105 protein-coding genes and 1 pseudogene (1 of these 106 only partly in view) are annotated in these 112,161 nt (G+C 63.7%); 61 read left to right on the plus strand and 45 right to left on the minus strand.

The window, feature by feature from the left end:
* The coding region (locus B9A15_RS11835) for a transposase (protein WP_139798356.1) at positions 1-288 on the plus strand (288 nt) is incomplete at its 5' end.
* A 378-nt stretch (positions 289-666) separates the two neighbouring features.
* Positions 667-2,154: an MFS transporter gene (locus B9A15_RS11840; RefSeq protein WP_244556920.1), complete on the plus strand. Its 1,488-nt coding sequence runs from the start codon at positions 667-669 to the stop codon at positions 2,152-2,154.
* Positions 2,155-2,185: 31 nt separating this feature from the next.
* Here B9A15_RS11840 and B9A15_RS11845 read toward each other — a convergent pair whose 3' ends face one another.
* The 4 genes from B9A15_RS11845 to B9A15_RS11860 form a co-directional block, all read right to left on the minus strand.
* On the minus strand, positions 2,186-3,085 hold the full coding sequence (locus B9A15_RS11845; RefSeq protein WP_084410301.1) for an SDR family NAD(P)-dependent oxidoreductase: 900 nt from the start codon (positions 3,083-3,085) through the stop codon (positions 2,186-2,188).
* Positions 3,082-4,272, minus strand: coding sequence for a tRNA epoxyqueuosine(34) reductase QueG (queG, locus tag B9A15_RS11850; protein ID WP_084410302.1), 1,191 nt, complete (start codon positions 4,270-4,272; stop codon positions 3,082-3,084). Before queG ends, B9A15_RS11845 begins: the two co-directional genes overlap by 4 nt.
* Positions 4,273-4,333: 61 nt before the next feature.
* Entirely contained in the window at positions 4,334-4,804 is a 471-nt protein-coding gene (locus tag B9A15_RS11855) for a GFA family protein (RefSeq protein ID WP_084410303.1), read from the minus strand.
* 11 nt (positions 4,805-4,815) lie between these two features.
* Positions 4,816-5,805, minus strand: coding sequence for an aldo/keto reductase (locus B9A15_RS11860; RefSeq protein WP_084410304.1), 990 nt, complete (start codon positions 5,803-5,805; stop codon positions 4,816-4,818).
* 99 nt (positions 5,806-5,904) lie between these two features.
* On the opposite strand from B9A15_RS11860, the gene B9A15_RS11865 reads away from it, so the two are divergent.
* On the plus strand, positions 5,905-6,789 hold the full coding sequence (locus B9A15_RS11865) for a LysR family transcriptional regulator (RefSeq protein WP_084410305.1): 885 nt from the start codon (positions 5,905-5,907) through the stop codon (positions 6,787-6,789).
* A gap of 16 nt (positions 6,790-6,805) precedes the next feature.
* Here the strand turns inward: B9A15_RS11865 and B9A15_RS11870 are convergent, their stop codons facing one another.
* Entirely contained in the window at positions 6,806-7,498 is a 693-nt protein-coding gene (locus B9A15_RS11870) for a glutathione S-transferase family protein (protein ID WP_084410306.1), read from the minus strand.
* A gap of 294 nt (positions 7,499-7,792) precedes the next feature.
* Here B9A15_RS11870 and B9A15_RS11875 point away from each other — a divergent pair.
* Positions 7,793-8,593 (plus strand): annotated as a pseudogene (locus tag B9A15_RS11875) (undecaprenyl-diphosphate phosphatase); the annotation flags it as partial.
* 190 nt (positions 8,594-8,783) lie between these two features.
* Here the strand turns inward: B9A15_RS11875 and B9A15_RS11880 are convergent.
* From B9A15_RS11880 to pip, 3 genes are all read right to left on the minus strand, one after another.
* On the minus strand, positions 8,784-9,551 hold the full coding sequence (locus B9A15_RS11880; RefSeq protein ID WP_244556922.1) for a sulfite exporter TauE/SafE family protein: 768 nt from the start codon (positions 9,549-9,551) through the stop codon (positions 8,784-8,786).
* Between the two features lie 118 nt (positions 9,552-9,669).
* Positions 9,670-10,680, minus strand: coding sequence for a complex I NDUFA9 subunit family protein (locus tag B9A15_RS11885; RefSeq protein ID WP_084410421.1), 1,011 nt, complete (start codon positions 10,678-10,680; stop codon positions 9,670-9,672).
* 225 nt (positions 10,681-10,905) lie between these two features.
* Entirely contained in the window at positions 10,906-11,859 is a 954-nt protein-coding gene (gene pip / locus B9A15_RS11890; protein ID WP_425292957.1) for a prolyl aminopeptidase, read from the minus strand.
* A 201-nt stretch (positions 11,860-12,060) separates the two neighbouring features.
* On the opposite strand from pip, the gene B9A15_RS11895 reads away from it, so the two are divergent.
* From B9A15_RS11895 to glgX, 7 genes are all read left to right on the plus strand, one after another.
* Positions 12,061-13,455 carry an NAD-dependent succinate-semialdehyde dehydrogenase gene (locus tag B9A15_RS11895; RefSeq protein ID WP_244556923.1) on the plus strand — a complete coding sequence of 465 codons (1,395 nt, stop codon included), beginning with the start codon at positions 12,061-12,063 and terminating at the stop codon, positions 13,453-13,455.
* A gap of 310 nt (positions 13,456-13,765) precedes the next feature.
* Positions 13,766-15,385 (plus strand): glucose-6-phosphate isomerase, encoded by a 1,620-nt coding sequence (pgi, locus tag B9A15_RS11900; protein ID WP_244556932.1) that lies wholly within the window; start codon positions 13,766-13,768, stop codon positions 15,383-15,385.
* Positions 15,386-15,390: 5 nt separating this feature from the next.
* On the plus strand, positions 15,391-17,868 hold the full coding sequence (locus B9A15_RS11905; RefSeq protein WP_084410310.1) for a glycogen/starch/alpha-glucan phosphorylase: 2,478 nt from the start codon (positions 15,391-15,393) through the stop codon (positions 17,866-17,868).
* Positions 17,869-18,175: 307 nt separating this feature from the next.
* A complete protein-coding gene (glgC, locus tag B9A15_RS11910) occupies positions 18,176-19,447 on the plus strand; it encodes a glucose-1-phosphate adenylyltransferase (protein ID WP_084410311.1) in 1,272 nt (423 codons plus the stop codon).
* Positions 19,448-19,488: 41 nt separating this feature from the next.
* Positions 19,489-20,940 (plus strand): glycogen synthase GlgA, encoded by a 1,452-nt coding sequence (gene glgA / locus B9A15_RS11915; RefSeq protein WP_084410312.1) that lies wholly within the window; start codon positions 19,489-19,491, stop codon positions 20,938-20,940.
* Positions 20,937-22,565, plus strand: a complete 1,629-nt coding sequence (locus B9A15_RS11920) for an alpha-D-glucose phosphate-specific phosphoglucomutase (RefSeq protein WP_084410313.1) — start codon at positions 20,937-20,939, stop codon at positions 22,563-22,565. The genes glgA and B9A15_RS11920 overlap by 4 nt, the downstream gene beginning before the upstream one ends.
* 79 nt (positions 22,566-22,644) lie before the next feature.
* Positions 22,645-24,711: a glycogen debranching protein GlgX gene (glgX, locus tag B9A15_RS11925; protein ID WP_084410314.1), complete on the plus strand. Its 2,067-nt coding sequence runs from the start codon at positions 22,645-22,647 to the stop codon at positions 24,709-24,711.
* Positions 24,712-24,714: 3 nt separating this feature from the next.
* Here the strand turns inward: glgX and B9A15_RS11930 are convergent, their stop codons facing one another.
* The 3 genes from B9A15_RS11930 to B9A15_RS11940 all read right to left on the minus strand — a co-directional run bounded on the left by B9A15_RS11930 (position 24,715) and on the right by B9A15_RS11940 (position 29,857).
* Complete coding sequence (locus tag B9A15_RS11930) at positions 24,715-26,607, minus strand: KUP/HAK/KT family potassium transporter (protein WP_084410315.1); 1,893 nt, start codon at positions 26,605-26,607, stop codon at positions 24,715-24,717.
* Positions 26,608-26,940: 333 nt separating this feature from the next.
* Positions 26,941-29,379, minus strand: coding sequence for a putative bifunctional diguanylate cyclase/phosphodiesterase (locus B9A15_RS11935; protein ID WP_084410316.1), 2,439 nt, complete (start codon positions 29,377-29,379; stop codon positions 26,941-26,943).
* Between the two features lie 208 nt (positions 29,380-29,587).
* Entirely contained in the window at positions 29,588-29,857 is a 270-nt protein-coding gene (locus B9A15_RS11940) for a hypothetical protein (protein WP_084410317.1), read from the minus strand.
* Between the two features lie 119 nt (positions 29,858-29,976).
* On the opposite strand from B9A15_RS11940, the gene B9A15_RS11945 reads away from it, so the two are divergent.
* The 6 genes from B9A15_RS11945 to B9A15_RS11970 all read left to right on the plus strand — a co-directional run bounded on the left by B9A15_RS11945 (position 29,977) and on the right by B9A15_RS11970 (position 35,647).
* The gene (locus B9A15_RS11945) at positions 29,977-30,888 is read left to right on the plus strand and encodes a LysR substrate-binding domain-containing protein (protein WP_084410318.1); all 912 of its coding nucleotides are present in this window, start codon (positions 29,977-29,979) and stop codon (positions 30,886-30,888) included.
* A gap of 143 nt (positions 30,889-31,031) precedes the next feature.
* Positions 31,032-32,867 carry an ABC transporter ATP-binding protein gene (locus tag B9A15_RS11950; RefSeq protein WP_084410319.1) on the plus strand — a complete coding sequence of 612 codons (1,836 nt, stop codon included), beginning with the start codon at positions 31,032-31,034 and terminating at the stop codon, positions 32,865-32,867.
* Between the two features lie 46 nt (positions 32,868-32,913).
* On the plus strand, positions 32,914-33,729 hold the full coding sequence (gene dapB, locus B9A15_RS11955; protein WP_084410320.1) for a 4-hydroxy-tetrahydrodipicolinate reductase: 816 nt from the start codon (positions 32,914-32,916) through the stop codon (positions 33,727-33,729).
* 37 nt (positions 33,730-33,766) lie between these two features.
* Positions 33,767-34,387: a 2,3-bisphosphoglycerate-dependent phosphoglycerate mutase gene (locus tag B9A15_RS11960; RefSeq protein WP_084410422.1), complete on the plus strand. Its 621-nt coding sequence runs from the start codon at positions 33,767-33,769 to the stop codon at positions 34,385-34,387.
* A 25-nt stretch (positions 34,388-34,412) separates the two neighbouring features.
* The gene (locus tag B9A15_RS11965; protein ID WP_084410423.1) at positions 34,413-34,895 is read left to right on the plus strand and encodes a GNAT family N-acetyltransferase; all 483 of its coding nucleotides are present in this window, start codon (positions 34,413-34,415) and stop codon (positions 34,893-34,895) included.
* Between the two features lie 203 nt (positions 34,896-35,098).
* Positions 35,099-35,647, plus strand: a complete 549-nt coding sequence (locus B9A15_RS11970; protein WP_084410321.1) for a formaldehyde-activating enzyme — start codon at positions 35,099-35,101, stop codon at positions 35,645-35,647.
* A 70-nt stretch (positions 35,648-35,717) separates the two neighbouring features.
* On the opposite strand, the gene B9A15_RS11975 is transcribed toward B9A15_RS11970, so the two are convergent.
* The 5 genes from B9A15_RS11975 to B9A15_RS11995 form a co-directional block, all read right to left on the minus strand.
* Positions 35,718-36,677: a YihY/virulence factor BrkB family protein gene (locus B9A15_RS11975; RefSeq protein WP_170923277.1), complete on the minus strand. Its 960-nt coding sequence runs from the start codon at positions 36,675-36,677 to the stop codon at positions 35,718-35,720.
* A 143-nt stretch (positions 36,678-36,820) separates the two neighbouring features.
* Positions 36,821-37,504, minus strand: a complete 684-nt coding sequence (locus tag B9A15_RS11980; protein WP_084410323.1) for an endonuclease III domain-containing protein — start codon at positions 37,502-37,504, stop codon at positions 36,821-36,823.
* 98 nt (positions 37,505-37,602) lie between these two features.
* A complete protein-coding gene (locus tag B9A15_RS11985; RefSeq protein ID WP_084410324.1) occupies positions 37,603-38,148 on the minus strand; it encodes an acyltransferase in 546 nt (181 codons plus the stop codon).
* 209 nt (positions 38,149-38,357) lie between these two features.
* Positions 38,358-39,299 carry a methylated-DNA--[protein]-cysteine S-methyltransferase gene (locus B9A15_RS11990; protein ID WP_084410325.1) on the minus strand — a complete coding sequence of 314 codons (942 nt, stop codon included), beginning with the start codon at positions 39,297-39,299 and terminating at the stop codon, positions 38,358-38,360.
* A gap of 120 nt (positions 39,300-39,419) precedes the next feature.
* Complete coding sequence (locus B9A15_RS11995; RefSeq protein WP_084410326.1) at positions 39,420-39,938, minus strand: DUF2244 domain-containing protein; 519 nt, start codon at positions 39,936-39,938, stop codon at positions 39,420-39,422.
* Positions 39,939-39,963: 25 nt separating this feature from the next.
* Here B9A15_RS11995 and nth point away from each other — a divergent pair, with 25 nt between their 5' ends.
* Entirely contained in the window at positions 39,964-40,794 is an 831-nt protein-coding gene (nth, locus tag B9A15_RS12000; protein WP_084410424.1) for an endonuclease III, read from the plus strand.
* Here the strand turns inward: nth and B9A15_RS12005 are convergent.
* A complete protein-coding gene (locus tag B9A15_RS12005; protein ID WP_084410425.1) occupies positions 40,751-41,512 on the minus strand; it encodes a sulfate transporter family protein in 762 nt (253 codons plus the stop codon). The two genes, nth and B9A15_RS12005, sit on opposite strands and share 44 nt — an antisense overlap.
* Positions 41,513-41,656: 144 nt before the next feature.
* On the opposite strand from B9A15_RS12005, the gene B9A15_RS12010 reads away from it, so the two are divergent.
* The 3 genes from B9A15_RS12010 (at position 41,657) to B9A15_RS12020 (ending at position 45,018) form a co-directional block, all read left to right on the plus strand.
* Positions 41,657-42,655: an adenosine kinase gene (locus B9A15_RS12010; protein ID WP_084410327.1), complete on the plus strand. Its 999-nt coding sequence runs from the start codon at positions 41,657-41,659 to the stop codon at positions 42,653-42,655.
* A gap of 215 nt (positions 42,656-42,870) precedes the next feature.
* Positions 42,871-43,872 carry a penicillin-insensitive murein endopeptidase gene (gene mepA, locus B9A15_RS12015; RefSeq protein ID WP_084410328.1) on the plus strand — a complete coding sequence of 334 codons (1,002 nt, stop codon included), beginning with the start codon at positions 42,871-42,873 and terminating at the stop codon, positions 43,870-43,872.
* Positions 43,873-43,998: 126 nt separating this feature from the next.
* Positions 43,999-45,018, plus strand: coding sequence for a glucokinase (locus B9A15_RS12020; RefSeq protein WP_084410329.1), 1,020 nt, complete (start codon positions 43,999-44,001; stop codon positions 45,016-45,018).
* Between the two features lie 169 nt (positions 45,019-45,187).
* Here the strand turns inward: B9A15_RS12020 and B9A15_RS12025 are convergent, their stop codons facing one another.
* Positions 45,188-45,529, minus strand: coding sequence for a nitrate- and nitrite sensing domain-containing protein (locus B9A15_RS12025; protein ID WP_170923278.1), 342 nt, complete (start codon positions 45,527-45,529; stop codon positions 45,188-45,190).
* A gap of 580 nt (positions 45,530-46,109) precedes the next feature.
* Between B9A15_RS12025 and gshB the strand changes: the two genes are divergently transcribed.
* From gshB to B9A15_RS12040, 3 genes are all read left to right on the plus strand, one after another.
* The gene (gene gshB / locus B9A15_RS12030) at positions 46,110-47,048 is read left to right on the plus strand and encodes a glutathione synthase (RefSeq protein ID WP_084410331.1); all 939 of its coding nucleotides are present in this window, start codon (positions 46,110-46,112) and stop codon (positions 47,046-47,048) included.
* Positions 47,049-47,201: 153 nt separating this feature from the next.
* Positions 47,202-47,849, plus strand: coding sequence for an SH3 domain-containing protein (locus tag B9A15_RS12035; RefSeq protein WP_084410332.1), 648 nt, complete (start codon positions 47,202-47,204; stop codon positions 47,847-47,849).
* Positions 47,850-48,073: 224 nt separating this feature from the next.
* A complete protein-coding gene (locus B9A15_RS12040) occupies positions 48,074-49,606 on the plus strand; it encodes a YifB family Mg chelatase-like AAA ATPase (RefSeq protein WP_084410333.1) in 1,533 nt (510 codons plus the stop codon).
* Positions 49,607-49,987: 381 nt separating this feature from the next.
* Here B9A15_RS12040 and pheT read toward each other — a convergent pair whose 3' ends face one another.
* The 5 genes from pheT to rpmI all read right to left on the minus strand — a co-directional run bounded on the left by pheT (position 49,988) and on the right by rpmI (position 54,763).
* Positions 49,988-52,402 (minus strand): phenylalanine--tRNA ligase subunit beta, encoded by a 2,415-nt coding sequence (gene pheT / locus B9A15_RS12045; protein WP_084410334.1) that lies wholly within the window; start codon positions 52,400-52,402, stop codon positions 49,988-49,990.
* A 49-nt stretch (positions 52,403-52,451) separates the two neighbouring features.
* Positions 52,452-52,856: a GFA family protein gene (locus tag B9A15_RS23850; protein WP_084410335.1), complete on the minus strand. Its 405-nt coding sequence runs from the start codon at positions 52,854-52,856 to the stop codon at positions 52,452-52,454.
* Positions 52,853-53,938, minus strand: a complete 1,086-nt coding sequence (pheS, locus tag B9A15_RS12055) for a phenylalanine--tRNA ligase subunit alpha (protein ID WP_084410336.1) — start codon at positions 53,936-53,938, stop codon at positions 52,853-52,855. Before pheS ends, B9A15_RS23850 begins: the two co-directional genes overlap by 4 nt.
* 162 nt (positions 53,939-54,100) lie before the next feature.
* Positions 54,101-54,520, minus strand: coding sequence for a 50S ribosomal protein L20 (gene rplT, locus B9A15_RS12060; protein ID WP_084410337.1), 420 nt, complete (start codon positions 54,518-54,520; stop codon positions 54,101-54,103).
* A 42-nt stretch (positions 54,521-54,562) separates the two neighbouring features.
* Positions 54,563-54,763 carry a 50S ribosomal protein L35 gene (rpmI, locus tag B9A15_RS12065; RefSeq protein ID WP_084410426.1) on the minus strand — a complete coding sequence of 67 codons (201 nt, stop codon included), beginning with the start codon at positions 54,761-54,763 and terminating at the stop codon, positions 54,563-54,565.
* 364 nt (positions 54,764-55,127) lie between these two features.
* Here rpmI and B9A15_RS12070 point away from each other — a divergent pair, with 364 nt between their 5' ends.
* Entirely contained in the window at positions 55,128-55,919 is a 792-nt protein-coding gene (locus B9A15_RS12070) for an alpha/beta hydrolase (protein ID WP_084410427.1), read from the plus strand.
* Positions 55,920-56,373: 454 nt separating this feature from the next.
* The gene (locus B9A15_RS12075) at positions 56,374-57,003 is read left to right on the plus strand and encodes a transglutaminase-like cysteine peptidase (protein WP_084410338.1); all 630 of its coding nucleotides are present in this window, start codon (positions 56,374-56,376) and stop codon (positions 57,001-57,003) included.
* A 98-nt stretch (positions 57,004-57,101) separates the two neighbouring features.
* Here the strand turns inward: B9A15_RS12075 and B9A15_RS12080 are convergent, their stop codons facing one another.
* The 4 genes from B9A15_RS12080 to B9A15_RS12095 all read right to left on the minus strand — a co-directional run bounded on the left by B9A15_RS12080 (position 57,102) and on the right by B9A15_RS12095 (position 61,052).
* On the minus strand, positions 57,102-58,088 hold the full coding sequence (locus tag B9A15_RS12080; protein ID WP_084410428.1) for a zinc-binding alcohol dehydrogenase family protein: 987 nt from the start codon (positions 58,086-58,088) through the stop codon (positions 57,102-57,104).
* Positions 58,089-58,208: 120 nt separating this feature from the next.
* Positions 58,209-58,994 (minus strand): ATP-binding cassette domain-containing protein, encoded by a 786-nt coding sequence (locus B9A15_RS12085; protein WP_210190511.1) that lies wholly within the window; start codon positions 58,992-58,994, stop codon positions 58,209-58,211.
* Positions 58,995-59,068: 74 nt separating this feature from the next.
* Positions 59,069-60,022 (minus strand): ABC transporter substrate-binding protein, encoded by a 954-nt coding sequence (locus tag B9A15_RS12090; RefSeq protein WP_084410339.1) that lies wholly within the window; start codon positions 60,020-60,022, stop codon positions 59,069-59,071.
* 49 nt (positions 60,023-60,071) lie between these two features.
* Positions 60,072-61,052: an ABC transporter permease gene (locus B9A15_RS12095; RefSeq protein WP_244556935.1), complete on the minus strand. Its 981-nt coding sequence runs from the start codon at positions 61,050-61,052 to the stop codon at positions 60,072-60,074.
* Positions 61,053-61,234: 182 nt separating this feature from the next.
* Between B9A15_RS12095 and B9A15_RS12100 the strand changes: the two genes are divergently transcribed.
* Positions 61,235-62,137, plus strand: a complete 903-nt coding sequence (locus tag B9A15_RS12100) for a GntR family transcriptional regulator (RefSeq protein ID WP_084410341.1) — start codon at positions 61,235-61,237, stop codon at positions 62,135-62,137.
* A 68-nt stretch (positions 62,138-62,205) separates the two neighbouring features.
* On the opposite strand, the gene B9A15_RS12105 is transcribed toward B9A15_RS12100, so the two are convergent.
* Positions 62,206-63,318: a mannitol dehydrogenase family protein gene (locus tag B9A15_RS12105; protein WP_244556924.1), complete on the minus strand. Its 1,113-nt coding sequence runs from the start codon at positions 63,316-63,318 to the stop codon at positions 62,206-62,208.
* 206 nt (positions 63,319-63,524) lie between these two features.
* Positions 63,525-64,814 carry a PQQ-dependent sugar dehydrogenase gene (locus B9A15_RS12110; RefSeq protein ID WP_084410342.1) on the minus strand — a complete coding sequence of 430 codons (1,290 nt, stop codon included), beginning with the start codon at positions 64,812-64,814 and terminating at the stop codon, positions 63,525-63,527.
* 358 nt (positions 64,815-65,172) lie between these two features.
* Between B9A15_RS12110 and B9A15_RS12115 the strand changes: the two genes are divergently transcribed.
* Genes B9A15_RS12115 through B9A15_RS12140 form a run of 6 tightly spaced genes read left to right on the plus strand, consistent with a single transcriptional unit; the run spans position 65,173 to position 71,797 of the window.
* Positions 65,173-66,333: a cytochrome c oxidase subunit II gene (locus B9A15_RS12115; protein WP_084410343.1), complete on the plus strand. Its 1,161-nt coding sequence runs from the start codon at positions 65,173-65,175 to the stop codon at positions 66,331-66,333.
* A gap of 5 nt (positions 66,334-66,338) precedes the next feature.
* On the plus strand, positions 66,339-68,975 hold the full coding sequence (ctaD, locus tag B9A15_RS12120; protein ID WP_425292958.1) for a cytochrome c oxidase subunit I: 2,637 nt from the start codon (positions 66,339-66,341) through the stop codon (positions 68,973-68,975).
* Between the two features lie 17 nt (positions 68,976-68,992).
* A complete protein-coding gene (locus B9A15_RS12125) occupies positions 68,993-69,373 on the plus strand; it encodes a hypothetical protein (protein WP_084410345.1) in 381 nt (126 codons plus the stop codon).
* Positions 69,370-70,062 (plus strand): cytochrome c oxidase assembly protein, encoded by a 693-nt coding sequence (locus B9A15_RS12130; protein ID WP_084410346.1) that lies wholly within the window; start codon positions 69,370-69,372, stop codon positions 70,060-70,062. The genes B9A15_RS12125 and B9A15_RS12130 overlap by 4 nt, the downstream gene beginning before the upstream one ends.
* A complete protein-coding gene (locus tag B9A15_RS12135; protein ID WP_084410347.1) occupies positions 70,059-71,366 on the plus strand; it encodes a c-type cytochrome in 1,308 nt (435 codons plus the stop codon). The genes B9A15_RS12130 and B9A15_RS12135 overlap by 4 nt, the downstream gene beginning before the upstream one ends.
* Positions 71,367-71,395: 29 nt before the next feature.
* Entirely contained in the window at positions 71,396-71,797 is a 402-nt protein-coding gene (locus B9A15_RS12140; protein ID WP_084410348.1) for a metallopeptidase family protein, read from the plus strand.
* Positions 71,798-71,830: 33 nt separating this feature from the next.
* Here the strand turns inward: B9A15_RS12140 and B9A15_RS12145 are convergent, their stop codons facing one another.
* Positions 71,831-72,088, minus strand: coding sequence for a DUF1344 domain-containing protein (locus tag B9A15_RS12145; RefSeq protein WP_084410349.1), 258 nt, complete (start codon positions 72,086-72,088; stop codon positions 71,831-71,833).
* A gap of 210 nt (positions 72,089-72,298) precedes the next feature.
* Between B9A15_RS12145 and aroC the strand changes: the two genes are divergently transcribed.
* Positions 72,299-73,402, plus strand: coding sequence for a chorismate synthase (aroC, locus tag B9A15_RS12150; protein ID WP_084410350.1), 1,104 nt, complete (start codon positions 72,299-72,301; stop codon positions 73,400-73,402).
* Positions 73,403-73,427: 25 nt separating this feature from the next.
* Here aroC and B9A15_RS12155 read toward each other — a convergent pair whose 3' ends face one another.
* Both B9A15_RS12155 and B9A15_RS12160 read right to left on the minus strand, forming a co-directional pair.
* On the minus strand, positions 73,428-73,625 hold the full coding sequence (locus B9A15_RS12155; RefSeq protein WP_084410351.1) for a type II toxin-antitoxin system HicA family toxin: 198 nt from the start codon (positions 73,623-73,625) through the stop codon (positions 73,428-73,430).
* Complete coding sequence (locus B9A15_RS12160) at positions 73,626-73,877, minus strand: DUF1902 domain-containing protein (RefSeq protein WP_084410352.1); 252 nt, start codon at positions 73,875-73,877, stop codon at positions 73,626-73,628. It abuts the gene before it with no gap.
* 196 nt (positions 73,878-74,073) lie between these two features.
* On the opposite strand from B9A15_RS12160, the gene B9A15_RS12165 reads away from it, so the two are divergent.
* From B9A15_RS12165 to B9A15_RS12190, 6 genes are all read left to right on the plus strand, one after another.
* Positions 74,074-75,009 carry a histone deacetylase family protein gene (locus B9A15_RS12165; protein WP_084410353.1) on the plus strand — a complete coding sequence of 312 codons (936 nt, stop codon included), beginning with the start codon at positions 74,074-74,076 and terminating at the stop codon, positions 75,007-75,009.
* 101 nt (positions 75,010-75,110) lie between these two features.
* On the plus strand, positions 75,111-75,383 hold the full coding sequence (locus B9A15_RS12170; RefSeq protein ID WP_084410354.1) for an exodeoxyribonuclease VII small subunit: 273 nt from the start codon (positions 75,111-75,113) through the stop codon (positions 75,381-75,383).
* A gap of 196 nt (positions 75,384-75,579) precedes the next feature.
* Positions 75,580-77,499, plus strand: a complete 1,920-nt coding sequence (gene dxs, locus B9A15_RS12175; protein ID WP_084410355.1) for a 1-deoxy-D-xylulose-5-phosphate synthase — start codon at positions 75,580-75,582, stop codon at positions 77,497-77,499.
* A 20-nt stretch (positions 77,500-77,519) separates the two neighbouring features.
* Complete coding sequence (locus tag B9A15_RS12180) at positions 77,520-78,314, plus strand: TlyA family RNA methyltransferase (protein WP_244556925.1); 795 nt, start codon at positions 77,520-77,522, stop codon at positions 78,312-78,314.
* 121 nt (positions 78,315-78,435) lie between these two features.
* Complete coding sequence (locus B9A15_RS12185; protein WP_084410356.1) at positions 78,436-79,671, plus strand: class I SAM-dependent RNA methyltransferase; 1,236 nt, start codon at positions 78,436-78,438, stop codon at positions 79,669-79,671.
* Positions 79,668-80,300 (plus strand): DedA family protein, encoded by a 633-nt coding sequence (locus tag B9A15_RS12190; RefSeq protein ID WP_084410357.1) that lies wholly within the window; start codon positions 79,668-79,670, stop codon positions 80,298-80,300. Before B9A15_RS12185 ends, B9A15_RS12190 begins: the two co-directional genes overlap by 4 nt.
* A 22-nt stretch (positions 80,301-80,322) precedes the next feature.
* Here the strand turns inward: B9A15_RS12190 and B9A15_RS23180 are convergent, their stop codons facing one another.
* Together B9A15_RS23180 and B9A15_RS12200 are read right to left on the minus strand one after the other, a co-directional pair.
* A complete protein-coding gene (locus B9A15_RS23180; RefSeq protein ID WP_084410358.1) occupies positions 80,323-80,811 on the minus strand; it encodes a DUF6456 domain-containing protein in 489 nt (162 codons plus the stop codon).
* Complete coding sequence (locus B9A15_RS12200) at positions 80,808-81,242, minus strand: helix-turn-helix domain-containing protein (protein ID WP_084410359.1); 435 nt, start codon at positions 81,240-81,242, stop codon at positions 80,808-80,810. Before B9A15_RS12200 ends, B9A15_RS23180 begins: the two co-directional genes overlap by 4 nt.
* A 237-nt stretch (positions 81,243-81,479) precedes the next feature.
* Between B9A15_RS12200 and B9A15_RS12205 the strand changes: the two genes are divergently transcribed.
* Positions 81,480-82,187, plus strand: coding sequence for a hypothetical protein (locus B9A15_RS12205; protein WP_084410360.1), 708 nt, complete (start codon positions 81,480-81,482; stop codon positions 82,185-82,187).
* A 72-nt stretch (positions 82,188-82,259) separates the two neighbouring features.
* On the opposite strand, the gene B9A15_RS22990 is transcribed toward B9A15_RS12205, so the two are convergent.
* The gene (locus tag B9A15_RS22990; RefSeq protein ID WP_170923279.1) at positions 82,260-82,406 is read right to left on the minus strand and encodes an entericidin domain-containing protein; all 147 of its coding nucleotides are present in this window, start codon (positions 82,404-82,406) and stop codon (positions 82,260-82,262) included.
* Between the two features lie 248 nt (positions 82,407-82,654).
* Between B9A15_RS22990 and B9A15_RS12210 the strand changes: the two genes are divergently transcribed.
* From B9A15_RS12210 to B9A15_RS12220, 3 genes are all read left to right on the plus strand, one after another.
* On the plus strand, positions 82,655-83,842 hold the full coding sequence (locus tag B9A15_RS12210) for a patatin-like phospholipase family protein (RefSeq protein WP_139798358.1): 1,188 nt from the start codon (positions 82,655-82,657) through the stop codon (positions 83,840-83,842).
* Between the two features lie 149 nt (positions 83,843-83,991).
* Complete coding sequence (locus B9A15_RS12215) at positions 83,992-84,663, plus strand: exopolysaccharide biosynthesis protein (RefSeq protein WP_244556926.1); 672 nt, start codon at positions 83,992-83,994, stop codon at positions 84,661-84,663.
* Positions 84,664-84,796: 133 nt separating this feature from the next.
* Positions 84,797-85,174: a hypothetical protein gene (locus B9A15_RS12220; RefSeq protein ID WP_244556927.1), complete on the plus strand. Its 378-nt coding sequence runs from the start codon at positions 84,797-84,799 to the stop codon at positions 85,172-85,174.
* A 12-nt stretch (positions 85,175-85,186) separates the two neighbouring features.
* On the opposite strand, the gene B9A15_RS12225 is transcribed toward B9A15_RS12220, so the two are convergent.
* From B9A15_RS12225 to B9A15_RS12240, 4 genes are all read right to left on the minus strand, one after another.
* Complete coding sequence (locus tag B9A15_RS12225; protein ID WP_084410363.1) at positions 85,187-86,068, minus strand: DUF1194 domain-containing protein; 882 nt, start codon at positions 86,066-86,068, stop codon at positions 85,187-85,189.
* A 134-nt stretch (positions 86,069-86,202) separates the two neighbouring features.
* Positions 86,203-87,879, minus strand: coding sequence for a M64 family metallopeptidase (locus B9A15_RS12230; protein WP_084410364.1), 1,677 nt, complete (start codon positions 87,877-87,879; stop codon positions 86,203-86,205).
* Positions 87,880-88,153: 274 nt separating this feature from the next.
* Entirely contained in the window at positions 88,154-88,456 is a 303-nt protein-coding gene (locus B9A15_RS12235; protein WP_139798359.1) for a hypothetical protein, read from the minus strand.
* Between the two features lie 539 nt (positions 88,457-88,995).
* Complete coding sequence (locus B9A15_RS12240) at positions 88,996-89,706, minus strand: glutathione S-transferase N-terminal domain-containing protein (RefSeq protein ID WP_084410366.1); 711 nt, start codon at positions 89,704-89,706, stop codon at positions 88,996-88,998.
* Positions 89,707-89,977: 271 nt separating this feature from the next.
* Between B9A15_RS12240 and B9A15_RS12245 the strand changes: the two genes are divergently transcribed.
* From B9A15_RS12245 to B9A15_RS12260, 4 genes are all read left to right on the plus strand, one after another.
* The gene (locus B9A15_RS12245; protein WP_139798360.1) at positions 89,978-90,169 is read left to right on the plus strand and encodes a hypothetical protein; all 192 of its coding nucleotides are present in this window, start codon (positions 89,978-89,980) and stop codon (positions 90,167-90,169) included.
* Positions 90,170-90,567: 398 nt separating this feature from the next.
* A complete protein-coding gene (locus B9A15_RS12250; protein WP_084410368.1) occupies positions 90,568-91,671 on the plus strand; it encodes a DUF4214 domain-containing protein in 1,104 nt (367 codons plus the stop codon).
* Between the two features lie 135 nt (positions 91,672-91,806).
* The gene (locus tag B9A15_RS12255) at positions 91,807-93,312 is read left to right on the plus strand and encodes an AMP nucleosidase (protein ID WP_084410433.1); all 1,506 of its coding nucleotides are present in this window, start codon (positions 91,807-91,809) and stop codon (positions 93,310-93,312) included.
* Positions 93,313-93,315: 3 nt separating this feature from the next.
* Positions 93,316-94,401, plus strand: coding sequence for an endonuclease/exonuclease/phosphatase family protein (locus B9A15_RS12260; protein WP_084410369.1), 1,086 nt, complete (start codon positions 93,316-93,318; stop codon positions 94,399-94,401).
* 18 nt (positions 94,402-94,419) lie between these two features.
* On the opposite strand, the gene B9A15_RS12265 is transcribed toward B9A15_RS12260, so the two are convergent.
* Positions 94,420-94,998, minus strand: a complete 579-nt coding sequence (locus tag B9A15_RS12265; RefSeq protein WP_244556928.1) for a histidine phosphatase family protein — start codon at positions 94,996-94,998, stop codon at positions 94,420-94,422.
* 179 nt (positions 94,999-95,177) lie between these two features.
* Between B9A15_RS12265 and B9A15_RS12270 the strand changes: the two genes are divergently transcribed.
* Together B9A15_RS12270 and argB are read left to right on the plus strand one after the other, a co-directional pair.
* Positions 95,178-95,429, plus strand: coding sequence for a type II toxin-antitoxin system VapB family antitoxin (locus tag B9A15_RS12270; protein WP_170923280.1), 252 nt, complete (start codon positions 95,178-95,180; stop codon positions 95,427-95,429).
* Between the two features lie 219 nt (positions 95,430-95,648).
* A complete protein-coding gene (gene argB / locus B9A15_RS12280) occupies positions 95,649-96,548 on the plus strand; it encodes an acetylglutamate kinase (protein WP_244556929.1) in 900 nt (299 codons plus the stop codon).
* A 24-nt stretch (positions 96,549-96,572) separates the two neighbouring features.
* Here the strand turns inward: argB and B9A15_RS12285 are convergent, their stop codons facing one another.
* Complete coding sequence (locus tag B9A15_RS12285) at positions 96,573-97,982, minus strand: L-serine ammonia-lyase (RefSeq protein WP_084410436.1); 1,410 nt, start codon at positions 97,980-97,982, stop codon at positions 96,573-96,575.
* Positions 97,983-98,266: 284 nt separating this feature from the next.
* On the opposite strand from B9A15_RS12285, the gene metX reads away from it, so the two are divergent.
* Genes metX through B9A15_RS12305 form a run of 4 tightly spaced genes read left to right on the plus strand, consistent with a single transcriptional unit; the run spans position 98,267 to position 102,295 of the window.
* Entirely contained in the window at positions 98,267-99,460 is a 1,194-nt protein-coding gene (metX, locus tag B9A15_RS12290; protein ID WP_084410372.1) for a homoserine O-acetyltransferase MetX, read from the plus strand.
* A complete protein-coding gene (gene metW, locus B9A15_RS12295) occupies positions 99,457-100,110 on the plus strand; it encodes a methionine biosynthesis protein MetW (RefSeq protein WP_084410373.1) in 654 nt (217 codons plus the stop codon). The genes metX and metW overlap by 4 nt, the downstream gene beginning before the upstream one ends.
* A 12-nt stretch (positions 100,111-100,122) precedes the next feature.
* The gene (locus tag B9A15_RS12300; protein WP_244556930.1) at positions 100,123-101,607 is read left to right on the plus strand and encodes a sensor histidine kinase; all 1,485 of its coding nucleotides are present in this window, start codon (positions 100,123-100,125) and stop codon (positions 101,605-101,607) included.
* Between the two features lie 40 nt (positions 101,608-101,647).
* Positions 101,648-102,295: a response regulator transcription factor gene (locus B9A15_RS12305; RefSeq protein ID WP_084410374.1), complete on the plus strand. Its 648-nt coding sequence runs from the start codon at positions 101,648-101,650 to the stop codon at positions 102,293-102,295.
* Here B9A15_RS12305 and B9A15_RS12310 read toward each other — a convergent pair whose 3' ends face one another.
* The 3 genes from B9A15_RS12310 to B9A15_RS12320 form a co-directional block, all read right to left on the minus strand.
* Positions 102,296-102,922: a glutathione S-transferase family protein gene (locus B9A15_RS12310; protein WP_084410375.1), complete on the minus strand. Its 627-nt coding sequence runs from the start codon at positions 102,920-102,922 to the stop codon at positions 102,296-102,298. It lies immediately after the preceding gene.
* Positions 102,923-103,068: 146 nt separating this feature from the next.
* Positions 103,069-103,614 carry an O-acetyl-ADP-ribose deacetylase gene (locus B9A15_RS12315; protein ID WP_084410376.1) on the minus strand — a complete coding sequence of 182 codons (546 nt, stop codon included), beginning with the start codon at positions 103,612-103,614 and terminating at the stop codon, positions 103,069-103,071.
* A complete protein-coding gene (locus B9A15_RS12320; protein ID WP_244556931.1) occupies positions 103,611-104,417 on the minus strand; it encodes a (Fe-S)-binding protein in 807 nt (268 codons plus the stop codon). The genes B9A15_RS12315 and B9A15_RS12320 overlap by 4 nt, the downstream gene beginning before the upstream one ends.
* A 190-nt stretch (positions 104,418-104,607) precedes the next feature.
* On the opposite strand from B9A15_RS12320, the gene B9A15_RS12325 reads away from it, so the two are divergent.
* Positions 104,608-105,909: a DUF3422 family protein gene (locus B9A15_RS12325; RefSeq protein ID WP_084410378.1), complete on the plus strand. Its 1,302-nt coding sequence runs from the start codon at positions 104,608-104,610 to the stop codon at positions 105,907-105,909.
* A 306-nt stretch (positions 105,910-106,215) separates the two neighbouring features.
* On the opposite strand, the gene B9A15_RS12330 is transcribed toward B9A15_RS12325, so the two are convergent.
* Positions 106,216-106,968, minus strand: a complete 753-nt coding sequence (locus B9A15_RS12330; protein ID WP_084410379.1) for a hypothetical protein — start codon at positions 106,966-106,968, stop codon at positions 106,216-106,218.
* Positions 106,969-107,636: 668 nt separating this feature from the next.
* Here B9A15_RS12330 and B9A15_RS12335 point away from each other — a divergent pair.
* The 6 genes in view from B9A15_RS12335 to B9A15_RS12355 are tightly spaced (at most 41 nt apart) and all read left to right on the plus strand, a layout consistent with a single transcriptional unit that may run on beyond the window.
* A complete protein-coding gene (locus tag B9A15_RS12335; protein ID WP_084410380.1) occupies positions 107,637-109,133 on the plus strand; it encodes an FAD-linked oxidase C-terminal domain-containing protein in 1,497 nt (498 codons plus the stop codon).
* Positions 109,134-109,135: 2 nt separating this feature from the next.
* Positions 109,136-109,711: a hypothetical protein gene (locus B9A15_RS22545; protein ID WP_139798361.1), complete on the plus strand. Its 576-nt coding sequence runs from the start codon at positions 109,136-109,138 to the stop codon at positions 109,709-109,711.
* The gene (locus tag B9A15_RS12340; RefSeq protein WP_084410381.1) at positions 109,699-110,277 is read left to right on the plus strand and encodes a Uma2 family endonuclease; all 579 of its coding nucleotides are present in this window, start codon (positions 109,699-109,701) and stop codon (positions 110,275-110,277) included. Before B9A15_RS22545 ends, B9A15_RS12340 begins: the two co-directional genes overlap by 13 nt.
* Positions 110,274-111,545: a glycolate oxidase subunit GlcE gene (glcE, locus tag B9A15_RS12345; protein WP_084410382.1), complete on the plus strand. Its 1,272-nt coding sequence runs from the start codon at positions 110,274-110,276 to the stop codon at positions 111,543-111,545. The genes B9A15_RS12340 and glcE overlap by 4 nt, the downstream gene beginning before the upstream one ends.
* Before the next feature lie 41 nt (positions 111,546-111,586).
* On the plus strand, positions 111,587-111,826 hold the full coding sequence (locus B9A15_RS12350) for a DUF433 domain-containing protein (protein ID WP_084410383.1): 240 nt from the start codon (positions 111,587-111,589) through the stop codon (positions 111,824-111,826).
* Positions 111,810-112,161: the 5' portion of a DUF5615 family PIN-like protein gene (locus B9A15_RS12355; protein ID WP_084410384.1), read on the plus strand. It continues 5 nt past the right edge of the window; 352 of the gene's 357 nt are visible here — the first part of the coding sequence; it begins with the start codon at positions 111,810-111,812; its stop codon lies beyond the right edge, outside the window. Before B9A15_RS12350 ends, B9A15_RS12355 begins: the two co-directional genes overlap by 17 nt.

The raw sequence follows: 112,161 nt of genomic DNA on the forward strand, positions 1-112,161 counted from the left end.
CTCGACCGGCGTCAGATCGCTTCGCTGGCAGGGCTTGCACCCTGGACGCGGCAATCAGGCACGTGGAAGGGCAAGAGCTTCATCGGCGGCGGCAGAGGCAAGGTGCGCGCGGTGCTGTTCATGGCAGCCCTCGTCGCCAGCCGGCACAACCCGGTCATCAAGGCCTTCCGCGATCGTCTCGTCGCACAAGGCAAGCCGAAGATCGTTGCAACCGTCGCAACCATGCGAAAGCTCCTCACCATCCTCAACGCCATCATAAGGGACAAAAGACCATGGCAAAGCGCTTGACCGGAAAGACAGTCGCTCTCCCCCAGGGGGAGAAGTCGTCGGTGCTTGCTGCCGGCAGCTGAGACAAGTCGCCAAGGTCATCGTCAAGACCACTGTCGGTCGCAAAGCCTTGGAATAAAAGCTTTTCGCAGGATGTGTGAATGTCGTAGGTGCGGGGACCGAGAATGACGCGCGCGATGAAGGCCAAGGCCGGACCTTCGAGTGCCGAGCACTCGAAATAGACCGTCTGAAGACACCGTCGTGTACTCTGATCCCGATTGATCGCGTTTCACTTGAGTCGTCGGGGCGGGGAAGCCTGGTTCCGCCCTTGCAGAACGCCGTTCTGTGGCCGAAGACGGTCCGAAAGCCTCTCGCCTTCCATCAAGGGACGAAAAAGCCTTGCAGTCCGCAGATGCTCAGACCCCGGCGGCCGAGGTCGATCCGCGCCGCTGGATCACGCTCGCCGTGCTCCTCACCGCCGGTTTCATGAACCTCATCGACGTGACCATCGTCAATGTCGCGATCCCCAGCCTCAAGGCCGATTTCGGCGCGACGAGCTCCGAAATCGAATGGGTCGTGGCGGGCTATATCGTCGCCTTCGCCCTGGGGCTTCTGCCACTCGGCCGGCTCGGCGATCTCGTCGGGCGAAAGCGCATGTTCCTCATGGGCGTCGCCGGCTTCACCCTGTGCTCTGCCCTGTGCGGTCTCAGCCCGACGATCGACGTCTTGATCGCCGCCCGTCTGGCGCAAGGCTTCTCCGCCGCGATGATGATGCCGCAGGTACTCGCCCTCGTGCAGGTCACCTTTCCCGACCATGAGCGCGGCTTTGCCTTTTCGCTGTTCGGCGTCACGGCGGGGCTCGCCTCGGTCGCCGGGCCTCTCGCCGGCGGCGCCCTGATCTCGGCCGATCTCTACGACCTCGTCTGGCGGCCGATCTTCCTCGTCAATCTGCCCATCGGCCTCCTCACGATCCTCGCCGGCTGGCGCTTCATCCCGAATGTCTCGCCCAGCCGCCGGGAGCGGATCGATGTCGTCGGCGTGCTTCTCGGCGCGGCGACGGTGTTTGCGATCATCATTCCCCTGGTGGAAGGGCGGGAGGTCGGCTGGCCGCTCTGGTGCTTTGCGATGCTCGCCGCCGCCCTGCCGCTCGCCATTGCCTTCATTGTCTGGGAACGGCACCGCGAGCGGATCGGTGCGACCCAGCTCTTGCCGATGAGCCTCATCCGCAACCGGCATTTCCTGACCGGGCTCGCCATGACATCGAGCCTTTTCGCCGGGATTCCCGGCTTCTTCTTCATCACGGCGGTATTCCTGCAGGTCGGCTTCGGCTATTCGCCCCTCGAATCCGGCGTGGCGACAGTCCCCTTCCCCGTCGGCGTCTTCATCGCGTCCCTGGTCTCCGGCAAATTCGGTTCGCGGGCCGCGAAGGCCCGGCTCGTCGCGGGCCCGCTCATTCTCGCCGCCGGCATGACGATCCTTTATGCCGTCGTCCTCTCGATCGGCGAGACGGTCAGCCAGTGGAGTCTGGTTCTACCGCTCTTTCTGTGCGGTCTCGGCATGGGCATCACCGTCGCCCCGCTCTTCGCCACGATCCTGAGGGCCGTCGAGAACCGGGATGCCGGATCGGGTTCGGGCGCGCTTCAATCCTTCCAGCAGATCGGCGGAGCGCTGGGCGTTGCCGTCAGCGGCGAGATCTTCTTCCGAACGGTCGGGGAGACCGGCGCGGGCGCTGGCATATTCCGTGAAGCCTTCGGGGCATCGATCCTCTTCGAGATCGGCGTGTTTCTGCTTCTCGCCTTTCTGTCGAGCCGGCTTCCTTCCGGTCTCGGCGAGCGGGATGATCGTGCGCATGCAAAAGCGCCACCCGCTCCGCCCGTCGAAAATTGAGAGCAGAAAGACCCGGGGATACCGCAGTAGGCTAAAACTCCGTCTTCAACTCCGCCAAGGCTTCGCGATAGGTCGGATATCGGAAGCTATAGCCCGCCGCCTTCAGCTTGGCGTTGGAGACGCGCTTGTTCTCGCCATAGAAGCTGCGTGCCATGGGCGAGAGTTCGGCTTCGTCGAAGGGCGTTTCGGGGGGCGGCTCGATGCCGACAAGATCGGCCGCATGGGTGACGAGGTCTTGCGGCGGAGCCGGCTCGTCGTCGGTGACGTTGAAGACGCCGCCGAGATTTCGATCGGAGACAAGCGTGAGCGCTCCGGCAATGTCGTCCACATGGATGCGGTTGAAGACTTGGCCCGGCTTGACGAGGCGCTTGGCGGTGCCCTTCGCCAGATTGACGAAGGTGTTGCGGCCAGGGCCATAAATGCCCGAAAGGCGCAGAATGGCGAGCGGCACGCCATGGGTTTTAGCAACGTCGGCCCAGGCCTCTTCGGCAGCGATGCGGGCCTTCGAGCGCTCGGAGACGGGCCGCGTCTCGCTCGTCTCGTCGACCCATGCGCCATCGTGATCGCCATAGACGCCGACGGTCGACAGATAGCCGATCCATTCAAGATCAGGCGTGCCATGGCCGATGCGGTCGCGATACCAGCGCAGCACGGGATCGCCCTCCGGCGCATTCGCCCCGCCCACATGCGCCCCCTCCGGCGCTTTGTGGCCGGGCGGCACCGAGACGAGGAGATGGGTCGCGCGGGCAAGCGCCGCGTCGATCCCGTCGCCGGGCGCCTCGCCATCAAAGACGAAAGGCGTCAGGCCGTGAGCGGCGATGCGGCTCGCCTTGTCCTTGGAACGGACCGTGACGCCGAGAACCGCGTCGAGATCGAGGCTTTCGACATAGCGGGAGGCGGAATAGCCATAGCCGAAGACGAAAAGTTTCATTCCATGCGCTCCGAAGCCGTTTCCCTCATGTCGCTCTTCCATCTTGCCGCAGCCTGCCACTCGTCTCGGACGATGTCGTCCCCCTCCCTATCAAGGGCCGGAGCCGAGCGCTGCAAGGCATCGTGCGGCGAAAGCTGCGCCAGGGCCCAGACGGCCATCGCGCGAACGAGCGGCTGATCGTCGGAAAGCAGCGCTTCGATATGCGGGAGAAACCCTGGATCGCCGGAATTGCCAGCCGCGACGAGACAATTGGAGACGAATTTCGCCCGGCCGATCCGCTTGATCGGCGAGCCCGAGAAGAGCTGGCGGAAGGCCGCATCGTCCAGGGCGAGCAGATCCGTCAGCCTCGGCGCCTTCAGATCCTCGCGCGCCACCAGCTTGGCTTCGCGTGCTTGCTTGGCGAATTTGTTCCAGGGGCAGACGGCGAGACAATCGTCGCAGCCATAGATGCGATTGCCCATGGCCTTTCGCAGAGGGCGCGGAATAACATGTTTGGTTTCGATGGTGAGATAAGAGATGCAGCGCCGGGCATCGAGCTGATAGGGCGCGGGAAAGGCATCCGTCGGGCAGGCGTCGAGACAGGCGCGGCAAGAGCCGCAGCGATCACTCGCCGGCTCGTCGGCTTCGAGCGGCAGGGTCGTGAAGATCGAGCCGAGAAAGAGCCAAGAGCCGAAATCGCGGGACAAGAGATTGGTGTGCTTGCCCTGCCAGCCGAGCCCGGCCATCGCCCCCAGCGGCTTTTCCATCACCGGTGCGGTATCGACGAAAACCTTGACCTCATGGTCGCCCAGGCCCCGGCGGCGGGCCTCGGCGACGAGCCGACCGGCAAGCTCCTTCAGCTTGCCCTTGATGACGTCGTGATAGTCCCGGTGCCGGGCATAGACGGAAATCGCGCCGCGATCGGGCCGATCCAGAATGGCGAGCGGGTCCTCGTCGGGCCCGTAATTCATGGCGAGAACGACGATCGATCGCACCTCGGGCCACAATGCTTTCGCCGAGCGCCGCCGATCGAGCGTCTCCGGCATCCACTCCATGGTGCCATGCCGACCGGCCTCGACAAATTCGGCGAGGCGCTCGCCGGCAAGGCCATCGCCCTCGCCCGGCGCGACGCCAAGGGCCGAAAAGCCCAGGCGGCGCGCGTCCTCGGTGAGAAAGGCCTTGAGGCCGATGGTGGCGGCATCCGTCATCGGCCGGCATATGAGGCCATCGAGCGATCGCCGCAAGCTGGCGGAAGCGATCGCCGAACGATCAGCCCGCCGGCTTGCCGTCCCATTGGGAAAAGGCCTCGATCAATGGCCCGATGTCCTCCGCCTCCGGGAAGACATCGTAGCTGCGATGCACCGGCAGATCGATGAAGCTCAGCTTTTCACCCGTGCAGGTTTCCATGAAGGGTGCCATGTCGCCGGTCTCGTCGAGCATGGTCGAACGAATATTGACGACACTGGCCAGCTGCATAGGCCGGGTGAAGACCCAGCTTAGGCAAGAGGGACAGAAATAATGCTTATTGTCCCCCTTCAGCCCACCGATCACCGGCTCGCCCTTGGTGATGGTGAAACCTTCGGCCGGCACCATCACGGTCAGGGAGAAGGCACTGCCGGACATTCTCTGGCAGCCTCGGCAATGGCAGGCCGCCGTCATCATGGGCGGCCCGGACACGTCAAAGCGCAAGGCGCCGCATCGGCATCCGCCCTCCCGCGGCAGCTTCCAATCGCGTGACATGGCGAAATCCCCTATCGGCCCGTCATGGCGAGCTGGTCGGGATTGTAGCGGGCGCCTGAGACCGCCGACAACCTCTCGCCGATCGCCGCGACTTCGTCCTTGGTGAGCACGATATCGACCGCCGCCGCATTTTCCTCCAGGCGCTCGATCTTTCGCGTTCCGGGGATCGGCACGATGAAGGGCTTCTGATTGAGGATCCAGGCAAGGGCGAGCTGGGCGGGCGTCGCGCCGCGCTCGTCGGCCAGGGCTTTCAGCGTGTCGGCCAGCGCGGCATTGGCGGCGATCGCCTCCTCCTGGAAGCGCGGCAGATTACGGCGGAAATCGCCCTCCGCCAGCTGATCGCGGGACGTGATCGCGCCGGTGAGCTGACCGCGCCCCAACGGCGAATAGGGCACGAGGGTGATGCCGAGTTCTTCGCAAAGCGGAATGATCTCGGCCTCCGGATCGCGGGTCCAGAGGGAATATTCGTTCTGAACCGCCGAGACGGGATGGACCGCATGGGCCCGCCGGATCGTGTCGGCGCCGGCCTCCGACAGGCCGAGGGCGCGAACCTTGCCGGCCTTGATCAGATCGGCCACCGCCCCGACCGTCTCCTCGATCGGCACGGAAGGATCGACCCGGTGCTGGTAGAAGAGATCGATCGTCTCCAGCCCAAGGCGCTGAAGGCTCTCCTCGCAGACCGCCTTCACATGCTCGGGCCGCGAATCGACGCCGTCCATGGCCGCCGCTCCCGAGGCATCCTTGCGGATGCGGAAGCCGAATTTGGTGGCGATCACAGCTTCGTCGCGTCGGTCTTTCAAGGCCTTGCCGACGAGCTTCTCGTTCTCGAAGGGGCCATAGACCTCGGCGGTGTCGAAGAAGGTGACGCCGATATCGAGGGCGCGATGGATGGTGGCGATCGATTGGGCTTCCGGCTGGCCGCCATAGGCATGGCTCATGCCCATGCAGCCAAGGCCGATGGCCGACACGCTGAGATCCTGACCGAGCTTGCGGGTTTTCATGGTCGAACACTCCTTTCGGGTTCGGGATGCAAGATGGCGCAGCGTCCAGGCTTTCGAAAGCCATTGCGCGGGACATGGGCTGTTCGATAGGATTCACCAATGGACCGATCTCTCCTCGCGCCGCTCAGTCTCTTCGCCGTGGTGGCGCGGTTGAAGAGTTTTCGCGCGGCTAGCCGCGAAACCGGGCTTTCGCCCTCTGCCATCAGCCATGCGGTCTCCAATCTAGAAGCCTCGCTCGGCGTGCGTCTCCTGAACAGGACCACACGATCGGTCTCCGAGACGCCGGAGGGCGCCGCGCTCTTGGCGAGCCTGTCGCCCGCGCTGTCCACCATTGCGGAGGCGGTCGACGGTCTTGGCGCGAGCATGGGCGAACCGACGGGGAGCCTGCGCATCTCCTTGCCCCGCTCGGCCTTCGAGATCGTCGTCTTGCCGAGGCTCGCGAGTTTCCGCGAGGCCTTCCCCAGGCTTCATGTGGATTTTTCGCTGGAAGAGGCCTTCGTCGATCTCGTCGCCGATGGTTTCGATGCTGGCATCCGCCTGTCGGAGGCGGTCGAGCAGGACATGATCCGTGTCGCCGTCAGCGGCCCGATGCGGCTTGCGGTGGTCGCCTCGCCCGGCTTTTGCGAGCGTCATGGTCGGCCCAACCATCCCAGTGAGCTCCCCGCTTTCTTAGGGATTCACCGGCGCTTCGCCTCCGGTCAGATCTATCGCTGGGAATTTGCCCGGGGCGAGGAGAGGATCGCCACGCTCCCGCAAGCCACGATTCTCGTCAACGACAGCGCGGCGAGCATTCAGGCCGCGATCGAGGGCGTTGGAATCGCCCTCGCGATCCGGCCGCAAATCGAGACGGCGTTGGCCGAGGGGCGTCTCGTCAGCCTGCTCGATGACTGGTTGCCGCCTTTCGACGGTTTCGCGCTGTTTTATCCGTCCCGTCGGCAGATGCGCCCGGCCTTACGCGCCTTTGTCGACCATTTCCGCCTCTGAGGGTTCCCTCGTCCGATCAGAAATCGAGATCGGCATAATGCTGGACGGGGGGCACGCCGCGTACGCGCTCGGTCAGGAGCGGGCGGAAGGAGGGGCGCGACTTCATCCGGCTGTACCAGTCCTTGGCCGCCGGTTCGTCATCCCATTGAACCTCGCCGAGATAATCGAGAATGGAGATGACGGCGGCCGCGGCGAGATCGGCCTGGGACATACGCGGACCGGCCAGCCAGTCGCGATTTTCGGTCAGCCAGCCGAGATAGCGAAAGTGATGCTTGAAATTCGCTCTCGCCGCCCGGATCGCGGACGCGTCCGGGGCGCCGCCCCCCTCGCCTTTCGGCATGTCGAGCTTGAACACGCGCTCGCGCACCAGATAGCGCGTCACCTCCTGGTCGAGCTTGTCCACGAACCATTCGGTCAGACGGCGCACCTCGGCGCGCTCGGCCGGCTTTTCCGGCATCAGCCGCTTGTCGCGCATGAAGACGCCGCGGGTCTCGTCAAGATATTCGCCGGCAATGATGCCACCGACGATCGCCGGCCCGTCATCCTCGATCATCACCGGAAGGGTCGCCGCCGGGTTCATCGCCAGAAAGGCTCGCCGCCGCTCCCAGGGCCGCTCCTCGATCAGTTCGCAGCGTTCGGCATATTCGCCGAGCAGCAGCCGGACGTAACGCGAGGCGGCAGACATGGGATGATGATACAGCTTGAGCATTCGCCAGGGTCTATTGCCAATGAATCGGGCCCGCGCCACCCAGGCGGGAGGCGCCGGACGGGCTGCACAGTCAGCCCTCTTTTCTGATCGCGCAAAATGATTGCCAAAATGCGCTGCCCCCACCCTCGATCGTAGCGGAAGGTTAATGACTCTCGCGACATAGCAGCAGATGCGCCGCAAACAAGTGGGCGGCGAATCTCCCGCTGACGGCATCGATCACCCGGCCGCCATATCTTCACCGCCTTTCGAGCGAGAAGCGTCGCGGGCCAACCATAGCCGAAAGGATCGCAACGCATGGATCTCGGTTCCGTCCTCGACGCCGTCATCCTCGGGATCACCGAGGGTCTCACCGAATTCATCCCCGTCTCCTCGACCGGCCATATTCTGCTTCTCGGCCAGGTTTTGGGATTTCATTCGGCTGGACGAAGCTTCGAAATCCTGATCCAGCTCGGGGCGATCCTGGCCATTCTCACCGTCTATTTCGGCAAGCTGTGGCACCTCTTCATCACGCTGCCGACGAGCGCGCAGAGCCGGCGCTTCGTGGCGGGGCTCGTCATCGCCTTCCTGCCGGCGGCCGTCATCGGGGTTCTCGCCCACGACTTCATAAAGACGGTGCTGTTCGAAACGCCGCTCGTCATCTGCGTGGCGCTGGTCGTCGGCGGCATCCTGCTTCTCGTCATCGACCGGATGCCGCTGAAGCGCCGCTATGACGACATCATGGACTATCCCCTGTCGCTCTGTCTGAAGATTGGCTTCTTTCAGTGTCTCGCCATGATCCCCGGCACATCGCGCTCGGGCGCGACGGTGGCGGGCGCGCTCTTGATGGGCACGGACAAGCGCTCGGCGGCCGAGTTCTCCTTCTTCCTCGCCCTGCCGACCATGCTCGGCGCCTTCACCTATGATCTTTACAAGAATTTCGACATTCTGACCGCCGACGATCTCGGCATCATCGCCATCGGCTTCGTCTGCGCGTTTGCCGCCGCCCTCTTCGTGGTGCGCACGCTGCTTGATTTCGTCTCGCGCCACGGCTTTGCGCCCTTTGCCTGGTGGCGCATCGCTGTCGGCCTCATCGGCATCGTGGTGATCCTCTTCGTGTCGCCCACGACCCCGGTGGTTCCCGCGACCGCCAACCCGGCCGATGGCTACGGCACGGTCACGGCTCCGAAGGAGAGCCGGCCGGGGAGCGCGACAACAACCGATGCCGCCAAGGCCCCGTCTTCATCGGGCAACGGCACCTCCGACGGCGATGCGATCGGCGACATGATTCGCGGAGACGATCTGCGGCCTAGCGAATGAGCCCGAGAAGGCCTCGCCGCAGAAGCTCGATGGCGAGCACCGTCAAAAGCAGCTTGAGGCCTATGCGAAAGCGCGCTTCCGGCAAGCGCTTGAGAAAAGCGGTGCCGGCAAGCGTTCCCAGAAAGCCGGTGGCGATCATCGCGGCTACGAGCCCGGCATAGGGCCAGAGCACGACACCGGCAGCGAGAAAGGCGATCACCTTCAAGGCATGCTGGCTCGCCGTGACCGCCGCCATGGTCGCGACCACCTGTTCGCGCTGGGAAAAGGCCCGCGAAAACAGCACCGCATTGAGCGGCCCGCTTGCCCCGACGAACATCGACAGAAAGGTCGTCACCGCCCCGGCCAGCGCATAATGCCAGTTCTTCAATCGCTCCAGCGAGGGCAGGCGCACGAAGACGGTCAGGAGAATGAAGCCGCCGAGAAGCGTCTGGAGAAGCGATTCGGGCAGGGAGACGACCATGCGCGCGCCAATAGCCGCTCCGATGAGTCCGCCCAGGATGAAGGGCACGGCCTTTTCCCAAACGACCGCCCGGCGCTGGACGGCGAGCCGGCCGGCATTGGAAGCGAACTGGACGACGCCATGAAGCGGAATGAGCACCGCGACCGGCAAGACCAAGGTCATCAGCCCGAGAAGCGTCACGCCGCCGCCAAGCGCGAAAGCGGCCGTCAGGGCCGAGGTGAAGAAGCTCGCCACGATGAGGATGAGAACGGATGCGGTGGACAGATCAGGGGCCAGCATGGCCGCCAAATCGCTCAAGACCGTGCTCCGATCCGAGGGGCCGCAAGCCTCGTAGCCTTCCCGAAACCCATCCTGTCCCGGCAACGCGCCGACGGACGAAGCCCGTCAGCGAACGCCCGGCCGAGCACGGGAAGGCTCAGACCACGCCTTCCTGATCCTGGGCGTCCAAGCCGCCAGCCTGTGGCTGAGGCTGGGTGAACTGGCCCTGGGGCCGGAAGCGGATCAGATAGGAAGGCAGGATCGCATCGATCGAACGCGGGCGGATGCCGAAAGCATCCAAGGTGCGTCCCTCGCTCTTCGCCGCTTCGGACACGATATTGTCGTTCTGAAGCTGGCGCACCTGATCGGGGGTGATCAGCGCATTGGGCAGGAAGCGCATGAACCGGCCCATGGAGGCGGCCATCGGGAAGGGGATCGAGACGAAGCGGCGCTTTCGATTGATGATGCGCAGCATCTCTTCCATCATCTGACGGAAGGTGAGGACTTCCGGCCCACCGAGTTCGTAGACCTTGCCGCCCTCGACCGATCCCTCAACGGTCGCGGCGATCGCCTCGGCGACATCGACCACATAGACCGGCTGGAACTTCGTCGTGCCGCCGCCGATCAGCGGCAGCGCCGGCGAGAAGCGCGACATATCGGCGAAACGGTTGAAGAACTGGTCTTCCGGCCCGAAGACGATCGAGGGCCGCAGGACATAGGCGTTCGGAACGGCGTCGAAGACCGACTGTTCGCCGGCGGCCTTGGTGCGGGCATATTTCGACGCGGAATTGGCGTCGGCGCCGATGGCGGAGATCTGGGTGACGGGTGCGCCGACCTTGCGCGCAGCGTCCGCGACCGAGCGGGCGCCGAAGGACTGGACCGCATCGAAGGACTGCTTGCCGCTCTCGGACAGGATGCCGACAAGATTGATGACGTGATCGGCATTCTCGACCGCCCGATCCACCGACCAGCGATAGCGCAGATTGGCCTGGATCGGCAGGATTTGGCCGAGCTTGCCGGCGGTCTGGAGGTGATAGGCGAGATCGGGCCGGCGGCAGGCGACGCGAATGCGGTGGCCGCGCCGGGCGAGTGCCCGCGTCACATAGCGGCCGAGAAAGCCTGAGCCTCCGAACACCACCACCGTCTTGCCCGTATCGACAGCCGTCATCTCGATGTCTCCGTCCTGCCAAGCCACCGGGCGACCTCGCCGGGGCCTTGCCTTCTTCGAAGCCGGCTTGGCCGGCTTGAACGAGGCACATGGTTCGTCGTCCCGCCAAGGCGAGACCCGTTCCCCGGCTCATAACCTGTCACCCGCCTCAGGTGAAGGCGCATTCTAGCCGCATTCGCTTCGCCGCCTCGCCCTTTTGGGACGACGAGGCAGTGACAAACGACCTCATCCGGCGGCGAAGCGATCGGTCGCCTCGACAAGGGCGCTCAAGATTGCCGGCTCCGCAAAGGCGTGACCGGCGGCCTCGACGATGCGGTATTCGGCGCGCGGCCAGGCCTGGGCGAGTTGCCAGGAGGTGATCGCCGGCGTCACCACATCGTATCGTCCTTGAATGATCACGCCGGGAATGGCGGCGAGCCGGTCGGCATTGGCGATGAGCTGGCCGTCCTCCAGCCAGAGCTCGTGATAAAAATAATGGTTCTCGATCCGGGCAAAGGCGATGGTGCCGTCCGAGACCGGCCCGCGGCCAACGGGAACGGGCTCGGAGCGGAGCATCACCGTCGCTGACTCCCACTGGGTCCAGGCGCTCGCGGCCGCGGCACGGACGGCACGGTCCTGATGGGTCAACCGCTCGCGATAGGCAGCGATGATGTCGCCCTGCTCGTCGGCCGGCAGCTGGCCGACAAAATTCTCCCAATGGTCCGGAAACAGGCGGTTGGCGCCGGACTGATAGAACCAGTCGAGCTCGGCCCTTCGGCCCGAAAACACCCCGCGCAAGATCATCGCGGTGACGCGTTCGGGATGGGTTTCTGCATAAGCGAGCGCCAAAGTCGCACCCCAGGAGCCACCGAACAGCGCCCAGCGCTCGATGGAGAGGGCCTCCCTCAACCTTTCGAGATCGGCGACCAGATGCCAGGTGGTGTTGGCTTCCAGGCGCCCGAGTGGGGTCGAGCGTCCGCAGCCGCGCTGGTCGAGAAGGATGATGCGATAGCGTGCCGGATCGAAGAGCCGGCGATGTTGCGGCGAGGCGCCGCTTCCGGGCCCCCCATGCAGAAAGAGGATCGGGCGCCCGGCGGGGTTCCCGCATTCCTCGTAATAGAGTTCATGCCCGTCCCCCACATCGAGGCGTCCGACGCGGAACGGATCGATCGGCGGATAGGCTTTGCGCGGATTCGGCATGGTCATGGTTGCGGCAGATAGGGCGGAAGGCTCGCGGCGGCAGCCGGTCTGAAGGAAAAGCGAACGCCTTTCCGATCGTCAAAGCCGTGGTCGTTTCGTGCCCTTATCGATGCGCGGGCCTGTTCGTCGCCCCCTTACGCCTCTAGCTTGAGCCGCAGCGACGCGTTTTCCGGCGATGCGGCCATGGGAAGCGCCCGACATTTGAACAAGACGCAGTACGGGGTCCACTTCATGCCGACCAGCATCAATCCCGCCACCGGCGAGACCATCGAGGACTATGCCGAGCACGGCTCCGACGACATCGAGCGGGCGCTCGCCAATGCCGAGATCGCCTTTCGCGACTGGCGCCGCTCAAAGGCCACGGCCCGCGTGGACCTCCTCAATAAAATTGCCGACACGCTAGAAGCCCGTAAGGACGAGCTCGGCCGCATCGCGACCCTCGAAATGGGCAAGCGCTACAAGGAGGCCGTCGCCGAGGTGGAAAAATGCGCCCTCGGCTGCCGCTTCTATGCCGAACACGGGCCCGAGATGATCGCCGACAAACCAGCGATCGGGGGGCCGGGCTCGGAGAATTTCGTCAGCTATCTGCCGATCGGCCCGGTTCTGGCGGTAATGCCCTGGAACTTTCCCTATTGGCAGGTCTTCCGCTTCATCGCTCCGGCCGTGATGGCCGGCAATGTCGGCCTTCTGAAACACGCCTCCAATGTCAGCCAATGCGCCCTGGAGATCGAGAAGGTGATGCTGGAGGCCGGCGCGCCGCAAGGGCTCTTCCAGACGCTTCTGATCTCCTCCTCCAAAGTCGAGGGCATCTTGAAGGATCGCCGCATTCGCGCCGCGACCCTGACGGGCAGCGAGGGCGCGGGCTCGGCGGTCGCCGCCACCTGCGGCTCCGAGATCAAGCCGACCGTTCTGGAACTCGGCGGCTCGGACGCCTTCATCGTCATGCCTTCCGCCGATCTTCAAAAGGCGATCGATATCGGCGTCACCGCCCGCATGCAGAACAACGGCCAGAGCTGTATTGCGGCCAAGCGCTTCATCGTCCATGAGGACGTCTATGACGCCTATCTGGAAGGCTACAAGGCCAAGCTCGAAGCGATGACGCTCGGCGACCCGATGGACGAGGCCACAGATCTCGGGCCCCTCGCGATGAAATCGGGCGTCGACGATCTCGCCTCCCAGATCGATGCCTCCGTCAAGGCGGGCGCCAGGCTCGTCACCGGCGGCAAGGCCGACGATGGCCCCGGCTTCTTCTATAAGCCTTCGATCATCGCCGAGGTGCCCGAGGCCGCGCCTGCCTATCGCGACGAGCTTTTCGGCCCCTGCGCCATCCTCTTCAAGGTCAAGTCGATCGATGAGGCGATAAGCCTTGCCAATGATTCGGACTTCGGCCTCGGCGGCTCGGTCTTCACCCAGGACAAGGGCGAACAGGAGCGCTTCATCCGCGATCTCGATTCCGGTGGCACCCATATCAACCGTATGACCGCGTCCCATCCGGCGATGCCCTTCGGCGGCGTCAAACGTTCGGGCTATGGCCGTGAACTCGCAGCCGAAGGCCTGCACGCCTTCATGAATATCAAGGCCGTGACGCGCGACTGAGCCCGGCGCTCAAGCGCACCCGACGCGATGAGCTATGCCGGCCGCGCAAGGCGGGGCATCAAATGTCCCGCTTGAACTATCGCTGAAAAAAGGTGCAACATATGCGCCGTGCGTGAAACTGCGGCACCCGGCGGGCGAGGCCTTGGACCAGCCTCGCGGCGGGACATGGCTTTGCTCATCGCCCGAGACCTCGCTGCCCATGTTATACCGCGCGGGCAGCGGGTAGAAGGACGAGACCGGCCTTTGCGTAACGGCATGGCCGCGGGAATGACACGCCATGGGGGACCCGATGAGCGAAAGACGCGATACGATGCCCGACGCCATCGCGGCGGCGGCCGCGAGAGCCGAAACGAACGGCATCCGCAGCCTGTTCGAGGCCGATCCGAACCGATTCGAGACGATGTCGCGGGCGCTGGGCGACATGATCCTCGACGTCTCCAAGACCGCGATCGACGCCGAGGCGCTGAAAGCGCTCTTCGATCTTGCCCGCGAGCGTCAGGTGGAAGCCAAGCGCGACGCGATGTTTGCCGGCGCCCGGATCAACGAGACCGAGAATCGGTCCGTCTTGCATGTGGCCCTGCGCGCAAAGGCTGACGACGGCTTCGCCTCCGATGGCGAGCCGGTCGGCGAGGCCGTCGAGAGCGTCATTGCCGCCATGAGCCAGTTTGCCGAGGCGCTGCGCTCGGGCAAGGCGAAAGGCGCGACCGGCAAGCCGATCACCGATGTGGTCAATATCGGCATTGGCGGCTCCGACCTCGGCCCGGCCATGGCGACGCTCGCCCTTCGGCCCTATCACGACGGCCCTCGCCTCCATTACGTCTCCAACGTGGACGGCGCTCATCTTGCCGATACGCTGGCGGGCCTTGCCCCGGAGACGACGCTCGTCATCGTCGCGTCCAAGACCTTCACCACCATCGAGACCATGACCAATGCGGCGAGCGCCCGCGACTGGCTGGTGGCGACTCTTGGCGAGGAGGCGGTCGGCCAGCACTTCGCCGCGGTCTCGACGGCGCTCGACAAGGTCGCAAAATTCGGCATCGCCAAGGACCGGGTCTTCGGCTTCTGGGACTGGGTCGGCGGACGCTATTCGATCTGGTCGGCGATCGGCCTGCCCTTGATGATCGCGATCGGACCAGAGCGCTTTCGCGCTTTTCTCGCCGGTGCGCGCGAGATGGACGTCCATTTCCGATCCGCCCCGCTCGAAGAGAATCTGCCGGTCATTCTCGGTCTCGTCGGTTGGTGGCACCGGGTGGCGATGGACTGCCCGAGCCGGGCGATCATCCCTTACGATCAACGGCTTGCCCGCTTCCCCGCCTATCTCCAGCAGCTCGACATGGAATCCAACGGCAAGCGCGTCGGTCTCGATGGCCAGCCCGTGCCGATCTCCGGCCCCGTTGTCTGGGGCGAGCCCGGCACCAACGGCCAGCATGCCTTCTTCCAATTGATCCATCAGGGCACCGACGTCATTCCAGTCGAGTTTCTCGTCGGGGCGAAAGCCCATGAGGACGAGGCGATGGCAGTCCACCAGGATCTCCTTCTCGCCAATTGCCTCGCCCAGGGCGAAGCCCTGATGAAGGGCCGAAGCCTGGAGGCGGCGCGCCGCCAGCTCATCGATGCCGGTAAGTCGGAGGCCGAGGCCGAGGCGATCGCGCCGCACCGCGTCTTTGCCGGCGACAGGCCCTCGATCACCATTCTCTATCCCACCCTCGACCCCGCAACGCTCGGGCGCCTCATCGCGCTCTACGAGCATCGCGTCTTCGTCGAGGCCCAGCTCTTCGGGATCAACGCCTTCGACCAATGGGGCGTGGAACTCGGCAAGGAGCTGGCGGGCAATCTCGTGCCGGTCGTCACCGGCCAGACCGATTCAAGCGGCCTCGACGCCTCGACCCGAGGGCTCGTCGCCGCCATTCAGACCATGAGAAGGACCTGAACCGCATGTCCGCTACGACGCCCCTCGACACGTCCAAGCTCGACCCGCGCAAGACCGATCCCGACGCCGTCGCGCGTCAGATCATCGGCAAGCTGACCTATCAGATCGGCAAGCGGCCGGACGAGGCGCGCAAATATGACTGGCTGCGCGCAACGACGCTGGTCGTGCGCGACCATGTCATGGACCGCTGGTTCGCCTCCGGCGATCGCATCGCCGAGAGCGGCGCCAAGGAAGTCTGCTATCTGTCGATGGAGTTCCTGATCGGTCGCCTCCTGCGCGATGCGATCAACAATCTCGGCCTCAGCAAGCCCGTCACCGAGGCCCTGGCGCGCTACGGCGTCCAGCTCGACATGGTCGAGCTTCTGGAGCCCGATGCCGCCCTCGGCAATGGCGGCCTCGGACGCCTCGCCGCCTGTTTCATGGAATCCATGGCCTCGACCGGCGTGCCGGGCTATGGCTACGGCATCCGCTATGTCCACGGCTTCTTCCGCCAGGAAATCTCCGAGGGCGCCCAGGTCGAATTGCCCGAAAGCTGGCTCGTCCATGGCAATCCCTGGGAGTTCGAGCGGCGCGACGCGACCTATGAGATCGGCTTCGGCGGTCATGTGACCACCGTCCATGAGAGCGGCAAGCCGGCCCGCCAGGTCTGGCGCCCGGCCGAGCGCGTTCTGGCCGTGGCCTATGATACGCCGATGGTCGGCTGGCGCGGCGCCCAGGTGAACACGCTGCGCCTGTGGAGCGCTCAGGCCGTCGATCCGATCCTTCTCGACGCCTTCAACGAGGGCGATCACATCGGCGCCCTGGTCGAATCGAACAAGGCCGAATCGATCACCCGCGTCCTCTATCCGGCCGATTCCCATCAGGCCGGCCAGGAATTGCGCCTGCGCCAAGAGTATTTCTTCTCCTCCGCCTCGCTGCAGGACATCATCAAGCGCCATATCGCCCGCCATGGCGACCTGAAGACCTTGCATGAGAAGGTCGCGATCCAGCTGAACGACACCCATCCGGCGGTTTCCGTCGCCGAATTGATGCGGCTTCTCGTCGACATTCACGGCATTGCCTGGGCGGAGGCCTGGCAGATCACCTCCAAGACCTTCGGCTACACCAATCACACGCTTCTGCCCGAAGCCTTGGAGCATTGGCCGATCCATCTCTTCGAGCGCCTTCTGCCGCGCCAGATGCAGATCATCTACACGATCAATGCCGAGATCATCCGCCACGCGGCCCAGGAAAAGGGCTTCAACGACGCCCAGATCGCGGCGATCTCGCTCATCGACGAGGGCAATGGCCGGCGCGTGCGCATGGGCCAGCTCGCCTTTGTTGGCTCCCATGCGGTGAACGGCGTCTCGGCGCTCCATACCGAGCTGATGAAGGAGACGGTGTTCCACAATCTCCACGAGCTTTATCCGGACCGAATTCAGAACAAGACCAATGGCGTCACGCCGCGCCGCTGGCTGATGGAGTGCAACCCGGAGCTGACGGGCCTCGTCACCGAGGCGATCGGCCCGGCCTTTCTGGACGACATCGAGAAGATCAGCGAAATCGATCCGCTGGCGGACGATGCGGCCTTCGTGGAGAAGTTCGCCGCGGTCAAGCGCAAGAAGAAGGAGGCGCTCGCCGCCCTCATCTCCGAGCGCCTCGCCATCCAGGTCGATCCGAATGCGATCTTCGACATTCAGGTCAAGCGCATCCATGAGTATAAGCGCCAGCTCCTCAACATCATCGAGGCCGTGGCGCTCTATGATCAGATCCGCTCCCACCCGGAGAAGAACTGGGCGCCGAGGGTGAAGATCTTCGCCGGCAAGGCGGCGCCGAGTTACGCCCAGGCGCGCGAGATCATCAACCTCGCCAACGATGTCGCGCGGCTGGTCAATTCCGACCCGGTCGTTCGCGATCTCCTGAAGGTCGTCTTCATCCCGAATTACAACGTCTCGGCAGCCGAGATCATCATGCCGGCGGCCGATCTGTCCGAGCAGATCTCAACGGCGGGCCTCGAGGCGTCGGGCACCGGCAATATGAAATTCGCCCTGAACGGCGCTCTGACCATCGGCACGCTGGACGGCGCCAATGTGGAGATGAAGGACCATATCGGCGACGAGAACATCTTCATCTTCGGCCTCACCGCCCCGGAGGTCGCCCAGCGCCGGCGCGAGGCCCATTCGGGCCGCTCGATCATTGAGGCAAATCCCATCCTGCGCGAGGCGCTGCACGCGATCTCGTCCGGACTCTTCTGCCCGGAAGCGCCGAGCCGCTATCACGGCCTCATCTCCAATCTCTACAACAATGACTGGTGGATGATCTGCGCCGACTTCGAGGCCTATTGGAACAAGCAGCGCGAGCTCGACCAGCTCTTCGCCAAGCCGCGTGAGTGGCATTCCAAGGCCGTCCACAACACGGCCCGCATGGCCTGGTTCTCCTCGGATCGCTCGATCCGCGAATATGCCAAGGACATCTGGCAGGCCGGCCCCGGCGCGGTCGCTTAAAGGTCGTTCGAAAAGGCCGAACGCGGCGCCCATCGCCGCGTTCGGCCGGACCGATTAAGGTCGCGTCCCTCAACGCATCCCCGACCTGTTTCGTCGTCGGCTCTTCAAAACGCTCCCGACGGACATTGCGCGCTCCGGTCGCCCTGTGCGCCGGAAAATTTCGCCCTTCGCGCCTTGGCGCTATGGCGTCACCGGGCTTTTGCTCTACCATCGACCTTGCGACGGCTAAGGGCCGGTTCGCGAATCTCCCACATCAAGGGAGTGACGGACCGGCGCTGAAGACCGCTTGCAACTTGGGAGGAAGCCTATGCCAGACCAGAGGCGGATCGCACCGCTCGCCCGCGACACCATGGCCTATGTCCTTGCGGGCGGCCGCGGCAGTCGGCTGAAGGAAATGACGGACAACCGCGCCAAGCCGGCCGTCTATTTCGGCGGAAAGACGCGGATCATCGATTTCGCCCTGTCGAATGCCATCAATTCCGGTATCCGCCGCATCGGCGTGGCGACCCAGTACAAGGCCCACAGCCTGATCCGCCATCTGCAGAATGGCTGGAACTTCCTGCGCCCAGGGCGCAATGAGAGCTTCGATATCCTGCCGGCCTCCCAGCGCGTGTCGGAAGACCAGTGGTATTCGGGCACGGCGGATGCGGTCTATCAGAATATCGACATCATCGAGGATCACGCGCCGCGCTATATCGTGATCCTGGCGGGCGACCACATCTACAAGATGGACTATGAGATCATGCTTCAGAGCCATGTGGACTCTGGGGCCGATGTCACGGTCGGCTGCCTGGAAGTCCCGCGCATGGAAGCGGTCGGCTTCGGCGTCATGCATGTGGACGAGAGCTATAAGATCACCGATTTCGTCGAGAAGCCGAAGGACCCGCCGGCCATTCCCGGACGTCCCGACACGGCGCTCGCCTCCATGGGCATCTATGTCTTCGAGACGCGCTTCCTGATGGATCAGCTGCGCCGGGACGCCGCCGATCCGACCTCATCGCGCGACTTTGGCAAGGACATCATTCCCCATATCGTCAAGCATGGCAGCGCCTATGCCCATCGCTTCAACAAGTCGGTGGTCCGTTCGGCCTACGAACCCGACACGGAAGCCTATTGGCGGGATGTGGGAACGATCGAAGCCTATTGGCAGGCCAACATCGACCTGACCGACGTGGTCCCGCCCCTCGACATCTATGATCGCGACTGGCCGATCTGGACCTATGCGGAGATCGTGCCGCCGGCCAAATTCGTCCATGACGAGGACGGGCGACGCGGCATGGCAATCTCCTCGCTGGTCTCGGGCGACTGCATCATTTCCGGCGGCAGCCTCAATCGCTCGCTCCTCTTCACGGGGGTACGCCAGCACTCCTATTCGGTGCTCGATCACGCGGTCGTGCTTCCGGGTTGCCAGATCGGCCGCAATGCCCGTATCACCAAAGCGGTCATCGACCGTGGCGTTCAGATCCCGGATGGGCTCGTCATCGGCGAGGATCCCGAACTCGACGCGACGCGTTTCCGGCGGACCGAGAACGGCATATGCCTGGTGACGAAAGCGATGATCGATCGGCTGAACTACTGAGCCCGGCCGAGCGATCGATGATGAGGGGATCTGAGCCTTCGATGAGCCTTCGCGTCCTGTCCGTCGCCTCGGAGGTCTTTCCCTTCATCAAGACCGGGGGGCTCGCCGATGTGGCGGGCGCCCTGCCGATCGCGCTTAAAAGCGCCGGGATCGAGACGCGCACGCTTCTGCCGGCCTATCCGAGCGTCAAAGCCAAGGTTGGCGAAGGCGAGGTCGTCTGCCGCTTTTCCGATCTCTTGAGCGCCGAGGCGGTGATCCGCGCGGTCTCTGCCGAGGGTCTCGATCTCCTGCTCCTCGACGCGCCGACGCTCTTCGACCGGGAGGGTGGGCCTTATATCACCCCCGGCGGCTACGACCATCCCGACAATTGGAAGCGCTTCGCGGCCCTTTCGCTCGCCGGCGCGCGCATCGCACAAGGCGCGATCGAGGGCTATGAACCGGACATTCTCCACGCCCATGACTGGCAGGGCGCGCTCGCCCCGGCCTATCTCGCCATGGCGGGCGAAAGACGGGCCAAGACGGTCCTGACCATCCATAATCTCGCCTTTCAGGGCAATTATCCCAAAGCGATCTTCCCCGAGCTCGGCTTTCCGAAAGAGGCCTGGTCGATCGAGGGTCTCGAATATTACGGCAATGTGGGCTTCCTGAAAGCCGGCATTCACGCCGCCGACCGCGTCACCACGGTCAGCCCGACCTATGCGCGCGAAATCCTGACACCGTCGGGCGGCATGGGGCTCGACGGGCTGCTCCGGGGGCGAGGCGATGCCGTGAAGGGCATCGTCAACGGCATCGATATCGAGGCCTGGAACCCAGCGCGCGATGCGCTGATCGAGGCGCCCTTTTCCCTCGACGATCTCGACGAGAGACAGAAGAACCGGGCGGCGCTGGCAGCCGAATTCGAGCTCGAGGCCGAAGCCGGCCCGATCCTCGCCATCGTCAGCCGTCTGACCTGGCAGAAGGGGCTCGACGTCGTCGCCGAGGTCGCCGACGCCATCGTCGAACGCGGGGCGCGTCTCGTCATTGTCGGAACCGGTGAGCCGATGATCGAGGGCGCCTTCGAGGCCCTGCGCGTCCGCCATCCCGGCAAGGTCGGCGTGCGCGTCACCTATGACGAGGCCTTGTCGCACCGGGTCCAGGCGGGCGCCGACGCGATCCTCATCCCCTCGCGCTTCGAGCCTTGCGGGCTGACCCAGCTTTACGGGCTGCGCTATGGCTGCATTCCTGTCGTCAGCCGGGTGGGCGGGCTCGCCGACACGGTGATCGACGCCAATCACGCCGCCCTTCAGAAGGGCGCGGCCACTGGGCTCGTCTTCGACCGGCCGGAGCCGGACGCCATTCTCGCAAGCATCGACCGGTTGATCGAACTCTTCGCCAAGCCGGCCGAATGGGCCTCCCTACAAAAGGCCGCGATGACCAGCGACGTCTCCTGGACGACGAGCGCCGCGCTTTATGCCAATCTCTATAAAGACCTGACGAAAGACCCGACGCCATGATCGAGACGATCGCGACCAAACCCTATCAGGATCAGAAGCCGGGCACGTCGGGCCTGCGCAAGAAGGTGCCGCATTTCCAGCAGCCGAATTATGCGCAGAACTTCATCCAGTCGATCTTCGACGTGGTGGCCAAGCAGGAGCTGGAAACGCTGGTCATCGGCGGCGATGGCCGCTTTTACAACCGCGAAGTGATCCTGACCGCGATCCGCATGGCCGCCGCCAATGGCTATGGCCGGGTGATCGTCGGCCGGAACGGCATCCTGTCGACGCCGGCCGCCTCCAACCTCATCCGCCAGCGCGGCGCGGCCGGCGGCATCATCCTGTCGGCGAGCCACAATCCCGGCGGCCCGGATGGCGATTTCGGCATCAAATACAATATTTCCAATGGTGGCCCAGCCCCCGAAAGCATCACCTCGGCGATCTTCGAGAAGACCAAGTCGATATCCGCCTATCGCATCTTCTCGGCGCCTGCGCCGCGCATCGACGAATTGGGCGAGAAGCATCTCGGCGACATGGTGGTCGAGGTGGTCGACCCAGTCGCGGCCTATGCCGAATTGATGGAAAGCCTCTTCGACTTCGACAAGATCCGCGCGCTGATCGCCTCCGGCTTCACCATGCGCTTCGACGCGATGCATGCGGTGACGGGCCCTTACGCGAGCGAGATCTTCGTCAACCGACTCGGCGCGGAAAAGGGAAGCGTCGTCAATGCCGAGCCGTTGGAGGATTTCGGCGGCGGCCATCCCGATCCCAACGCCGTTCATGCGGCGACCCTCATCAACCATCTGATGGCGCCGAACGGCCCGGCCTTCGGTGCCGCTTCCGATGGCGACGGCGACCGCAACCTCATCATCGGCAAGGGTGTCGTCGTCTCGCCCTCCGATTCGCTCGCCGTGCTCGCCGCCAACGCGCATCTCGCGCCCGGCTATGCCCGCGGCATCGCCGGCATCGCACGCTCCATGCCCACCAGCCAGGCGGCCGATCGCGTCGCCCAGAAGCGCGGGATCGGCATGTATGAGACGCCGACCGGCTGGAAGTTCTTCGGCAATCTACTCGATGCCGGAAAGGTCACGATCTGCGGCGAGGAATCGGCCGGCACGGGGTCGGATCATGTGCGCGAGAAGGACGGGCTCTGGGCGGTCCTTCTCTGGCTGAACATCCTGGCCGAGCGGCGTGAAAGCGTGGCCGACATCTTGAAGAGCCATTGGGCGGAATTCGGCCGCAACTATTATCAGCGCCACGATTTCGAGGAGGTGGACAAGGACGCCGCCGAAGGCCTGATGGAATCCTTGCGCGACCGTCTCGCCTCCATGGCCGGCCAGCGCTTCGGCTCGCTCGTCGTCTCGGAGGCCGATGATTTCTCCTATAAGGACCCGGTCGACGGCTCGGTCGCCACCGGCCAGGGCGTGCGGATCGTCTTTTCGGGCGGCGGGCGAATCGTCTTCCGCCTCTCCGGCACTGGCACGGCGGGCGCCACCTTGCGCGTCTATATCGAGCGCTTCGAGCCCGATCCCGCCAAGCATGATCTCGTTCCCGAAGAGGCCCTCGCCGAGCTTATCGAGACGGCCGATGTCATCGGCGAGATCAAGAAGCGCACCGGCCGGACCGCGCCGGATGTCGTCACCTGACCGAGCGGAGTGCCGGCATGGGTTGCTTCTTAAACGAAGGATAGCCTGACGGCCTCCTGCGCGGGTACTCTCTCACGTCATGACGGCTCGAATCACATCCGAACGCGGTTGCCCCGAGCGCCTCGGCGCGACACTTGACGAAGACGGGGTTCATTTCGCCGTCTTTTCCGCCCATGCCGAGACGATCGAGCTCTGCCTCTTCGATGCGGCCGGCACGCTCGAAACGGATCGGCTGGCCCTGCCCGGCCGCGCGGGCGACATTCATTTCGGCTTTGTGCCCGGCCTTCGCGCGGGTGTGCGCTATGGGCTGCGGGCCCATGGGTCCTACGACCGCAAGGCCGGACACCGTTTCGACCCCTCGAAGCTTCTCGTCGATCCTTATGCGGTGCGGCTCGATCGGCCCTTTCTCTTCCATCCGGCCTTGATGGCGCCGCCGGAGCGGCGCCTCGATACCGGCCCGCTCATGCCGCGCGCGCTCGTCACCGATCTTTCGCGCGAGGCCGCCCCCCTCCCCTTCTCGGGGCCGGGCCTCACTTACGAGGTTCTCGTTCGCGGCCTGTCCCAGCGCCATCCGGACGTGCCGGAGACGATTCGGGGCACGGTGTCGGCGCTCTCCCATCCTGCGATCCTCGATCACCTCGCCAGGATCGGCGTCGAGACGGTCGAACTGATGCCGATCGCGGCGGCCATCGACGAAGCCCATCTCGCCCGCCTGCACCTCACCAATGCCTGGGGCTACAATCCGATCACCCATATGGCGCCCGATCCGCGCCTGGTGCCGGGCGGCTTTGCCGAATTGCGCCGCGTCGTCGACGCGCTTCACGAGCGCGGCATCCGCGTTTTGCTTGATGTCGTCCTCAACCACTCCGGCGAGGGCGACGAGGCGGGACCGACGCTGTGTTATCGCGGCCTCGACAACCAGACCTATTATGCCCATTCCCATGACGAGCCCGACCGTCTCGTCAACGACACCGGTTGCGGCAACACCTTCGCGGCTTGGCGCGAGCCGGTCGTCCGCCTGTTCATCGATACGCTCAAGACCTGGGTCGAAGCGGCCGGCATCGACGGGTTTCGCTACGACCTGGCGCCGGTTCTCGGACGATTGCCGGGCGGTTTCAAGCCGGATGCCCCTTTCCTCCAGGCCGTAGCCAACGACCCGGTGCTGGCCTCCCGCATTCATGTGGCCGAAAGCTGGGATATCGGCCCTGGCGGCTATCAGGTCGGGCAGTTCCCAAAACCTTGGTTCGAATGGCAGGACCGCTTTCGCGATGATGTGCGGCGCTTCTGGAAGGGCGAGGATGGCGCCGTGCCCGCCCTCGCGACCCGTCTCGCCGGCTCGGCCGACATGTTCGACAAGAATGGACGCAGACCCTCGGCGAGCGTCAATTTCGTCGCCGCCCATGACGGGTTCACCCTGGCCGATCTGACGATCTATGCCGACAAGCACAATGAAGCGAATGGCGAGGACAATCGCGACGGCCATAACGAGAATTTCTCCTGGAACAACGGCGTCGAAGGCGACACCGACGACAAGGGCGTGATCGAGGCGCGCGGGCGCGACATCCGCGCGCTTCTGGCAACGCTCTTCGTGGCGCGCGGCACGCCGATGCTGGTCGCCGGCGACGAGTTCGGCCGCAGCCAAGAGGGCAACAACAACGCCTATTGCCAGGAGAACGAGACGACCTGGCTCGACTGGGCGAAGGCCGAGAAAGCGTTGATCGACTTCGTCGCCAAGCTCTCAGATTTGAGGCGTAGCCATCCAGCGCTTTGCGCCGACGCCTTCTTGCGGGGCGATACGCTCAACGGCAAGGGCCTCAAAGACGTCGAATGGTTGAACGAAGCCGGCCGCGCCATGGATGTGAGTGAGTGGGCCGATCCGAAGCGGCGCCTACTGGGGCTGAGCCTTTTCGCGCTGAAAGACGACCATGCGGCTCCTGCGTCAAAAGATGGCGCGCGGGCGATCGTCTATCTCAATGCCGGGCGAGAGGATGCGACGGTCGCGCTCCCTGCCCCGCGTCCCGGCCACGGATTTCGGCTCGTCATTCAATCGGACTGTCCAAACCTCGAGCCACGCGCGCTGGAGGCCGCGAGCGGGCTCGTCGTCAAGGCCCGCTCGGTCTTCATCCTCGTCGAGGAACGGCTCTGACGCTCAAAGCCGTCGCGGCATCCCGACTTCGAGCACCCTTGTCGGCGGAAGGGAGAATTTGTCGGCGCCGCGCCATGCGAGCCGCGCCAGGATGGTATAGAGGGCGAGGAGGAGACCGCGTGGGCTCGCTGAGATGCGCGGCGCGATCGGCCGTTCCAGATTGACGATATAGGTGACGTCGTCGGCATCGATGCCGAGCTTTGCGAAGGTCTCGCCGAGAAGCGCCGGCAAATTGACGGTCTGCATATAGCCGACCCTGAGATCGATGCGCGAAATGCCTTCGGACATCTGCGTGATCGAGAGGCGAGTCTCGGGTTTGACCCTCGGCGTCGAGGCCGTCCAGACGGTAACGAGCAGCGAAGTTCGGAATTTCAGGCCGGCGAGATCCAGAAGCTGGGCGCAGGCGCGCGGCGCATAGGAGCCGGGCCGCATCAGGAAGACCGCCGGCCGCTCGCAGGTCGGGCTCTTGGCCCCAAGGCGGCGCAGAAGCTCAGTGCTGTTCGCCGTCCCGCTCGATTGAAGCTCCGACATGCGTTCCTGCCCTGTGCGCCAGGCAATGGCGATCAGCATGACCAGAGCGGAGAGGCCGATCGGCAAGGCGCCGCCGCTCAAGATCTTGTCGGCATTGGCGAGGACGAAGACGGCATCGAGCAGGAGCAGGCCCGTAGCGAGCGCGTAGAGGCGCAGAACCCGGCTTCGCGCGCGCCTGGCATGCTTCAAACGGTAGGTGACATAGAGGATCGTGGTGGTGACCATCGCCCCGGCGACCGCGATTCCATAGGCATCGGCCAGCGCATCGGACGAGCCATAGAGCCAGACGACGGCGATGGTGGCGATGCCGACCATCAGATTGACAGCCGGTAGATAAAGCTCGTGCGGATTGTCCGGCGATTGATGGAGAATCCGGGTGGGCGGAAGAAGGCCGAGGCGCACCGCCTGACTGCCGAGGCTCGCAAGCCCCGTCAGCACCGCCTGGGAGGCGATGACCGTGGCGGCGGTCGCAAGGGCGACGACGACGGGCAGAAGCCAGCCGGGAAAAAGCGCATAGAACGAACCGTCGAGAGAACCGCCGGAGGCAAGGATCAGCGCGCCTTGACCGAAGTAGTTGATGAGCAGGGCCGGAAGAGCGACGAGAAGCCAGGCGCGGGCGATCGCTCGGCGCCCGAACTGGCCGAGATCGGCATAGAGGGCCTCGCCGCCTGTGACCGCCAGAAACACCGCGCCGAGAACGGCGCTGGCAACGAAGGGCCGCTCGAACATGAGCGTCAGCCCGTGATGGGGTAAAAGTGCTGCGAGAACGCCCGGATGATCGAGGATTGCGGGAAGGCCAGCCAAGGCGAGAAGCGCGAACCAGGCCAGCATCACCGGGCCGAAGACGGCGCCGATGCGGCCAACGCCAAAGCGCTGGGCGACGAACAGGGTAGCCAGGATCACCGTCGCGATCGGCACGGTCGCGCCTTTGAGCTCCGGATCGATGTCGGCGACGCCTTCGACCGCGCTCAGCACCGAGATGGCCGGCGTGATCACCGCATCGCCGAAGAGAAGAGCGGCGCCGGCCATGGCGACAAAAGCGAGCAGCCTCTTCGATCGCGTGCCACTGCGCCGGTGGAGCTCCAAGAGCGCGGCAAGCGCCAGAATGCCACCCTCGCCGCCATTGTCGACCCTGAGGATCAAAGCGACATATTTGACGCTGACGACGAGGATGAGAGACCAGAAGACGAGGGAGAGCACCCCGAAAACGCTCGCAGCATCGCTGCCGCCCGCGGCCCCGAGCGCGACCCGGAAGGCATAGAGAGGGCTCGTACCGATATCGCCGAACACGACGCCGAGGGCGGCGATGACGAGGGCGGGGCGAACCGAGAGCGAAGGGGACGGCGTTTTGGCGGCAGAAGACATGGGCGTTCCGGGCGGCAGGCGCTACACCCACGTCGGCGATCGAATCGCCAAGCGGGATTGCGCCCGTCTTATACGAAATCCGTTTCGCAAGTTGGATACTCGACGCGACCGATACGTTTCGGGTCAGCAAAGGTGAATCTCTTCCATGCCCAAAGGGTGATGGATGCGGCTGCAGCCCGATCGCCGGATGAGGCTCAATAGCCCTTTCACATCGCGCTTTGGGACACGCGGCATACGAAATCCGACTGATCGCTTCGCGATACGGATTTTTAAGCCGCTCACGCGCCGCGCGGGTTTTCGCATGTAGTCCGACTGAGTCGGTCGGACACCGTATCAGGCCGCCTCGCGCTGAGCGCTCCGGGTCAGTTTCAGATCAGTGCTCCAGCGCTGGCCGATCTCCGCCGTCATTTGGGCGAGTTCCGCGCCCGGGCGTGGCTTGGAGAAGAAATAGCCCTGCATCTCGCGGCAGCCCTCGTCATAGAGGATCTGCATCTGCTCGTGCGTCTCGATGCCCTCGGCCATGACATTCATCTTCAAAGCCCGCGAGAGGCTGATGACCGACCGCACGATGGCGATGTTCTCGGGGCGGCTGAGATCGCGCACGAAGGACTGATCGATCTTGATCTTGTCGAAGGGGAAACGCGACAGATAGCCAAGCGAGGAATAGCCTGTTCCGAAATCGTCCATGGAGATGGTCAAGCCACGTTTGCGGAAGGCCTGGAGGATGGCGAGGATGTTGTCGCTTTCGTCGAGGAAGAGCGATTCGGTCACTTCGATCTGCAGACGCTTCGGCTCGATGCCGGACTGAGCGAGCGCGCTGTCGATATCGGACAGAAGTGTCGGGCTACGGAACTGAACCGGCGACAGGTTGACCGAGATCGTCATGCCGCTCGGCCATTCGGCGGCCTGACGGCAGGCGGTCTGAAGACACCATGTGCCGATCTGCTCGATGAGGCCGGTTTCTTCGGCCAGCGGCACGAAGACAGCGGGCGAAATCATACCTTTGACCGGGTGACGCCAGCGCAGAAGCGCCTCGAATCCCGATACGGTGTTGCGGCCGGCATCGACGAAGGGCTGATAGAAGAGCTCGAGCTGATCGTTTTCGAGCGCCACCTTCAGGTCCAGCTCCATCTCACGCCGATCGCGCAGGCGCTCGCGCATGGCGGGCTGGAACATGCGGAATCCCGAGCGCGGCGCCTCCTTGGCCTGGTAGAGTGCGAGGTCGCAATTCTGCAGCAGAATGTCCGCATTGGTCCCGGCTTCGATCTCGCTCGGACGCACATGGATGAGGCCAACGCTGAGCCCGGCATTGATCCGCCGCCCCTCGATGTCGAAAGGTTCGGCGAAGGCCGCGACAATGCTCTGGGCGAATTCCTCCGCGACTTCGGGCAGGCGGATGCCTGGCGCGACGACACCGAACTCGTCGCCGCCGAGCCGCGCGACCGTCGCTTTCGGGCCGACCTCACGCATCAGCCGCTCGCCGCTCTGGACCAGAAGCGCGTCGCCGATCGGATGTCCGAACGTGTCGTTGATCGACTTGAAATTGCGGATATCGAGAACGAGGAGAACGAAATCGTCCCGCCGCCGGGCGAGGAGCTCGTCCACATCCGCCGCGAAACTATGGCGATTGGGCAGATCGGTGAGCCCGTCATGGCCGGCGACATGTTCGAGCTTTTCGGCGATCTTCTGGCGTTCGGTGATATCCTCGAAAGTGATGAGGAGGCCGCGCCCGGTCATACCCCGGCGCTTGACCTCCATGATCTCCCCGCGCTCGGTCTCCATCAAAATGACCGAGGTCTCGTTACGTGGCAATGGGCTCGTCAAGCGCGGATCGCGCAGAAATACCCGCGCCGAGGTCCCGAGCGCATGCTCGCCAAAATAGTATTTGAACACCTCGTTGCAGACGAGAAGCTTCTTGTCCCCGTCCAGCATGCAGAGCGCCTGGGTCATGTTGTTCAGGGCCGCGCTCAGCTGATCCTGCTGTTCAGCGAGCTGGCCGGACAGGGCCGTGGTGCGGTGAGACATGGTCTCTGCGAGCGATGCGCAACGCGACTGCATTTGGGCGATCGCCATCAGCATCGTGGCGATTTCCTTGGGCCCCCGCGGCACGATGGGGTCGCAATGCTGCGGCGTGGCGACGGTGCGTGCAACGCTGGTCACATATCTCAACGGGCCGGCGACTGCCCTTGCCATGAAATAGGCAAAGGCAAGAAGCGCCAGAATGATCGATCCGAGCCCGATCAGGCTCAGCCACATGCTTCCCTTGATCTGGGTGTCGGCGCTGTTGCGATAGGTCTGGAGGTCGTTGCGCACGATCTGGCTGGCTTCCGACAAGGAACCCGACAATTCGCCGAGCTGCGTCAGCACCGCATGCTGGGACAGATTGCCTTCGCTTGCCGAGAGGCGGCTCAGCGGATAGCGCAACCCACTGATCACGAAGATCGCCTTTTCGGAAAGATCGCTGTCGAACACGTCCACCAGCTCGGACTTGATGTCCTGGATGCCTTGCGTGAAAAGCGTCTTCTCCTGGTCGGACAGCACCGGGCGTTGTCCGCTCTCGCGCGAGGCGAAGGACATTTCGAGACGATCGCGAAGGCGTTCGACCCTCGATTGCGCAACCGTCAGCCGATCGAGCGGCACGACCGCATCGTCATGGATCCCCATGGCAAGGCTGAGCGCATGGGACTGGTTGTAGAGCGAGAACGTGCCGAAAGCTCCAGCGATGACGGCAAAGACGATCCCGCCGATGATGAGCCTTAAGGTAATCGACATTTCCGCTTCGCGCTTCCCGTGCTTGTCTCGCAGCCAGCTCGCTCGTTCGTGGGATCAAAATGCGATCCACATTCCACCTATAAAGCCGCAAAGTTACCACAGCGTTAGGCAGGCAAGCGCATGGGAGGCGTTCGGCGCATGCCGGGCAAGCTCAGCGCCAGTTTGGGCGGGCGCAAGGCTCGGTTGCGCCCGCCCGCCGTCCTTCCGGTCAGGCTCGGCGTTCCGCCGTGATCTCCTTGAGCGCGGCCATCGCATCGACACCGATCGGCAGATTGGCGAGCCTGACGACGTCTTCACGCCTGACACCGACCACGTCCCAAAGTATATCGTCATCGAGCTTCAAGAGCGAGTTGAAGGCGTCGCGCTGCAGGCGCTGACGGCGACGCTCGGTACTCCAGCTTCTCAGATAAGAAACGAGGGCAGAGGAGTGAGCGAGGCTCTCGTCGCCATAGCGCGGCTTGGTGAGCAGTCCGAACATATCGAGTTCCTCTCATTGATGATGACACCATCATGAGAATTTCGAATTGATGAGACAAACGAGATGTTCTAATATTGTCTTTGAGAATTTCTCATACATGCCTCTTCAAAGGGATATCCATGTCCGCCATCGCCCCGATCCGCCCGCTGCTCGACCTGGATCTCGCCCGCACCTTCGTCGCCATCTGCGAGACCGGAAATTTCTCGCGCGCCGCCGAGCGCGTTCATCGCAGCGCCTCGGCGATCAGTCTTCAGGTAAAAAAGCTCGAGGAGATGCTCGGGCGAGAGCTCTTCGAGCGCGAGACCCGCAAGATCACCATCACGCGCGATGGCGAATTGCTGCTCGGCTATGCGCGCCGGCTGCTGCGCCTCAATGACGAGGCGATGGCCCATTTCCTCGTTCCCGATCTCGCAGGCAGCGTCCGGCTCGGAATTCCGAATGACAACGGTATCGTAGCGATGCCGGATATTCTGCGCCGCTTCGCCGACAGCCATGCTCATGTGGATGTCGACGTTTATCTGACGACGACCAGCGTCCTGCGCGAAAGAGTGCGCCGGGGCGAGCTCGATCTCGCCATCTTCAGCTACGACCCCAAGGAAGACAATGGCGAGACGCCCGCCGACATCATCCATAGAGAGCCCCTCGTCTGGGTGGGGGCGCGTCATGGCTCGGCGGTGGAGAAGCGCCCCCTGCCGGTCGCGCTCGCTGAACCCGGCTGTTATTGGCGAGCCGACGCGATCGAAGCCTTGGAGGGGGCCGAACTCGCCTATCGCATCGCCTATACGAGCGAATTCTGCCAAGGGCAGATCGCGGCGGTCTCGGCCGATCTCGCCATCGCCCCGCTTCCGGCCTCCGTCGTCTCGGACAAGCTCGTCCGGCTCGGGCCGGACCATGGCCTTCCCGAGCTTCCAGACTATCAGATGACGCTGGCTCTGCGGGACGGAGCGAGCCCGGCCACCAAGGCTCTCGGCGAGCATGTGGTTGCAAGTTTCCGTGCGATCTCCCAGCGGGGAATGCGGATTTTCGCTTGATGAGCCTGCCCGTTGGGCATGGCGACCGATGCATGAATCACGCGGTCGCTTCGCCAATTGCCCAAAAGGCTTTGGATCACGTCGCCACGCGGCCTGTTTGCGATAGGCAGACGGCCCGGCGATCTTTATAGCTGCGGCCCGACATGGCCGACAATGATCCCAAACGCCTTCTGGCGGCGAAGCCGAAGCTCTCCCTCAAACGCCCGGAATCCCGCGGCGTCATGCTCGGGCTCTTGAGGCGCATCCTTCAGGAGAACGGCCGCCTCTTCGTCCGCGAATATGCGGTGGCCGTCGTCTGTCTCGTCCTCGTCGCCGGCACGACTGCCTTTATGGCCTGGATCATGCGCGACGTGATCGACGAAATCTTCGTTCAGGGCAATCGCGCCGCCATCGTCTCGCTGCCGATCGTCATCTTTCTCGCCTTCGCCATTCGCGGCGCGGCGAGCTACGGCCAGGGCGTGCTTCTGGCGCGAATCGGCAACAATATCGTCGCCCGCTACCAGCGCCGCCTCTTCACCCATCTGACCGAACTCTCCGTCGACTTCTTTTCCGAGAACCGGTCGGCGCATCTGGCCGCGCGCATCAATCAGAACGTCTCCGGCATCCGCGACACGCTCAATCTGACCGTCACCTCGCTGGCGCGCGACCTGCTCAGCCTGATCTTCCTGGTCGGGGTGATGATCTGGCAGGACCCGCTTCTGTCGTCGATCGCGCTTCTGGCGGGCCCGCCCATCGCGATCATGATCGGCAAGCTCGCCCGCAAGCTGCGCGTGGCGACCCGCGAGATGATCGACGTCAATGCCCGTGTGCTCGCCTCCATGCAGGAGGCGGCGCAAGGCATAACCGTGGTGAAGGCCTTCACCATGGAAGCGCCCCTGCGCGAGCGGATCGAGACGCTGATCCAGACGGCGGAGACACGCTCCAACCGCATCGCCTCGATCACCGAGCGCACGACGCCGGTCACCGAGATGGTCGCCGGCCTCGCGATTGCCGGCGTCATCGCCTATTCGGGTTACCGGGCGATCGTCTATGGCTATTCGCCGGGCGCCATGTTCGCCTTCATCACTGCCCTCCTGCTCGCCTATGATCCCGCGCGGCGCCTTGCGCGCCTGCAGGTCCAGCTCGAACGGGCGATGGTCAATGCGGCGATGATCTACGAGATTCTCGATCTGGAACCCCGCCAGCCCGATCCGTCCAATGCGCCGTCCCTCGCCATCGACAAGGGCGAGATCGCCTTTCGGGACGTGAACTTCGGCTATCATGCTGGCGAGCAGGTTCTTCGGGAGATTTCCTTTATCGCCCCCGCCGGCAAGACCACCGCTTTGATCGGCGCGTCCGGCGGCGGCAAGTCGACCATCGTCTCCCTCGTCCAGCGCTTCTACGATGTGGAGAGCGGGGCGATCCTGATCGATGGTCAGGACATCCGCCAGGTGACGAAACGCTCCTTGCGCTCCAAGATCGCCTATGTTCCCCAGGCACCCTACCTCTTCGAAGGCACGATCCGCGACAATATCCGCCTCGGCCGGCCGGATGCGACCGATGCCGAGATCGAGGAAGCGGCGCGCCAGGCTCAGGCCGAGGAGTTCATCGTCAATCAGCCCCAGGGCTACGACACGCCGCTCGGCGAGAACGGCGTCACCTTGTCGGGCGGTCAGCGTCAGCGGCTGTCGATCGCCCGCGCTCTGGTACGCAACGCGCCGATCCTGCTTCTCGACGAGGCGACGAGCGCGCTCGATACGCGCTCGGAGACCTTGGTGCAGGAAGCCTTGGAACTCGCGATGAAGGATCGAACGACGATCGTCGTGGCCCATCGCCTCTCGACCATCGTCAATGCCGACCAGATCCTCGTCGTCGATGGCGGGCGCATCGTCGAAGGCGGCACCCATGCCGAGCTTGTCGACAAGCCCGGCGGCCTCTATGCCCGCTTCTACGCTCTGCAGACGCGCACCCAGGGCGACGACATCGTGGCACTCGCCTAAGGCTTGCGGTCTTCAGGCGGGTAGCGGGAGCAGAAAGAGACAACGCATGGCCGAGACCAGGATCGCCGTCGCAGGAGCCGCCGGCCGCATGGGCCGCACGATCATCCGGATCATTGCCGAGACGCCGGGCGCGGTGCTTATCGCCGCGATCGAGCCCGAAGGCTCCGACCATGTGGGCAGCGACGCCGGAGAGCTTGCCGGCCTCGGCGCAAATGGCATCGTCGTCACCGCCGACCGGAAAGCGGCCCTGAGCGAGGCCGAGGTCGTCATCGACTTCACCGCCCCCGGTGCCAGCGCCGATCTCGCCGAAATCGCGGCAGAGAGGGGAACCGCCCATGTGATCGGCACGACGGGCTTTGCAGCCGATGACGAGGCCCGCATCGCCAAGGCTGCGGAAAAGGCCGCAATCGTCAAATCCGGCAATATGAGCCTTGGCGTCAATCTTCTCGCCGGCCTCGTCGAACAGGCGGCAAGGGCGCTCGGGCCCGATCTCTTCGACATCGAAATCCTCGAAATGCATCACAAGCACAAGGTCGACGCGCCGTCCGGCACCGCGCTCCTACTCGGCGAGGCGGCCGCCAAGGGGCGCGGCATCGATCTGACCGACCACAGCGTGCGCGTGCGCGACGGGCAGACCGGTCCGCGCGAAGAAGGGACCATCGGCTTTGCCACCTTGCGCGGCGGCTCGGTCGTCGGCGAGCATTCGGTGATCCTGGCCGGAGAAGGCGAGCGGATCGAACTCTCCCATCAGGCCGGGGACCGTGCCATCTTCGCGCGCGGCGCCCTGCGCGCCGCACTCTGGGCCGCTTTGCGCGCTCCAGGCCTTTATTCGATGCGCGATGTCCTCGGCCTCGATCGCTGACGCCATTCCGCCTTACACAAAAAGGACCATTCAGATCATGTCGGGCACCCTCGTTCTCCTTCGTCACGGCCAGAGCGACTGGAACCTCAAGAACCTCTTCACCGGGTGGAAAGACCCGGATCTGACCGAGAAGGGTGTCGAGGAGGCCAAGGGCGCCGGCCAGAGGCTGAAGGCCGCCGGCTATCGTTTCGACCTCGCCTTCACCTCGGAGCTGTCCCGCGCCCAGCGCACGTTGACGCTCGCTCTCGGGGAGCTCGGCCAGAGCGGCCTTGAGACGATCCGCAACATCGCGCTGAACGAGCGCGACTATGGCGACCTATCCGGCCTCAACAAGGACGATGCGCGCGAGAAATGGGGCGAGGAACAAGTCCATATCTGGCGCCGCTCTTATGACACGCCGCCTCCGGGAGGCGAGAGCCTCAAAGACACCGGCGCGCGGGTCTGGCCATACTACATCCATACGATCCAGCCGCGCGTCCTTCGCGGCGAGACCATCCTCGTCGCCGCCCATGGCAACTCGCTGCGTGCCCTCGTCATGGCCCTCGAAGGCATGAGCGGCGAGGAGATCGTCGGCGAAGAGATCGCGACGGGCGTTCCGATCGTCTATCGGCTCAACGCCGATTCGACGGTCGCCGAGAAGACCGTCCTCTCAGCTTGAGAAAGCAGCCGTGATCGTGACGGCGCTGACCATTCGCCCGGCGCGGGACGAGGACCGCGAGGCGCTCGCCTCGATCCTCGTCCCTGTCATCCGGGCGGGCGAAACCTATGCGCTGGACCGCGACCTGTCCGAGGACGCGATCCTGTCCTATTGGCTTGGCGCGGATCGCGAGACCTTCGTCGCCGCAGAGAACGGCCATATTCTCGGGACCTATTATCTGCGGAAAAATCAGGCCGGCGGCGGCAGTCACGTGGCCAATTGCGGCTATGTCACCGACCCGGCTGCGAGCGGGCGCGGCATCGCGCGGACCATGGCGGAGCATTCCTTTCAGGCCGCGCGCGAACGGGGCTTTGCCGCCATGCAGTTCAATTTCGTGGTCTCAACGAACGAGCGGGCCGTGCGGCTCTGGCGCTCGCTGGGTTTTGCCGAAGTGGGCCGGCTGCCGAGAGCCTTCCGCCACCCGGTCGCCGGCGAGGTGGACGCCCTGGTGATGTATCGCATGCTCTGACATGGAAATCCGACCAATCGCTTCGCGATACGGCTTTTCAAAGCCGCTCAAACGCCACGCGGGCTTTGATACGGAGCCCGACTGAATCGGTCGAACACCGTATGGCGTGCGGCTTGCACGCAACTTCTTCGATTGCCGAGCGACCCCGGCCTCTGCTAGCCGGACCCTGGGCACCCGAAGATTCGATACTTGCGAGGATAAGCATGACCGATCGCATCGTCTTCCGCAGCGGCGAAGCTCTCGTCGCCGGAGGCCCTCCGGGCACTGCGGCCGAACCCGAAGTCGTCATCGGCGAGCTCGACGGGCCGGTCGGGACGGCGCTCGCCACCCTCACTGGCGATCAGGTGAAGGGCCATAGCCGCGTCTTCGCCTTGCTCAACACCGACATCATGGTCCGTCCGGTGACGCTCTGCGTCTCCAAGGTGACCGTCGACGATCCGAAGTATACCAACATTCTGATGGGCACGGTCCAGTTCGCCATCGCCAATGGCGTGCTCGACGCGGTGCGTGAGGGACTTCTGCCCAAGGACCGGGTCAACGATCTCGGCATCATCTGCTCGGTCTGGCTCGCCCCGACCATCGTCGACGTCAAGGATCTCGACCACAAGGTTCTCTTCGACATCCATCGCAAGGGCATGACCTCGGCGATCCGCAAGGCGATGGCGAACGAGCCTTCGATCGATTGGCTCCTGGAGAACCAGGATTCGATCGTCCACAAATATTACCAGATGGGCCTCGACGGAAAGCTCTGAGGGCCTTTTCTGCAAAACCGTGATGGCGCCGGCACGGAGCCCGGCGCCATCGCCATCACATCGGCCTCGGTCAGCGGTGCGCCTTCAGCGCCGCGATCTGATCGGCAAGCGTCGCGCGTCGCTCGCCCGGCTCACGAGGCTTGCCGACCGTCGTGTCCTTGCCCGTCTGATGCTCGAGCTGCGCATTGAGCTCGCCGCCAGTGACAAGCACGATCATCATGATCCAGACCCACATCAGAAAGACGATGATCGAGGCGAAGGAGCCGTAAGTGGCACTGAAATCCTTCACCTGGCTGGCATAGAGGCTGAAGGCGAGCGAGGCGACCAGCCAGCCGACGAGGACGAGGATCGCGCCAGGCGTCAACCAGCGGAATTTCGCTGGCCGCCGATCGGGGCCGAACCGGAACAATCCGGCGAGCCAAGCCATGGCGACGAGCGCAAGCACCACGGGCGAGGCCAAACCGACGATCCATTTGAGATTGGCCGGAATCGGCAGGATCGATAGCGCCGCCGGCAGAAGCACGACCGTGCCGAGCGCCAGAATGACAAGAAGGATCGTCGCCAGGGTGAAGCCGAGCGTCACAGCGTTCTGCTTGATGAAGCCGCGCTCGTCCTCTTCCTCATAGGCGATGTTCATGGCCTTGAAGAGCGCCTTCACGCCCTTGTTCGCGCTCCAGAGCGACAGGATGAGCGAGACGGCGAAGGCGAGCGAGAGCGAACTGCTTTGCTGGCCCGTCAGCCGTTCGAGCTGGCTTTGGATGACGCCGAGGGCGCCCGAGGGGATGACGCCTTCGAGCTGGGCGAGATGGCTCTGGATCGTGGCCGGATCGGCAACGAGGCCATAGATCGCGACCAACGCGCCGATACCCGGAAAGAGGGAAAGCAGCAGGAAGAAGGTCAGGCCACCGGCAATGAGCGTCACCTGATGGTCCTCGAATTTGTCCTTGACGCGCATGATGGCGGCTTTCCAGCCGGCCTTGGGCATCTGTGTCGGTGTCTCGGCCGCGCGGCCTGCATCGATTGCGCTCATCCTGAAGGTCCCGTCCTGATCTCGCATCGCCGTATCGGCCGGTCTTGAGACGATGTGCCTCGTCCATGCCGCTTTTTCGTCCAGTCGAGACCGCAATTCGTTTGGCGGAACGGAAGTTCCATCGCAAAAGAACCAACTAAGGATCAATCGACGCTCATCGTTCGATAATAGAGGCAGAGATCGCTGACCGGGCAGGCCTCACATTTCGGACGGCGCGAAACGCAAATGCGCTTGCCGAACTGGATCAGCCAGAAATGACCGTCGTGAAGCGCCCAGCCTGGCGCCCGCTCTTCCAATTGTTTCGCGGTCTCGTCGGCCGTCTTGGCGTTCGTCAAGCCGATCCGGTTGGCCACCCTGTGAACATGGGTATCGACCGCGATGACATCCGCGCCGAAGGTGAAGCTCATGACGATGTCGGCGCATTTGCGCCCGATGCCGGGCAGGCTCATCAGGCCCTCACGCGTCGCCGGCACGGTTCGCTCATGGGTCTCGATCAGCGCGGCACAGAGCTTCTTCAGGGAGCGCGTCTTTGTGTTGTAGAGGCCGCAGGGCTTGATCGCCGCGGCGATCGCCTCGTCTTCCAGGGCCAGCATGGCATCCGGCGTCTTGGCGAGGGCAAAGAGCGCATCGGCCGCCTTCTTCGTGTTGGTGTCGCGGCTCTGGGCCGAGAGGAGGCAGGAAACCACCGAACGGAACGGATCCGGCTGATCCTTGGGACCCTTGGCGGTCGGCGTGCGGCCAGGCATGGCCTCGGATAGACGCCGAAAGACGATCTCGACCTCGCCTTCGTCCAGCCGATCGGCCCCCGCTCTTTGTGACGCCGCCATTCCACCTCGCCTCTCATCCGTTGAGGCCGAGGAATATGCGAAAGGGCTCGGCAGTTTCGAAGCCTTGCGCCGATCCGACGCGGCAGCCGCGTGTGCGGTTAAACGCTTCCGACCTTGCGCGCCGGAACGCCGGCGACGATCGCGCCCGCCTCCACATCGGAGCGAACGATCGCGCCGGCCGCGATCACGGCCCGGTCGCCGATGCGGCAAGGTCCCAGTACGACGGCGTTGGAGGCGATCCAGACGCTGTGGCCTATGACGATGTCTCGGCCTTCCGTTGGGTAGGTCTGCCGCTCGATCCCATCCTTCTCGATGAAGTGGGTGCCTGTGATCAGCGAGACGCCATGGCCGAAAAAGCTGTGATCGCCGATCGTGATGGTCCCGGACGAGGTGTTCAAGACGGCGTCGACGAGATGGACATTCTCGCCCACATGAAGGCGGTCCCTCTCGCCCCAGACGCCAGGCGTCTGCATCAGGCCTTGGCGAAGCGCCCGCAAGGCATCCGGGTCGGCTGCGATCCGACCGGCGATTTCGGCAGGCCCCGGCCTTGGTCTTTCAGCGTCGCGCCGCTCCAAGGCTGCCGCGATACGCCGATCGACGAAGGCTGCCAATCGATCCTTCAGCCATTGGGGAGCGAGTGTCATCAAGGTCCGTCCGTATCCATCCGCGGTCTCGACGCCTCATGGACCGAAAAGGCCGGTCGGAACAAGGCGTGTGCTCCACCTAGAATAAGACGCCGAAAAGTTGGCCGACGTTCTGGATCACGGCTGACGAGAAACAAGAGGTCGGAGTGAGCATACGACCCGAGCCGGTCGCGTTTCACTCTAGGCGTCATGACGGACGGTCCCTTGCCCTATTCGTCCCGTGCGAGCACGCCGCACTCCCAGCCGAGCATGGCGCGCTTTCGCGTGATGCCCCAATGATAGCCGGTGAGCGCGCCTGCCTTGCCGAGAACGCGGTGGCAGGGGACGACGAAGGAGATCGGATTGCGCCCGATCGCGGCTCCGACCGCCCGTGCCGCTTTCGGGGCGCCGATGCGCTCGGCGATGTCGGAATAGGTGGTCGCCGTGCCGAGCGGGATGGTGGCGAGCGTCTCCCAGACGCGGATTTCGAAATCCGTTCCGATGAGGACGACGCGCAGCGGCCGATCGGGGCGCCAATTGTCGCGCTCGAAGACGCGCGCCGCCAGCGGCTGCGTCACCTCGGGCGCGTGACGGAACTCGGCCTTCGGCCAGCGCCGACGCATATCCGCAAAGGCCGCTTCCCGGCCTCCCTCTCCCTTGTCGGCAAAGCCGACCCCGGCAAGCCCGCGATCGCTCGCCACGACGATCGCCGTGCCGAAGGGGGTCGGATGATAGCCGTAAGCCAGGTCCAGCCCCGCCCCCTTGGCCTTGTAGTTGCCCGGTGACAGCGCCTCATGCTTGACGAAGAGGTCGTGCAGCCGCGAGGGACCGGACAGACCGACCTCGAAAGCCGCATCGAGAAGCGGCATGCCGCCATCGAGAAGCCGGCGCGCATGGTCCAGCGTGATCGCCTGGAGAAAGGCCTTGGGCGTAAGGCCAGACCAGCGGCGGAAGGTGTCGCAAAGGAAACCTTCCTCCACCGACAAGGTCCGCGCCAGATCGGACAGGGTCGGCTGGCTGCGAAAATCGGTGGAGATGCGTTCGATCGCCAGGCGCACGAGATCGTAATCGGCGGTCGTCATGTCCATGGCTTCGCGTATGGGAACCGCGACCGGTTCGATCGGCTCTTGGGAGGCGGATATATCGAACGAGGAGGGAGCGATGTCGAGCATGAAGGTCTCCTTTCATGCCGGAGATTGGGCGAAGGCCGAGAGCGGCGCCACCCGTTTTTTTCGACTTGAATGCGGACTTGACGAAAGATGCCAATCAACCTTCGCCAGAGCGCACCCCGATCAGCTCTTCTTCGCTTGATTGAGCGCCTCGTTGAAGGCTTTGGCGAAACTCTCGCGGTCGTCCAGATTGAGGAAGGCGCCGATCTCGGTCACCCGTCCTCGCGAGGCGACATCCATGCGGGTGATGCCGATTTCCTCCATGCGCGAGACGCGGAACTTCGTCCAGCTCGGCACATGATGGGACTCGCGAATGCGGCCGCGTGGTGAAATCTTGCGGATCGAGAGATCCGTGCGCGAGACGGAAATCTCCTCCCGCGCCTTGCCGGCTTGATAGCTGAGCTTGAAGGCAAAGAAGAGCAGCAGCACATCAAGGCCGAGAAAGCCGAAGACCGGCCAGGCGCCCTGGGCGACGAAGACCATGCCGGCGCCGAAGCAGACCGCGCCGAAGAGGCCCATGGTGATCGTAAATCCCTTCGGCCCGAGCGATCGATAAGGCGTCAGAAGCGCCTCGAAGATCGGACGATCGGCATTCGCTTCGCCCCTATCGGCAGGCAGATCATCTGCCGAATTGTCAGCCATGGCTCCCGCTCTTTATAAGGATCGGATGGCAGAGAAGATCGGTAGCAAAGACGGCGCGGTCAAGGCGCGCAAATCGCCGCGCGCAGCGAGCGCAAAGACGTCAGGCTCCAAGACGACGGCGCCCAAGGGCCGAGGCAAAGCCGCCAAGGCCGAGCCGAAGATTCCCTATCGACCAGACGAGGTCGCGGAGATCTTCCGGCGTTTTTCGGTCCAGCGCCCGGAGCCCGAATCCGAGCTCGAGCATTCGAACCCTTTCACGCTTCTTGTCGCCGTCGTCCTGTCGGCCCAGGCGACGGATGCGGGCGTCAACAAGGCAACGCGGGGGCTTTTTGCGAGCGCCGATACGCCTGAAGCCATGGCCGCGCTGGGGGAGGACGCGATCCGCGATCATATCAAGACGATCGGCCTCTATCGCAACAAGGCCAAAAACGTGTTGGCGCTGTCCGAGGCGCTGATCGCGCGCCATGGCGGCGAGGTGCCGAGGGATCGCGCGGCGCTCGAAGCCTTGCCCGGCGTAGGGCGCAAGACCGCCAATGTGGTTCTGAACGTCGCCTTCGGCGAGGAGACGCTCGCCGTCGACACCCACATTTTCCGGATCGGCAACCGCCTGAAGCTCGCGCCGGGCAAGACGCCGGACGAGGTCGAGGCACGGCTTCTTCCAATCGTCCCGCAACCCTATCGCCGCCATGCCCATCACTGGCTGATCCTGCATGGCCGCTATGTCTGCAAGGCGCGCAAACCCGATTGCGGGGCCTGCGTCATCGCCGATCTCTGCCACGCGGACGAGAAGACGAATGCGGTGCCGGCCGAGCTCATCGAGCTGCCCGCGCGCCTTCCACAGCCGCCCGCGTCCTGAATCTGGGATCAGGCAGGCTCCCGGTCTTGGCCGATATGCGCTGATGCAGATGAACCATGAAGGCGGCGGCAAAGAGCGGCGTTGCGAGATTGACGATCGGAATGGCGAGGAAGCCGGCGATCACGAGGCCGGCGGCAAAAACCGTGCCGGAATGCTTCGCCCGCATCGCCTTGGCATCCGCCTCGCTGCGGTATCGCAGGGCCGCGAATTCGAAATATTCCCGGCCGAGCAGATAACCGTTGACCATGAAGAAGGCGATCAGATTGACGCCCGGTATCAGGAGCAGAAACAGGGCGAAGAGATTGCCGAGAAGAACGACACCGAAGAATTTCACCGATAGAACGATGCTTCGTAGGACCGGCATTTCCTGCCCGTCCGGCGCCTTCGGATAGGAGCCGCGCTCGACCAGGGCGGCCGCATCGTCGAGAAACAGCCCGGCGATGATGGCGCTGATCGGGCCGATGAGGAAAGCGAGCCCCACGGCAAGGGCGAGCCCGGCGGCCCAGCCGGCGAGGGTCCCGGCCTGATCGACCCATTGCGGCATGTCCGGCATCAGGTCGGTGAGGAAGGGCAGCGCCAGCCATTCGAAAAGCACGTCGATGCCGAACCAGAGCCCAATCAGAACGAGAAGCGTCAGACCGAGCGTTTTCCAGAGCGTTGCGCGGAAGGGCGGGGAGAAGACGTCCGCCAAAGCCAGACGCGCGCTGGTGAAGATCATGGTCGTCTCAAGCCTCTGCCGCTTCATCGCCGATCCGGTTGAGATATGGGCGCTCATTTGCTCTCGCAACGCCGTTCGTCTGGCTTTCGCAGGCTTCGCGCGTTAGGTGAGCGCGAAAAGCATCCATCCACAAGAAGGACCGACATGGCCGAATACGACCTCCTCGCCATCGGCAATGCCATTGTCGACGTCATCGCGCGCTGCGACGACGCGTTTCTGACGGACAACAATATCCAGAAGAGCGGCATGACACTGATCGACACGGAGCGCGCCGAGGAGCTCTACGGCGCGATGGGCCCGGCCATCGAGACCTCCGGCGGCAGCGCGGCCAACACCGTGGCGGGCCTCGTCAGCCTCGGCGGCACGGGCGCCTATTTCGGCAAGGTCTCCGCCGACCAGCTCGGCACGATTTTCGCGCACGATATCCGCGCCGTCGGTGTCGCCTATGACACGGCCCCGCTCGAAGGCCATCCGCCAACGGCGCGTTCGATGATCCTGGTAACGCCCGACGGCGAGCGCTCCATGAACACCTATCTCGGCGCCTGCGTGGAGCTCGGCCCCGAGGATATCGACGCGGAAATCGTCAAGGCCTCCAAGGTCACCTATTTCGAGGGCTATCTGTGGGATCCGCCCCGGGCCAAGGAGGCGATCGTCAAGGCGGCCAATATCGCCCATGAGGCCGGACGTCTCGTCGCCATGACCCTGTCCGACGATTTCTGCGTCCATCGCTATCGTGAGGAGTTTCTCGATCTCCTGCGCTCCGGCAAGGTCGATATCGTCTTTGCCAACGAGACCGAGGCGCTGTCGCTCTACGAAACCGACAATCTCGACACGGCCATCGCCAACCTCGCCGAGGACGCCCCGCGCCTTGCCGTCGTCACGCGCAGCGAAAAGGGCTGCATTGTCGTCGAAAAGGATACGCGGCTCGTCGTTCCCGCCAGCGTCGTCGAAACCGTGATGGACACGACCGGCGCCGGCGACGTCTTTGCCAGCGGCTTTCTGCGCGGCTTGACGGCGGGATATTCACTTCAGCTCTGCGCCCAGCTTGGCGTGGAAGCGGCCGGCCATATCATCGCACAAATGGGCCCCCGCCCCCAGACGCCGCTGAAGGATTTGGAAGCGATCAAGCCGCTTCTCGGTTGAGGACTGAGAGCACCGGGCGATCTTGATTGCTCGCCCGGGCCTTGAGATCTCCGTCATGCTTTCGACGCAGCGCGGCGTCAAACACGGCGCCGTCGGACGACAAAGCGGGTGCACCCGGGCCGAGAGCCTTGTCCAGACGGCAAGCTCCGCGTCACGGGTTTAGCCTAGCGTCCGGCCGAGCGATGAGTGTGACGGGTGCGCAAGGGGACTTGGCCATGGATCGGAAGAAAACTGCCTGGAGCGCCCTTGCCGGCAGCGTATTCGGCCTCTGTCTCGCAATGGCCGGCGCGGCGAATGCGCAGACACCGGCCAAGGAGCTCTTCGGCGCCCAGCACACGGCATCGGCCGCGCGTCCCGAAAGCATCGGCTTTTATTCCCATGGCTGTCTCGCCGGGGCCGCTCAGCTTCCCGCGGACGGCCAGGCCTGGCAGGCCATGCGTCTGTCGCGCGATCGCCGCTGGGGTCATCCCGAGCTGGTCGCCTTTGTCGAGCGTCTGGCAACGGCCGTCCAGCGCCGTGGCATCTGGCCCGGCCTCCTCATCGGCGACCTTTCCATGGCGCGGGGCGGCCCAATGCCCTTCGGTCATTCCTCCCATCAGATCGGCCTCGATGCCGATGTCTGGTTCCAGCCCATGCCCCGCCAGCGGCTCAGCGAGCGCGCCCGCGAGGACTTCCCGTTTCGCTCCGTTCTGAAAAAGGGCGGGCTGACCGTCGACGACCGGATCTGGAACGACAGCTATCGCGATGTCCTGCAACTGGCGGCGAGCGATCCGAAGGTCGAGCGCATCTTCGTTCATCCGGGCATCAAGAAGAAGCTCTGCGAGACGACGCGCGGCAACCGCGCCTGGCTGAACAAGGTTCGCCCCTATTACGGCCATCACGAGCATTTCCATGTCCGGCTCGTCTGCCAGCCGGCATCGCCCAATTGCGAATCACAGCGATCGACGGGCTCGGGCGACGGCTGCGACAAGCTCGACTGGTGGTTCAATGTAGCGCTTCAGCCACCGCCACCCGACGCAAAGCCGCCCAAGCCGAAGCCGCCTCTGACGCTCGCCGACCTGCCCCGCCAGTGCCGCTCGGTGCTGGCAGCCCCGGCACGGGCACAGAGCGGGCTGACGGTCTCGACCGAGACCGGACGCCCGGCCGCTTCCACCTATTCGAAGAGCTACGCCGCGCCGGCCACGGTTCCCCTGCCCCGCTTCCGGCCCTATCGATAAGGTCGGGGCTGTCCTTGGCAGCCAGGGCGCTATAGGGATTGGACACAAGCTTCGCTTTGCCTTCCCTCTTACCTTCGACTAGAGGGGACGGCAGATCTTCAATCGATTGAAAACGGATCATCGGCGATGTCACGAGAGGCGCAGACGGTACTCAAGTTCCCCATCCTGATCGGAGACATCGGCGGCACCAATGCGCGCTTCGCGATCTTGAAGGATGCCTTCGCCGAGCCGAAGATGTTCGAGAATGTGAAGACGGCCGATTTCGAGACGATCGACGAGGCGATTCAGACGGCGGTGCTCGATCGCACGTCGGTGCAGCCCAAGAGCGCGGTGCTTGCCCTGGCCGGTCCGATCGACGGGGATGAGATCGATCTGACCAACTGCCCCTGGGTCTTGCGGCCGCGTCAGATGATCCAGACGCTCGGCCTGGAAGAGATCATTGCGATCAACGATTTCGAGGCGCAGGCGCTGGCGATCTCCGCCCTTCCCGACGACGCACGCATGGCGGTCGGCGGCGGCGTTCAGCGCGAGGGCGCGAGCCGCGCCGTGCTCGGGCCAGGCACCGGCCTCGGCGTTGCCGGTCTCGTGCGCGCTCGTAATATGTGGATTCCCGTCGCCGGCGAAGGCGGCCATGTGGATATCGGGCCGCGCACCGCGCGCGATCTCGCCATCTGGCCGCATCTGAAAACGATCGAGGGCCGCGTTTCGGGCGAACAAATCCTGTGCGGCCGTGGCCTCGTCAATCTCTACCGGGCGATTTGCCGGACGGACGGGCTCGAACCGGTTCATGACGAACCGGCCAAGATCACCCAGGGGGCGACAAGCGAGGACGATGCTCCATCCCGCGAGGCCGTGACGCTCTTTTCGACCTATCTGGGGCGCCTGGCCGGCGATCTCGCTCTCGTCTTCATGGCGCGCGGCGGCGTTTATATCGCCGGCGGCATCTTCCAGCGCCTCCTCCCAATGCTGAAGCCCGAAATGCTACGGGAAGGCTTCGAGGACAAGGCGCCGCATTCGGAGCTGATGAAGGAGATCCCACTCTATATCGTCACCGAACCGCTGGCGGCGCTCACCGGCCTTGCAGCCTTCGCCCGCTCGCCCCGCTTCTTCGGCTTGGAGACAACCGGGCGGCATTGGACGGCCTGACTGCGTCCTAGAGCGAAATGCGATCAATCGGACTCGCGATTTCGCTCTAACTCTTTGTTTTGCCGCATGATCTTCTCCGAAAAGTCGTGCAATCTTTCGGCATCATGCTCTAGTACCGGCAGGCCTTTTGATGGATCAGGCGGCGCGCCGCATATGCGCCGTGCGATGATCAATGGACAATCGGAATGCGGCGACCGGCAAATTCCTTCGCCGCAAGCAGATCGGAATAAGCGACAAGACGGTTCGACAATTCCATCTCGCGAACGCCGAGGCCGAGCCGATCGGACAGATCCGTCGTCATCGCGATCGCATTGGTAAAATAGGAAAAGGCCTCGCCGCCGGGAAGCGTCAGCGCGTCGATCTGGCTTCGGATATCACCGATCTGGCCGATTACCGCCTCGATCTGCGCATGTCGGACGTCCAGATCAGCGCCATGGGCGGTTTCGCTCGCCATGAACCGGGCGATGGCTCCATCGCTCATCTCACGCGCGGCCGCCATCTCGCTGACCATCTTCTGGCCCTTTGGAGCCGATGAATCCAGCCGTCGTCCCGCGCTCTGCCTGAAGCCCATCGATTAGATCGCTTGCCAACCGCATGCTTTGCGTGCGCGCAACGAGCTCTTCCATTTGGTCATGGCGACCGACATAGATATCCAGCCATAGGAGACTCAGAAGACGGGAACTTGCCAAAGGCAAAACGACACAGAGAAGAAGGCGTGAGCGTATGGAAACTTGATCGAAGCGCATTGTGATGAAACCCGAACTAACGCCTTGTGCTGAATGTCTGAAGCCGGCAGCCAAGCCAGCGCCTCTGTCGCTCGGCACCGTACAAGGCAAGAGTGCCGCACGTTCCTAGATTTCGATGAATTCACTGTCCGTTTCGTCAGCCATGCACATAGCGACTTCTTTAGCTGGCTTTTGACGGTTGCATCCCTGGCCAATTGAAACCGTCTTCAACGAAAGAGTTCGTCAAAGTGGGCGAGCGCTCGCCGGTGCTCAGCTGCCCTGGCGGATGTCTCTGTGCCATTGCCAGTGCCGCGAGCCGGCGCTACCACCGTCGTCGAATACGTCCCAAGCCGATAAGGAAATGCGATGGGTCTCAAAGTCGCGGTCCAGATGGATCATGTCTCCTCCATCACCATCAAGGGCGATTCCACTTTCGCCATCGCGATGGAAGCCCAGGCGCGGGGACACGAACTCTTCCATTACACGCCCGATCGCCTGTCGCTGCGCGACGGACGGGCGACGGCGCGCGCCGAGCCGATGATCCTGCGCGAGGAAGAAGGCAATCACTTCACCTTGGGACCGACGGAGAAGATCGATCTGGCCGAGATGGACGTCGTCCTGTTGCGCCAGGACCCGCCCTTCGACATGGCCTATATCACCTCGACCCATATTCTGGACCGGATCCATCCCAAGACGCTGGTGGTCAACGATCCGACCTCGGTGCGCAACGCGCCGGAAAAGATCTTCGTCACCGACTTTCCGGATCTGATGCCGGAGACGCTGATCACGAAAGACCCCGAAGAGGTGGCCGCGTTCCGCGCCGAATTCGGCGAGATCGTCATGAAGCCGCTCTATGGCAATGGCGGCGCCGGGGTCTTCCACATCACGCGCGACGATCGCAATCTGACCTCGTTTCTGGAAACCTTTGCCCTCCTCTTCCGCGAGCCATTCATCGTCCAGCGCTATCTTCCGAATGTGCGCAAGGGCGACAAGCGCATCATCCTGATCGACGGCGAATTTGCCGGCGCGATCAACCGCGTGCCCTCAGACACCGATGCGCGCTCCAACATGCATGTGGGCGGGCGCGCCGAGCCGACCGAGTTGACACCGCGCGAGCGGGAAATCTGCGAACGGATCGGCCCGACGCTCAAAGAGCAGGGCCTGATCTTCGTCGGGATCGACGTCATCGGCGATCTTCTGACCGAGATCAACGTGACCTCGCCAACCGGCATCCGGGAGGTCAAGCGCTTCGGCGGCAACGATATCGCCGCGCTCTTGTGGGATGCGATCGAGAGGCGGCTCTAACCCGGCGAGCCGTCAAGACGCGGGCGGCTGGCTCCTTCGGATAAGGCCTGGTGCGCGGCTTCATGAACAGCAGATAACGCCCTCATTCGGGAACCGTTTGGCAATCTCGCCGTATCAAGGGCATATCAAACGAGAAGCCTCGGAGGGCGTCCCATGAAGCGCATGCTGACCTTGATCCTCGCGGCGACGACCGGTATCGGCCTTGCCACGAGCCTTGCCCACGCCTCGTCCAAGGCGTTCGCCACGACCGATGTCAATCTTCGGGCTGGGCCTTCGACGTCCTATCCCGCAGTCGATGTCGTCCGCGATGGCGATCCGGTACGCGTCTTCGGCTGCCTTCAAACCCGCTCCTGGTGCGACGTCTCCTATGGCGGGGCACGCGGATGGATGTCCTCCAACTATCTGGCCTATCAGGGGCCGCGCTATCGCTATGAGGGCACCCGCGCCGTCGAGGTCATCGAGGCGCCCGTGATCACCTTCTCGCTCGGCGGCTATTGGGGCGACCATTATCGTAGCCGCGACTTCTATCGCGATCGCGCCCGCTACGACCGCGACCCGGATTGGCGCGATCATCGCCGAGACGATCGCTGGGACCGGCGGGACGAGCGCTGGGATCGCCGGCATGATAGGCGCGACGCCCGCTACGACCGCGACTACGATCGGGATCGGTTTCGTGACCGAGATCGCTGGCGCGATCACGACGGTCGGCGCGATCGAGACTGGGATCGGCGCGGGGGCGATTACGGACGCCGGGGACCTGCGGTCGAAGAGCCGGTGGTTCCGCTCTACCGCGTCGACTGAGCGCAGGATCAGAATTGCTTGAACAACGCCGCCTTTCTCGGGCGGCGTTTTCGTTTGTTCCTCGCGCTCCCGGAGCGGAGCGCTTCTCCGAAACACTCGTCTTTTCAGATATCTAGGCTTTGTTCTCGTTTGTTCTTGTTTTATTCGCGCAAACATGCTTACTTTGAATAGCGAAGTTGATCGCATCATCCGTCTGGCCGAGCCCGAAAACAAAGGTTGCCGCCATGGTCGCGCGAGTCAAAACGGTTGCCTTTCAAGGCATCGAAGCCATTCCGGTGGACGTGCAGGTCATGGTCGCGCCGGGCAAGATGGGCATTCAGATCGTTGGCCTGCCGGATAAAGCCGTTGCGGAGAGTCGTGAACGTGTCCATGCCGCGCTTCACGCCTCAGGCCTCTCGATGCCGCCCAAACGCGTCACGGTGAATCTCGCCCCGGCGGATCTGCCGAAGGAAGGCAGCCATTACGACCTACCGATCGCGCTGGGGCTAATGGCGGCGCTCGGCGCGGTCCCGGCCGATGCCCTTTCAGATTTCATGGTTCTCGGGGAGCTTTCACTGGATGGAGCGATCACGCCGGTGAACGGCGTTCTGCCCGCTGCCATGGGCGCCAACGCCATCGGGCTCGGCCTGATCTGCCCGGCCGATTGCGGCTCGGAAGCAGCCTGGGCCAGCGGCGACATGACGATCGTCGCGGCGCGCAGCCTCGTTCAGATCGCCAATCATTTTCGCGGCACCCAGATCATCGCACGACCGGAGCCGGCGGTTCGCACAGCGCCGGCCAATCAGCCGGACTTGTCGGAGATCAAGGGCCAGATCCTCGCCAAGCGCGCCTTGGAAATCGCCGCCGCAGGCGGCCACAATCTCTTGATGGTCGGCCCTCCTGGCTCCGGCAAGTCGATGCTCGCGCAGCGCCTTCCCTCGATCCTGCCGCCTCTGAGCCCGCACGAGCTCCTCGAAGTCTCGATGATCGCCTCGATCGCCGGCGAATTGTCCGGCGGCAAGCTTTCCGACCGCCGCCCCTTTCGCGCGCCCCACCATTCCGCATCCATGGCCGCGATGGTTGGGGGCGGCATCAGAGCCCGGCCCGGCGAGGTATCTCTTGCCCATCGCGGCGTTCTGTTCCTCGACGAATTTCCGGAATTCTCCCCCGTCGTTCTCGATTCCCTGCGCCAGCCGCTCGAGAGCGGCGAGAGCGTGATCGCCCGCGCCAATCATCGCGTCTCCTATCCAGCGCGCATGCAGCTGATCGCGGCCATGAACCCCTGCCGCTGCGGGATGGCGGGCGAACCGGGCCATGTCTGTGCCAGGGGCGCGCGATGCGCAGCCGATTATCAGGCCCGCATTTCCGGGCCGCTTCTCGACCGGATCGATCTCAGGGTCGATGTGCCGGCGGTGACCGCCGCCGACCTCATCCGCCCGCAAACGGGGGAAACCTCCGAGACGGTTCGCGCGCGTGTCGTGGAAGCAAGACGAATGCAGGCCGAGCGATATGCCGCTCTCGGTTTTCCACCGGAGACCAACAACGCCCAATGCTCCTCCGCTTTGGTGGAGACCGTCGCAGCACCTGACGAAGGCGGAAGCCGCCTCTTGTCGGATGCCGCGGAGAAAATGAAGTTCTCAGCCCGCGCCTATCATCGAATTCTGAAGGTCGCGCGCACCCTCGCCGACCTTGACGGCTCGGATATGGTCCGCCGCATCCATCTCGCCGAAGCCATATCCTATCGGGTCGCCGGCGAGCGCATGCCAGCGGCGGCTTAGAGCATGATGCCGAAAAATTGCACGACTTTTCGGATCACATCATTCGGCAAAGCAAACACTTAGAGAGAACTCGCGATTCCGATTTGTAGCATTTCGCTCTAAGTCCGCCGCGCGGTTTTCAACAAAGCTGAAGCTGCTCGCCACTACGATCAAGAAGATACCCGACCCACAACCTGCCTTCTGACAATTCGGCGGGGTGGAGTGGTTCGTTTTGTCCTTGCGGCCGCCCAAGAAGGGAGCCACCCAGTGCCGACCTCAGGCAGCGATGCATTCAGACGACCGAGCACATCGATCGCATCGCTTTTCAAACGAGGTCCGGCGGCCATCATCGAATGGCTCACCGCGATCTTCAACGCGATGCTTGGTGGGCTTGCCGAGGATTTAGCTGCGAAGCGTTCCGCCGGTCGCTTTCTCGACGGCAGCGACGACCTTCGCGGACACTGCTTCGAGATCCTCTTCGGTCAGCGTCCGCTCGCTAGGCGCCAGCAGCACCTCGAGCGCCACCGACTTTCGCCCTTCGCCCAACGCCCCGCCGGCAAAGACGTCGAAGACGCGCACTTCCTTCACCAGCTTCTTGTCGGCGCCTTCGGCCGCGCGGATGAGTTTCAGCGCCTCGATCCCGTCCTCGACGACAAAGGCGAAATCCCTGCGCAAAGGCTGGAAGGGCGAGATCGCCAGAACCGGCTTCGTCCGCGTCGCCTTGCGCTTGGGCTCGGGGATGGCGTCGAGGAAAACCTCGAAAGCGGCATGTGGGCCGCTCGCATCGAGCGCTTTCAAGATTTTCGGATGAAGTTCGCCGAACTCCGCGAGCACCACTTTCGGTCCGAGCTTGATCCGGCCAGAGCGCCCGGGGTGATACCACTCGCTTGCCGGCGTCTCGATCATCAGACGATCGACAGGCGCGCCCGCCGCTTCGAGCGCCGCAATGGCATCGGCCTTGGCATCGAACACACCGACCGGCTGGGCATTGCCGCTCCAGTTCCGCCCAGGCCCTTCCAGACCCGCCGTTCCACGTCGGACGCCGCCGGCGACCCGCTTCTGATCTTCGGGACCATCGCCCTGATAGATCGCCGCCACCTCGAACATCGCAACGTCGCCATACCCACGGGCCGCATTGCGCGCGAGCGCAGAGACGAGCCCAGGAATCAGGGACGGGCGCATATCCGACATGTCGGCCGCGATCGGATTTTCGAGACGCAGATTGTCGCCGCCGCCGCCGAAGGCTGCCGCATGCTCATGGGGAATGAAGGTGTAGGTCACCGCTTCCGCCATGCCCCGCGCGGCAAGCGCCCGGCGCGCGGCACGATCGCGAATTTGCGGCGTCGTCAGGATACGGCCATTGACCGCGCCCATCGTCGGCAGGGGCTGCGGTTCGATCGTGTCGACGCCGGACAGGCGCATGACCTCCTCGACGAGATCAGCCTTTCCGTCGACATCGGGTCGCCAGCTCGGCACGGTGACGCTGGCGTGTCCGCCTTGATCGACGGCTTCGAAGCCGAGGGCGCGGAGCAGATCGAGCTGCCTTTCCTTCTCGACCTCCAGCGAGGTCAGGCGCTTGACCTCGGAATAAGGGAATTCGACGACCTTGCGCTCGATCGGCTTGACCGCTTCGAGAATACGCTCGCTCGGCTCGCCGCCGCAGAGATCGAGGACCATCCGCGTTGCAATGTCGAGGCCGGGCTCGAGCGATGCCGGATCGACCCCGCGTTCGAAGCGATAGCGGGCATCGGTGACGATCCCGAGGGAGCGGCCCGCCTTGGCGATCGACAGTGCGTCCCACAAGGCGGATTCGATCAGCACATTGGTCGTCGTCTCGTCACAGCCGGAGACCTCGCCGCCCATGATGCCGCCGATCGACTCGACGCCTTTGTCGTCCGCAATCACGCAGATCGCATCGGAAAGCGCATGCACACGGCCATCGAGACCAAGAATTTCTTCGCCGTCCTTCCCCTGCCGAACGACAAGCGATCCCGAGACCTTGTCGGCGTCGAAGACATGCAGAGGTCGACCACGATCGAAGGTAACGTAATTGGTGATGTCGACCAGGGCGTTGATCGGGCGAAGGCCGATCGCCTTCAAACGCTTCTGCATCCAATCGGGCGACGGGCCATTGGAGACGCCGGAGACGAGCCGGAGGCCGAAGCCGAGACAGACTGGGCTCTCGACACGAACAGCGACCGGGCACGGACCCTTGCCTTCGATCCGATCGATCGCGGGCGTCTTCACCTTGCCGAGGCCGGAGGCGGCCAGATCGAAGGCAATGCCGGCGACCCCGGTCGCCTCCGGATGGTTGGGTGTCAGATTGATCTCGATAACCGGATCGATGAGATCGGCATAGTCGGCAAAGCGCTCGCCCACGGGCGCGTCGGCCGGCAGATCGATGATACCCTCATGGGCATCCGACAGCTCCAATTCGCGTTCCGAACACATCATGCCGAAGGACTCGACGCCGCGAATCTTGCCGACGCCGAGCGTCGTATCCAGCCCCGGCACGTAATCGCCCGGCTGGCCCAAAACGCCGATCATGCCGGCCCGGGCGTTCGGCGCGCCGCAGACGACCTGGAGCGGCTTGCCCCCATTCACCTCGGGCCCGGCATCGACCGAGAGGACCTGCAGCTTGTCGGCATCCGGGTGGCGCTCCGCGCTCAACACCTTGGCGATCCGGAAGGGCGCGAAAACCGTGCGATCGTCGACACTCTCGACTTCGAGACCGATCGACGTCAGCCGTTCGACGATCTCCTCGAGGCTTGCATCCGTTTCGAGGTGATCTTTCAGCCAGGAAAGGGTGAACTTCACTTGAAAACGTCCTTGTTAAGGGTCTTAGGCGCTACCAGCGCGTTTCGGGTCACGGGCGCTCGACAGAAAATGCGGGATGTCGTCGCTTGCCTTCCGGGATCGTCACATCCGGCAAGGCCTCATGCGTAAAAGCATGATCGCTCGCCTCGAAAAGCTCCGGCTCGTCCATCATTCCGAGGAGCACATAGGTTTGGCCTGGCAATCGATCGTCGCGATAGTCCACCGGAGAGCCACAGTTCTGACAGAAGCGCCTCCGAGTGACTCCCCGGCAAGAGACGCCAGACGGCTCTTGCTCCCAGTGGAGGGTCTGAAGCGCGAATTCTAGAAAGACCGAATACGGCGCGCCCGTCGCCTTGCGGCAATCTCCGCAATGACAGGCGCGAACCGAGAGGGGCGCGGCGCGCGCCCGCAGGGAGACCCGGCCGCACCGACATCGTCCGGTCAGATCGCTCATTGGCTGAGACCGCCAAACAGGGTGGGCACGTCGAGGGGGCGGAAGCCGTAATGCTCGACCCAACGGATATCGGCATCGAAAAAGGCGCGCAGATCCGGCATGCCGTATTTCAACATGGCGATGCGATCGATCCCCATGCCCCAGGCAAAGCCCTGATAGACATCGGGATCGAGACCACCGGCGCGAAGCACGTTCGGGTGGACCATGCCGCAACCGAGGATCTCCATCCAATCGGTGCCCTCGCCGAAGCGGACCTCGCCGGGCTTCGAGCGATCGCACTGGATGTCGACCTCCATGGACGGTTCCGTGAACGGAAAGAAGGACGGCCGAAAGCGCATGGTCACGCTGTCGACTTCGAAAAAGGCGCGGCAGAATTCGGACAGGACCCATTTCATATGGGCGATATTGGCCGTCTTATCGACGACCAGCCCCTCGACCTGATGGAACATCGGCGAGTGGGTGGCGTCGGAATCCTGACGGTAGGTCTTGCCGGGAATGACGATGCGGATCGGCGGGGTCTGGGATTCCATCGTCCGGATCTGGACGGGCGAGGTGTGGGTGCGCAGCACCTTGCGCTCACCTTTGGCATCGGGCTGCAGGAAGAAGGTGTCGTGCATCTCCCGCGCCGGATGCCCCTCGGGGAAGTTCAGTGCCGTGAAGTTGTAGTAGTCGGTCTCGATATCCGGCCCTTCGGCGATGGAGAAGCCCATATCCGCGAAGATCGCCGTGATCTCGTCGATGACCTGGCTGATCGGGTGAATCCGGCCGCGCGAGGCCGGCGAGCTGCGGACGGGGAGCGTGACGTCGACCGTTTCGGCTTTCAGCCGGGCTTCGATGGCGGCATTCGCCAGAGCCTCGCGGCGCGCGGAAATCGCCGTCTGAACGGCATCGCGCAGCCCGTTCAGTCGCGGCCCCGCCTCGCGGCGCTCGTCCGGGCTCATCTTGCCGAGCCCTTTCAGGAGATCGGAGATGCGGCCCTTCTTGCCAAGCTCTGCGATGCGGATCTCTTCGAGGGCCGCCTCGGTCTCGGCCGCCTCGATCCTCTCGATCAGCTCGGCCTTCAGCGTTTCGGTCTCGCTCACGCGTCACTCCAGAATTCGTCGCGCCGGCCCCGCCGGCTCTTTTCGCGCCTCGTTACCCGATCGACGGACGAGAGGGAAGAACGGGACGCTCCGACCAAAAGAAAGAGCCCTGCGGCGGGGCCGCAGGGCTCGGTCGTTTCACAGCCGAGGCTACAATGCGGCTCAGGCCGCGGCCTTCTCGCCGACGGCACGCTCATAGGCGCCCGCAAACTCGCTCTCCTTGAGATAGGCGAGCGCCGACTTCGCTTCCGTGCAGAGCGCCGCGAAGGCCTCCGGCTCGTGGATCGCGATGTCGGAGAGAACCTTGCGGTCGACCTCGATACCGGCCTTATTCAGGCCATCGATGAAGCGGCCATAGGTCAGGCCGTGCTCGCGGACCGCGGCATTGATGCGCTGGATCCAGAGAGCGCGGAAATTCCGCTTCTTCACGCGGCGGTCGCGCGTCGCATACTGCTTCGAGCGATCGACGGCGGCCTTCGCCGCGCGGATGGTGTTCTTGCGACGGCCGTAGAAACCCTTGGCCTGCTTCAGAACTTTCTTGTGCTTGGCATGGGACGTCACGCCCCGCTTCACGCGTGCCATGATCTAATCTCCGTAATTCTTAGCTCTTGCCTCAGACGCCGCTCAGCGGTCGTAGGGCATGTAGGTCTTGACGATCCGCTCGTCGGGCTTCGACAGAATCATCGTGCCACGTGCGTCGCGAATGAAGTCGTTGGAGCGTTTGATCATGCCGTGACGCTTGCCGGCCGGCTGTGCCTTCACACGGCCGGTCGCCGTCATGCGGAAGCGCTTCTTGGCGCTCGACTTGGTCTTCATCTTGGGCATTTTGCTCTCCTGGTCAGGTTCGCCAGACCGCACCGACCCGAAAGCGACCGCTCCTTCACCGAGGATCGGGCCGCCTCTTGTCATGCCGACGCGTCGCGAAAGCATTGAGAGCCGCCTCGGCATGCCCTGCCGGACGGCTCAATACAACGGCGGTCTCTCTAACCCTCTCGGGCCCAAGTTGCAAGCCGTAAACTCACCAGCGTCCCGCATTGGGATAGGACCGTGAGCGCCGGACTTCCGTTAAATGGCTCATGCGACCGTTCTTTGATATCCGTCCGCCAACTCGGCTTGTTCCACAAGGACTGCTTTCACGCAGGATCTGCGATCGGACCGAGTTTGCGACGCATGGAGGACAAACATGACGATGCCGACGCTCGACGACGGTCACGACATCACGGTGGGACGCGGCGAGGCAGCAAGGGTCATCGCCTATCGATCCCGGTCAGGGCGCGCGCCCACCATTGTCTGGCTGGGCGGCTATCGCTCGGACATGCGCGGCACAAAGGCCGAGCATTGCCTTCGCATCGCATCCGATCTCGACCAATCCTTCTTGAGGCTCGATTACTCGGGTCACGGGGAATCGGGCGGCGCGTTCGAAGCGGGAACGATCTCACGATGGACCGAAGAGGCGGGCGAGGTCATCGCCGCGATGGGCGCCAAATCCGTCATCCTCGTCGGCTCATCAATGGGCGCCTGGATCGCCTTGCGGCTCGTGGCGGCGGCCCGCCGGGGCGACCTTCCCTTCTCGGTCGCCGGACTCCTGCTGCTCGCCCCGGCGCCGGACTTCACCGAAAAGCTGATGCGCCCGCGCCTGAGCCCGGCCGATTGGGAGGCGATCGAAACCAATGGGCGGCTTGAAGAGCCATCGGACTATTCGACGGACCCGAACATCTATACCCGCGCTCTCTTCGAGGACGGCAAAGCCAGCCAGGTCATGACGGGACTGATCGAGACCGGCTGCCCGACCGCGATCATCCAAGGCATGGCCGATCCGGACGTGCCCTACACCCATGCGCTCGAATTGATGGACTGCTTGCCTCAAACGAATGTGACAATGACCCTGGTGCGCGATGGAGATCATCGTCTGTCGCGGCCTCAGGATCTCGCGCTCATCGAGCGAATCTTGCGCAATCTCGTCGCGGATATCGCTCAGTGACGACATTCCCGGCTGCGCAAGCGCTATCGAGAAGCCCGGAGCCCGGCGGGCGTGGCAAGTCGCGGCCATCGTGAACATTTCTGCGAAACATCGTGATCACGGACAGGGCCGATTGCTGCCTCATGCGGCAGTCGCGCGCCCTTGGGAAAGGCACACTGCCACGAGCATGTGCAATCCGTCCGAACCGAAAAGAGCATGAGGGAGCCGCTGCGCCACCGCCTCATCGAAGCGCGGCATCTGTCACATTTTTGTCGCAGACAGGGTGATCGAAAGCTTAGAGCCTGACAGACAATGGTTTTCGAGCCTTGACCCTCGCCTCGTCCCTTCCATTTGTGACAGATTTTCGTCCCAGCCTTGAGCTCACCTGACTTCGAGGCTCGCAGCCGCGTTGACAGCTGATCACCCCGTCCGCAAGCTTGCCCCATCGATCCGGGGATGCGCACGGGGGTGACGCATGGGGACACTTCGCGCATTCGGCGCCATGGGTTTTCTTTGCCTTTCGATGGCGATCACCATCGGCATGGCAAAGGCTGAACAGGCGAGTCGATGGATGCCTATTGGGGGCCTATCCCGCCCACCGATCGGCCATCTTGGCTTCTGCCAGGATCATCCGAATGAATGCGTGAAGCCGGCACCACTTCGATCGCCATCCGAACCGCCGCAGCCCCTCTCGACCTCGATTATCGTCGCGATCGCCGCGCTCAATACACGGGTGAACGGTGCGATCGTCGCGCGCTCCGATCAGGAGCTTTACGGCGTCGAAGAGCATTGGGCCTTTCCCGCTTCGGGATATGGCGACTGCGAGGATTATGTCCTGGAAAAGCGCCGGGAGTTGATGGCGATGGGCGTGGATGCGGCCAATCTGCTGATCACCGTCGTCAAAAAGCTCGACGGAACCGGCCACGCGGTGCTCACCCTGCGCTCCGATCAAGGCGACTTCATTCTCGACAATCTCGATTGGCGCATTCGGCCCTGGCGCGAGACGAGCTATCGCTACATCAAGCGGCAGAGTTCCACCGATCCGGCCCAATGGCGGCTGGTGGAAACCTATGGCGATCCGCTGGTCAGCTCAGTCGGGCGCTAGAGCGAGGAGCGAAAAATCGGGATCGCCATTTCGCTCTAAATCTTTGTTTTGCCGCATGATGTATTCGGAACCATTATGCAACCTCTCCGCGTCACGCGTCAGGGTGAGACAAGGACTTTGATGAGATGCTCGCGATCTTCGACCAGCGAAGCGAAACGGTTGGGAAGCTCGGAGAGGGGGACGATCTCGGAGGCGATGGCGTCGGTCGGGACATGGCCGTCGCGGATCGCCTGCATCACCCGCTGAAAGTCCTCGGCCAGAGCGTTGCGCGAGCCGATGATGCGGGATTCGCGTTTGTGGAATTCGGAATCCTTGAAGGTGATGTCGTCCTTGACGACCGAGACGAGGATCGTGCTGCCGCCATGGGCAACCAGCGGAAACCCGGCTTCGATGGCGGTCGCGTTGCCGGTCGCGTCGAAGACGGCGTCGAAACCCTCCGCCGCTTCGCCGGTGAGGATGTCCTCGCCGACGCGATGGGTGTCGGTGAAGCCGAATTTGTCGGCCATCAAAGCGAGGCGGGCGGCGCTGCGATCGAGAAGATGCACCTTCGCGCCGGCGAGCCTTGCAAAGAGCGCCGTGCCGAGGCCGATGGGACCCGCCCCGGCGACGAGAACGAGATCGCCCTCCCCAACGCCCGAGCGGGCCACGGCATGGGCGCCGATCGCCAGGAATTCGACCATGGCGGCCTGCTGGGCGGTAAGACCCGTCGCCGGGTAAAGATTGGCCCGCGGCACCGCGATCCGCTTGCACATGCCGCCGTCACGATGGACGCCCAAGACCTCGATCGCCGTGCAGCAATTGGGCTTGCCCCGCCGGCAGGCCCGACAGGTGCCGCAGGAAAGATAAGGGTTGATCACGACCAACTCCCCGGCATCCGGCCCGTTCACGATATGGCCGGAGAGTTCATGGCCGATCACTCTGGGATAGGCGAGGAAGGGATGCTTGCCCTCGAAGATATGGTAATCAGTGCCGCAAAGGCCGACTGCCGCGATGTCGACCAGCACCCAACCATCCGGCGCTTCGCTCGGCACAGGACGTTCTTCCAGGGTGAAATGCCCCGGCTCGACGCAGAGGCCACAGGCCATCTTATCCATATCGAAGTCTCTCATGCTGGGACATCCGCCATCTCGACGGGCACCCGCCTTCATCGGTGGCCATTGATCTTGAGCCCGTGTGGCGCTCGAACGCTTCAGCGGCCCGACGCGTCAAGCATGCTGGGCCGCTTGTGTCAGATTGCGCGCCGACCAGTCCGCCGGCAATTCACCCTTGACGATCAGGCTGAGCACATCGTCCTTGGTCACTTCGTCGATCGCATGGGAGCCGACGAGCCGGCCCTTGTTCATCACGACCACCCGGTCGCAGAGTTCGAAGACGTCGTGCATGTCGTGGCTGACGAGGAAAATGCCGATGCCCTCGGCCCGCAATTCCTTGATCAGCCCTGCGACCATCGCGGTTTCGGAGGGCCCGAGCGCGGCGGTCGGCTCGTCCATGATGAGGACCTTGGTGTCGAAATAGATCGCCCGGGCGATCGCGATCACTTGGCGCTGGCCGCCGGATAGGCTCGAGACCGGATCGCCGAGATTCTTGAAATTCGGATTGAGACGCGCCAGCACCTCGCGCGCGGCCTTGAGCATGGCGCGATCGTCGAGATTGCCGAAGCGGGTCTTCAATTCACGGCCGAGAAAGAGATTGGCCGGCGCATCGAGATGATCGGCAAGCGCAAGCGTCTGATAGATCGTCTCGATGCCGGCTTCGCGGGCATCGTTCGGCTCGGTGAAAGAGACCGGCTCGCCCATGATGCGGATCTCGCCCCCGCTGGGCGCCATGGCGCCCGACAGAATGCGCATGAGGCAGGATTTGCCGGCGCCGTTGTGACCGAGCAGTCCGACGACCTCGCCTCGATGAAGATCGATGGAGACGCCGTCGACGGCGCGGATGCCGCCAAAATGCTTCTCGATGCCGATCATCTCGACCAGCGGCGCTGCACTCATGAACCTCTAGCCTTCGTTCGGTTGACGGATGGCCGGAAGCGGAGACATCCGCCCCCGGCCTCGTCCTTTAAGGATCAGTAAAGAACGTTCTGGGCCTCGGGGCTGTCGATATTGTCCTTATCGACGATCACGACACCTGTATTGATGAAGTCGTCGACCTTTTCGCCGTTGATCAGCTTGATCACGGTGTCGACGCCCTTCTCGCCCATGGCGAAGGAGCCCTGGACGGCGATGGCGTCGAGGACGCCGTCGCGCACGAATTGCTGAAGGTCCTGATTGCCGTCGAAGCCGATCGCGGTCATCTGGCCGGCCTTGCCGGCCTGGACAATGGCGCGGCCCATGCCGACCGCCGTCGGCTCATTGGCGCCGAAGATGCCGACGAGGTCGGGATTGGCGGACAGAACGTCCGTCGTCTGATTGAGGGCGGTCGCCATCTGGCTCTGGGAGTAATAGGGCCCGACGATTTCGAGCTTGGAGTTATTCTTCAGATAATCGCTGAAGCAGCCGACGCGCCCGATCTCCGAACCGACGCCCGCCACATAGGACATGACCGCGACCTTGCCGCTGTCGCCAGCCTCTTCGATCATCCGCTTGGCGACTTCCTCGCCGGCGGCGCAATTATCGGTCGACAGGAAGGCCTGATAGGTGCCCTTGGCGCTGTCGGCCAGAGCGCTGTCGATGATGACGACGGGGATGCCGCTCTCGTAAGCGCGCTTGACCACCGGAGCGAGAGCGTCCGGGTCGGACGGGGCGAGCACGATGCCGGCGACGCCGCGATTGATCGCGTTCTCGACCAGATTGACCTCGTCGGCGATGGCGCTTTCGGCGGCCGGGCCGTCGAAGCTCATCGTATGCTCGGACTGGCCTTCGATCGCGGCCTTGGCGCCTTTGTTGACGTTCTGCCAGAAGTTCGAATTCGTGGTCTTCACGATAACCGCGATCTCGCCCGCTTGGGCGGCGCTCGCGCCGGCCCCAGCACATGCGAGCGCGATCAGCGATGCCGCAAGACCCTGTTTCACGATGTTCATGCCTTTATCTCCTCCACTTTCGACTGACTGACGATGGACCGTCCCCTCCTCAAGGACGGTTGCGGATCTGGTCGATCCAGACTGCGCCGATGACGACGAAGCCGATGACGATCTGCTGAATGAAGGCGGAGACCCCCGCCATATTGAGGCCGTTTCGCAGGATGCCGATGATGAAGGCACCGATCATCGTGCCTGAAATCGTCCCCACACCGCCCGAGAGCGAGGCGCCGCCGATGACGGCGGCGGCGATCGCGTCGAGCTCGGCCATGACGCCCTCGCTCGGCTGGGCGGTGATGAGGCGCGACATAAGGACATTGCCCGCAAGACCGGCCAGCGCGCCGGACATCGTATAGGCATAAAGCTTGGTGCGATCGACGCGCACCCCCGACAGGCGCGCCGCCTCCTCGTTCGAGCCCGTCGCGAAGATGTGGCGGCCGATCTGGCGGCGCCGCAAAAGATAGGCGACGGCGACGGCAACGATCAGAAGCAGGATCGCCGGATAGGGAATGCCGGGGAAGATGACATTGGGAAAACCGTTCGGGCGCATCTCGACGACGCGGAAGAGCGCCCCGTTGCCCAGGAGGCCGAACGCCTCGCCAAGGCCGGAGATCGGAATCGCGCCGGTCAGTTGAAGCGCCAGACCCCGCGCGATCAGCATCATGCCGAGCGTTGCGACGAAGGGCGGAATGCGCAGCTTGGTGATGACGAGGCCGTTGAAGGCGCCGCAGGCGGCACCCGCCGCGACGCCGGCCCCCATGGCGGGCACGACCGGCACGCCAGCCTTGACCGCCATGGCCGAGACGACGCCGGACAGAGCGAGCACAGAGCCCACCGACAGATCGATCCCGCCGGTGACGATGACGAGCGTCATGCCGATACCGAGCAAGCCGATGACCGAGGTCTGAAGGAGAATGGTCAGCCCGTTATTGATCGAGAAAAAGGCCGGGCTCGACAGCGCGAAGCCGGCGATCAACAGACAGAGCGTCAGGAGAGCGGACAGGCGATGCAGCGACACGCCGGCGGGGATCATCCCCGACAACCCGAACTCGGATGCAGGTTTGCTTGCGTCCGACATGTGCCTCCCTCATGCCCGGATTTCATAAGGCCCGACGGTGGCAGCAGGGCCGATCCCTTGTCAATGGTTTTTTATTATTCTAGACAAAAACAATACGGCTCCACTGTCCGGCTGGAGCCAGGGTGGGGAGCTTGAGCATGGCGAGGACCGACGCCCGTTATCGAGAGGCCTTTAATGCGCTCCTCGACTATTGCGCCGAGCTTTCGCCTCGCGCGCCAATGCCCTCCGAGAGCAAGCTGTGCGAGATCGTCGGTGTGAGCCGCACGGTCGTTCGCCGTTGCCTCGCTCGCATGGAGGAAAAAGACCTCATCGCCTGGGAGGGCCGCGACAAGCGCCTTCTGCGCGCACCGACCGCCGAAGACCGCATCGCGCAACAGGGCGGCCTGCAACGATCGACGAATCTTGAACAGCGCTTTCTCGAATGGATCCTGAAATTCGACGTGCCGGCCAATACGCCGCTCTCGGTCGCCGAATTGTCCCGATCCTTCAAAGTGCCCCAGCACGAGTTGAAGGAATTTCTGGCCGGGCTCAGCCGCTTCGGTCTCGTCGCCCGCCGCAAGCAGGGCGGCTGGATGCTGCTCGGCTTCACGCGCGACTTCGCGGTCGAGCTTTCGGATTTCAGAGCCGTGCTCGAACTCCACGCGGTACGCCAGGCGGTGGACGCGCCGGTCGATCATCCGATCTGGTCCCGCCTCGAGATCTTGAGGGCCGATCATCTGGCGCTCATGAACCGGATCGAGACCGACTTCCACGCTTTTTCGACGCTCGACGAAACCTTCCACGGGGCGATCAATTCGGTGGTCAAGAATCGTTTCGTCGCCGAGTTCCAGAAGGTCGTCTCGCTGATCTTCCATTACCACTATCTATGGGACAAGACCGACGAGAAGGCGCGCAACGAAGCCGCGATCGCCGAGCATCTGGCGATCATCGACGCCCTGGAGGCGCGGGACGAGGAGGCCGCGACGATCGCCGCGCGGCGCCATCTGAAGACCTCCAAGACGACGCTCCTCTCCTCCCTACGCTATCACGATCTCGCCTGAGACGTCTCGGATCAAGACGTCGGGCCGCCCCCGCCGGCGCTAATCCGCGCGATCGAGCGGATGGGGTGTCAGGCCTTCGGCCCTTCCAGGGCGGCGGCGAGACGAGGCTTCGCCCCGCGATCCCCATGCAAACGCGCCCAATCGAGAAAGGCGCTGAGCCGCGAACCGAGCTTCGTCCCATGGTTCTGGGCGATGTCCTCTAGCCGATGATCGAGGAAGGGATTGGCAAAGCGCTCCATGGTGACGTGGATATAGGCCTCGGCCCCCTCGCCTTCCCCGGCGGCCACGAAGCCCGGTAGGACCTCCTCTGAATAAAGGGCGGCCAATTCGCCCGCCGCTTCGCGATCGGTCATCAGATCGCGCACGAAGGTCGCCCCTTGCCGCCCCCGCGCCAGCCAGCGCGAGACCATCCATGTATGGCCAAGGTTCAGGATGAAGAGCTTGCGCCGCTCGATCGGCCCGAGATCGGCGACGACTTGGATCGCCGGATGGCAGCAAGGCAGGAGAAGCCCCGGACGGTCCTCGATTGCCCAAAGCGCATAGGGTTCGGCAACGGCACCGGCGGGCTCGATCGCCTCAGAGACGATCCGATCGACCAGGGAATTGACCCAGACAACCTCCTCGCGCAGCCAGGCTCGATAGGCATCGTCCATCTCGCTGGCCGCATCGAGGACGAGATTGCGCAAGGTCTGCCCATTGTTGCGCACGAGCTCGGTCGGCATCACCTGGATGGGCTCGCCGCCTGCCGCAAAGCGTTCGCGCAAGAGGTAAGCGAGCTTGGCCGGATAGGACATGGCATCGTCAAAATCGGCCGCGCGATCGGCGGGTTGGGGCGCCAGGCCCGCCTCGGAGGTGTTGGAGACGACGATCCGGACGTCCGTCGCCAGAAGGCGGGAGACCTCGACGCGGTCCGTGCTCAAGGAAAAGGCCCGCGCGATGCTCTTCACCCGCACCGTCTCGTCGATCTTATCCCCATCACGCAGGCCGCGAAGCCGGACGTCGTAGCCCTTTGCCAGGGCCCCCACGCGCTGGGCCCGCGCCGGATCGCCGCTCGACTGAACGACGGCGATCGGCCCTATCGCCTCCCCCGCCACCATCGCCTCGGAAACGAAAAGGTCGGCATGGGCCTGAAGGAACCGGCTGGTCCCAAATTGCAGGATCGGAATTGTAGACACGAGCACGCCCCTCCTTGCGTTGTCTCTTATTATTAAAAACAACGCGGAGAGGCAACCAACCCCTGCGGATCAGGGCCGTGTGGGCGACGTGGCCGCCCGGCCACGGTCGCCTGAGCGGTTCAGGTGCCTGGTCGCAGGATCAAAGGCTCCGACTGGATGAACGTTTGGCGCCGAACCTTTCAAGGTCAGCGCAAATGACCAGACCGGTCGCGTCACGCGGCGGTGACGCGCCAAATGATGTCGCCTACGTCGTCGGCCATCAGCAGCGATTTGCCGTCCGGGCCGAGCGTCACGCCGACGGGACGCCCATAAGCGAGCTTTTCGTCCTTAGAGAGGAAGCCCGAGAGAATGTCGCGCGGGGGACCGCTCGGCGCGCCGTTTTCGAACGGCACGAAGATGAGCTTGTAGCCGCTGAGCGTCGACCGGTTCCAGGATCCGTGCTGGCCGATGACCATGCCGGCGCCAAAGCCCGGCAAGGTGCCCTCCGGCATCCAGCAAAGGCCGAGGGACGCCGTGTGCCCGCCAAGGGCGTAGTCCGGCTGAATGGCCTTTGCGACGAGAGCCGCATCCTGGGGAACGCGGTCGTCCACGGTCCGGCCCCAATAGCAATAGGGCCAGCCATAGAAACCGCCCTCTTGAACCGAGGTCAGATAGTCGGGCGGGGTCTCGTCACCCAGCCCGTCGCGTTCGTTGACGACGGTCCAGAGCTTGCCTGTCACCGGCTCGAAGGCCATGCCGACTGGATTGCGCAGGCCGGACGCGAAGATCCGCGCCTTGCCGCTCGCGACATCCAGCTCCCAGATCGCCGCGCGGCCCTCTTCGACCGACATGCCCTTGTCGCCGATATTGGAGAGCGAGCCGACGCCGGCGTAGATCCTGGTGCGATCGGGCGAGACGATCAGGCTGCGGGTCCAGTGGCCATGCGGCTTGAAGGAAACGAGCGCGTCTCCCGCGCCTTCGAGGCGGGTTTCGCCCGGACGATAATCGAACACGCGAATGCCGTCCGTATTGCCGAGATAGAACCGCTCACCGATCAGCGCCATGCCGAAGGGCTGGTTCTGGTTTTCGGTGAAGACATGGCGGATCTCGGCGACGCCGTCGCCATCGGCGTCACGCCAGAGGGTGACACGGTTGGCGCTTTTGCCGACCGCCTTGACGCGGGCCATCGTCGCCTGGGCCGCATGATCCATCAAGGTTTCGGGCTTGGCGGGTTGCTCCTTCGATTCCGCGACCAGGACGTCGCCATTCGGCAAAACCTCGATCCAGCGCGGATGGTCGAGATTGGAGGCGAAGGCATTGACCCTCAAGCCCGGCGCACAGCTGGGCAGACGCCCGTTCTTCCAGCCCTCGGCGGCGGGCAGTTTCAGGGTCATGAGCCCCTGCTTGCGCGCCTGCGGTATCTCGGGCTTTTGCCCGACCGCTTGATGCGAGGGGGACGAAAAGCGCCTGACGAGCGCGACGGCTCCACCCACAATCCCGGTCGCCTTCGCGACAATTCCCATGATCGAACACCTGTTCTGGAGAGCGAATAGGGAGTATCGAGACCTCTAGGCCACGGCATCCCCTCTTGGCGGTTTTCGCCAGGGCTGAAGGCCACGTCAAGGCGTCCCGCGTTCGAGCGTCGTGTCGCATAACCGGATGCCGGCGCCCGCCCCATGGCGGCGCTCGTCCTTCCAGGCGACGTGAGGAGGGATGGCTGCGGCCTTCTTCTGGGCGCCGATATTTTCATGGGCGGGAACGAGCAGGCCATCTTCTCAAGCTCGCTTCTGCCGCTAATTCTTCGCGAAGGACCTTTTCGATAGCCTGACAAACTTTCGGACCTTGCCGCTTGGCAGGATACCACGCTTGCATGGAGAGACGATGCCGGACGCCCGGTCGCTCAAACCCTGTCGCGCCGAGCGCCGGGCGAAACCGTGGAATTCGGTTTTTCAATCGCCACGCCCGCCACACAAGGCGTCGATAGCGGTAGGCGCCAGCGCTCTCTCAGCCAAGACGCTGACGCACGGCGCGCGTTGCCCCTCTTTTGCCGCCAAACGCCTTGGCCTGACAACCCTTCTCCTACCGCTCGCACTGTCCGGCTGCGTCGGTCCGCAATCGACCTTCGGCGGAGCCGGCAGCGAGGCGGCGGCCGTCGAGGCCTTGTTCTGGTTCATGCTCTGGGGCGCGGTCTTCGTCTGGGTCGTCACCATCGGCATCGCGATCTATGCGACCCGCGTCAGTCCAGGCCGTCATTCGGAAAGGACCGGCATCCGCTTCATCCTGATCGGCGGCGTGATCTTTCCCACCGTGACCTTGGCCGGTCTTCTCGTCTACGGCCTCAAGATGATGCCGGAGATGCGCAGCGAGGCGAATGGGCCGACCATCGCGGTTTCGGGTGAGCGCTTCTGGTTTCGCGTCGCTTACGGGGTCGAAGGCGAGCCGGGGGTCGTCAAGAGCCTGCCGCCCGGCGGCGTCGAGAGCGCCAACGAGATCTATCTCCCCGTCGGCCAGCGCTCGGAGCTCCTTCTCGGCAGCCCGGACGTCATCCATTCCTTCTGGGTGCCCGCGCTCGCCGGCAAGATGGACATGATCCCCGGCCGGGTGAACCGGTTGGTGATCGAGCCTGTGCGCGAAGGGGTCTATAACGGGGTCTGCGCCGAATTCTGCGGCGATGCCCATGCCCAGATGGGCTTTCGCGTCATCGCCGTCTCGCCAGAGGCCTATGCGGCCCATGTGGAGGCCCAGAGCCAGCCGGCCGCACTCACCTCAGGGCCTGGACTCGATGCTTTTATGAAAAATGGCTGCGACGCCTGCCACACGGTGCGCGGAACGGAGGCCGACGGTGCGATCGGCCCGGACCTTACCCATCTCGCCTCGCGCCGCACGCTGGGCGCCGGGCTTCTCGCCATGAGCGAGGAGAATATCGCGACCTTCGTGCGCGCCACCGATCACGTGAAGCCCGGTGTCGAAATGCCCTCCTTCGGCGTCCTGCCCGACGCGGAGATCACTGCGATTGCCGCCTGGCTCGGAGCCCTGAAATGAGCGACATGACGTCTTCCGGCTCGTCCAGCGCCTCGGGTCTTCGGGCCTTTCTCGCGCTGCGCAGGCGCGATCCGGCGACCCCGCCCTTTTCCGATCCGCCACCACGGGCGACGCAGACCGCAAGCCATGTGGACCAGGAGGACCCCGAGGTCCGCAAGGCCCAGGAAAAGCGGCTGATCTGGACCTGGGACGCGCCCAAGGGCTGGCGCTACTGGTCGGCGGTGAACAACACCGAGGTTGGCCTGTGGTACACGGCCACCTCCTTCCTCTTCATGCTCTTTGCCGGCGTTCTCGGCCTGATGATCCGCGCCCAGCTCGCTGTGCCGGAAAACGACTTCCTCACCGCCAATTTCTACAATCAGGTCTATACGCTGCACGGCACGGTGATGATGTTCCTCTTCGCCGTCCCGATCTTCGAGGCGGTGGCGATCATCATCCTGCCCCAGATGCTGGGCGCCCGAGACCTGCCGTTCCCACGCCTCTCGGCCTTCGGCTATTGGTGCTTCCTGATCGGCGGCGTCTTCGTCTGCGGGTCGATCTTCTTCGATTCGGCGCCCAATAGCGGCTGGTTCATGTATCCGCCGCTCACCACCCAGGAGCGCTTCACGCCGGGCTATGGCGCCGATATCTGGCTGCTCGGCCTCTCCTTCATCGAGGTCGCCTCGATCGCGGCGGCGGTCGAACTCATCGTCGGCACGCTGAAATGCCGCCCGCCCGGCATGCGGCTCAATCTGATGCCGCTTTATGCCTGGTACGTCCTCGTCGTCGCCGGGATGATCCTCTTCGCCTTCCCGCCGCTGATAGCCGGCGACATCCTGTTCGAGCTCGAACGCCTGTTCAATTGGCCCTTCTTCGATCCCGAGCGCGGCGGCGATCCGATGCTCTGGCAGCATCTGTTCTGGATCTTCGGTCACCCGGAAGTTTATATCGTCTTCCTGCCGGCGATCGCGCTGCTGGCGATGATCGTGCCGACCTTCGCGCGCCGGCCGATCCTCGGCTATTCCTGGATCGTGCTGGCCGCCGTCGGCACCGGCTTTCTGTCATTCGGCCTGTGGGTCCACCACATGTTCACGACGGGCCTGCCGGCGATCTCGCTCGGCTTCTTCTCGGCCGCCTCCGAAGCGGTGGCGATCCCGACCGGGGTTCAGATCTTCGTCTTCATCGCGACGATGCTGACGGGCCGCGTCGTCTACAAGGTGCCGATGCTCTTCGTCTCGGGCGCCCTTGCCGTCTTCGTCATCGGCGGCCTGACCGGCGTCATGGTGGCGCTCGCGCCGTTCGACTGGCAGGCCCACGATACCTATTTCGTCGTCGCCCATCTCCATTACGTGCTGATCGGCGGCATGCTCTTCCCGGTCGTGGCCGGCATTTATTACTTCTGGCCGATGCTCGCCGGAAAGACCCTGTCGGACCGGCTCGGCAAGATCGCCTTCTGGCTGATGTTCGTCGGCTTCAATCTCGGCTTCTTCCCCATGCATTTCTCGGGGCTTTGGGGCATGCCACGCCGCATCTGGACCTATCCGGAAGGCATCGGTCTGGAACTGCCGAATCTTCTCTCCTCCATCGGCGCCTTCATCTTCGCCGCCGGCGTCCTCATCGTCGTCTTCGACGTCTTACGCCCGCGATCAAAGCAGCCCTATGCGCCGCGCAATGTCTGGAACGCCGGCACGCTGGAATGGCTCGCCGAGGAAGAGGACAAGGGCTGGGGCGTTCGCTCCATTCCCATCGTCACCTCGCGCTATCCCCTCTGGGACCAGAAGAACTTCGTCGAGGACGTCGATACGGGGCGCTTCTACCTGCCTGACGCGGAAGAATTGAAGCGCGAGACGATCGTCACCGGCGTTCTTGACGCCGATCCCGTCCAGGTCCTGCGGGTGCCCGGCCCGACCTTCATGACCATGTGGGCGGCCGGCTTCCTCGGCGCGGTCTTCATCTTCGCTACCTTCCACTGGTGGTATATGACGATTGGCGCCATGGTGCTGGCCACCGCCGCCATTATCGTCTGGGTCTGGCGCGGCACCGCGATCATCCCCGAAAAGGAAGAGAAGGATGTCGGCCGGGGTCTTACCCTGCCGCTCTATGTCTCCGGCCCCAAGGCGGTCGGCTGGTGGGCGATGTTCATCACCATGGTCGGTGACGGGACCGCCTTCCTTGCCCTCATCTTCGGCTATGTCTTCTATCTGACGATCCATGCCGAATACCCGCCGGCTGGCGCAAACGGGCCGGGCCTCGTCTGGCCCTTCGTCTCGCTCGTCCTCTTCGCTGTCGCCTGGGCCGGCGCGTTCTTCGCCAGGCGCTTTAACCAAGCGGGCCGGGTGAGCGCTGCTCGGGGCCTCATGGTGGCTGGCGCGCTCGTCTCGCTTCTCGCCAGCGCGGCGCTTCTCTGGGCGCCCTACACCACCGGTCTCGATCCGGTGCGCCACGTCTATGACGCCACCGTCTGGGTCCTCGTCATCTGGACCGCCTGCCATGCGGCCGTCGGAAGCCTGATGCTGCTCTATTGCCTCGCGCGATCGATCTTTAACCATCTCACGCCAAAATACGACGCGGATATACAGAATGTCGCGCTCTATTGGCATTTCATGCTGGCAACAGCGGCGACCACCGTCCTGGTGACCGCCCTCTTCCCTCTGGCCGGTTGAGAAAGGCCGTTTCGCCCATGTTCGGTCTCGACCGCCAAACCCGCGACAATATCTGGACGCTGATCGCCGCACCGACGATCTGGGCGCTGCATTTTCTCCTCGCCTATGGCGTTGCAGCGGTCCAATGCGCGCCCAATCAGGCGATCTTCGAAACGATCACGGCAACCCGCTGGATGATCGCTGGGATCACCGTGGTCGCACTGGCTCTTATCGGCCTCATCTTCCTGCGTGCCTATCGCGAATGGAAAGGCCATGGCGGCGGCACGGTGAACGATCAGGATACCGATGTGGCGCGTGAAAGCTTTCTGGAGTTCTCGACCGTTCTTCTCGCCGGCCTCTCCTTCGTCTCGGTCATCTTCGTCGCTCTGCCGGCGCTTTTCATCGCCGATTGCCGATGAGCGCGCCCCTCATGAACCGAACCCTTCCCCCGCCTTCCGAGACCCGCCTCTTCGAGGTCTGGCCCTTCTTCTTCGGCGCCGGGGTGCTCGCCATCGTCTGGCAGGGGCCGATGCCCGAGCGGCTCGTCGCCTCCTTCTTTGCCCATATGACCATGCAGATGGCTGTGATCGGGCTTGCGGCGCCGCTTCTGGCCTTTGGGCTTCTGCGTCTTCTGCCGGAATTGAGAGAAAGGATACCGGCCGATCTGCCGATCCTTGCGGCGGTCAGCGAGCTTGTCTTCGTCTGGGGCTGGCACCTTCCGCAGCTTCACGACGTGGCGCGGCTCTCGGCCCTGGCTCTCGTCCTCGAACAAGGGAGCCTTTTTCTCGCCGGGTTGGGGCTGTGGATCGGCGTTCTGTCGCTCGGCGCAAGCGGCTCTCGAAAGCGGCGATGGATCGCCGCCGGCTGCCTGATCTTCACCGCCGCCCATCTCGGCGTCCTGGGCGTCTATCTCCTCATCCAGCCGGACCCTCTTTATGCCTGTTCGGAACTCTGCGTGCGGATGGACGCTCCCTCAGGGCTTGAAGAACAACGGCTCGGGGCGCTGGCCATGATCCTCGTCGGCGGCCTCGCCCATCTCACCGGCGCCCTCGCCATTCTCGGCCGCATGGTCCCCGCCATCATGTCCGGCGAAGGAGGCAAGGCATGAAGAAGCGGATCGCTTTCACCCTGACCTGGAAGCGGATCGCGGGGCTTCTTGCCGCCGGTGTCGCGGCGGCCCTTGCCGTTTCCCTCTCGGGCCTCGTCTCGATCGCGGCCTCCTCCGGCCATTTCGCGCCGGTCGGCTGGTTCCTGCATTGGACGATGCAGAATGCCGTCGCGCGCCAGTCGCTCGGGATTTCGGTGCCGGAGGATATCGATCTCTCCGATCCCGCCCTTGTCCAGCGCGCCGCCGGCCATTTCGCCACCGGCTGCGCACCCTGCCACGGGGCGCCGGGGATCGAGCAGTCGCCGGTCGTCCTGTCGATGACGCCCCATCCGCCGCGCCTCGAGGGCCAGATCGGGGAATGGGCCGACCGCGAGCTCTTCTGGATCTTGAAACACGGCATCAAATATTCGGGCATGCCGGCTTGGCCGACCCAGGAGCGCGACGACGAGGTCTGGGCTCAGGTGGCTTTTCTTCGCGCCTATCCCGAGATGAGCCCGCAGACCTATGCCGATCTCGCACTCGGCGGCGAGCGCGGCACCATCGATGAAGGGGTAGAGGGAAGCGAGACCGCTGGCTTCGACGGGATCACGGCAGACGCCCTGACCGATTGCGCGCGCTGCCATGGCCGCGACGGGCTCGGGCGCGGCGAAGGGGCAAGCGCCGGCGCTTTTCCCGTCATTGCCGGCCAGAGCGAGGCCTATCTCAAGGCGACGCTTCAGGCCTACGATCTCGGCTTCCGCCATTCGGGTTTCATGCAGCCCCCCGCCTCGCGCTATCCCGACGAGGTGTTGGATGCGCTGGCCGTCTGGTATTCGGAGCAACCCTTGCCGGGACCGGCGATGCCTGCCCAATCGGACGGGGCGCAGACGACCGCCGCCGATCCGCGTGGAGACATCGCCCCTGAGACCGCGATGGACGACGGCATCCCACCGCAGATCTTTCCGACCGCGAACCGGTCCGATGCCGCCTTTTCCATCGAAGCTGCGGCCGGCGGCCTGCCCGAAGGCGACGAGGCGGCCTTGCTGGATCTCGGACGCACCATCGCCGAACAGGGCATCCCATCGCGAAAGATTCCGGCCTGCAATAGCTGTCACGCCAAGGAAGGGCGCGCCAAGAACGACCTCTATCCCTATCTCGGTGGCCAGCCGGCCTGGTATATCGACACCCATCTCCATCTCTGGAAGGAAGGAACGCGTAGCGGCACGCGCTTTGCCCATCTGATGGACAAGATCGCCATCCAGATGACCGACGAGCAGATCGAGGCGGTCTCGGCCTGGTACGCCTCGCGCCCTCTTGGACAATAGATCGAATTTTCTTGAGAGACATCGTGACGATGGATTGGACGGATGTGATGGCGCCGGGGCTCGACGTGTTCGAGGCGCTGGCCATCGAGGCCTATGAGAGCCTGCCGGAGGAGTTTCGCGCGCTGTGTGGCGAAATCCGGTTTCTCGTCGCCGATTTTCCCGATGACGATGTCATCAAGGAGATGGGTCTGGAAAGCCCGTTCGACATTCTAGGCCTCTTTGAAGGCCGAGGCCTTGGCGATCTCGCGACGCCGGTGACCGGCGAGATGCCGAACCGCATTCTTCTCTATCGCCGGCCCATTCTGGATTATTGGGCCGAGAACGAGGAGACCCTCGGCCACCTCGTGCGCCATGTGCTCGTCCATGAGATCGGCCACCATTTTGGCCTCTCCGACGACGACATGGAAGCGATCGAGGCGGCAGCCGGCTGATCGCGCCGCCTGCCCCGTCATGCTCGGCGTGGATTATACCAGCGAATAGACGTTCTGGGTCGGATAGCTCTGTGCCTCGTCATAGATGACGACCACGGCCATTCCCGGCTTGACCGCGCCATAGTCGAAATCGTCAGGCAGAAGATAGGTCTCGCCATCCGACAGGCGCAGCTCGGAGCGCTCGCTGTCGATGTCGACGATGACACCATCCGCCTCGTCCGCAAAGGCCGGGATGGTCATCGCGACGGAGAGAAAGGACGTCGCGAAGAAGGCGATGATCCGTCTGGTCATGCTGGAGTTCCCTCGTATGCTTCCCTGGCGCCCGGTTCCCCAACCGATACGCCGCAACCGAGGAAATGCGAACCCAATTGTGTCTTTTCTCGGCTGCCTTTGATGACGATTCGTTGCAAATGCGGTTTGATCCGGTGCTTCCCCATGCGATAGAGCGCCCCTGACGGGACGCAAACCCTTGTGCAGTGCCGTCTTCATATTGGGTTTACCATGTCGCACAACACCTTCGGACACCTCTTCCGCGTCACCACCTGGGGCGAGAGCCACGGTCCCGCGATCGGATGCGTGATCGATGGCTGCCCTCCGGGAATCCGCTTCCGCATGGAGGAGATTCAGGCCGAGCTCGACCGCCGAAAACCCGGCTCCTCGCGCTTCGTGACCCAGCGCCGGGAACCCGACACGGCCAAGATCCTCTCCGGTGTCCTGCCGGACGAATCGGATGACGGAACGCTCGTGACGACCGGCACGCCGATCGCCATGGAGATCGAGAATGTCGATCAGCGTTCGAAGGACTACGGCGATATTGCAAAGCAATATCGGCCTGGTCATGCGGACTTCACTTATGACGTGAAATACGGCCTGCGCGACTATCGCGGCGGCGGGCGATCCTCGGCGCGGGAGACGGCGACCCGCGTTGCGGCCGGCGCGCTCGCTCGCAAGATCGTCCCGGGCTTGACCGTTCGCGGCGCGATCGTCGCGATCGGGACCGAGGCGATCGATCGAGGCAATTGGGACTGGCAGGTGGTGGAACGCGAGGACAATCCGTTCTTCACGCCCGATGCCGCCTCGATCCCCCGTTTCGAGTCCTATCTCGACGAGCTTCGAAAAGCCCATGACAGCGTCGGCGCGCTGATCGAGATCGTGGCGGAAGGCGTTCCCGCCGGCCTCGGCGCCCCGATCTATGGCAAGCTCGACACCGATATCGCCGCAGGTCTCATGTCGATCAACGCCGTCAAGGGCGTCGAGATCGGCGACGGCTTTGCGGCGGCGCGCCTCAAGGGTACGGAAAATGCCGACGAGATGCGGATCGGCGACAATGGCGAACCGGAATTTCTGGCGAACCATTCCGGCGGCATTCTGGGCGGCATCTCGACGGGCGCTGAGATCGTCGCGCGCTTTGCCGTGAAGCCAACCTCCTCGATCCTGACCCCGCGCCGCTCGGTCGACCGGGATGGCCAGGAGATCGACGTCGTCACCAAGGGCCGCCACGACCCTTGCGTTGGCATCCGCGCGGTGCCGATCGGCGAAGCCATGGTCGCCTGCGCCATCGCCGACCATTATCTGAGGCATCGGGGGCAGACGGGGCGGATTTGAAATGGACTTTGTGTAAGAGCGCCGTTCAGAACCGACGGTCAATGCCGGCCTGCTTCATGACCGCGTTCGCCGTATGGCGTGACAAGCTGCCCCGATCGACGCTGAATGTACGATTCGTGATTGGACTGAACCATATTTCATGGTCGCCTTTTCCGACCCGCTTAAAAATGCAGCCATGGGCTCGAAGTGCTTGGACGATCTCCTTGTAGAACCCCTGGACCATTCAGTGTGCATGAAGCCTGTCGAGACGCACCTGTGAGTGGATGCAAACGTCCAACAGATCGCCGGGAGACTGCACCTCGTCCATAAGATGAGCGTTGTCCGCGAGAAGCTCAGGAGCGATCGCAAGAACCCGCCTCAACAGATCGTCCAGTGTGGCCGCCTCGGTCACGAGGCCTGGAATATCCTCGCTCGTTGCGACCCATATGCTGGCCTCATCGTCCCACAGCGCCGTGACCATGAACTTTTTGTTCATGAAAGCTGCTCCTTCGGTGGCAATTCCAGATCATGAATATCACGGTCGTGCGCCCGATGCACAACGCATGCCGAGGAACCTCAAACAGTCCGCACCAGATTGAGCCGATGCCGGGCTCTTCGCCAAATGCGCGGCCGATCATCAATAGAGACGCCCATAAATTGCCAAGCGGCACCGGCCGTTCTAAGTCTCGACCATGCTGACGCGCCTTTATCACCATCCGATCTTCGCCGAACATCTGACCGGGGCCGGTCATCCTGAGCGCCCCGATCGCATTGCCGCGGTCTCACAGGTACTGGAAGACGAGTGCTTCCACTTCCTCGACCGGGAAAAGGCGCCGGAAGGCACGCTGGAGGCGATCTATCGCTGTCATCCCGAAGGCTATGTCCAGGCGATCGCGAAGGTGATCCCGGAAGAGGGTCTCGTGCGCATCGAGGACGACACCGTTCTCAGCCCGAAAAGCTTCCAGGCCGCCATGCATGGGGTCGGCGGCGCCATGGCGGCGGTGGACGCGGTGGTCTCAGGCGATGCGCCCAACGCCTTCGTCGCCTCGCGCCCGCCCGGCCATCACGCCGAGACGCAGACCGCCATGGGCTTCTGCCTCTTCAACAATGCCGCGATCGCCGCCCGCCATGCACAGGCCAAGCATGGGCTGGAGCGCGTCGCCATCATCGATTGGGACGTTCACCACGGCAACGGCACCCAGGATATCTTTTGGTCCGATCCGAGCGTCATGTATTGCTCGACCCATGAGATGCCGCTCTATCCGGGCACGGGGGAGAAGTCAGAGACCGGGGCGAACGATGCCGGCAATATCGTCAATGCGCCGCTTTCGGCCGGCGATGGGGGCGAGGCCTTCCGCGAAGCCTTTACGAGCCGCGTCCTGCCGGCGCTCGAGACTTTCAAGCCGGACCTCGTCATCATTTCCGCCGGCTTCGACGCCCATCATCGCGACCCGCTGGCCAATCTGAAACTGACCGAAGAGGATTTCGACTGGGCGACCGGCAAGCTCCTCGACGTCGCCAACCGTCATGCCGATGACCGATTGGTCAGCCTTCTCGAAGGCGGCTACGATCTTCAGGGCCTCGCCGTCTCGGTTCGCGCCCATGTGAAGCGCTTGCTGGAAGGCTGAGCGCCACCACCTGTGCTCCGGCGGCGACCCGTATTGGCGTTCGAGGCTTCGCACCGCCGCCCTTTGACCCGACATCTTCCCTTTCGCGATTCGAGACTGACATGGCCGACGACGAGATCGATTCCCTGCCCGCCGACGATTCCGACATCAAGCGCATGACCTTCGAGGAAGCGCTCGCCGCCCTTGAGCGGATCGTCGGCGATCTGGAGCGCGGCGACGTGCCGCTCGACCGCTCGATCCGCATCTATGAGCGCGGCGAGAAGCTGAAGAACCATTGCGACCGGCTCTTGTCGGCGGCAGAGGACAAGGTCGAGAAGATCAAGCTCAACCGCGCCGGCAAACCCTCCGGCACTGAGCCGCTCGATCCCGACTGACGGCAGCGAGCGACAGGGAGCGGCCAGTTTCCGGTCACGCGACGCGGTTTGCCGCAGCCGCCTGATCTCGAAGATGCTTGATCGCTGCGGTCTGGAAACGATTTAAAGAATGTGTTGGGGTTGCGTGTCCTTGCGAACCTCATGACGGGCGGCAGGCGCCGTCGAGGCCCGCAATAATCGAAAAGGTCCTGACATCGTGTCCCAATCTCTGCTGACGCCGCTTCTCGACCAGATCCAAAGCCCGGAGGATCTCCGGCGGTTCGAGGAAAGCGACCTCAGGCAGATCGCGGACGAGGTGCGTGCCGATCTGATCGACGCCGTGTCCCAGACCGGCGGTCACTTGGGCGCCGGCCTCGGGGTCGTCGAACTGACCGTCGCGCTCCACTATGTCTTCGAGACGCCGGACGACCGGCTGATCTGGGATGTCGGCCACCAGGCCTATCCCCACAAGATCCTCACCGGACGGCGCGAGCGCATGCGCACGATCCGCCAGGAAGGCGGCCTGTCGGGTTTCGCCAAGCGAACCGAAAGCGAATACGACCCCTTCGGCGCCGGCCATTCCTCGACCTCGATCTCCGCCGGCCTCGGCATGGCGGTGGCGCGCGATCTCTCCAAGGGCACCAACAACGTCGTGGCGGTCATCGGCGACGGCGCCATGAGCGCCGGCATGGCCTATGAGGCGATGAACAATGCCGGGGCGCTCGACGCGCGCCTCATCGTCATTCTCAACGACAACGACATGTCCATCGCGCCACCGACCGGCGCGATGAGCCATTATCTGGCGCGCCTCGTCTCGGGAAAGACCTATCGGACCTTGCGCAACCGCGCGAAGGACATCACCCAGAAACTGCCCACCTTCTTCCGGGAAGGCGCCCGCAAGACCGAGGAATATACCCGCGGCTTCTTCACCGGCGGGACGATGTTCGAGGAACTCGGCTTCTACTATGTCGGCCCGATCGACGGTCACGACATGGACGCCCTCGTGCCGGTCCTGAAGAATGTCCGCGATGCCAAGACCGGCCCGATCCTCGTCCATGTGGTCACCAAGAAGGGCAAGGGCTACGAGCCGGCGGAAAATTCGGCCGACAAATATCACGGCGTCTCCAAATTCGACGTCATCACCGGCGCCCAGTCCAAGGCCAAGGGCAATGCGCCGAGCTATACGAGCGTCTTCTCCTCGAGCCTCATCCAGGAAGCGGGGGAGGACGAGAAGATCGTCGCCGTCAATGCCGCCATGCCGAACGGCACGGGCCTCGACAAATTCGCCGAGCTCTACCCCGCCCGCAGCTTCGATGTGGGGATCGCCGAGCAGCACGCCGTCACCTTCTGCGCCGGCCTTGCCTCGGAAGGCTACAAGCCCTTCGCCGCGATCTATTCCACCTTCCTGCAGCGCGCCTACGACCAGATCGTCCATGACGTGGCGATCCAGAAGCTCCCCGTGCGCTTTGCGATCGACCGGGCCGGCTTCGTTGGCGCCGACGGGCCGACCCATGCCGGCTCCTTCGACACCTCCTTCCTCGCTCCGCTTCCCGGCATGGTGGTGATGGCGGCGAGCGACGAGGCCGAGCTGCGCCACATGGTGCGCACGGCCGCCGCCTTCGACGAGGGGCCGATCTCCTTCCGCTATCCGCGCGGCAACGGCACCGGCGTCGACATGCCCGAGCGCGGCGAGATCCTGTCCATCGGCAAGGGCCGCATGATCCGGGAAGGCTCCAAGGTCGCGATCCTCTCCTTCGGCACGCGGCTTGCGGAAGCGGTCTCGGCGGCCGAAGAGCTCGACACCTACGGTCTCTCCACAAGCGTTGCAGACGCCCGCTTCGCCAAGCCTCTCGACACGGAGCTCATTGCGCGGCTCGCCCGCGAGCACGAGGTTCTCATCCTCCTCGAAGAAGGCGCGGCGGGCGGTTTCGCGGCCCAGGTTCTCCATCATCTCGCCGTGACCGGCGGGCTCGATTCCGGCCTCAAGGTTCGACCGCTCGTCATGCCGGACATCTTCATGGATCACGGCAAGCCCGAGACGATGAACGCCGATGCCGGCCTCGACCGCGCCGGCATCGTCGATGCGGTCTTCAAGGCGCTCGGCCGGGACGAGCGCGCCAGCAGCCTCCGGGCTTGACCGCCGGACGGCCCCCAAGCATGTCCCTCTCCCCCGGTTCCGGCGCAAAGCAAGGCGCGACACAGCCGGCGGAGGCGAGGATGCGGCTCGATCTCGCTTTGGTCGAGCGCGGGCTTTACGGGACACGGTCGAGAGCGCGCGATGCCGTCTTGCGCGGCACGGTTCGGGTCGACGGGGTCGTCGCGACCAAGGCGTCGGTGAGCATTGCCCCGGATGCGTGGATCGAGATCGACGATCCGGCGGGCGCCTATGTCTCGCGCGCCGCGCTGAAGCTCATCGCCGGCCTCGATGTTTTCGGCCTCGATCCGGCGGGGCTTTCCTGCCTCGATATCGGCCTGTCGACCGGCGGTTTTGCCCAGGTGCTTCTGGAACGGGGTGCGGCCCATGTGACCGGGATCGATGTGGGCCACGGCCAGGTCGATACGACGCTCGCCACCCATCCGCGCCTGACCGCGATCGAGGGCCTCAATGCCCGTGAGCTGACGGCCGGTCATCTGGGAGACCGACCGGTCGAGTTCGTCACCTCGGATGTGAGCTTCATCTCGGTGACCCTCGCCCTGCCGCCAGCGCTCGCTCTCGCCGAGCCCGGCGCGAAGGCAGTGCTTCTCGTCAAGCCGCAATTCGAGGCCGGGCGCGAGGCGATCGGCAAGGGTGGCCTCTTGAAGGACCCGTCCATGGCGGAAAGCATCGCGGCCCGGCTTCGGGATTGGCTGGGTCAGCAAGCAGGCTGGCGGGCGCCGGGTCTTGCCCCCTCGCCGATCGAGGGCGGCGACGGCAATCGCGAGTTTTTGTTGGTCGGCGAAAAGACCGGCTGAGCCGCAAATTCGGTTCCTCGCGGCCATTTATGCCCGAAAACGCCTTGCGAGAGCCGCATCCGTCAAGGCACAGGGGAGCGATCCTCGCGCACGATGCGCATGTAGCCTTTTGAAGAGCGCCATGACCCTCGACCTTACGATTTCGCGCCTTGGCCTTCAGGGCGACGGCATCGCCGATACGGCAGACGGGCCGGTCTATGTGCCCTTTACCCTGCCCGGCGAAGAGGTGCGCGCCGAGCCGCGCAAGGCCGGGCGCGCCGTGCCGATCGAAGTCGTCAAGGCCTCTCCGAGCCGCGCCGAGCCGCCCTGCCCCCATTTTGGCAGCTGCGGCGGCTGCGAATTGCAGCATGCCGACCCAGTGCTTTATGGCGAATTCAAGCGCTCTATCGTGGTAGAGGCCCTGCGCCGCCAGGGGATCGAGACCGAGGTCTCTCCGCTCGTTCCCTGCGCGCCTGAAACCCGCAGGCGCCTCGCCATCACCGCTTTTCGCGCCGGCACGAAGCTTCTTCTCGGCTTTTTCGAGGCCCATTCGGACCGCATTGTCCCGATCGGTCCGTGCCCGGTCGCCGAGCCGGCCATCGTCGCGGCACTGCCGGCGCTGGAAAAGCTCTCCGCCATCCTTCTCGATCGCAAGAAGCCGCTCAAACTCCTCGTCACGCGCACCGAAACGGGGCTCGACGTCTTCGCGAGCGACGCCGGCAAGCTGCCGGACGACAAGCGCCAGCAGGCGATCGCCCATGCTCTGAAATCGGACTTTGCCCGCCTCACCGTCGATGGCGAGATCTTCGCCATGCGCCGCCCGCCCATCGTGACCTTTGGCGGGCTTCGCGTCACGCTGCCGCCCGGCGGCTTCCTTCAGGCGGTCGAAAGCGCGGAAGAGGCGATGGCCGAGCTCGTCACCACCCATCTGACGAAGGCAAAGCGCGTCGCCGACCTCTTTTCCGGCTCGGGCACATTCGCTCTGCGGCTTGCGAAAAAGGCCAAGGTCCATGCGGTGGAGGCGGAAGCGCCGGCCCTTGCCGCGCTCGACAAGGCCTGGCGCGAGGCGGAAGGGCTGAAACCCGTCACCACGGAACGGCGCGACCTCTTTCGCCGGCCGATCATTACAAAAGACCTCAAGCCCTATGACGGTCTTGTTTTCGACCCGCCGCGAGCCGGGGCGGAGGGTGTGGCGGCCGAGCTCGCCAAATCCAATGTGAAGCGCGTGGCGGCGGTCTCCTGCAATCCGCAGACGCTCGCCCGCGATCTGAAGCTGCTTCTGGACGGCGGCTATCGCCTCGTCTCCGTCACGCCGATCGACCAGTTTTTATGGTCGCACCATGTGGAGGCCGTCGCGCTCCTGGAGAAGGGCGGGTGACGGATTTCCTGAACCAATATGGCTATGGCTTTCTCGCCATTGTCGTCTGCCTGGAATCGACAGGCCTTCCACTTCCCGGCGAAAGCCTCGTGGTGGCCGCCGGCATGCTCGCCTCCAATGGGCAGATGAATATCTGGCTGGTCCTCGCCTCGGCCTTTCTCGGCTCGATCCTCGGCGACAATCTCGGCTATTGGGTCGGCCGGCGCTATGGCCGTCCGGCAGTGGTCAAATGGGGCCACAAGGTTCATTTCGGCGAGGACAAGCTGGAAATGGTCGAGGAGCGCTTCCGCTCCTATGGCTTCGTCATCGTGCTCATTGCCCGCTTCGTCTTCATCCTGCGTCAGCTCAACGGCTTCGTTGCGGGCATGATGCACATGCCCTGGCCGCGCTTCATCCTCTATAATGCGATCAGCGCCGCGCTTTGGTCCGCCGCCTATGGGGTGACGGCCTATTTCTTCGGCAAGGCCCTCGAACATTTTCTTCAAGAACAATCGACACTCGCGATCGTGCTCGTCGCCGGCTCGGTCTGCGCGATCGGCATGTTCGGCACGTATAAATGGCTTTTCCGAAAAGGGGAGAAGCCCTCGCCCGATGCTTCGAACGAGAGCAAGACCATCCCGAGAGGCTGACGGGCAACCGACCGAAACCGGCTCATCCAGGCGAGACGGTCGGCCTCGCATCCGCATCGCGCCAGCGGCGGATGCCGGTCCCTCTCGCGCACCGCCCGGTGATACCGTAATGGCGCGCCAGAATGCCGAGCCCGGCTTTCAGAAGCATCTTGGCCGAACGCGCCGGCCAGAGCCGCTCGCGCTCGACCTCTTCCAAGCCCTTCAAATGGCAGCAGATATCGAGAAGGAGGCCGGAGAGTTCGGGCCCGACCGCCTCGATGGCCCTATCGAGCCGCGCGCGCGCATCCAGGGCCGCGTCCGACAGGTCTTCCGCGCCCCGTCCCCGTCCCGAGCGGGGGGACAAATCCCATCGCTGGGTGATCGAGGCCATCTGAGAGCCCCTGTGGTGATCGGCGCGGAGACGCTCGGCCGCTTCGCCTTCCTCGGCGCTCAGAAAGGCCGACGTCCGCCCACGCGCCGCCGAAAGACGGGCCACGGCCCAATCGCCCTCGCTTTTGAACCGGCCGCTCATCGTCCAGGCTCCCCGGTCGCACCGACGACATCGCCAATGGAGTGGGCGAGCGCTTCGAGCCGGCCGATCATAGCGTCGAAATGTGCATCGTCGCGCCGGTCTTCGATCTTGCGGATGGCGTAGGCGATGCTGGAGCGATCGCGGCCGAAGGCCTCGCCCGTCCGGCCGAGCGGGATCTGGAACACCACATGGGCCAGGTAGATCGCCACATGGCGGGCGTCGCAGGTGGCCGCATCCGAACGATAGGGGCGCCCGATCGCTTCGATTTCGATGCCGAAATGGGTCGCGGCGATCGCCGACGCCAAGCGGCACAGACCTCGCTCGCGCAGATCGCACCCGACCAGAGATCGAGGCGGCTCCTTGTCCTGCAGGCCGGTTGGGCTCGCCGCCTGCGCGGGGCGCGCGGATTTTTCATCATGGAGGGGAATCATGGCAGTCTCCTGGGCTGATCCTCATCCATTGTGAGCCTCTCTTCTCGGTTGCGGGTAATTATTCCTATTCTGATCCCCGAAAGAAGATCAAGGCAGTGCAAAAAAATGTCATTCCCAACAGGCTCTTTACCCCTCCGCGCTTCAGACCATGAGCCTCGCTCAGAATAGGTTTTTTTTCCTCACTTTTCGCCGCACTCGCATAATCGATCGCTCTCACCCCATGCGAGACGATGATCGATGAACCAAGACCGCCTATCCCTACAGCTCGAAGCCGCCGCGAAATCCTATGTGGCGGCGCGCCGCGCTGCCCATTCGACACCGTTGGTGGTTCGCGAAATGCACAGCTTTCTTTGCCGCTTCGGGCTTGGGATCGCGGAGACCGCGATCCAGGGCGCGTGGCAGACGGACGAAGGCGGCCTGAAGCATGATGCCAAGAAGCTGTGCGATCTTTCGGAAAAGATCATGCGGCAAAACAAAGCGTTAGAGCAAAATCGCGCGTCCGATTTATCGCGTTTCGCTCAAACCGATAGGGGCCCTTCGGAGCCCCGGATGACGCCAGCTCTTCAGACCGCACACGTCGCTGGGGAGCCGGCGCGGCCGGCGAAGGGTCTTGAAGTGGGAAAAGGGCAAACGGGCGGGCGACGGCCGAAGCAACACCGCAAGCCATCGATCCGCGGCTTCACCGATGACTGCGATGGAGCGGCAATCAAAGACACAGTGGCGGCTCTGCCGCCAGAAACCCAAGCTGCGATGCGAGAGAGGGCACGTCTAGAGCTTTCCCGACAAGGGCGCTGGGGCCGGGGCGCAGACCCGCGTTACGATCTCAACCGCCACGCGGCGTTGGCCCGTATCGTCGCGGCATTGGAGCGCTCGCCAGAGCCAAAATCACCCAGGCAATGCGCGGTGAGACCGAAAATGGAGGCAACCGGAGTCGTGGATGAGTAAAGCGCTAAAGTCCCGCCCTGCCGGGTTACCCGCAAGGGTGACCCGGCAGGGCAAGCGGTTCGTCATTCGAGATCAGTTGGCGATGTCGCGGGCGGCAGCCTCGCCGGCATCGACCGTGTTGCCGACATCGGCACCCACGCCTCGAACCGTGTTGGCGCAAGCGGAAATCGCAAGCGAGCCGAGAAGAAGGGTCAGCATCGTGGCAAGGCGCAAGGTCATGACGGAAGGTTCCTCAAAGCGTCGATGCACACCAACGCGCCGGACAGGCATCTGTTCCCAAGTGCAACGAAATCGGCCCTGACGGCCTCGCGCGACACACCGATCACCGCTTCGAAAATTGCTGCAGCTGCGAAAAGATCATGACACCGCGCTTCAAAGCCGACCAGAGACGCTCTAAATCAGACGTCAACGCTGGCCTCGAATAGGGCCCGCATAATCGCCTGCGTCGACCTTGAATGGATCGCCCCATGGATACCCTCGCCCAACCATCGCACGACACCGCGATTTCCCGGCCCGACGAGTTGCTCGTTCTCGTTCTGCAAGGCGGCGGCGCGCTCGGCGCCTATCAGGGCGGCGTCTTCGAGGCACTGTCGAAAGCGGGGGCTAGGCCCGACTGGGTGGCGGGCATCTCCATCGGGGCGATCAATGCCGCCCTCATCGCCGGAAATCCTCCGGAAAGCCGCGTCGAGGCGATGCGCGCCTTCTGGCACGAAGTCTCCTCGACCATCACATTCGGGCCGCCGCTGCCGGGCCTATACGCGCGCACGGCCTTCAACGAAGGCAGCGCGCTCTCCTCGATCCTCTTCGGCATTCCCGGTTTCTTCGCGCCGCGTGTCCCGCCGACCTATTTCGTCCCCAACGGCACGCCGTCCGATCTCGGCTATTACGACACGCGCCCCCTTCGCGAGACGCTTCTCCGCCTTGTCGATTTCGACCGGTTGAACAATGGCGACATGCGGGTCAGCCTCGGCGCGGTCAATGTGGCCACCGGCAACTTTCGCTATTTCGACAGCCGCACGACGCGGATCGGCCCGGAACATGTCATGGCGAGCGGGGCGCTGCCGCCGGGCTTTCCGCCGGTCGAGATCGATGGCGAATGGTATTGGGACGGAGGCCTCGTCTCCAACACCCCGTTGCAATACATCCTGGAAGAGGACTGGCAGCACGACATGTGCGTCTTCCAGGTCGATCTGTTCTCGGCGCGGGGTCCCTTGCCGCAGACCATCTATGACCTCGCCGAGCGTGAGAAGGACATTCGCTATTCGAGCCGCACGCGCCTCGGCACCGATATGATCAAGGAACGCCAGCGAGAGAGGCGGGCGATTCATCGCCTTCTCGACAAGCTGCCCCCGGAACTCGCCGACGATCCGGATGTCGCCTTCCTGAAGGACCGCGAGAACGACGCCTCGGTGACGATCGTTCATCTGATCAACCGAATGCGCGAATACAGTCGCGATTCAAAGGATTACGAATTCTCCCGCACCACGGTCGACGAGCGTTGGCAGGACGGGACCGAAGATGCGATCGAGACCCTGACCCATCCGCGTTTCGTCCACCGGGAGAAGCCCAAGCTTGGTATCGAGGTTCTCGATCTGTGTCCGGCCGAGCGAACGGCAAAAAGAGCCGGCCCAAGAGCTGCGCTGCCCAAAACCTGACACCATGGCCTGATTTCTCGCCTGGCAACGTCGACTTAACGAGCGGCGCCTATTATGGAAGGCCCATGGAACCCAGTCGTTCGTCGAGCCATCAAAGTGGCACCGGCGGATCCGCCCGGTCCGCCACTGCCGAACCTCAGTGCTCGAAGATGAGTAAAACCGTGTCGCCTGTCGATCTTTCCAGTCTGCGGCGGTCCCGCCGCCGGCGCGGTCAGGGAGGCAAGCGACAGCGGCGGATTTCCGCCATCCTGCGGGCCTTCTCCAATAAGAGGGATGCGGTGCAGGACGATCCGACGATCGGCGACCTGTCCCAAGCCTTCGATACGCGAGCCTTCGGTGCCTTCTTCGTCCTGTTCGGCGGGCTCAATCTCGTGCCCCTACCGCCAGGCGCCTCGACGATCTTCGGCCTGCCATTGATCCTCTTTGCCCTACAACTCGCGATTGGTCGGCATCGGCTCTGGCTGCCCAACAAGGTGCGTATGATCCGGCTGAAGCCGGAAACCTTACGCACCTTGATGAACCGCGTCGGTCCCCTGATCCGCAGGGCCGAGCGGCTGGCGCGCCATCGCTTCTGGCCGCAGCCGGAGCGCGTTCTCCTGAGCGCCGTGGGCTGGATGTGCCTCTTCCTGGCGGTGATCGTGGCGATCCCCTTCCCGCTGACGAATATGGCGCCGGGCGTCGCGATCGCGCTTGCCGGCATCGCGATCACGGCGCGCGACGGCCTCTGGCTGATCGCAGCCGCGCTTCTCGGCGTCGCCTCGGTGCTCTTCCTCGTCTTCGTCTATGGGGCGGCCGTCCTGGCGCTGATCAACATCCTCTGAGAAGGCCCGAAACGGCCTCGCGCCTTGGATGCCGGCTGGAAGGCGCCGGCCGGGGGCGTTTTCCCGACGAACCAAAAGCCACCTCCTCGCGTTGATGGCTTCGGGAGGTTTAGACCTCGGAGACGCATGACCCATGGCCCGCAAAACTCGTTCCTCGAAATCCGAATTCGGCGCGCTTCCCAAAGCCACGGCGGAAGCCGCCGCGATCATGACCGCCGCGCCCTTCGTCATCGCCTCGCGGCTCACCGGGTTCTGGCTCTCGGCCGCTTCGCCCAGCGCCAAGGACCGGGCCGAGGCGACGCGCATGGTCACCGAAAAGATGATGGCCGCCCAGGAATCGGCGATGGCCATGAACGCCGCCGTTTCGGCCGCCGCCTGGAAATCGGTCATCGATACGATGAGCACCGGCATGGCGAGCACGGGAAACATTGCCGACGACGTCCTGACTGCCGGCCTCAAGCCCTATGGCAAGCGCGTGCGCTCCAACCGTAAGCGACTGTCGAAGGGCTGACACCGCCGACGCTTATTGCGTGTCACGCATCCAGCGTCGCTGACGCTCCTGCCATTGTTTCTCCCCGATCAGACAGTCGACCGCCCCGCCGGACTGAGCCGGCTGCACCTTCGCCCCTGCCCGCAATATCTCGTCGACGGATGGCCAGCCGCCGGCCAGTTCCAAGACAAGCTTGCGCCGGACGGCCTCGGGAAACTGAGACCAGTCGTTCACCGGGATCATGAAGGCGCCCGGCCCGCCGATCACGCAGGTCTCGTAATAGCGGTCGAGATTGGCGATCGATCCCCAGGAACCGCCTTGGCCGGTCGTCATCAAGGGCAGACCGTTGATCGTGACGCCGCGGCGCACGGCCGCGTCCCGGGCTTCGGTCACCATACGGCCCTCATTGTTCGGGCCGTCGCCGGAGATGTCGACGACCTGTTTCAGCCCTTCGAAGCCGTTGCCCGCAAAGAGGGTTGCGGAAAAGTCGATCGCCGAGGCGATCGAGGTGCGCCTTGCGCGGATCGGCGCGTCCGCCGTCAAGCGATAGGCGAACTCTTCGGCGCTCGCCTTGGAATCGATCAAGGTCCAAGGCACGATGACCGATTGCGACAGGCTGCCCGCCCATTCGAGATAGGTCACTGCGACCCGGCCATGAACGCCGTCGAGGATGGCTGCCTGGACCTCGCTCGAGCGAAAGGCGGCGGCATAGCCGTCGCGCTGGATCGCCTGCTCCATCTGGTTCATCGACCAGCTGACATCGACGGCAAGAACGAGTTCCACATCGACGGGAAGGCCGCCGTCCCCTTTCGCCCCGCCAAGATCGCCGAGCCCGCGCTGCTGGGCACCGGCGCTACCCAGCCCGATGAGGCCAAGGCAGACCGCGCAAAGAAAAGCGCAAACCCTGATGAACATCGCCCTATGGGGCGTTCCGATCGATCTCGCCATTCGCGAAATGCTCGCCGCGAATGCCCTTCGGAGCAATTCACGAATGCGTAACAACTCGGCCTGGGGACGGATCTGCCCGGGTGTCCCCTGGTCAGGACCGCTCAGACCAGGATGAAGAAACCGTCATCCACCTGATTGTCGATCTGGGCGAGAAGCTCGGTGCTTTGGGAAAAGCCGAGCACGACTTCGGCATCCGAGGCCCCGTTCGAAAGGGCGTTCAGCCAGAAGGCCTTTCCGCCATCCTCGGCATTGCGGCCGAAGACATTGGCGTAGAGCCGATCGACCAGCACCTCGTCGCTCGGATCGACGCCATAAGCACTGGTGAACTCGCTTGATTGGGTGAAGAGCTTGGCGATGTCGATGAGCGGCAGACCCGTCTCGGCCCGCTGCACCCAATAGCTGAGCCCGGTCAGATCGGGCGTGCGGTCGAACACCGTCTGATAAAGCGCATAGGTCCCTGTCGCCGGTTCGCCGCCATGCAGCTCCAAGGTCGCGTCGGTAAAGGTCAGAACCTCGATCCCGGACGCGCTCAGCACCGCATCGGGCTGTCCGGTCCGGGCGATCGCAAAACCGCCTTCCACCGGCGCGATGGCGAAATCGGCGAGCGTGCCGTCGAGACGCAGCGTATCGCGGCCGCCCAGCCCGTTGATCGACGAGGGGAAGACCGGATTGGAGAGGGTGTCGTTCTCATCCGAGGGAACGGAGCTTTCGCTCGCGCTCAGACGGACCGTCCAATTAACCGTTTGTTCCGTTCGCGGATCGACGGCGCGCACGAGGCCCGTATCGTCGAAGGCGCGCGCGCTGACCTGATAATCGCCCGGCGCAAGGCCGAGGCTTGAAAGATCCAGCGTCAGCGTGTCGCCGCCGACCGTTTGTCCGTTCACCCGCCATTCGACGCCGATCGTGGCATCGCTGATCGGATCGACCGAAAGCTGCGTGACGCCTGTCAGCGGGCCCGTCGCATCCGCATGGCTCCAGCCATCGAGCGGTTTCACATAGTCGTAGAAATTGAGGATGAAGGCCTGCTGGGAGACCGCATCGAACGGGTTGTTGAGGCTGCGCATCTTGGAGTCTTCCGACGGACGGAAGATGCCATTGTCCACATAGGCGCCGCCCTCATAGGCGCCGATGATGCCGATGCCGGGCTGATCATAGCCGAGCCATTCCGCCCAGCGCGCGCCACTGGCATCCTTGGTGAGGTTCGGCGAGGCGGGCTCGGAGCCGCGGTAAGTGCTCACCGCTTTCGGATTGTAGTCGTCATACTCGTCGGCCAGCCCGGCGAAGGAATGGCCGATTTCGTGAACCGCCACTTCGCGCGCCGAGGGGTTGCCGCCGGCATAGACGCCATAGGAGCCGCCGCCGCCGCCATAGCGATCGGAATTGACCGTCACGAAGCGCATTTCGGCCGCGATATCCGTACCCTCGAACTCGCGCTGGACGATCGCATCGGCCAGATTGTCGTCGATATAAAGCAGACGCTCCGTCGATCCGTCCCAGTAATATTTCGCGTCGAGAGCGGTATCGACATTGATGCCTTCCGGCTCCACATCCGCGCCGCTCTCGCGCGAGGCGACGTCGATGGCGTGGATATTGAAATAGTCCTTGTACCGGCCGAAGGGCTCCGTCAGATCGCCGGCCTCGAACAGATAGGTGATCATCGCCTGAACGTCGCCGCGATAGTCTCCGGCGAGCTGGCCGGCCGTGTAACCGTCGCCCAGAAAGACGATATCGACGCGGTTGCCCGAAGCGCCTGTCTGAAGAAGGGTCGTATAGCTCATCGAACGGTTCCGGAAAAAGACGATGCCGGGTCAGCTGAGGCTGTCATCGGCTGGATTGAGGAGGCCTAGAGATCAGGTCGAAACGTCCGCGCAATCGCGCCATGAAACCGATCGATCTGATACCGCAACCCTATGGCGGCCCATGTCGCTTGCGTTCATACACCATGTCGAGGCGGATGATAGAGCCTGCCACCGGATGCGCCGTCGGTCGCTCTTCGCAGCCGCGACGCGCCGTGGATAGCGTCATAATACCACGAACACATCAGATTCTCATTCATCGCGTGATTGTGACCGTCGAGGCGGCGACGAATCCATCCTGCTCACGACTGCCCGTCACGGCATGCACCCGGATCCGCGCGCCCGTCCGCAAGGCGGCCTCCAGGGCTTCCGGGTCGGGCTCGGAAATGGACACGACGCTGCCTGCCGGCAGGGTCGTCAGTACATGGGAGCCCGTTTCGGTCTCGAAGAGTTCGGCTTTCGCATGAACGCGTGCCTGCATGAGCCCTCCATTGTCCTGTGAAGCGGCATCGCCGGCCTGACAGGCGCCAAGCGCCGACAGGATGGCAATTCCGGCCATTGCGACAAAGCCGACCCTGAGGCGGGCAAGGAATGAAAGGAGCAATGGGGCCAAGGACATGGGATGAAGGCTGGCTCCTCGACGGATATTGCGGGTCTTGAGCCGATAGGATAGCCGAGAGCGGGCCAAACCGGTAGCGCCGAGCGTCGCCGCACCATCGGGCGTGCCGGCCCCGCACCAGTTCGGCGAGCCGGAGAGCCTTCGGATCCAGGCTCGTTCAGCCCCAAGGGCTCGTGCCGTCCCAATGTATAATGGATGAAGCAAGTTGCAGGACGCAGACCGCGATGGTTCGTGGCCCCGAATAACGCTTGAGGCGTAGGTCCCCGGGGGCAGTCCCCGGCCCTTACGGGCCGAGGATAACGATTGGTCGGGGTTCTTCGATCAATCGCCGCCGTCTCATATCCGACTGATGCGGCATCCGACTGGATCAGTCGGGCTCCGTATCAAAGCCCGCGCGGCGCTTGAGCGTCTTGGAAATCCGTATCGCGATGCGATCGAACGGATTTCGTATGAGTTGCATGGGACGAGGCGCGTCGAGATCAGCGCGCACGCTGGCCGAACAGGACCTTCTGGGCGTCCTTGTCGTTCGCCAGATTGACCTTTTCGCGCTCCGCCTTGCCGAGTTCCAGGCCGCGCTCGACGGCCGGGCGGGCTTTCACCGTCTCGAACCAGCGCTTCAAATGCGGGAATTCCTCGATGTCCTGGCCCTGGTTCTTGTAGGGCACGACCCAGCCGATCGAGGCCATGTCGGCGATCGAATAATCGCTTCCGCCGAGATATTCGTTGGATTCCAAGCGCTTGTTCATGACGCCATAGAGCCGATGCACCTCGTTGGTGTAGCGATCGATACCGTAAGCGATCTTTTCCGGCGCATAATTGCGGAAGTGATGGGCCTGACCGGCCATCGGGCCGAGACCGCCCACCTGCCAGAACAACCATTCCTCGACGGCGACACGGGCGCGCTCATCCGTCGGATAGAACCGTCCGAACTTGCGGGAGAGATATTGTAGAATGGCACCGGACTCGAAGACCGAGATCGGCTCGCCGCCCGGACCTTCCGGGTCGACGATCGCCGGCATCCGATTGTTCGGCGAGATTTTCAAGAATTCCGGCTTGAACTGGTCGCCTGCGCCGATATTGACGAAGTGCACCTCGTAGGGAACGCCAAGTTCCTCCAACAGGATAGAAATCTTCCAACCATTGGGCGTCGGCCAGTAAAACAGGTCGATCGGCTTCGTCTGTTCCGTCATGTTCGCTCCTTGGTGGTTCGGCCTGACGCAGAAGACCGGAAGCAGCCCCGGTTCTGCCGGCGAGAATTCGCGAGAGTGACACGCAGCGGGCTCATTTTGGCCATGATATGCGTGCCAAATTCCTCCACGAGGTAGAGCGCCGTGGGGACGGCGCAAAGAAGCAGATCGGGGACGGCCCGTTCACATGTTGGAACGGGTCCTAAACAGTCGTGGTCAGCCTGAGTTCAGGCTTATCATGCAAAGCATGGGAATGCTTTTAGGGGGACTGCCCATGGTTGAGCGACTATCCTTCGTAACGGTGGTGATCGCCCTGTTCGGATTCGCGATGACGAGCTTCGCCCAGCATTCGGTCGGGCGGACCGGCAGCGCGGTGGCCTCCTTCGCCGGAGAAGGCTGCAACTACACCCAAGGCATCGTCTGCAGCATCGAGCGGACCCAGCCGGAAACTGTCGCCAAGTTCTGACCCGAATGAGAGGCGGTTTTTCGCCGTCATGATGGTTGCGGCCGGTCCGATCGGGCCTATCGCCTCACGCAGTCTGCCTTCCGAACCGTGCAAAAACCTGCTCGCTGAAAGCCTTGGCCAATGCCTGCCTTCGCATGAGCGCCGCGCCTGAGACGATTGGCCCTCGTTCCGAATCCGCCCAGTCGCCGCTATCGGCCAGACCCATCGCGGATCTCGAGCCAGCGATCGAGCCGCGCGCCGGACTTTGTTCCTGTCCGAACTTTTTCTCTCCTCCACCGCATCCCAACCGAGCATTCCTTCGTAGCTACTACTCGATGGTCGCCGCATTGAAGGCTCGACAGCAATTGTCCTGCTGATTGCGCGGCGTCGCCACGACATGCACCGAAGAGGAGGCGCTCATGGCCCATGAAATCTCGATGGCCGAACTCGGCACGCTCAGCAACACCTATAACGCGATCAAGAACGCGGAATTTTTCTATAAGGTCGACTTCACGGCCATGAACAATTCCGAGGTCTCGGGCGGCGCCTTTCTCGCCCTCGACACCGATACCAACACGCTGACGGTGTTGACCGCCGCCACCGGCGTCGAGGCGAATGTGCCGCATCCCCAGCATCTGCACGGATTCCTGCCCGGCGAGGACGGCAGCGTCCAGAACTCGATGGTCCCGGGTATCTCGACCGATACGGACCGCGACGGCATCGTCGAGCTCGGCGAGGGTATCCCATCCTATGGCGGCATCCTTCTCTCCCTCACCTCCCCCGCCGGGGGCGCGATCGCCGACTTTCCGGCGCCATCGATCAGCTATTTCACCTTCGCCCAGAGCTATGATCTCGACGAGTTGATGATCGACACGAATTCGGACGACGTGGCGGATACGTCGCTCTCCTCCATCGTGACGGCCATGAACCTCACCCAGCGCGAGATCGTGCTCCACGGCCAGACCCTGCTCGAAGGTCAGGGCATGGGTACCGATGGCGAGGCCGACGGCACAGCAGGCTACAAGGCCGTTCTGCCGATCGCCTCGGGCGAGGTCACCGCCACCATGGCCGAGGACGTGATGACCGGCATCGAGGCGGGTCGCATCTCCATTGGTGACAATGTCATCGCCTTCGACATCGAGGGTAATGCCGGACAGGCATACCGCCTCTATGAGGCGGCTCTCGATCGGGCGCCCGATCTCGACGGGCTCAGCAACTCCGTCGAAGCCCTGGACGAAGGCGCGAGCCTGTCCAGCATCGCGCAGAACTTCATCGACTCCTCGGAGTTTTCCATGCGCTTCGGCTCGGATCTCACCGACCAGGCCTTTGTCGAGCAGCTCTATATGAACGTCCTCGACCGCGAGGGTGACACGAGCGGCGTCGACTACTGGACGAACGCGCTCGACGATGGTGTCAGCCGCGCAGACGTTCTCGTCGGCTTTTCGGAAAGCAGCGAGAACCAGACTGCCGTCATGGGTCAGATCGAGGGTGGTATTCTTCTGAACGACAGCGTCCTCGTCTGATCGCCAAAGGCGGCCTGAACGACGCCACAGAAGCAAGGCGGCCTCTTTCCTTCGGGAGGGGCCGCTTTCATTTTTCGCACGCCTGCAGCGAGGACGTCACGTGCATGTCGGCGCCAGATGCTCTAAATGCGGTTCATGACAGAGCTTGAGCGCACCGACACCGATCCCTTCGCCTTCGACACGCCGGAAGCTGTACCCTTGCGCCCCTTCACCGACGCGGGCGAAGCGGTTGCCGAACTGAAGCGGCTCTATGACCGCTCGGTCGGTTTTTTGTCCCGGCGCTTCGAGGAGGTGCTCGCCTCCGGCCATTCGGCCGAGCGCGTCAGGGCCTTCTATCCGGAAATCTCCATCGCGACGACGACCCATGCCCGCGTCGACTCGCGCCTCGCCTTTGGCCATGTTCCACGGCCCGGCCGTTATTCCGCGACGATCACCCGGCCCGATCTCTTCGAGGGCTATCTCGCCGAGCAGGTCGCGCTTCTGATCAAGAATCACGGCCAGCCGGTCGCGATCGGCGATTCCTCAACGCCGATCCCTCTGCATTTCGCCTTCCCGGAAGGCGCCTATGTGGACGCGGCGCGAGCCGAGCGGCTGCACCGACCCTTGCGCGACATTTTCGACGTGCCCGATCTCGAAGCGACCGACGACCGCATCGTCAACGGCACGTTCAAGCCGAAGGAGGGCGAGGGCGCGCCGCTCGCGCCCTTCACCGCCCAGCGCGTCGACTATTCGCTGCATCGCCTGCAGCATTACACCGCGACTCATCCGAAATATTTCCAGAACTTCGTTCTTTTCACGAACTACCAGTTCTATATGGACGAGTTCTGCATGCTGGCGCGCCAGATGATGGCCGAGGGCGGGCGCGGCTATTCCGCCTTCATCGAGCCCGGCAATGTGGTCACGCCCGCCGGATCGCTGGAGCCGAAAGAAGGAACGGCGCCTCTACGCCTTCCCCAGATGCCGGCCTATCATCTCGTCCGCGACGATTGCAGCGGCATCACCATGGTCAATATCGGCGTCGGTCCCTCCAACGCCAAGACGATCACCGACCATGTCGCGGTCCTGCGCCCCCATGCCTGGCTGATGCTCGGCCATTGCGCCGGCCTGCGCAACAGCCAGGAGCTCGGCGACTATGTCCTCGCCCATGCTTATGTGCGCGAAGACCATGTTCTCGATGCCGATCTACCGATCTGGGTGCCGATCCCGGCACTGGCCGAGGTTCAGGTGGCGCTGGAACAGGCCGTCGCCGAGATCACCGGTCTTTCCGGCTATGAGCTGAAGCGCATCATGCGCACAGGGACCGTTGCCACCATCGACAATCGGAACTGGGAGCTGCGCGACCATCACGAGCCGATCGAGCGGCTCTCCCAATCGCGCGCGATCGGCCTCGACATGGAATCGGCGACGATCGCGGCCAACGGGTTCCGCTTCCGGGTGCCCTATGGAACGCTGCTCTGCGTCTCGGACAAGCCGCTCCATGGCGAGCTCAAGCTGCCCGGCATGGCGACCGATTTCTACAAGCGTCAGGTCGCCCAGCATCTTCGCATCGGCATGCGGGCCCTCGAATTGATGAGCGAATTGCCGTCCGAACGGGTTCATTCGCGAAAGCTGCGCTCCTTCACCGAGACGGCGTTTCAATAGGCGATGGATCGCGAAAGCATCGGAGCAGAGGCGCGCTCGGACCACCGGTTCCGACCGGTGCGGGTGACGAAGCGCACCGCTCTTGCCCTCGCCTGCGCGCTCGGGGCCTTGGGTCTGGCACTCCTGGCGCTGGCGAGCCTTTTCGGCGGGGCGTTTCAGCCGCTGGACTCGGTCGCCCATTTTCGCGCCCATCTGGCGCTCGCGGCGCTCGTCCTCGCCATTCTGGCAGCCGTCGTCGGCTCAACTCTCCTGCGGCTCATTGCCCTTGCTGCAAGCCTCGCCGCGATCGTCGCGGGCGCGACGACGGGCGTTTATATGGTCCCCGTCGACGACGTCTCCCGCCTTTCCTTCATGAACACAGCGGCCGGCGTTGCGCCCGCGCCCATCGGATCGATCCCTGCGACGGCAAGCGGGATAGAGCTCACATTGCTCCAGATGAATCTACGCTATGACGCGGTGTCCGAGCCAGCGCTCGCGGCGATCCGCGAGAGCGGCGCCGATATCGTGACGCTGGAGGAGGTCACGCCGCGATGGAGCCAGAGCCTTGCGGCCATAGCCGATCTTTACCCCCATCGCTTCGATTGCGGGCTCGCCCGGCCGGTCGGCGGCATGGTCATTCTGTCCAGGCGCCCTTTTGCCGACGATCTGTCGATCTGCGTCCCCGACGACGGCTTTGCGGCGAGGCGGATCGCGCTGGACGAGGGGCGCCGCCTGACGATCGGCGCGGAACATCTGAAATGGCCCTGGCCCCATGACCATTGGTACCAGATCGCAGCCCTGGAGCCCGTTCTCGCCCGATTGCCGGGCCCGCTCGTCATCGGCGGCGATTTCAACGCCGCGCCCTGGAGCGCCGCGGTCTCCCGCTATGCCAAAGCCAGCGATACGCGGCCCGTCGCCGGCATCGGCCCGACCTTCCTGCCAAGCGCCCTGCCATCCTGGCTCAAACGCTTTGCCGGCCTGTCGATCGACAATGTCCTCGTCTCGGAAGGCGTGAGCGTCTCGGAAGCAAAGACATTGCCCGCCACAGGCTCCGACCATCTGCCTGTGCTTATCCGCCTCTTCATCGCTGACTTGGCCTCGAAGGGCTGACGGTCGGACCACCCACCGTCAAGGCGTGATGCGCCCTCGGCTTTCGAGGTCACCATTCTCGTTGCGCGAGACGAGGATGATCTCGCCCGAGCGCGGGAAGACGTCGGTGAGCGCGGTGATGTTGACCTGATGAGTGACGAGGACCGCCTTTTCTCCAGCCGCATCGAGCGCCTCGATCCGCGCCAAGGCGTCTTGCGTCTGCGCATCGGCCGATCCGCGATCGCGGAAGAACGAATTGAGAAAGGGCGCGTCCTCCACCGGCGCGACGGAGAGACGATCGGCGGTATCGCGCGAGCGGCACCATTGGCTGGTCAGAACCACGTCGATCGGCACGCCATTGTCCTTCAGCCGCGCCCCGATCGCCTCGGCCTGGCGCCGCCCTTCGTCGGAGAGGTTTCGCTGGGTCGAACAATCGCCGAGTTCAAAGTTCGCCGGATCGCCGGTCCCCGGCGCAATTGCGTGTCGCATCAGGAGATGGATGCCGGGCTCGCGGGCAAGGGCGTAAGGGTCGTCCTGCGCTTTGCCGTTGCCAAGGGAGGCAGTGATGAAAACCACAGCGCAAAAAAGCGCGGCGAAATGGTTCAGAATGCGGGTCACGGCGGCGGTCCTTCCGAAAGTCTGGATGGGAAAGCTGCGTCTTTTCCCCGCGAGCGCCAGAGACACTGTGAGAACGATTTGGTGAGCTATGGCGTCCTGCTGGACGAAATCCCGACATTAGATGAAAATCGAGTGGCCTTGGCGCTCGACCAAGCCCACTTCCAATGGATGACCCGCGAATGACCATTACGATCGATGATCCGCCACTCGAACGATTGATCGAGGAAATGCGCAGATTAACGGGACAGGCGGACGGAACCGCTGCCATACGTTGGGCGATCGAACGAGAGATGGAGCGAGCGAAGCTCATCAAACGGTTCGAAGCAAAGAACGCCGAACTGAAGAAACGCGTGGCTGCTCTTGGACCGACAGACGAGACATTCGACATGAAAGCCTTTCGCGACGAAGCTTGGGCTCGCAGCCGGTGGTGATCGATGCATCGGCGATTGTCGCCATACCCGCTCTCCGCGAGGGCGAGGATGACGAAGCGTCTGGGGCTTCGACCATCCTTCAATCGGCTGCCACGCAGCACCGCGGAGTCAAACGTCGCACGATGAGATCCGCCGACCCCGTTTCCCGGTTCCATCGGGCAAAGGTTCTGCGCTAGAAGCCCCCCTCGAAGCTGCCAGCGAAGAGGGCTTGGAACATCCATGAGCGCGACGACGATGCCGGATAATGCGGAGACCCAGGCACGGCTCCTGTCGGAAGCCCTGCCCTTCATGCAGAAATACGAGAACAAGACGGTCGTCGTGAAATATGGCGGCCATGCCATGGGCGACACCGATCTCGGTCAGGCCTTCGCTCGTGACATCGCGCTTTTGAAGCAGTCCGGCGTCAATCCGATCGTGGTCCATGGCGGTGGCCCCCAGATTGGCCGCATGCTGTCCCAGATGGGTATCGAGTCGCGCTTCGAGGGCGGCTTGCGCGTCACCGACGCCGAAACCGTGCGCATCGTCGAAATGGTTCTGGCCGGTTCGATCAACAAAGAGATCGTCGCCATGATCAATGCCGAGGGCGAATGGGCGATCGGCCTGTGCGGCAAGGACGGCAACATGGTCTTTGCGGAAAAGGCCAAGAAGACCGTTCTCGACGCCGAATCGAATATCGAACGCGTGCTCGATCTCGGCTTTGTCGGCGAGCCGGTCGAAGTGGACCGCACGCTGCTGGACCTTCTCGCCCGCTCGGAGATGATCCCGGTCATCGCGCCGGTCGCGCCGGGCCGGGACGGGGCGACCTACAACATCAATGCCGACACCTTCGCCGGCGCTATCGCAGGGGCGCTGGAAGCCTCGCGCCTTCTCTTCCTGACCGACGTTCCGGGCGTTCTCGACAAGAACAAGGAGCTGATCAAGGAGCTGACCGTCGCCGACGCCAAGGCGCTCATCCGGGACGGCACGATTTCCGGCGGCATGATTCCGAAGGTCGAGACCTGCATCGAAGCGCTTGAGCGCGGCGTCGAAGGCGTCGTCATCCTCAACGGCAAGACCCGCCATGCGGTCCTGCTCGAACTCCTCACCGAGCACGGCGCGGGCACGCTGCTCGTTCCCTGAGCCCAGTGGAGGGAGCCGAACGGCTCAGCACTCCGGCAGATTGACGGCGAGACCTCCGCGCGAGGTCTCCTTGTAGCGCTCCGACATGTCCATGCCGGTCTGGCGCATGGTCTCGATGCAATTGTCGAGGGGCATGAAATGGGTGCCGTCCCCATGGAGCGCGAGCGAAGCGGCCGAGACCGCCTTGATCGCGCCGAAGCCGTTGCGTTCGATGCAGGGCACCTGGACGAGCCCGCCGACGGGATCGCAGGTCATGCCGAGATGGTGTTCCAGCGCGATCTCGGCGGCGTTCTCCACCTGCTCGTTGGTGCCGCCGAGCGCGGCGCACAGACCCGCCGCCGCCATGGCCGAGGCCGAGCCGACCTCGCCCTGGCAGCCGACTTCGGCCCCCGAGATCGAGGCATTGTGCTTGATCAGGGCGCCGATGCCGGCAGCGGCCAGAAGAAAGTCGCGGATGCCCTGCCCCGTCGCGCCGACGCATTGGTCGCGATAATAGCGAATGACGGCCGGCACGACGCCCGCCGCGCCATTGGTCGGCGAGGTGACGACGCGCCCGCCCGCCGCATTCTCCTCGTTGACCGCCATTGCGTAGACCGAGAGCCAGTCGTTCACCACATGGGGCTGGCTCATATTGCGGCCCCGGTCGCGCTCCAGCCGCTCGAAGATCGCTTTCGCGCGGCGCTTGACCTTGAGCCCACCCGGCAGGCAGCCCTCCATCTGCAGGCCCCGGTCGATACAGCCGTCCATCGCCGCCCAGATCGCGTCGAGCCTCTCATCGAGCTCGGGCCGGGACAGATGCACCTCTTCATTCGCCCGCTTCATCGCCGCGATGGTGAGCCCGCTTTCGCGCCCCATGACGAGCATCTCGTCCGATGTTCCGAACGGATAGGGATAGCCGAGACTGCGCTTTTCCTCTTCGAGCCCGCCCTGTTTGCGCTCGCGGGCGGACTCCAACTCGGCCTCGCTCGCGACGAAGCCGCCGCCGATCGAATAATAGACGGATCTCAGAAGAACGGCGCCGGCAGCATCCAGCGCTTCGAAGGCCATGCCGTTGGCGTGACCGGGAAGCGGCTCGCCGAAATCGAGAACCAGATCCTCCGCCGGATCGAAGGCAAGCCGCCCCAGGCCTTCGACCGTCACATGACGCTCTTCGGCGAGCTGCGCCATCAAGGGGTCGACCGCATCCGGGTCGAGGCGATCCGGCCGCTCGCCGAGAAGGCCGAGGGCGACGGCGCGATCGCTCGCATGGCCCCGCCCGGTCCAGGCGAGCGAGCCGTGAAGCCGCGCGCGCAGGGCGACAGGCTGCGCGCCGCCCGCCGCTGCATTCTCGCGCAGCGCTTCGAGAAAGCGCCCGGCAGCGACCATCGGCCCGATCGTGTGGGAGCTCGACGGACCGATGCCGATCTTGAAGATGTCGAAGACGCTGATGAACATGAACATGGGATCCCAGGACGGCGTCGGACGACCTTGACCCAAGCGCGCGGCGGTTTCCAGAAAAATGGCGACGGTCTCGGGGACAACAGCGACCTCGTCGCCGGCTTCCTCGCATAGGGCGCGTGAGACGGAAGCGCTTTTCTCGTCCCTCGCCCCCGCGATTGCCCCGGACGTCCGCAAGGCTTATGTCAAGCCACTTCCCCGGATGGGCCGGCGCATGCGACGCAAGTTTCAGGCGCTTCCCTTTCGTCGATGACAGTTCCGAAAGGCAAGCCCGACCGCCGATGACCGACGCCGCCGCCAAAGTCTATGACGATCTCGTTCACGCCGCCGGCAATCGCGAGGTCTATAATCCGTCGAGCCCCGTCGCCGAATTCGGCGCGAACGAGCCCCTGCATCTCGACGCCGGCCTCGACCTCTCGCCCTTTCGCATCGCCTACAACACCTATGGCGAGCTCAATGCCGACAAGTCGAACGCGATCCTCGTCTGCCATGCGCTGACCGGCGATCATTACTGCGCGAGCCCTTCGCCGGTCACCGGCAAGCCCGGCTGGTGGTCCTCGATCATCGGCCCCGGCAAGCCCGTCGACACGGACAAATATTTCGTCATCTGCTCCAATGTTGTCGGCGGCTGCATGGGCACGACGGGTCCGGCCTCGATCAAGCCGGAGACCGGCAAGCCCTACGGCCTCGAACTGCCCGTCATCACCATTCGTGACATGGTGCGTGCCCAGAAGATGCTGGTCGACCGCTTCGGCATCGACACGCTCTTTGCGGTTGTCGGCGGTTCCATGGGCGGCATGCAGGTTCTGGAATGGACCGTCAGCTATCCGGACAAGGTCTTCGCCGCCGTCCCGATCGCCACCGGCGCACGCCATTCCTCCCAGAACATCGCCTTTCACGAGGTCGGGCGCCAGGCGGTGATGGCCGATCCCGAATGGCATCATGGGCGCTATTACGAAGAGGGCACGCGTCCGACCAAGGGTCTTGCGGTCGCGCGGATGACGGCGCATGTCACCTATCTTTCGGAACAGGCGCTGCATCGCAAATTCGGCCGCAATCTCCAGAACCGCGAGCAGCTCGGCTTCAAATTCGACGCCGAGTTCCAGATCGAAAGCTATCTTCGGCATCAGGGCATGACCTTTGTCGATCGCTTCGACGCCAATTCCTATCTCTACATGACCCGGGCGATGGATTATTTCGACATCGCTGCCGATTATGACGGCCGCCTCGCCAATGCCTTCAAGGGATCGAAGACGCGCTTCTGTCTCGTCTCCTTCTCCTCCGACTGGCTGTTTCCGACGGAGGAAAGCCGAGCGATCGTCCATGCGTTGAACGCAGCCGCCGCTTCCGTTTCCTTCGTCGAGGTGGAGACCGACCGAGGCCATGATTCCTTCCTTTTGGAGGAACCCGAGTTCTTCCGGGCGATCGACGGCTTCATCTCCGCCGCCGCCCGAGCGAGGGGGCTTGCCCGATGAGCGTCCATAGCGATCCACGCCCGACCAGCGAGACGGTCGCGAGCGGCGCCGGCACGCGTGTCGATCTCGATATCATCGCCGACCTCGTCGCGCCGGGAAGCCGTGTGCTCGATGTCGGCTGCGGCGACGGCGCGCTGCTCGAACTCCTGCAGCGAAGGCGTCAGGTGGACGGGCGCGGCGTCGAGCTTTCGCAAGCCGGCGTCAACGAATGCGTGGCGCGTGGCCTGTCGGTGATCCAGGGCGATGCCGATCGCGACCTCGTCCATTATCCGGACGACTCCTTCGACTATGTGATCCTCTCCCAGACGATCCAGGCGACGCGCAATCCGAAGACCGTGCTCGCGGAACTCTTACGTATCGGCAAGCGGGCGATCGTCTCCTTCCCGAATTTCGGTCATGTCTCGATCCGCGCCTCCTTGATGCTTCGCGGCCGCATGCCGGTGACCAAGAACCTGCCCCAGGCCTGGTACGACACGCCGAACATCCATTTCTGCACGATCCGCGACTTCGTCGAACTCGCCAATGAGATCGGCGCGACGGTGGAGACGGCCGAGGCGATCAATGCGACGGGGCAGAAGATGGCGATGACCATGCCCTGGGCCTTCTGGAACCTCTTCGGCCAGCAGGCGGTCTTCGTCTTGCGGCGCTGAAGGACCTTGGCGGTGTCAAGCGACGCGCGAGACGGCGGTTCGGCCAAGCCCGGACGTTTCGACTGCTTTTCCGCCGGCCGGTTGTCTCAGATCGGTCGTGCAGCGTCAGACCGCCTCTGGCGCATCGTGCCGCCGCTCGCCCTGCGCACGCGGCTGGCGCTGACCCTTTCGATCGCCTTTCTCGGCATTCTCGCCATTGGCGGCACGCTGGCGACGGAACAGGCTCGCGGCTCCATCGCCGAGGAGCTCGCCTCGTCTCGGACGGTCGCCACCAATCGCGTGGCCCAGCTTCTGGCCGAACTCCCCGCCTCGCGCGACATTCCCGGCCAGCTTCAGGGTTTCGTGCGGGCCTATAATGGCGACCGCGACGTTCAGATCATGCTGATCGATTCCGTCGGTGCCGTCAGAGACAGCTCTCAGCCGGCCGAGGACTATCGCGGCCTGCCCGAATGGTTCGTCTCCCTTCTCGCCCCCCGCCCGGCCACCCGGATCATCCCGCTCTCAGGCCTCGCCGCGCCCATCACCGCCGTCGTCGTCGCGATCGACCCGCGCAACGAGATCGCCGAGACATGGGGCGATCTCTTCTATGCGCTCGGCATTCTCGTCGCCTTCGTTCTCGTCACCTTCGCCGTCATCTGGATCGTGGTCGAGCGGGCCCTGTCGCCGGTGGAAGACATTCGCTCCGCCTTCGGCCGGATCGGGGCGGGCGATACGGGGGCCCATGTCACGCCGAGGGGGCCGCCGGAAATGCGGGCGCTGGCTGAAGGGCTCAACCAGATGGTCGACCGGCTCGCCGAAGCCTCGATCGCCAATCGGCGCTTGTCGGAGCAGCTGCAAAGGCTGCAAGACGAAGAGCGCGCCTCGCTCGCCCGCGATCTTCACGACGATGTCGGCCCGCTTCTCTTCGCCATTGATGTGGAGGCCGGCGCGATCGCCCGCAAACTTCCCGCCGATGCCGCGCCCATGGTGAGCGACCGGGTGGCGGCGATCCGGTCGAGCGCACTGGAAGCTCGGCGCGCCGTGCGGCGCATCCTTGCCGATCTGAGACCCGGCGTCATGCCGGGGCTCGGCCTCAAGGCGGCGGTCGAGGATCACGTCTCGACCCTTGCCCAGCGCCATCCGGAGACAGAGTTCAAAGTCGACGCGCTGGACGGCAGCTATCCGCCGCCGGTCGAAATGACCTTGTTCCGAGCGATCCGCGAGGCAGTGAACAATGCCCTGAAACACGGCACCCCGAAGCGCATCACGATCCGCCTTGTTCTCAATGAGGATGACGCGGAGGCTGGGCGCGCCCTCGTCTTCACCGTCACCGACGATGGCGGCGGCTTTGCCCGGGAGACGTCGATGGGCGGCATGGGGATCGTCGGCATGCGCGAGCGGCTGGAAGCGGCCGGCGGAGCGTTGCGCATCGATCAGGTGCCGATCCCCGCTGGCGTTCGCGTCGAAGGGCGCATACCTCTTCACGAGGACGGAATCGAATCACCGGGCGGCGCTTGAGAAGCGATTTTTGGACGGCTGAGGACAGGGAGAAGGCAGGATGAAGATCCTCATCGTCGATGATCATACCGTCGTGCGCGACGGCGTGAAGCGTCTGGTTGAGACGCTCGACGTGACGGAGATCGGCGAGGCGGAAACCCCGGCCGAGGCCCTCGACGCCTTTCGTCGTCTCAAACCCGACGTTACCATTCTCGACATCAATCTGAAAAATGGCAGCGGGTTGGAAGTGCTGCGCCGGCTGAAGGCAGACACGCCGAGCGCCAAAATCGTCGTCTTCTCCATGTATTCCGACATCGCCTATGCGGCCTCGGCACGGCGTGAAGGCGCGCTTGGCTACGTGGCCAAGAGCGCGCCGTCGGACGAGCTTCTCACCGCCGTCGAGAAGGCCTTGAAGAACGAACGCTTCACGGATTCGGAGACCGAGGCTTTGATGGAGGCGCAGGCGAGCCCCGGTGGTCTCGATCAATTGACGCGGCGCGAATTGCAGATCCTGCAGATGCTGGGCGAGGGAAAAAGCCTCGGCGACATCGCGAGCGGGCTCGGCATCGCCTATAAGACCGCCGCCAACACCGCGACGCGGCTCAAGGAAAAGCTCGGCATGGAGCGCACCGCCGACCTCGTCCGCTTTGCCCTGGAGACCCGCGGCGGGCGGATGCTTCAAGCCCGACTCGCCGAGGAGCGGGACTGATCAAGCCGGCGGAATGAAGGGCTGCGAAATCGCCGAGAAAGCCGGCACCGTCTCGCAAGCCGCCATATGGGCAGCCAGCGCCGGCCATTCGTCTCTTGCCCGGATCGCCGGATGCGCGTCGGTCAGAAAGCGGAAGGCGCAAGCGAGCGCGATATCGGCATGGCCAGGCGTCTCGCCGAACAGATAGGCCGCCTCGACCTTCGAGCGCTCGGCTTCAAGAACGGCCAGCACATCCGCCACCTGCGCCTCGCAACGCTGAGTCCAGACCTCCGATACCGTCTCGTGAAGCGCCCGCTCATAGATCAGCGCGACCAGCTTGTCGCAAAGGCCCATGGCAAGAGCCGAAAGCCGCAAGTGATCGCGCCGCGTTTCGCCTCGTTCGGCGATCAAGGCGCGCTCCGGCCCGACCTCTTCGTCGAGATGAAGAAGGATCGTAGCGCTCTCGATCAGGGCCGTTCCGTCACCCAGAACGAGCGTCGGCACCCGGCGCAAGGGATTATAGGCCGCGATCTGTTCGCCATCCCCGAACACCGACCAGGGCCTGTGCTCGAACGCCATCTCGTAAAGCGTCATGGCGATGCCGACGCGGCGCACGAAGGGCGAATCGAATTGGCCGATAAGGATCATGCTGGGAGCCTTCTTTCCAGGGGACTGGGACGGCTCCCACCGACATGAGAGCCAAATGCGATCAATCGGACTCGCGATTTTGCTCTAACTCTTTGTTTTGCTGCGTGATGTTTTCGAAAAGTCGTGCAACTTTTCGGCATCATTCTTTAAGTCCCGGCTGCGTCGTCGAGCGCTGTCGCATAAATCGCCGCATCGCTTTCGGAAAAGCAACACAACACGATCTCGACAAGATCGCCGCCAGCCGCATTCAGCGCCTCGCGGACCGCGATCGCGGCGGCTCGGTCCTTGGGAAAACCATAGATCCCTGTCGAAATCGCCGGAAAGGCGATCGAGGCGACTTGGTTGTCGGCCGCTAAAGTGAAGGAATGACGATAGGCGCCGGCAAGGAGATCGTCCTCACCTTTGGTGCCGTCCCGCCAGCGCGGGCCGACGGCGTGAATGATGAACCGGGCCGGTAGATCAAAACCGTCGGTGATGCGGGCCTCGCCGGTTGGGCAGCCCCCGATCGCGCGGCAGGCCGCCTGAAGTTTCTGCGCGCCGGCCGCCCGGTGGATCGCGCCATCGACCCCGCCGCCGCCGGCAAGACCCTGATTGGCGGCATTGACGATCGCATCCACTTCAAGGGTCGTAATGTCGCCGACGATCACGCTGATGACCGTTCCGGCCCGCTCGATGCTGGTCAGTGCCGTCATGCCTTGCCCCCGATCGGCGGCGCTTCGGTCATGCCGGCGAGGATCTCGGCCACATGGCGCACTTCCACCTTCCGCCCCTCGCGCTTCATCTTGCCGTCCATGTTCATCAGGCAGCCGAGATCGCCGGCCAGCAGCATCTCGGCGCCGGTCTCGCCGATGCGCTTGGCCTTCTTCGTCACCATGGCGTTGGAGATGTCGGGATATTTGACGCAGAAGGTGCCGCCGAAACCGCAGCAGACATCGGCATCGGGCAGTTCCTTCAGGGTCAGTCCCTCGACCGATTTGAGCAGGCGGCGCGGCTGTTCGCGAATGCCGAGCTCTCGAAGACCCGAACAGGAATCGTGATAGGTGACCGTGCCCGCGAAGGCGGCGTCCACATGGGTGAGCCCGCGGATATCGGCAAGGAAACTGACGAGCTCGAAGACCTTCTTCGAAAAGGCTCTAGCACGCGGGCCCCATTGCGGATCGTCGCCGAGGAGCTCCGGATAATGCATCTTCAGCATGGCGCCGCAGGACCCCGATGGCGCCACCACATAGTCGAACCCCTCAAAGGCCTCGATGGTCGCCTTGGCGATCGCCGCCGTGTCAGCTCGGTCACCGGAATTATAGGCCGGCTGGCCGCAACAGGTCTGACTTTGAGGCACGCTCACCTCGCAGCCTGCCTCTTCCAGAAGCTTCAGCGCCGCAAAGCCGACCGAGGGGCGGAAGAGATCGACGAGACAGGTAACGAACAGCGCCACATGAGGCCGCGCCGAATCGGCAGCTTGGCGGCTTTCGGCGGATGACGGGGAATGGGTGGACAAGGGGTGATCACTCTCGAAGGGATGCATGCGAACCGGAGGTTCCCCGGTTCGAACATTTCTAACATGCTTTGAGATTGGCGCTTTCGAGACCTGAGTGCAAATCCTCATTCATGCCCCTTCGCCCAGCCGGCCGAATGGATTAGCAAGTGACGCGCCGTCGAAGTTTAAGACGGCGGGGGGAGAAAATGTCATGACCGAGAGAAGTCTGAACAAAGCGAGCCGCGAGCGCTTTCCAACCGACCAGCGCCGCGCTTCGGTGCTCGGCGAGATCCATGCCCGGCCCTTTCCCCTCCTGAAACTGCCGAAAGCCATCATTATGCTTGCCTTCATGCATGAGGATGGCGGCAAGACCGATCACCGCATTCTCTGCGACCTTTCGATCCGCCAAGGCGTTCCGCCCCCCTCCGCCGATGCGCGCACCCATTCCTTTGTCTTCGGCAAGGGCCGGGTCCGCTGGGAGCGCCACACGGAATTCTCCACCTATTCCTGGGAGGGGCCGACACCGGAGAAGTTCGGTCAGACCGTCGAGGGCCATCCCTTCGGCGCCGAATTCGAGGCGCCCGGCCCGATGATCGCAGGCGTTCATCTGGAGCTGCGGCCGAATGACGAGAGCGGCCGGGCGGCCCTCGAAATCTTCGACAAGACGAGCTTCTGCTATTCGATCATGGAAGGCGGCCTCGCCCATGCCGCGACCGATTTTCGCCAGGACGGCGACGGGCTGACGCGCATGCTGGTCTTGAGCGAGGGGCTGACGCCGGCCAGGGCCGGCTCACTCGCCATGCGCCTCGTCGAGATCGAAATCTATCGCACCCTCGCCCTTCTCGGCCTGCCGCTGGCCCATGCGATCGGCCCGACGGTCCACGGATTGGAACAAAGCCTGGTGCGCATCACGGACGAGATGAAGGGCGGCGAGGAGGACAGCCGACAGCTTCTCCAGGACATCACGCTGGCGGCCGCCGAGGTCGAGGCGACGGCGGCGCGCATCCTCTACCGCTTCGGCGCGAGCCGGGCCTATGACGACATCGTGCGAGAGCGCCTCGCCGCCGTTTCCGAGCAGCCCGTCACCGGCCAGGAAAGCTGGAGCGCCTTCTTGAAGCGCCGCATGGCGCCGGCCATGCGCACCTGCCGGGCGCTCGACGAGCGGCTCGCCAACCTGTCGGAGAAGCTGTCGCGCGCCGCCAATCTCCTGCGCACCCGCATCGACGTCGAGCTCGAACATCAAAACCGCGATCTCTTGGCCTCGATGGACAGGCGCGCGCGGCTGCAATTGCGGCTACAACAGACCGTCGAAGGCCTGTCGGTCGCCGCAATCGGCTATTACGTCGTCGGCCTGTTCGGCTATCTGGCGAAAGCGCTCGACCACGAGGGCTTTCCGATCTCCGCGACGACGCTCACCGCCGGCTTTGTACCGATTGCTCTTATTGGCGTCTGGCTCATCACCCGCCGCATCCGCCGGCATCACGCCGAACCGACAAAGATCCGCGAGGAGTGATGCGAAGGGCGCCCGATGGCAGTCAAGCACTCGGAATACGGTCAGATTTCCGTGCCTTGACGGCGCATCGGCCTCCCACGCGGTGATCATGCGAGCGCCAACTCATACGCATCGTCATCCTCGGCCCGATAGGGCCAGGGACCCATGGCTCAACAAGTCTCACAGCCAAGAACCATCGCGGTCCGCGGCCCGTTCTTCAGCAACCGAATGACGACATCGAAGGGGATGGCATAGGTCCTTATGGCTGCGCCATGAGGATGACGAAACGTTGAGGGCGAATGCCTGCTTTCGACGCCTGCGGACGACCTAGCGCACGAAAGCGGGAGTCGATCGCGCAGCACTCGGGCGGGCGGGCAGCGTCTCGCTCCGCGATGGCCGGTTGGATGCGGCGAGGCTTGCCGGCCGAACCGTGCTGACAAGGCCGAGAGCGGCGGTGAGTTCGAAGGCTTCGCTTTGGGCGCGGGCAAGGCCGGGCGCCTCCTCGTCCATCAGGTCGAAAAGCGTGCCGCCGCCCAGAAACGGCGCCTCATAGGCGGCGCGGAGCCCGAGACCGATGGGCAGGCGCGGCGTTGCCGAACTTGCGACGATCGCCTCGACCGCACGGGCGACACGGCTCGGAATGGGAGTAACGCCATTGGCGACGAAGATGCGCCGAGCCCGATCGCCGCCGCGCCCCTTCAAGCCATCGAGCAACCGATCCGTTCCGATCGCGGCGATCGCGGAGGCCGGAGACAGGCGGACCGGAACGGCGAAACGATCGCAGATCGCCGCCGCGCGCTCGATCGTCGCGGCCTCACGTCCGGCATCGACGACGACGCAACGCTCCCTTCGGCGCGCATCCTCCACCATGTCGGCGAGATCCTTCGGCCTCTCGACGCGCTTCACCTTCAGGTCGGACGTTCCAAATCCCTTGCGCGCCCAAAGATGAAGGTCGGGGTCCGGCGCCGCATCCAGAAGAACGACCGGCCGCTCGCTGCGCGCCACGACACTGGCGATCATGAGAGCAAGCGTCGTGGAACCAGACGACTTCAGCGTTCCTATGGCGATCGAGCTGATCATATCGTCTGAGTCTCCTTCGTTCTGAAACAATGATCACTCTATCCGCCGAAAAGCGCGGATCACTGATCGACAAGTGGCAGCCTATATCCAAGCCATTGGCGAAATTCTATCCATCTCTCTAAAACATGACAATTTCTTGAAGCTGTATTCCGATATATTCCAATAACTTATGCAAAAATCACAATAGATATTGTTTTACTGACATACTAAGAACTTGCGACGATGAGGCACCCCAGTCGGCTTCTGACGCGTTCAGCTCTCGCCGATCGGGTCATCGCTTCATGAAGCTGAAACGATCCACGGCTGGCCGGCTTTCCGTTCAGGCATGCTCGCATCGGCCTTTGGGTGGCATCCGGCCGTTCCAAGGCGCGTATGTCATAAGAGAAGTCGCAACCACTCGGACCGATCGAAGTCTTGTCAACGCGTATCGAGAATTTCGTCGCATTGTCAGCTAAGCTGCGGTCCTGTTTCATCATGGCTCGGCATCGATTTCATTCGGCGGCAGGCCGGACGAGACGTCGAAATGGGTGACGAGACGTTTAGACGAGCGATCAGAACGGTCGTTGAGACGTAATGGCTCCCGCCTTTCGCGCCGAGCCGAATTGAGATCTGTCGCATCATGACGAAGCCAAGCGGCCTTTCGCCATGATGCTTCGAAGGAGGTAACAATGTCCGTCGCGATGCCGAAGCCCTCTGAGGCGGTTCTCGATCGCCGTGACGAAATCGTCTCGGCCCTTCAGGCGATCGTGCCCGGCGAAGGCGTGGTCGACGCGACCGACGAAATGCGTGCCTTCGAGACCGACGGCCTCACCGCCTATCGGCAACTGCCGCTCGTCGTGGTCCTGCCCGACACGGTCGATCAGGTCTCGCGGGTTCTCGCCTATTGCCACCGAAACGACATTCCGGTCGTCCCGCGAGGTGCCGGCACCTCTCTGTCGGGCGGCGCTTTGCCACTTCAGGATGGCGTCCTCCTCGTCCTGTCGAAGTTCAACCGCGTCCTCGAGATCGATTACGACAATCGCTCCGCGGTCGTGCAGCCGGGGGTCACCAATCTCGGCATCACCAAGGCCGTCGAGCATCGCGGCTTCTATTACGCCCCGGATCCCTCCTCTCAGATCGCCTGTTCGATCGGCGGCAATGTCGCGGAGAATTCAGGCGGCGTTCACTGCCTCAAATATGGGCTGACGGCGAACAACGTCCTCGGTATCGAATTCGTCACCATCGAGGGCGAGGTGATGCGCCTCGGCGGCAAGCATCTCGACGCCGAAGGCGGCTACGATCTTCTGGGCCTCATGACCGGCTCCGAAGGCCTTTTGGGCGTCGTCACCGAGGTCACCGTTCGCATTCTCCAGAAGCCCGAAACGGCGCGGGCCGTGCTCATCGGCTTTCCGACCTCGGAACAGGCGGGCGAATGCGTCGCCGAGATCATCGCCAAGGGCATCATTCCCGGCGGCATGGAGATGATGGACCGGCCGGCGATCCATGCGGCGGAGGATTTCGTTCAGGCCGGCTATCCGCGCGATGTCGAGGCGCTTCTCATCGTCGAGCTCGACGGGCCACAAGCCGAGGTCGATCATCTTCTTGCCGAGGTGGAGGCGATCGGCAACACGAATGGCGCGGTCACCTGCCGCGTCTCCCAATCGGAGGACGAGCGCGCCGCCTTCTGGGCCGGGCGCAAGGCCGCCTTCCCCGCCGTTGGGCGCATCTCGCCGGACTATTACTGCATGGACGGCACGATCCCGCGAAAGGAACTGCCGAAGGTGCTGGCCGGCATGAAGGCGCTGTCGGAGAAATATGATCTCAGGGTCGCCAATGTCTTCCATGCCGGCGACGGCAATCTCCACCCTCTCATCCTCTATGACGCGAACAAGGAGGGTGAACTTCATCGTGCGGAGGAATTTGGCAACGACATCCTGCGTCTTTGCGTGGCGGTGGGCGGCGTTCTGACCGGTGAGCATGGGGTGGGCGTGGAAAAGCGCGACCTCATGCCGGAAATGTTCGGTGAGGATGACCTGAAGCATCAGCAGCGGGTGAAATGCGCCTTCGACGCCAAACATCTTCTCAATCCCGGCAAGGTGTTCCCGACGCTTCATCGCTGCGCCGAATTGGGGCGCATGCATGTTCATAAGGGCCAGGTGGCCTTTCCGGATCTGCCGAGGTTTTAGGCATGCTCGAAGGCGCCGCGATTACGAATCTTATATCTTTACTTTTGCTCATCGCTACAGGCGTGTATGTTTATCTGACTTGGCGAATTGCTCAGTCTAATACACAAATCCTTAAGGAAACCCAGCGTGCCTTTATTGAAGATAGAGCTCCTTATATAACGGTCCGCATCACTGTCACACAGTCCTCGTTGTTAAATCTTGAAATACAAAACATTGGAAGAAGCCCTGCCAAAAATCTAAAACTCTCCCTCGATCGTGACTTTTACCAGTTTGGGAAATTCCAAGAATCGAAGAATATACGAATGCGACATGCGTTTCAGAACGAAATACCGCAACTCGCACCGGGCGAATGTCTACGTTTTGCCTTATCGCAAGGCTTCAATCTCGACAAATTTCACGAATCAAGGGCTTTGACACCGAAGATTTTCTGCATCAAGGCTGAATATGACTATAACGGAAATCGGCGAACTTCCGAGCATACAGTCGATTTAAACTCGCTAATGGGGAACTCGTTCGAAAGGACGGTATCAGAGCGGCTCTTAGAAATCGAAGGGGTCATGAGAAAATGGAAGCTTTGACCCACCTATCATACGACGAACATGCTTTCATCGAGCTAACGAGTCCAGTCGTTGACGATCATCAATGGGAGCTAATTGACGGTATACCGCTGCGCCGACCCGCCCGGTCAATTCGTCATCAAATGATCGCGCAAAACGCGGAGCGGCAATTAAATACCTGTTCTGCGAGTAAGCCCGATCACATCGGGGCGCTTTTCGCGACTGGCCTCCGACACCCAAACGACACTCGCTTTCGACCCATAGCGGATGTTGCTATTGTTGATCTCAACGAAGTGATCGAGAATGGAAACGACTATTATTTCGATCGTTGCTTCCTAGCTTTAGAGGTGATCTCGAGCGATTCTTTAGATTTAGATGAGCAGATAAAACTGCCTCGATATCGGGAATTGCCTCTGTGCAACCACATAATTGCAGCTGACTCAGAGTACTTCAGAGTTCGGCATTGGGCGCGGTCTCGGGGATGGGCAGAGACAGCTTACGACCGTCCCGACGATCTCATAACCCTCCCCGAATTCGGCTTTTCCTGCCGCCTGAAAGACCTCTACGCCCGAACGGATCTTGCATGACCGAACGCTCCGCGTCCCGCCTCGCCGAGGCCCAATCGCCGGCCCCGCCATCGACCGATGCCTCGCGCCTTTATGCGCCGGACAGTCTCGAGGCCTTGCGGGAGATCGTCGCGGCGGCCGTCTCCTTGGAGGAGCCGCTCGCGATCGAAGGCTCCGGCTCCAAGAGTGGGCTCGGCCGGCCGGTCAACACCGCCGCCACCTTGTCGACCGCCAAGCTGACCGGCGTCACTTTGTACGAGCCGGACGAACTGGTTCTGTCCGCCAGGGCCGGCACGCCGATCGCCGAGATCGAGGCCTTGATCGACGAGAACGGTCAGCGGCTCGAATTCGAGCCGATCGACTATGGTCCGCTTCATGCCCGCGAACGCGGCCTTGGAACGCTCGGCGGCGTTCTTGCCTGCAATCTCTCCGGCCCGCGCCGCGTCAAACAGGGCGCGGCCCGCGATCATGTTCTCGGCATCACGGCCGTTTCCGGCCGGGCGGAGGTCTTCAAGTCCGGCGGCCGGGTGGTGAAGAACGTCACCGGCTATGATCTATCGAAGGGCATGGCGGGGTCTTACGGCACCCTCGCCGTCCTCAGCGACGTGACGATCAAGGTTTTACCGAAGTCGGAGACCGAGACGACGCTTCTCCTGCGCGGCCTGACCGACGAGGAGGCGGCCGGCGCGATGGCGGCCGCCATGGGCTCGCCGGCCGAGGTGTCCGGCGCGGCGCATCTGCCCATGCTGGTCGCCCGCCGGGTGGCCGAGGGTCATCTCGGCGACGAGCCGGCGACGGCGATCCGCCTCGAAGGCTTCGGCCCCTCGGTCGCGGCGCGCGACGCTTATCTCTCGGCCGCGCTGCAAAATGTCGCTCGCCTCGAACGGCTCGAGGGAGAGGCCTCGCAAGCCTTCTGGCGAGACGTGAAGGATGTCGTCCCCTTCGCAGACGGCACCGACAAACCGGTCTGGCGCGTCTCACTCGCCCCCACCGCCGGCCACCAGCTTGTGATGGGCCTGCGCCGGCATGCGGCGATCGACGCCTTCTACGACTGGCAGGGCGGTCTCGTCTGGCTGCGCATGGAATCCGGCGACGCCGAAGCCGATTTGATCCGCGCCGGCATCGCCCAACTCGGCGGCGGCCATGCGACTCTGGTGCGGGCAAGCGAAAGCCTCCGTGCCGCGACGGATGTCTTTCAGCCCCAGCCCGCCCCGCTCGCCGCCCTCGCCAAGCGGCTGAAGAGTGAGTTCGACCCGGCGGGCATCCTCAATCCGGGGCGGATGGGATAGAATGCCCGTTGCGACAGGAAACCAGTAAGAGAGCGTTCGCTATGAAGATCGATCAGGTCGTCAGCTCGGATCCCGAAATCGTGTCAGGTGCGACTGTATTTGCGGGAACGCGGGTTCCCGTAGAGACCCTTTTTATCTATTTCGCGGCCGGAGATTCCCTCTCGACCTTCCTGTCCGATTTTCCGACCGTCGATCGGCAGCAAGCCGTTGAAGCCATTGGCCTAGCAAAAACCGGATTGATCGATCGCTTCCGTAGTGGTGCCCTTGAACGCGCTGCTTGACGAGAATCTGGCTGCCCGTCTGGCGACCGCACTTCGCCACCATGGCTGCGACGTTCTGCCATTTCCAAAAGCTTGGAAAGGCACCAAGAATGGCCGCCTCCTCGCAAGAATGTCCGAGGACGGAACCGGATGCCTCATCACTACTGACAAGAATCTGACATATCAGCAGACAGTCAATGGTGAGGACGTCTGCGTAATCGTTCTTCCTTCGCCACGTTTTGGCGACCTTGAGCCGATCATCGCAAACATAACCGACGCACTGCGCGTTATAGAAGCGGGAACGGTTATCTCCATCGACGCAGATGGACGTTTCGGCGTGCATATGCCCAAGAAGA

It is taken from the genome of Fulvimarina manganoxydans, from assembly GCF_900176465.1.
Classification (GTDB): Bacteria; Pseudomonadota; Alphaproteobacteria; order Rhizobiales; family Rhizobiaceae; genus Fulvimarina; species Fulvimarina manganoxydans.

What these genes read in the sequence shown, in the direction of transcription:
- B9A15_RS11845 (WP_084410301.1), bottom strand. Translation starts at nt 3,085, where the DNA reads ATGAAACTTTTCGTCTTCGGCTATGGCTATTCCGCCTCCCGCTATGTC.
- queG (WP_084410302.1), bottom strand. Translation starts at nt 4,272, where the DNA reads ATGACGGATGCCGCCACCATCGGCCTCAAGGCCTTTCTCACCGAGGAC.
- B9A15_RS11855 (WP_084410303.1), bottom strand. Translation starts at nt 4,804, where the DNA reads ATGTCACGCGATTGGAAGCTGCCGCGGGAGGGCGGATGCCGATGCGGC.
- B9A15_RS11860 (WP_084410304.1), bottom strand. Translation starts at nt 5,805, where the DNA reads ATGAAAACCCGCAAGCTCGGTCAGGATCTCAGCGTGTCGGCCATCGGC.
- B9A15_RS11865 (WP_084410305.1), top strand. Translation starts at nt 5,905, where the DNA reads ATGGACCGATCTCTCCTCGCGCCGCTCAGTCTCTTCGCCGTGGTGGCG.
- B9A15_RS11870 (WP_084410306.1), bottom strand. Translation starts at nt 7,498, where the DNA reads ATGCTCAAGCTGTATCATCATCCCATGTCTGCCGCCTCGCGTTACGTC.
- B9A15_RS11885 (WP_084410421.1), bottom strand. Translation starts at nt 10,680, where the DNA reads ATGACGGCTGTCGATACGGGCAAGACGGTGGTGGTGTTCGGAGGCTCA.
- pip (WP_425292957.1), bottom strand. Translation starts at nt 11,859, where the DNA reads ATGCCGAATCCGCGCAAAGCCTATCCGCCGATCGATCCGTTCCGCGTC.
- pgi (WP_244556932.1), top strand. Translation starts at nt 13,766, where the DNA reads ATGCCCGACGCCATCGCGGCGGCGGCCGCGAGAGCCGAAACGAACGGC.
- B9A15_RS11905 (WP_084410310.1), top strand. Translation starts at nt 15,391, where the DNA reads ATGTCCGCTACGACGCCCCTCGACACGTCCAAGCTCGACCCGCGCAAG.
- glgC (WP_084410311.1), top strand. Translation starts at nt 18,176, where the DNA reads ATGCCAGACCAGAGGCGGATCGCACCGCTCGCCCGCGACACCATGGCC.
- glgA (WP_084410312.1), top strand. Translation starts at nt 19,489, where the DNA reads ATGAGCCTTCGCGTCCTGTCCGTCGCCTCGGAGGTCTTTCCCTTCATC.
- B9A15_RS11920 (WP_084410313.1), top strand. Translation starts at nt 20,937, where the DNA reads ATGATCGAGACGATCGCGACCAAACCCTATCAGGATCAGAAGCCGGGC.
- glgX (WP_084410314.1), top strand. Translation starts at nt 22,645, where the DNA reads ATGACGGCTCGAATCACATCCGAACGCGGTTGCCCCGAGCGCCTCGGC.
- B9A15_RS11930 (WP_084410315.1), bottom strand. Translation starts at nt 26,607, where the DNA reads ATGTCTTCTGCCGCCAAAACGCCGTCCCCTTCGCTCTCGGTTCGCCCC.
- B9A15_RS11935 (WP_084410316.1), bottom strand. Translation starts at nt 29,379, where the DNA reads ATGTCGATTACCTTAAGGCTCATCATCGGCGGGATCGTCTTTGCCGTC.
- B9A15_RS11940 (WP_084410317.1), bottom strand. Translation starts at nt 29,857, where the DNA reads ATGTTCGGACTGCTCACCAAGCCGCGCTATGGCGACGAGAGCCTCGCT.
- B9A15_RS11945 (WP_084410318.1), top strand. Translation starts at nt 29,977, where the DNA reads ATGTCCGCCATCGCCCCGATCCGCCCGCTGCTCGACCTGGATCTCGCC.
- B9A15_RS11950 (WP_084410319.1), top strand. Translation starts at nt 31,032, where the DNA reads ATGGCCGACAATGATCCCAAACGCCTTCTGGCGGCGAAGCCGAAGCTC.
- dapB (WP_084410320.1), top strand. Translation starts at nt 32,914, where the DNA reads ATGGCCGAGACCAGGATCGCCGTCGCAGGAGCCGCCGGCCGCATGGGC.
- B9A15_RS11960 (WP_084410422.1), top strand. Translation starts at nt 33,767, where the DNA reads ATGTCGGGCACCCTCGTTCTCCTTCGTCACGGCCAGAGCGACTGGAAC.
- B9A15_RS11970 (WP_084410321.1), top strand. Translation starts at nt 35,099, where the DNA reads ATGACCGATCGCATCGTCTTCCGCAGCGGCGAAGCTCTCGTCGCCGGA.
- B9A15_RS11975 (WP_170923277.1), bottom strand. Translation starts at nt 36,677, where the DNA reads ATGAGCGCAATCGATGCAGGCCGCGCGGCCGAGACACCGACACAGATG.
- B9A15_RS11980 (WP_084410323.1), bottom strand. Translation starts at nt 37,504, where the DNA reads ATGGCGGCGTCACAAAGAGCGGGGGCCGATCGGCTGGACGAAGGCGAG.
- B9A15_RS11985 (WP_084410324.1), bottom strand. Translation starts at nt 38,148, where the DNA reads ATGACACTCGCTCCCCAATGGCTGAAGGATCGATTGGCAGCCTTCGTC.
- B9A15_RS11990 (WP_084410325.1), bottom strand. Translation starts at nt 39,299, where the DNA reads ATGCTCGACATCGCTCCCTCCTCGTTCGATATATCCGCCTCCCAAGAG.
- B9A15_RS11995 (WP_084410326.1), bottom strand. Translation starts at nt 39,938, where the DNA reads ATGGCTGACAATTCGGCAGATGATCTGCCTGCCGATAGGGGCGAAGCG.
- nth (WP_084410424.1), top strand. Translation starts at nt 39,964, where the DNA reads ATGGCAGAGAAGATCGGTAGCAAAGACGGCGCGGTCAAGGCGCGCAAA.
- B9A15_RS12005 (WP_084410425.1), bottom strand. Translation starts at nt 41,512, where the DNA reads ATGATCTTCACCAGCGCGCGTCTGGCTTTGGCGGACGTCTTCTCCCCG.
- B9A15_RS12010 (WP_084410327.1), top strand. Translation starts at nt 41,657, where the DNA reads ATGGCCGAATACGACCTCCTCGCCATCGGCAATGCCATTGTCGACGTC.
- mepA (WP_084410328.1), top strand. Translation starts at nt 42,871, where the DNA reads ATGGATCGGAAGAAAACTGCCTGGAGCGCCCTTGCCGGCAGCGTATTC.
- B9A15_RS12020 (WP_084410329.1), top strand. Translation starts at nt 43,999, where the DNA reads ATGTCACGAGAGGCGCAGACGGTACTCAAGTTCCCCATCCTGATCGGA.
- B9A15_RS12025 (WP_170923278.1), bottom strand. Translation starts at nt 45,529, where the DNA reads ATGGTCAGCGAGATGGCGGCCGCGCGTGAGATGAGCGATGGAGCCATC.
- gshB (WP_084410331.1), top strand. Translation starts at nt 46,110, where the DNA reads ATGGGTCTCAAAGTCGCGGTCCAGATGGATCATGTCTCCTCCATCACC.
- B9A15_RS12035 (WP_084410332.1), top strand. Translation starts at nt 47,202, where the DNA reads ATGAAGCGCATGCTGACCTTGATCCTCGCGGCGACGACCGGTATCGGC.
- B9A15_RS12040 (WP_084410333.1), top strand. Translation starts at nt 48,074, where the DNA reads ATGGTCGCGCGAGTCAAAACGGTTGCCTTTCAAGGCATCGAAGCCATT.
- B9A15_RS23850 (WP_084410335.1), bottom strand. Translation starts at nt 52,856, where the DNA reads ATGAGCGATCTGACCGGACGATGTCGGTGCGGCCGGGTCTCCCTGCGG.
- rplT (WP_084410337.1), bottom strand. Translation starts at nt 54,520, where the DNA reads ATGGCACGCGTGAAGCGGGGCGTGACGTCCCATGCCAAGCACAAGAAA.
- rpmI (WP_084410426.1), bottom strand. Translation starts at nt 54,763, where the DNA reads ATGCCCAAGATGAAGACCAAGTCGAGCGCCAAGAAGCGCTTCCGCATG.
- B9A15_RS12070 (WP_084410427.1), top strand. Translation starts at nt 55,128, where the DNA reads ATGCCGACGCTCGACGACGGTCACGACATCACGGTGGGACGCGGCGAG.
- B9A15_RS12075 (WP_084410338.1), top strand. Translation starts at nt 56,374, where the DNA reads ATGGGGACACTTCGCGCATTCGGCGCCATGGGTTTTCTTTGCCTTTCG.
- B9A15_RS12080 (WP_084410428.1), bottom strand. Translation starts at nt 58,088, where the DNA reads ATGGCCTGTGGCCTCTGCGTCGAGCCGGGGCATTTCACCCTGGAAGAA.
- B9A15_RS12085 (WP_210190511.1), bottom strand. Translation starts at nt 58,994, where the DNA reads ATGAGTGCAGCGCCGCTGGTCGAGATGATCGGCATCGAGAAGCATTTT.
- B9A15_RS12090 (WP_084410339.1), bottom strand. Translation starts at nt 60,022, where the DNA reads ATGAACATCGTGAAACAGGGTCTTGCGGCATCGCTGATCGCGCTCGCA.
- B9A15_RS12095 (WP_244556935.1), bottom strand. Translation starts at nt 61,052, where the DNA reads ATGATCCCCGCCGGCGTGTCGCTGCATCGCCTGTCCGCTCTCCTGACG.
- B9A15_RS12100 (WP_084410341.1), top strand. Translation starts at nt 61,235, where the DNA reads ATGGCGAGGACCGACGCCCGTTATCGAGAGGCCTTTAATGCGCTCCTC.
- B9A15_RS12110 (WP_084410342.1), bottom strand. Translation starts at nt 64,814, where the DNA reads ATGGGAATTGTCGCGAAGGCGACCGGGATTGTGGGTGGAGCCGTCGCG.
- B9A15_RS12115 (WP_084410343.1), top strand. Translation starts at nt 65,173, where the DNA reads ATGCCGGACGCCCGGTCGCTCAAACCCTGTCGCGCCGAGCGCCGGGCG.
- ctaD (WP_425292958.1), top strand. Translation starts at nt 66,339, where the DNA reads ATGACGTCTTCCGGCTCGTCCAGCGCCTCGGGTCTTCGGGCCTTTCTC.
- B9A15_RS12125 (WP_084410345.1), top strand. Translation starts at nt 68,993, where the DNA reads ATGTTCGGTCTCGACCGCCAAACCCGCGACAATATCTGGACGCTGATC.
- B9A15_RS12130 (WP_084410346.1), top strand. Translation starts at nt 69,370, where the DNA reads ATGAGCGCGCCCCTCATGAACCGAACCCTTCCCCCGCCTTCCGAGACC.
- B9A15_RS12135 (WP_084410347.1), top strand. Translation starts at nt 70,059, where the DNA reads ATGAAGAAGCGGATCGCTTTCACCCTGACCTGGAAGCGGATCGCGGGG.
- B9A15_RS12140 (WP_084410348.1), top strand. Translation starts at nt 71,396, where the DNA reads ATGGATTGGACGGATGTGATGGCGCCGGGGCTCGACGTGTTCGAGGCG.
- B9A15_RS12145 (WP_084410349.1), bottom strand. Translation starts at nt 72,088, where the DNA reads ATGACCAGACGGATCATCGCCTTCTTCGCGACGTCCTTTCTCTCCGTC.
- aroC (WP_084410350.1), top strand. Translation starts at nt 72,299, where the DNA reads ATGTCGCACAACACCTTCGGACACCTCTTCCGCGTCACCACCTGGGGC.
- B9A15_RS12155 (WP_084410351.1), bottom strand. Translation starts at nt 73,625, where the DNA reads ATGGTCCAGGGGTTCTACAAGGAGATCGTCCAAGCACTTCGAGCCCAT.
- B9A15_RS12160 (WP_084410352.1), bottom strand. Translation starts at nt 73,877, where the DNA reads ATGAACAAAAAGTTCATGGTCACGGCGCTGTGGGACGATGAGGCCAGC.
- B9A15_RS12165 (WP_084410353.1), top strand. Translation starts at nt 74,074, where the DNA reads ATGCTGACGCGCCTTTATCACCATCCGATCTTCGCCGAACATCTGACC.
- B9A15_RS12170 (WP_084410354.1), top strand. Translation starts at nt 75,111, where the DNA reads ATGGCCGACGACGAGATCGATTCCCTGCCCGCCGACGATTCCGACATC.
- B9A15_RS12180 (WP_244556925.1), top strand. Translation starts at nt 77,520, where the DNA reads ATGTCCCTCTCCCCCGGTTCCGGCGCAAAGCAAGGCGCGACACAGCCG.
- B9A15_RS12185 (WP_084410356.1), top strand. Translation starts at nt 78,436, where the DNA reads ATGACCCTCGACCTTACGATTTCGCGCCTTGGCCTTCAGGGCGACGGC.
- B9A15_RS23180 (WP_084410358.1), bottom strand. Translation starts at nt 80,811, where the DNA reads ATGAGCGGCCGGTTCAAAAGCGAGGGCGATTGGGCCGTGGCCCGTCTT.
- B9A15_RS12200 (WP_084410359.1), bottom strand. Translation starts at nt 81,242, where the DNA reads ATGATTCCCCTCCATGATGAAAAATCCGCGCGCCCCGCGCAGGCGGCG.
- B9A15_RS12205 (WP_084410360.1), top strand. Translation starts at nt 81,480, where the DNA reads ATGAACCAAGACCGCCTATCCCTACAGCTCGAAGCCGCCGCGAAATCC.
- B9A15_RS22990 (WP_170923279.1), bottom strand. Translation starts at nt 82,406, where the DNA reads ATGACCTTGCGCCTTGCCACGATGCTGACCCTTCTTCTCGGCTCGCTT.
- B9A15_RS12210 (WP_139798358.1), top strand. Translation starts at nt 82,655, where the DNA reads ATGGATACCCTCGCCCAACCATCGCACGACACCGCGATTTCCCGGCCC.
- B9A15_RS12215 (WP_244556926.1), top strand. Translation starts at nt 83,992, where the DNA reads ATGAGTAAAACCGTGTCGCCTGTCGATCTTTCCAGTCTGCGGCGGTCC.
- B9A15_RS12220 (WP_244556927.1), top strand. Translation starts at nt 84,797, where the DNA reads ATGGCCCGCAAAACTCGTTCCTCGAAATCCGAATTCGGCGCGCTTCCC.
- B9A15_RS12225 (WP_084410363.1), bottom strand. Translation starts at nt 86,068, where the DNA reads ATGTTCATCAGGGTTTGCGCTTTTCTTTGCGCGGTCTGCCTTGGCCTC.
- B9A15_RS12230 (WP_084410364.1), bottom strand. Translation starts at nt 87,879, where the DNA reads ATGAGCTATACGACCCTTCTTCAGACAGGCGCTTCGGGCAACCGCGTC.
- B9A15_RS12235 (WP_139798359.1), bottom strand. Translation starts at nt 88,456, where the DNA reads ATGGCCGGAATTGCCATCCTGTCGGCGCTTGGCGCCTGTCAGGCCGGC.
- B9A15_RS12240 (WP_084410366.1), bottom strand. Translation starts at nt 89,706, where the DNA reads ATGACGGAACAGACGAAGCCGATCGACCTGTTTTACTGGCCGACGCCC.
- B9A15_RS12245 (WP_139798360.1), top strand. Translation starts at nt 89,978, where the DNA reads ATGGTTGAGCGACTATCCTTCGTAACGGTGGTGATCGCCCTGTTCGGA.
- B9A15_RS12250 (WP_084410368.1), top strand. Translation starts at nt 90,568, where the DNA reads ATGGCCCATGAAATCTCGATGGCCGAACTCGGCACGCTCAGCAACACC.
- B9A15_RS12255 (WP_084410433.1), top strand. Translation starts at nt 91,807, where the DNA reads ATGACAGAGCTTGAGCGCACCGACACCGATCCCTTCGCCTTCGACACG.
- B9A15_RS12260 (WP_084410369.1), top strand. Translation starts at nt 93,316, where the DNA reads ATGGATCGCGAAAGCATCGGAGCAGAGGCGCGCTCGGACCACCGGTTC.
- B9A15_RS12270 (WP_170923280.1), top strand. Translation starts at nt 95,178, where the DNA reads ATGACCATTACGATCGATGATCCGCCACTCGAACGATTGATCGAGGAA.
- argB (WP_244556929.1), top strand. Translation starts at nt 95,649, where the DNA reads ATGAGCGCGACGACGATGCCGGATAATGCGGAGACCCAGGCACGGCTC.
- B9A15_RS12285 (WP_084410436.1), bottom strand. Translation starts at nt 97,982, where the DNA reads ATGTTCATCAGCGTCTTCGACATCTTCAAGATCGGCATCGGTCCGTCG.
- metX (WP_084410372.1), top strand. Translation starts at nt 98,267, where the DNA reads ATGACCGACGCCGCCGCCAAAGTCTATGACGATCTCGTTCACGCCGCC.
- metW (WP_084410373.1), top strand. Translation starts at nt 99,457, where the DNA reads ATGAGCGTCCATAGCGATCCACGCCCGACCAGCGAGACGGTCGCGAGC.
- B9A15_RS12305 (WP_084410374.1), top strand. Translation starts at nt 101,648, where the DNA reads ATGAAGATCCTCATCGTCGATGATCATACCGTCGTGCGCGACGGCGTG.
- B9A15_RS12310 (WP_084410375.1), bottom strand. Translation starts at nt 102,922, where the DNA reads ATGATCCTTATCGGCCAATTCGATTCGCCCTTCGTGCGCCGCGTCGGC.
- B9A15_RS12315 (WP_084410376.1), bottom strand. Translation starts at nt 103,614, where the DNA reads ATGACGGCACTGACCAGCATCGAGCGGGCCGGAACGGTCATCAGCGTG.
- B9A15_RS12325 (WP_084410378.1), top strand. Translation starts at nt 104,608, where the DNA reads ATGACCGAGAGAAGTCTGAACAAAGCGAGCCGCGAGCGCTTTCCAACC.
- B9A15_RS12330 (WP_084410379.1), bottom strand. Translation starts at nt 106,968, where the DNA reads ATGATCAGCTCGATCGCCATAGGAACGCTGAAGTCGTCTGGTTCCACG.
- B9A15_RS12335 (WP_084410380.1), top strand. Translation starts at nt 107,637, where the DNA reads ATGTCCGTCGCGATGCCGAAGCCCTCTGAGGCGGTTCTCGATCGCCGT.
- B9A15_RS22545 (WP_139798361.1), top strand. Translation starts at nt 109,136, where the DNA reads ATGCTCGAAGGCGCCGCGATTACGAATCTTATATCTTTACTTTTGCTC.
- B9A15_RS12340 (WP_084410381.1), top strand. Translation starts at nt 109,699, where the DNA reads ATGGAAGCTTTGACCCACCTATCATACGACGAACATGCTTTCATCGAG.
- glcE (WP_084410382.1), top strand. Translation starts at nt 110,274, where the DNA reads ATGACCGAACGCTCCGCGTCCCGCCTCGCCGAGGCCCAATCGCCGGCC.
- B9A15_RS12350 (WP_084410383.1), top strand. Translation starts at nt 111,587, where the DNA reads ATGAAGATCGATCAGGTCGTCAGCTCGGATCCCGAAATCGTGTCAGGT.